The 93,786-nt window shown below is 69.7% G+C and carries 97 protein-coding genes, 1 pseudogene and 1 riboswitch; of the genes and pseudogenes, 47 read left to right on the plus strand and 51 right to left on the minus strand.

Translation table 11 applies throughout. The annotated features are described in order from the left end of the window. Window positions 1–192: 192 nt before the first annotated feature. Window positions 193–1,719, minus strand: coding sequence for a UDP-N-acetylglucosamine 1-carboxyvinyltransferase (locus ACIRON_RS27985; RefSeq protein WP_378727206.1), 1,527 nt, complete (start codon window positions 1,717–1,719; stop codon window positions 193–195). Window positions 1,720–1,856: 137 nt separating this feature from the next. On the opposite strand from ACIRON_RS27985, the gene ACIRON_RS27990 reads away from it, so the two are divergent. Next, window positions 1,857–2,885 (plus strand): zinc-dependent alcohol dehydrogenase family protein, encoded by a 1,029-nt coding sequence (locus tag ACIRON_RS27990; RefSeq protein WP_402997822.1) that lies wholly within the window; start codon window positions 1,857–1,859, stop codon window positions 2,883–2,885. Window positions 2,886–2,942: 57 nt separating this feature from the next. Continuing rightward, entirely contained in the window at window positions 2,943–3,446 is a 504-nt protein-coding gene (locus ACIRON_RS27995; protein ID WP_091041867.1) for a GNAT family N-acetyltransferase, read from the plus strand. 135 nt (window positions 3,447–3,581) lie between these two features. Here the strand turns inward: ACIRON_RS27995 and ACIRON_RS28000 are convergent, their stop codons facing one another. Together ACIRON_RS28000 and ACIRON_RS28005 are read right to left on the minus strand one after the other, a co-directional pair. After that, window positions 3,582–4,472 (minus strand): transglycosylase SLT domain-containing protein, encoded by an 891-nt coding sequence (locus ACIRON_RS28000; protein ID WP_402997825.1) that lies wholly within the window; start codon window positions 4,470–4,472, stop codon window positions 3,582–3,584. Between the two features lie 21 nt (window positions 4,473–4,493). Further along, entirely contained in the window at window positions 4,494–5,183 is a 690-nt protein-coding gene (locus ACIRON_RS28005) for an alpha/beta fold hydrolase (protein WP_402997828.1), read from the minus strand. 741 nt (window positions 5,184–5,924) lie between these two features. Between ACIRON_RS28005 and ACIRON_RS28010 the strand changes: the two genes are divergently transcribed. The 5 genes from ACIRON_RS28010 (at window position 5,925) to ACIRON_RS28030 (ending at window position 9,685) form a co-directional block, all read left to right on the plus strand. Further along, window positions 5,925–6,947 carry an LLM class flavin-dependent oxidoreductase gene (locus ACIRON_RS28010; protein WP_402997831.1) on the plus strand — a complete coding sequence of 341 codons (1,023 nt, stop codon included), beginning with the start codon at window positions 5,925–5,927 and terminating at the stop codon, window positions 6,945–6,947. A 119-nt stretch (window positions 6,948–7,066) separates the two neighbouring features. Next, window positions 7,067–7,564, plus strand: coding sequence for a DUF4919 domain-containing protein (locus ACIRON_RS28015; protein ID WP_402997833.1), 498 nt, complete (start codon window positions 7,067–7,069; stop codon window positions 7,562–7,564). A gap of 7 nt (window positions 7,565–7,571) precedes the next feature. After that, the gene (locus ACIRON_RS28020; protein ID WP_402997836.1) at window positions 7,572–8,348 is read left to right on the plus strand and encodes an SDR family oxidoreductase; all 777 of its coding nucleotides are present in this window, start codon (window positions 7,572–7,574) and stop codon (window positions 8,346–8,348) included. 198 nt (window positions 8,349–8,546) lie between these two features. Then, window positions 8,547–8,846, plus strand: a complete 300-nt coding sequence (locus ACIRON_RS28025; protein WP_402997839.1) for a hypothetical protein — start codon at window positions 8,547–8,549, stop codon at window positions 8,844–8,846. 47 nt (window positions 8,847–8,893) lie between these two features. Beyond that, window positions 8,894–9,685 carry a class I SAM-dependent methyltransferase gene (locus ACIRON_RS28030; RefSeq protein ID WP_402997842.1) on the plus strand — a complete coding sequence of 264 codons (792 nt, stop codon included), beginning with the start codon at window positions 8,894–8,896 and terminating at the stop codon, window positions 9,683–9,685. 15 nt (window positions 9,686–9,700) lie between these two features. On the opposite strand, the gene ACIRON_RS28035 is transcribed toward ACIRON_RS28030, so the two are convergent. From ACIRON_RS28035 to ACIRON_RS28055, 5 genes are all read right to left on the minus strand, one after another. After that, on the minus strand, window positions 9,701–10,375 hold the full coding sequence (locus ACIRON_RS28035) for an ABC transporter permease subunit (RefSeq protein ID WP_350844522.1): 675 nt from the start codon (window positions 10,373–10,375) through the stop codon (window positions 9,701–9,703). Continuing rightward, a complete protein-coding gene (locus tag ACIRON_RS28040) occupies window positions 10,375–11,421 on the minus strand; it encodes a methionine ABC transporter ATP-binding protein (RefSeq protein ID WP_402997846.1) in 1,047 nt (348 codons plus the stop codon). The genes ACIRON_RS28035 and ACIRON_RS28040 overlap by 1 nt, the downstream gene beginning before the upstream one ends. Beyond that, window positions 11,418–12,356 carry a MetQ/NlpA family ABC transporter substrate-binding protein gene (locus ACIRON_RS28045; protein ID WP_402997849.1) on the minus strand — a complete coding sequence of 313 codons (939 nt, stop codon included), beginning with the start codon at window positions 12,354–12,356 and terminating at the stop codon, window positions 11,418–11,420. Before ACIRON_RS28045 ends, ACIRON_RS28040 begins: the two co-directional genes overlap by 4 nt. Before the next feature lie 168 nt (window positions 12,357–12,524). Beyond that, window positions 12,525–13,370, minus strand: coding sequence for an ABC transporter permease (locus ACIRON_RS28050; protein ID WP_402997851.1), 846 nt, complete (start codon window positions 13,368–13,370; stop codon window positions 12,525–12,527). Then, window positions 13,367–14,290: an ABC transporter ATP-binding protein gene (locus tag ACIRON_RS28055; protein WP_402997854.1), complete on the minus strand. Its 924-nt coding sequence runs from the start codon at window positions 14,288–14,290 to the stop codon at window positions 13,367–13,369. Before ACIRON_RS28055 ends, ACIRON_RS28050 begins: the two co-directional genes overlap by 4 nt. A 132-nt stretch (window positions 14,291–14,422) precedes the next feature. Between ACIRON_RS28055 and ACIRON_RS28060 the strand changes: the two genes are divergently transcribed. Together ACIRON_RS28060 and ACIRON_RS28065 are read left to right on the plus strand one after the other, a co-directional pair. Continuing rightward, window positions 14,423–15,604, plus strand: a complete 1,182-nt coding sequence (locus tag ACIRON_RS28060; RefSeq protein ID WP_402997856.1) for a sensor histidine kinase — start codon at window positions 14,423–14,425, stop codon at window positions 15,602–15,604. After that, window positions 15,601–16,272 carry a response regulator gene (locus tag ACIRON_RS28065; protein ID WP_402997859.1) on the plus strand — a complete coding sequence of 224 codons (672 nt, stop codon included), beginning with the start codon at window positions 15,601–15,603 and terminating at the stop codon, window positions 16,270–16,272. Before ACIRON_RS28060 ends, ACIRON_RS28065 begins: the two co-directional genes overlap by 4 nt. Here ACIRON_RS28065 and ACIRON_RS28070 read toward each other — a convergent pair. Beyond that, the gene (locus ACIRON_RS28070) at window positions 16,269–16,439 is read right to left on the minus strand and encodes a hypothetical protein (protein ID WP_402997862.1); all 171 of its coding nucleotides are present in this window, start codon (window positions 16,437–16,439) and stop codon (window positions 16,269–16,271) included. The genes ACIRON_RS28065 and ACIRON_RS28070 overlap by 4 nt on opposite strands. 114 nt (window positions 16,440–16,553) lie before the next feature. On the opposite strand from ACIRON_RS28070, the gene ACIRON_RS28075 reads away from it, so the two are divergent. The 6 genes from ACIRON_RS28075 (at window position 16,554) to ACIRON_RS28100 (ending at window position 21,459) form a co-directional block, all read left to right on the plus strand. Continuing rightward, window positions 16,554–17,012: a helix-turn-helix transcriptional regulator gene (locus ACIRON_RS28075; protein ID WP_402997865.1), complete on the plus strand. Its 459-nt coding sequence runs from the start codon at window positions 16,554–16,556 to the stop codon at window positions 17,010–17,012. Between the two features lie 5 nt (window positions 17,013–17,017). Then, entirely contained in the window at window positions 17,018–17,440 is a 423-nt protein-coding gene (locus ACIRON_RS28080) for a VOC family protein (RefSeq protein WP_402997868.1), read from the plus strand. A 49-nt stretch (window positions 17,441–17,489) separates the two neighbouring features. Beyond that, window positions 17,490–19,850: an ATP-binding cassette domain-containing protein gene (locus tag ACIRON_RS28085; RefSeq protein WP_402997871.1), complete on the plus strand. Its 2,361-nt coding sequence runs from the start codon at window positions 17,490–17,492 to the stop codon at window positions 19,848–19,850. Between the two features lie 115 nt (window positions 19,851–19,965). Then, entirely contained in the window at window positions 19,966–20,445 is a 480-nt protein-coding gene (locus ACIRON_RS28090; protein ID WP_402997874.1) for a DUF6069 family protein, read from the plus strand. A gap of 39 nt (window positions 20,446–20,484) precedes the next feature. Continuing rightward, the gene (locus tag ACIRON_RS28095; protein WP_402997877.1) at window positions 20,485–20,955 is read left to right on the plus strand and encodes a VOC family protein; all 471 of its coding nucleotides are present in this window, start codon (window positions 20,485–20,487) and stop codon (window positions 20,953–20,955) included. Between the two features lie 21 nt (window positions 20,956–20,976). Then, window positions 20,977–21,459 (plus strand): GNAT family N-acetyltransferase, encoded by a 483-nt coding sequence (locus tag ACIRON_RS28100; RefSeq protein WP_402997880.1) that lies wholly within the window; start codon window positions 20,977–20,979, stop codon window positions 21,457–21,459. Here the strand turns inward: ACIRON_RS28100 and ACIRON_RS28105 are convergent. Beyond that, window positions 21,456–22,088: a class I SAM-dependent methyltransferase gene (locus ACIRON_RS28105; protein WP_402997883.1), complete on the minus strand. Its 633-nt coding sequence runs from the start codon at window positions 22,086–22,088 to the stop codon at window positions 21,456–21,458. The two genes, ACIRON_RS28100 and ACIRON_RS28105, sit on opposite strands and share 4 nt — an antisense overlap. A gap of 71 nt (window positions 22,089–22,159) precedes the next feature. Between ACIRON_RS28105 and ACIRON_RS28110 the strand changes: the two genes are divergently transcribed. Both ACIRON_RS28110 and ddaH read left to right on the plus strand, forming a co-directional pair. Then, window positions 22,160–22,654 (plus strand): GNAT family N-acetyltransferase, encoded by a 495-nt coding sequence (locus tag ACIRON_RS28110; RefSeq protein WP_402997886.1) that lies wholly within the window; start codon window positions 22,160–22,162, stop codon window positions 22,652–22,654. Between the two features lie 13 nt (window positions 22,655–22,667). Beyond that, on the plus strand, window positions 22,668–23,438 hold the full coding sequence (gene ddaH / locus ACIRON_RS28115; protein WP_402997889.1) for a dimethylargininase: 771 nt from the start codon (window positions 22,668–22,670) through the stop codon (window positions 23,436–23,438). On the opposite strand, the gene ACIRON_RS28120 is transcribed toward ddaH, so the two are convergent. After that, complete coding sequence (locus ACIRON_RS28120; RefSeq protein ID WP_402997892.1) at window positions 23,429–24,769, minus strand: alpha/beta fold hydrolase; 1,341 nt, start codon at window positions 24,767–24,769, stop codon at window positions 23,429–23,431. The two genes, ddaH and ACIRON_RS28120, sit on opposite strands and share 10 nt — an antisense overlap. An 87-nt stretch (window positions 24,770–24,856) precedes the next feature. Beyond that, entirely contained in the window at window positions 24,857–25,480 is a 624-nt protein-coding gene (locus tag ACIRON_RS28125) for a GyrI-like domain-containing protein (RefSeq protein ID WP_402997895.1), read from the minus strand. 80 nt (window positions 25,481–25,560) lie between these two features. Here ACIRON_RS28125 and ACIRON_RS28130 point away from each other — a divergent pair, with 80 nt between their 5' ends. Next, complete coding sequence (locus ACIRON_RS28130) at window positions 25,561–26,487, plus strand: MmcQ/YjbR family DNA-binding protein (protein ID WP_402997898.1); 927 nt, start codon at window positions 25,561–25,563, stop codon at window positions 26,485–26,487. Beyond that, window positions 26,484–26,840 carry a TraR/DksA family transcriptional regulator gene (locus tag ACIRON_RS28135; RefSeq protein ID WP_402997901.1) on the plus strand — a complete coding sequence of 119 codons (357 nt, stop codon included), beginning with the start codon at window positions 26,484–26,486 and terminating at the stop codon, window positions 26,838–26,840. The genes ACIRON_RS28130 and ACIRON_RS28135 overlap by 4 nt, the downstream gene beginning before the upstream one ends. On the opposite strand, the gene ACIRON_RS28140 is transcribed toward ACIRON_RS28135, so the two are convergent. Continuing rightward, window positions 26,837–27,049: a hypothetical protein gene (locus ACIRON_RS28140; RefSeq protein WP_402997903.1), complete on the minus strand. Its 213-nt coding sequence runs from the start codon at window positions 27,047–27,049 to the stop codon at window positions 26,837–26,839. The genes ACIRON_RS28135 and ACIRON_RS28140 overlap by 4 nt on opposite strands. A gap of 24 nt (window positions 27,050–27,073) precedes the next feature. Here ACIRON_RS28140 and ACIRON_RS28145 point away from each other — a divergent pair, with 24 nt between their 5' ends. Both ACIRON_RS28145 and ACIRON_RS28150 read left to right on the plus strand, forming a co-directional pair. Next, on the plus strand, window positions 27,074–27,376 hold the full coding sequence (locus ACIRON_RS28145; protein WP_402997905.1) for a hypothetical protein: 303 nt from the start codon (window positions 27,074–27,076) through the stop codon (window positions 27,374–27,376). A 59-nt stretch (window positions 27,377–27,435) separates the two neighbouring features. Beyond that, entirely contained in the window at window positions 27,436–27,825 is a 390-nt protein-coding gene (locus ACIRON_RS28150) for a DUF1304 domain-containing protein (protein ID WP_402997908.1), read from the plus strand. Here ACIRON_RS28150 and ACIRON_RS28155 read toward each other — a convergent pair. After that, window positions 27,806–28,804 (minus strand): alpha/beta fold hydrolase, encoded by a 999-nt coding sequence (locus ACIRON_RS28155; RefSeq protein WP_402997911.1) that lies wholly within the window; start codon window positions 28,802–28,804, stop codon window positions 27,806–27,808. The genes ACIRON_RS28150 and ACIRON_RS28155 overlap by 20 nt on opposite strands. Window positions 28,805–28,888: 84 nt before the next feature. Here ACIRON_RS28155 and ACIRON_RS28160 point away from each other — a divergent pair, with 84 nt between their 5' ends. Continuing rightward, the gene (locus ACIRON_RS28160) at window positions 28,889–29,902 is read left to right on the plus strand and encodes a tyrosine-type recombinase/integrase (RefSeq protein ID WP_402997914.1); all 1,014 of its coding nucleotides are present in this window, start codon (window positions 28,889–28,891) and stop codon (window positions 29,900–29,902) included. 9 nt (window positions 29,903–29,911) lie between these two features. Here the strand turns inward: ACIRON_RS28160 and ACIRON_RS28165 are convergent, their stop codons facing one another. The 3 genes from ACIRON_RS28165 to ACIRON_RS28175 all read right to left on the minus strand — a co-directional run bounded on the left by ACIRON_RS28165 (window position 29,912) and on the right by ACIRON_RS28175 (window position 37,212). Continuing rightward, a complete protein-coding gene (locus ACIRON_RS28165) occupies window positions 29,912–30,694 on the minus strand; it encodes a class I SAM-dependent methyltransferase (protein ID WP_402997916.1) in 783 nt (260 codons plus the stop codon). 120 nt (window positions 30,695–30,814) lie between these two features. After that, window positions 30,815–34,093 (minus strand): S8 family serine peptidase, encoded by a 3,279-nt coding sequence (locus ACIRON_RS28170; protein ID WP_402997919.1) that lies wholly within the window; start codon window positions 34,091–34,093, stop codon window positions 30,815–30,817. A 191-nt stretch (window positions 34,094–34,284) separates the two neighbouring features. Continuing rightward, complete coding sequence (locus ACIRON_RS28175) at window positions 34,285–37,212, minus strand: LuxR C-terminal-related transcriptional regulator (RefSeq protein ID WP_402997921.1); 2,928 nt, start codon at window positions 37,210–37,212, stop codon at window positions 34,285–34,287. Between the two features lie 223 nt (window positions 37,213–37,435). Between ACIRON_RS28175 and ACIRON_RS28180 the strand changes: the two genes are divergently transcribed. Both ACIRON_RS28180 and ACIRON_RS28185 read left to right on the plus strand, forming a co-directional pair. Next, window positions 37,436–38,758: an FAD-binding oxidoreductase gene (locus tag ACIRON_RS28180; RefSeq protein ID WP_402997924.1), complete on the plus strand. Its 1,323-nt coding sequence runs from the start codon at window positions 37,436–37,438 to the stop codon at window positions 38,756–38,758. A 9-nt stretch (window positions 38,759–38,767) separates the two neighbouring features. After that, on the plus strand, window positions 38,768–39,205 hold the full coding sequence (locus ACIRON_RS28185; RefSeq protein ID WP_402997927.1) for a cytidine deaminase: 438 nt from the start codon (window positions 38,768–38,770) through the stop codon (window positions 39,203–39,205). Window positions 39,206–39,244: 39 nt separating this feature from the next. Here the strand turns inward: ACIRON_RS28185 and ACIRON_RS28190 are convergent, their stop codons facing one another. Further along, window positions 39,245–39,607, minus strand: coding sequence for a hypothetical protein (locus ACIRON_RS28190; RefSeq protein ID WP_402997930.1), 363 nt, complete (start codon window positions 39,605–39,607; stop codon window positions 39,245–39,247). Between the two features lie 75 nt (window positions 39,608–39,682). Here ACIRON_RS28190 and ACIRON_RS28195 point away from each other — a divergent pair, with 75 nt between their 5' ends. Next, window positions 39,683–40,885 carry a M20 family metallopeptidase gene (locus ACIRON_RS28195; protein ID WP_402997932.1) on the plus strand — a complete coding sequence of 401 codons (1,203 nt, stop codon included), beginning with the start codon at window positions 39,683–39,685 and terminating at the stop codon, window positions 40,883–40,885. Window positions 40,886–40,889: 4 nt separating this feature from the next. Here the strand turns inward: ACIRON_RS28195 and ACIRON_RS28200 are convergent, their stop codons facing one another. The 10 genes from ACIRON_RS28200 to ACIRON_RS28245 form a co-directional block, all read right to left on the minus strand. Then, entirely contained in the window at window positions 40,890–41,402 is a 513-nt protein-coding gene (locus ACIRON_RS28200; protein WP_402997935.1) for a hypothetical protein, read from the minus strand. A gap of 45 nt (window positions 41,403–41,447) precedes the next feature. Further along, window positions 41,448–42,065: a TetR/AcrR family transcriptional regulator gene (locus ACIRON_RS28205; protein WP_402997938.1), complete on the minus strand. Its 618-nt coding sequence runs from the start codon at window positions 42,063–42,065 to the stop codon at window positions 41,448–41,450. After that, window positions 42,062–42,826 (minus strand): tyrosine-protein phosphatase, encoded by a 765-nt coding sequence (locus ACIRON_RS28210; protein ID WP_402997941.1) that lies wholly within the window; start codon window positions 42,824–42,826, stop codon window positions 42,062–42,064. Before ACIRON_RS28210 ends, ACIRON_RS28205 begins: the two co-directional genes overlap by 4 nt. Continuing rightward, a complete protein-coding gene (gene phnE, locus ACIRON_RS28215; protein ID WP_402997943.1) occupies window positions 42,823–43,659 on the minus strand; it encodes a phosphonate ABC transporter, permease protein PhnE in 837 nt (278 codons plus the stop codon). Before phnE ends, ACIRON_RS28210 begins: the two co-directional genes overlap by 4 nt. Continuing rightward, complete coding sequence (gene phnC, locus ACIRON_RS28220; RefSeq protein WP_402997946.1) at window positions 43,659–44,438, minus strand: phosphonate ABC transporter ATP-binding protein; 780 nt, start codon at window positions 44,436–44,438, stop codon at window positions 43,659–43,661. The genes phnE and phnC overlap by 1 nt, the downstream gene beginning before the upstream one ends. Continuing rightward, window positions 44,435–45,343 carry a phosphate/phosphite/phosphonate ABC transporter substrate-binding protein gene (phnD, locus tag ACIRON_RS28225; RefSeq protein ID WP_402997949.1) on the minus strand — a complete coding sequence of 303 codons (909 nt, stop codon included), beginning with the start codon at window positions 45,341–45,343 and terminating at the stop codon, window positions 44,435–44,437. Before phnD ends, phnC begins: the two co-directional genes overlap by 4 nt. A gap of 150 nt (window positions 45,344–45,493) precedes the next feature. Beyond that, window positions 45,494–45,766 carry a DUF202 domain-containing protein gene (locus ACIRON_RS28230; protein ID WP_402997952.1) on the minus strand — a complete coding sequence of 91 codons (273 nt, stop codon included), beginning with the start codon at window positions 45,764–45,766 and terminating at the stop codon, window positions 45,494–45,496. Further along, window positions 45,763–46,131, minus strand: coding sequence for a YidH family protein (locus ACIRON_RS28235; protein WP_402997955.1), 369 nt, complete (start codon window positions 46,129–46,131; stop codon window positions 45,763–45,765). The genes ACIRON_RS28230 and ACIRON_RS28235 overlap by 4 nt, the downstream gene beginning before the upstream one ends. After that, window positions 46,128–47,459, minus strand: coding sequence for an MFS transporter (locus ACIRON_RS28240; protein WP_402997957.1), 1,332 nt, complete (start codon window positions 47,457–47,459; stop codon window positions 46,128–46,130). The genes ACIRON_RS28235 and ACIRON_RS28240 overlap by 4 nt, the downstream gene beginning before the upstream one ends. A gap of 101 nt (window positions 47,460–47,560) precedes the next feature. After that, window positions 47,561–48,166, minus strand: coding sequence for a TetR/AcrR family transcriptional regulator (locus ACIRON_RS28245; protein ID WP_402997960.1), 606 nt, complete (start codon window positions 48,164–48,166; stop codon window positions 47,561–47,563). A gap of 110 nt (window positions 48,167–48,276) precedes the next feature. Here ACIRON_RS28245 and ACIRON_RS28250 point away from each other — a divergent pair, with 110 nt between their 5' ends. The 5 genes from ACIRON_RS28250 (at window position 48,277) to ACIRON_RS28270 (ending at window position 54,899) form a co-directional block, all read left to right on the plus strand. After that, on the plus strand, window positions 48,277–49,842 hold the full coding sequence (locus tag ACIRON_RS28250) for a class I adenylate-forming enzyme family protein (protein ID WP_402997963.1): 1,566 nt from the start codon (window positions 48,277–48,279) through the stop codon (window positions 49,840–49,842). Window position 49,843: 1 nt separating this feature from the next. Further along, window positions 49,844–51,028 (plus strand): acyl-CoA dehydrogenase family protein, encoded by a 1,185-nt coding sequence (locus tag ACIRON_RS28255; protein ID WP_402997965.1) that lies wholly within the window; start codon window positions 49,844–49,846, stop codon window positions 51,026–51,028. Beyond that, a complete protein-coding gene (locus ACIRON_RS28260; protein WP_402997968.1) occupies window positions 51,028–52,848 on the plus strand; it encodes an alkyl/aryl-sulfatase in 1,821 nt (606 codons plus the stop codon). Before ACIRON_RS28255 ends, ACIRON_RS28260 begins: the two co-directional genes overlap by 1 nt. A 22-nt stretch (window positions 52,849–52,870) precedes the next feature. Next, on the plus strand, window positions 52,871–54,379 hold the full coding sequence (locus ACIRON_RS28265) for an acyl-CoA carboxylase subunit beta (RefSeq protein ID WP_402997971.1): 1,509 nt from the start codon (window positions 52,871–52,873) through the stop codon (window positions 54,377–54,379). Window positions 54,380–54,461: 82 nt separating this feature from the next. Then, window positions 54,462–54,899 carry a DUF3592 domain-containing protein gene (locus ACIRON_RS28270; protein ID WP_402997974.1) on the plus strand — a complete coding sequence of 146 codons (438 nt, stop codon included), beginning with the start codon at window positions 54,462–54,464 and terminating at the stop codon, window positions 54,897–54,899. Between the two features lie 20 nt (window positions 54,900–54,919). Here the strand turns inward: ACIRON_RS28270 and ACIRON_RS28275 are convergent, their stop codons facing one another. The 3 genes from ACIRON_RS28275 to ACIRON_RS28285 all read right to left on the minus strand — a co-directional run bounded on the left by ACIRON_RS28275 (window position 54,920) and on the right by ACIRON_RS28285 (window position 57,722). After that, window positions 54,920–56,305, minus strand: a complete 1,386-nt coding sequence (locus tag ACIRON_RS28275) for a collagen-binding domain-containing protein (RefSeq protein WP_402997977.1) — start codon at window positions 56,303–56,305, stop codon at window positions 54,920–54,922. A gap of 148 nt (window positions 56,306–56,453) precedes the next feature. Next, the gene (locus ACIRON_RS28280) at window positions 56,454–57,332 is read right to left on the minus strand and encodes an LLM class F420-dependent oxidoreductase (RefSeq protein ID WP_402997980.1); all 879 of its coding nucleotides are present in this window, start codon (window positions 57,330–57,332) and stop codon (window positions 56,454–56,456) included. 42 nt (window positions 57,333–57,374) lie between these two features. Next, on the minus strand, window positions 57,375–57,722 hold the full coding sequence (locus ACIRON_RS28285) for a winged helix-turn-helix transcriptional regulator (RefSeq protein WP_402997982.1): 348 nt from the start codon (window positions 57,720–57,722) through the stop codon (window positions 57,375–57,377). 129 nt (window positions 57,723–57,851) lie between these two features. Here ACIRON_RS28285 and ACIRON_RS28290 point away from each other — a divergent pair, with 129 nt between their 5' ends. Further along, window positions 57,852–58,202 carry a DoxX family protein gene (locus ACIRON_RS28290; RefSeq protein ID WP_402997985.1) on the plus strand — a complete coding sequence of 117 codons (351 nt, stop codon included), beginning with the start codon at window positions 57,852–57,854 and terminating at the stop codon, window positions 58,200–58,202. 19 nt (window positions 58,203–58,221) lie between these two features. Here ACIRON_RS28290 and ACIRON_RS28295 read toward each other — a convergent pair whose 3' ends face one another. Beyond that, on the minus strand, window positions 58,222–59,640 hold the full coding sequence (locus ACIRON_RS28295; protein ID WP_402997987.1) for an aminopeptidase: 1,419 nt from the start codon (window positions 59,638–59,640) through the stop codon (window positions 58,222–58,224). Window positions 59,641–59,756: 116 nt separating this feature from the next. Here ACIRON_RS28295 and ACIRON_RS28300 point away from each other — a divergent pair. Then, window positions 59,757–60,056: pseudogene (locus ACIRON_RS28300) on the plus strand (TIGR03618 family F420-dependent PPOX class oxidoreductase); the annotation flags it as partial. A gap of 191 nt (window positions 60,057–60,247) precedes the next feature. On the opposite strand, the gene ACIRON_RS28305 reads toward ACIRON_RS28300, so the two are convergent. Then, window positions 60,248–60,682, minus strand: a complete 435-nt coding sequence (locus ACIRON_RS28305; protein ID WP_402998069.1) for an SPW repeat protein — start codon at window positions 60,680–60,682, stop codon at window positions 60,248–60,250. A 136-nt stretch (window positions 60,683–60,818) separates the two neighbouring features. On the opposite strand from ACIRON_RS28305, the gene ACIRON_RS28310 reads away from it, so the two are divergent. From ACIRON_RS28310 to ACIRON_RS28325, 4 genes are all read left to right on the plus strand, one after another. After that, entirely contained in the window at window positions 60,819–61,184 is a 366-nt protein-coding gene (locus ACIRON_RS28310; protein ID WP_402997990.1) for an MmcQ/YjbR family DNA-binding protein, read from the plus strand. Between the two features lie 84 nt (window positions 61,185–61,268). Beyond that, window positions 61,269–61,544: a hypothetical protein gene (locus tag ACIRON_RS28315; protein WP_091042485.1), complete on the plus strand. Its 276-nt coding sequence runs from the start codon at window positions 61,269–61,271 to the stop codon at window positions 61,542–61,544. Window positions 61,545–61,641: 97 nt separating this feature from the next. Then, window positions 61,642–62,391 carry a VOC family protein gene (locus ACIRON_RS28320; protein ID WP_402997993.1) on the plus strand — a complete coding sequence of 250 codons (750 nt, stop codon included), beginning with the start codon at window positions 61,642–61,644 and terminating at the stop codon, window positions 62,389–62,391. Window positions 62,392–62,400: 9 nt separating this feature from the next. Next, entirely contained in the window at window positions 62,401–63,525 is a 1,125-nt protein-coding gene (locus ACIRON_RS28325; protein WP_402997996.1) for an endonuclease/exonuclease/phosphatase family protein, read from the plus strand. 284 nt (window positions 63,526–63,809) lie between these two features. Here ACIRON_RS28325 and ACIRON_RS28330 read toward each other — a convergent pair whose 3' ends face one another. Further along, window positions 63,810–64,409 carry a hypothetical protein gene (locus ACIRON_RS28330; protein ID WP_402997998.1) on the minus strand — a complete coding sequence of 200 codons (600 nt, stop codon included), beginning with the start codon at window positions 64,407–64,409 and terminating at the stop codon, window positions 63,810–63,812. 43 nt (window positions 64,410–64,452) lie between these two features. On the opposite strand from ACIRON_RS28330, the gene ACIRON_RS28335 reads away from it, so the two are divergent. The 3 genes from ACIRON_RS28335 (at window position 64,453) to ACIRON_RS28345 (ending at window position 65,702) form a co-directional block, all read left to right on the plus strand. After that, entirely contained in the window at window positions 64,453–64,896 is a 444-nt protein-coding gene (locus ACIRON_RS28335) for a hypothetical protein (RefSeq protein ID WP_402998001.1), read from the plus strand. 93 nt (window positions 64,897–64,989) lie between these two features. Next, window positions 64,990–65,181: a hypothetical protein gene (locus ACIRON_RS28340; protein WP_402998003.1), complete on the plus strand. Its 192-nt coding sequence runs from the start codon at window positions 64,990–64,992 to the stop codon at window positions 65,179–65,181. Further along, complete coding sequence (locus tag ACIRON_RS28345) at window positions 65,178–65,702, plus strand: DoxX family protein (RefSeq protein WP_402998006.1); 525 nt, start codon at window positions 65,178–65,180, stop codon at window positions 65,700–65,702. Before ACIRON_RS28340 ends, ACIRON_RS28345 begins: the two co-directional genes overlap by 4 nt. On the opposite strand, the gene ACIRON_RS28350 is transcribed toward ACIRON_RS28345, so the two are convergent. After that, on the minus strand, window positions 65,657–66,127 hold the full coding sequence (locus tag ACIRON_RS28350; protein ID WP_402998009.1) for a GNAT family N-acetyltransferase: 471 nt from the start codon (window positions 66,125–66,127) through the stop codon (window positions 65,657–65,659). The two genes, ACIRON_RS28345 and ACIRON_RS28350, sit on opposite strands and share 46 nt — an antisense overlap. Window positions 66,128–66,312: 185 nt before the next feature. Between ACIRON_RS28350 and ACIRON_RS28355 the strand changes: the two genes are divergently transcribed. Then, a complete protein-coding gene (locus ACIRON_RS28355) occupies window positions 66,313–67,035 on the plus strand; it encodes a peptidylprolyl isomerase (protein WP_402998011.1) in 723 nt (240 codons plus the stop codon). Between the two features lie 85 nt (window positions 67,036–67,120). On the opposite strand, the gene soxR is transcribed toward ACIRON_RS28355, so the two are convergent. Then, complete coding sequence (soxR, locus tag ACIRON_RS28360; RefSeq protein ID WP_091042011.1) at window positions 67,121–67,594, minus strand: redox-sensitive transcriptional activator SoxR; 474 nt, start codon at window positions 67,592–67,594, stop codon at window positions 67,121–67,123. 61 nt (window positions 67,595–67,655) lie between these two features. On the opposite strand from soxR, the gene ACIRON_RS28365 reads away from it, so the two are divergent. Together ACIRON_RS28365 and ACIRON_RS28370 are read left to right on the plus strand one after the other, a co-directional pair. Next, window positions 67,656–68,354, plus strand: a complete 699-nt coding sequence (locus tag ACIRON_RS28365; protein ID WP_402998014.1) for an SDR family oxidoreductase — start codon at window positions 67,656–67,658, stop codon at window positions 68,352–68,354. Continuing rightward, window positions 68,351–69,412: an S-adenosylmethionine:tRNA ribosyltransferase-isomerase gene (locus ACIRON_RS28370; RefSeq protein ID WP_402998016.1), complete on the plus strand. Its 1,062-nt coding sequence runs from the start codon at window positions 68,351–68,353 to the stop codon at window positions 69,410–69,412. The genes ACIRON_RS28365 and ACIRON_RS28370 overlap by 4 nt, the downstream gene beginning before the upstream one ends. Window positions 69,413–69,532: 120 nt before the next feature. Here ACIRON_RS28370 and ACIRON_RS28375 read toward each other — a convergent pair whose 3' ends face one another. Beyond that, window positions 69,533–69,970: an OsmC family protein gene (locus tag ACIRON_RS28375; RefSeq protein WP_402998019.1), complete on the minus strand. Its 438-nt coding sequence runs from the start codon at window positions 69,968–69,970 to the stop codon at window positions 69,533–69,535. Between the two features lie 37 nt (window positions 69,971–70,007). Here ACIRON_RS28375 and pepN point away from each other — a divergent pair, with 37 nt between their 5' ends. The 4 genes from pepN (at window position 70,008) to ACIRON_RS28395 (ending at window position 78,056) form a co-directional block, all read left to right on the plus strand. Next, window positions 70,008–72,458: an aminopeptidase N gene (gene pepN / locus ACIRON_RS28380; protein WP_402998022.1), complete on the plus strand. Its 2,451-nt coding sequence runs from the start codon at window positions 70,008–70,010 to the stop codon at window positions 72,456–72,458. A gap of 61 nt (window positions 72,459–72,519) precedes the next feature. After that, window positions 72,520–73,719 carry an exonuclease SbcCD subunit D gene (locus ACIRON_RS28385; RefSeq protein WP_402998025.1) on the plus strand — a complete coding sequence of 400 codons (1,200 nt, stop codon included), beginning with the start codon at window positions 72,520–72,522 and terminating at the stop codon, window positions 73,717–73,719. Beyond that, window positions 73,719–76,640 (plus strand): AAA family ATPase, encoded by a 2,922-nt coding sequence (locus ACIRON_RS28390; RefSeq protein ID WP_402998028.1) that lies wholly within the window; start codon window positions 73,719–73,721, stop codon window positions 76,638–76,640. The genes ACIRON_RS28385 and ACIRON_RS28390 overlap by 1 nt, the downstream gene beginning before the upstream one ends. 192 nt (window positions 76,641–76,832) lie before the next feature. Beyond that, entirely contained in the window at window positions 76,833–78,056 is a 1,224-nt protein-coding gene (locus ACIRON_RS28395) for a hypothetical protein (RefSeq protein WP_402998031.1), read from the plus strand. A 115-nt stretch (window positions 78,057–78,171) separates the two neighbouring features. On the opposite strand, the gene gcvP is transcribed toward ACIRON_RS28395, so the two are convergent. From gcvP to ACIRON_RS28455, 12 genes are all read right to left on the minus strand, one after another. Beyond that, window positions 78,172–81,060 (minus strand): aminomethyl-transferring glycine dehydrogenase, encoded by a 2,889-nt coding sequence (gene gcvP / locus ACIRON_RS28400; protein ID WP_402998034.1) that lies wholly within the window; start codon window positions 81,058–81,060, stop codon window positions 78,172–78,174. A 64-nt stretch (window positions 81,061–81,124) separates the two neighbouring features. Next, window positions 81,125–81,215: riboswitch (glycine riboswitch) on the minus strand. A gap of 83 nt (window positions 81,216–81,298) precedes the next feature. After that, entirely contained in the window at window positions 81,299–81,916 is a 618-nt protein-coding gene (locus ACIRON_RS28405) for a MerR family transcriptional regulator (protein WP_402998037.1), read from the minus strand. Between the two features lie 175 nt (window positions 81,917–82,091). Continuing rightward, window positions 82,092–82,559, minus strand: coding sequence for a bifunctional nuclease family protein (locus tag ACIRON_RS28410; RefSeq protein ID WP_091042032.1), 468 nt, complete (start codon window positions 82,557–82,559; stop codon window positions 82,092–82,094). A 64-nt stretch (window positions 82,560–82,623) separates the two neighbouring features. Then, window positions 82,624–83,376, minus strand: coding sequence for a MerR family transcriptional regulator (locus ACIRON_RS28415; protein WP_402998040.1), 753 nt, complete (start codon window positions 83,374–83,376; stop codon window positions 82,624–82,626). A gap of 3 nt (window positions 83,377–83,379) precedes the next feature. Then, complete coding sequence (locus ACIRON_RS28420; protein ID WP_091042036.1) at window positions 83,380–83,862, minus strand: FHA domain-containing protein; 483 nt, start codon at window positions 83,860–83,862, stop codon at window positions 83,380–83,382. Window positions 83,863–83,963: 101 nt separating this feature from the next. After that, window positions 83,964–84,350 carry a glycine cleavage system protein GcvH gene (gene gcvH, locus ACIRON_RS28425; protein ID WP_402998044.1) on the minus strand — a complete coding sequence of 129 codons (387 nt, stop codon included), beginning with the start codon at window positions 84,348–84,350 and terminating at the stop codon, window positions 83,964–83,966. 93 nt (window positions 84,351–84,443) lie between these two features. Further along, on the minus strand, window positions 84,444–85,727 hold the full coding sequence (locus tag ACIRON_RS28430; RefSeq protein WP_402998047.1) for a DUF881 domain-containing protein: 1,284 nt from the start codon (window positions 85,725–85,727) through the stop codon (window positions 84,444–84,446). Window positions 85,728–85,746: 19 nt separating this feature from the next. Then, entirely contained in the window at window positions 85,747–86,079 is a 333-nt protein-coding gene (locus ACIRON_RS28435; protein ID WP_008359542.1) for a small basic family protein, read from the minus strand. Then, window positions 86,076–87,002, minus strand: coding sequence for a DUF881 domain-containing protein (locus tag ACIRON_RS28440; protein ID WP_402998049.1), 927 nt, complete (start codon window positions 87,000–87,002; stop codon window positions 86,076–86,078). Before ACIRON_RS28440 ends, ACIRON_RS28435 begins: the two co-directional genes overlap by 4 nt. Beyond that, window positions 86,995–87,687, minus strand: a complete 693-nt coding sequence (locus ACIRON_RS28445) for a CDP-alcohol phosphatidyltransferase family protein (protein WP_402998052.1) — start codon at window positions 87,685–87,687, stop codon at window positions 86,995–86,997. The genes ACIRON_RS28440 and ACIRON_RS28445 overlap by 8 nt, the downstream gene beginning before the upstream one ends. A gap of 42 nt (window positions 87,688–87,729) precedes the next feature. Next, window positions 87,730–88,788, minus strand: coding sequence for a hemolysin family protein (locus tag ACIRON_RS28450; RefSeq protein WP_402998054.1), 1,059 nt, complete (start codon window positions 88,786–88,788; stop codon window positions 87,730–87,732). Beyond that, window positions 88,788–90,131 (minus strand): hemolysin family protein, encoded by a 1,344-nt coding sequence (locus ACIRON_RS28455; protein ID WP_402998057.1) that lies wholly within the window; start codon window positions 90,129–90,131, stop codon window positions 88,788–88,790. Before ACIRON_RS28455 ends, ACIRON_RS28450 begins: the two co-directional genes overlap by 1 nt. 289 nt (window positions 90,132–90,420) lie before the next feature. Here ACIRON_RS28455 and ACIRON_RS28460 point away from each other — a divergent pair, with 289 nt between their 5' ends. Continuing rightward, complete coding sequence (locus ACIRON_RS28460) at window positions 90,421–92,034, plus strand: GMC oxidoreductase (protein WP_402998060.1); 1,614 nt, start codon at window positions 90,421–90,423, stop codon at window positions 92,032–92,034. 165 nt (window positions 92,035–92,199) lie between these two features. Here ACIRON_RS28460 and ACIRON_RS28465 read toward each other — a convergent pair whose 3' ends face one another. After that, complete coding sequence (locus ACIRON_RS28465) at window positions 92,200–92,535, minus strand: DUF1048 domain-containing protein (protein WP_402998063.1); 336 nt, start codon at window positions 92,533–92,535, stop codon at window positions 92,200–92,202. Between the two features lie 123 nt (window positions 92,536–92,658). Beyond that, window positions 92,659–93,786: DUF222 domain-containing protein (locus tag ACIRON_RS28470; protein WP_402998066.1), on the minus strand; the 1,128-nt coding region annotated here is incomplete at its 5' end.

Raw genomic sequence — 93,786 nt, forward strand, 5'->3', positions numbered from 1 at the left:
CCAGGGGCCGGCGGCCCCCCCCCCCCCCCGGCCCGCGCGCCCCCCCCCGCCCCCCCCCCCCCCCCCGGCCCCGCCGCCCCCCCCCCCCCCCCCCGCCCCGCCGCCCCCCCCCCCCCCCCCCCCCCCCCCCCCCCCCCCCCCCCCGCCCGCCCCCCCCCCCCCCCCCCCCCCCCCCCTCGACCCGATCTTCGATCAGATGTCGCGGAAGGCGGTGATGTTCGCGCCGAGCTGGTTGAGCCGCTCGGCGAGATCCTCGTAGCCGCGGGCGATGACGTAGGTCGAGCGGAGCACCGAGGTGCCCTTCGAGGCGAGCATCGCGAGCAGCACGACGACCGCGGGACGCAGCGCCGGCGGGCAGACGATCTCGGTGCCGGAGAAGTGCGTCGGCCCCTCGATCATCACCCGGTGCGGGTCCATCAGCGTGACGTTGCCGCCGAGCTTGTTGAGCTCGGTCAGGTAGATCGCGCGGTTCTCGTAGACCCAGTCGTGCAGCAGCGTCTGACCCTGCGCCACCGCCGCGATCGCGGCGAAGAACGGCAGGTTGTCGATGTTGAGGCCCGGGAAGGGGAGCGGGTGGATCTTGTCCAGCGGCGCGTGCAGGACCGAGTGCTTGGAGGTGATGTCGACCAGGCGGGTCTTGCCGTTGAGCGCCAGGTACTCCTCGGAGAGGGTGTAGTTGAAGCCCATCTCCTCCAGCGTCGCCAGCTCGATCTCCATGAACTCGATCGGGACCCGCTTGATGGTGATCTCGGAGTCGGTCACGATCGCGGCGGTCAGCAGCGACATCGCCTCGATCGGGTCCTCGCTCGGCGCGTAGTCGACGTCGACGTCGATGACCTCGCGGCCGGTGACGCGCAGCGTGGTGGTGCCGATGCCCTCGACCTCGACGCCCAGCTTCTGCAGGTAGAAGCAGAGGTCCTGGACCATGTAGTTGGACGAGGCGTTGCGGATCACCGTGGTGCCCGGGTGCAGCGCTGCGGCCATCAGGGCGTTCTCGGTGACGGTGTCGCCACGCTCGGTCAGCACGATCGGACGACCCGGCTGGATCTCCCGGTTGACGCTGGCATGGTAGGCGCCGTCGGTGGCCTTGACCTCGAGGCCGAAGGGACGCAGGGCCGACAGGTGCGGCTCGACGGTGCGGGTGCCGAGGTTGCAGCCGCCGGCGTAGGGCAGCTCGAAGACGTCGAGGCGGTGCAGCAGCGGGCCGAGGAACATGATCACCGAGCGAGTCCGGCGCGCGGCCGCCTCGTCCACGGCGTCGAGGCGCAGCTCCTTCGGCGGCACGATCTCGAGGTCGTTGTCGTCGTTGAGCCAGCGGGTCTGCACGCCGATCGAGTTGAGCACCTCGATGATGCGGTTGACCTCTTCGATGCGTGCGACCTTGCGCAGCGTCGTACGGCCCCGGTTGAGGAGCGAGCCGACCAGGAGGGCGACCCCGGCGTTCTTCGAGGTCTTGACCGTGATCTCACCGGAGAGCTTCGTCGGGCCGGTGACGCGCAGGTGCGTCGGGCCGGCCCCGATGTCGACCAGGGAGGAGTCGAGAGCGGCGCCCACCCGGGCGATCATCTCGAGCGAGAGGTTCTGTTGCCCCTGCTCGATGCGGTTGATCGCGCTCTGGCTGGTGTTGAGAAGGTCAGCGAGCTGTGCCTGGGTGAGGCCCTTGTGCTTGCGCGCATCGCGAATCAGGTTCCCGATACGACCTTTGTATCCGTCGGTCATGGTGCACCACCGTAACTCATATATGAGATAAGCCTGGATTCCCCGCGAAGTGTCGGCGTTTCGTTTCATGACTGTTGCCTGCGGCCCCACGGGCCACCATGTGCAACATCTCGTACGCCGGGTGACAGGATGCCACCATGCGCGCGACGACGATCCATGGGGTGGGCGACATTCGCTTCACTGAGGTACCCGATCCTGCTCTGACGAAGCCCACCGACGCGATCGTGAAGGTCGTGGGCTCCTGCATCTGCGGCTCCGATCTGTGGAACTACCGCGGCTCCAACGGCGACATCGAGGAGCCGCGCACCATCGGCCACGAGTGCATCGGCGTGATCGAGGAGGTCGGTGCCGACGTACGCGACTTCAAGGCCGGCGACTTCGTGATCGTCCCCTTCGACCACTGCGACAACACCTGCCCGCACTGCCTGGCCGGGGTCCAGTCGGTCTGCGTGAACCTCGGCTTCACGATCAGCGGCCAGAGCGAGTACGCCTTGGTCACCCAGGCCGACGGCTCGCTGGTCAAGCTCGACGAGACTCCCGACACTTCGATGTACCCCGACCTGCTCGCGCTCACCGACGTGATGGCCACCGGCTGGCACGCGGCGGTCATGTCGGGCCTCGGCACGGGCGCCAAGGGCGGCACCGCGGTCGTGGTCGGTGACGGCGCGGTCGGCCTGTGCGGCGTGCTGGCCGCTGCTCAGCTCGGCGCCGAGCGGGTCGTGGCGATGTCGCGCCACGAGGCCCGCCAGGAGATCGCCAAGAAGTTCGGTGCCACCGACATCGTCGCGGCCCGCGGCAAGGAGGGCGAGGCGGCCGTACGGGAGCTCACCGGCGGCGTCGGGGCCGACTACGTCCTGGAGTGCGTCGGCACCGACCAGTCCTTCAAGACGGCCTCCAAGGTGGCCCGTCCGGGGGCGACCGTCGGGTTCGTCGGTGTCCCGCACGACGTCAACCTTCCGGTCAACGCGCTCTTCCGCACCAACGTCGGCCTCAAGGGCGGGATGGCACCGGTGCGCCGCTACCTCCCCGACCTCCTGTGCCTGACGCTGGAGGGCACGATCAACCCCGGTCTGGTCTTCGACAAGGCACTGCCGTTCGCGGAGGCCGCCGAGGGCTACCGCCTCATGGACGAGCGGCTCGCGACGAAGGTCCAGCTCACCTACTGAGCCACCCTGATCCCGGGCAGGGGATCGGCCGGACGCCTCATCTGCAAGACTCGGTCGATGCCCCGCACCGACACCATGCGCCTGCGCCCGCTGTCACCGGGCGACGAACACGTCTTCGCCGACTGGGCACACGATGAGGAGTTCCGGGTGGCCAACGGCTGGCCGGAGCGCGACCGTGACGGTCACCTCCGCCACTGGCGCCGCTTGATCGATTCTCCACCGCCCGAGCTCATCAGGCTCGCGGTGGAGCTCGACGAGGAGGTCGTCGGCTACGCCGATATCCACGGACTGGCCCCCGACACCCGCGAGCTCGGTATCGCCATCGGCCCCAGCTCGCGCTGGGGTCGTGGCCTCGGCCAGCGGGCCATCAAGACCGCGCTCACCTACGGCTTCTCCGTGCTCGACCTGACCCGCATCTGGGCCGAGACGCACGAGACCAACACGCGCGCCAAGAAGCTCTTCGGCACGACCGGCTTCATCGAGACCGGCCGCCACGGCTCCGACACCTACCGCGGCGAGGACGTCAGTCTCGTCCAGTACGCCGTCGAACGCCCCTACTGACCCACTCGAGACGTCAGCTACGTCGGCCGAGAGGTCACTTAGGACGGCCGAGACGTCATGCCCTGACGCTTCGACCGACGGGGCTGACGTCTCGGCCGACGTAGCTGACGTCTCGGCTGATGGGGTGACGGCTGGTCAGCCGCTGATGCGTACGGGCTTCTCCTCGGGATAGCCCTCGGGCAGGAGCATGGTGCCGTCCTGGTGGCGGTAGAGGACCTGCCAGTGCCAGTAGAGGTCGTACGCGGCGGGGGACCGCTTCATCTGCTCGGCGTAGGCGCTGACAGCGGCCACGTAGCGGTCGGAATGGTTGTAGGACCACAGTGCCCCGGCCATGTCGCCGGGTGCGCCGTTGTTGGCGAGCATGCGTCCGGCGGCCATGATCGCGTCGGCGGGGTCGTTGATGTCGCCGCCGGCGCCGTACTGGGCGAAGGTCGAGGGCAGGAACTGCATCGGGCCCTGGGCACCCGCGGTGCTCGTGCCGCGGATGCGGCCCATGCGGGTCTCGACCAGGTGGACGGCCGCGAGGTACTGCCACGGCGTCCCTGTCACCCGCTGCGCCCTGCGGTAGAGCGGGTGCAGATCGTCCGGCATCGGCGGTGTCAGGATCCGCCAGTCCGGGAGCTCGGGCTGAGGGTCGGTCATGACCATGAGGTCTCGTGCCGCGGCGATGTCCGCCGCGAGCTGGGCCCGGTCGGCGCGGCCGAGCGCGCTCAGCACGGCATCAGCCTTCGCCTTCGACCCGCGGGCGAGGTCGCGTGCGGTCGTCTGCTCGAACAGCGCGGCCTCACGTACGTCCTCGGCTCCCGACTTCCCGGCGGCGACCGTCGCCATCGCCTGGGTGAGGCGATCTGCCAGCGGTACCGACGCATCGTCGAGCGGGACCGTCTCCGGTGACGGGGCGGGCGTCGACAGGGCGGGCGAGGGCGCCGGCGGAGCGCCGGCCGGATCCGAGGACGGCTCACCGCCACAGCCGGCGACGAGCGCCAGGGCTGTGGCGGTGGCCAGGGCAGCGAGCCGGGTGCGCACGCGTTCGACGCTACCCGACGGTCACTGCGCGCCGCTCTGCCCGATGATGGCCGCGAGCTCGGCCGGCTTGGACAGCTGCGGCCAGTGCCCCGTGGGCAGGTCGACGAAGGTCGCGTCCTTGTGCTTCGGGATGGCGGCGACCGACTCGGTGCCGTCGGCGATCCACTCCTTCAGATCAGCGGCGGTGTATTCGGGGCAGACGAAGACCGCCGGGACCGAGTAGCGCCGTTCGTCACCGAGCTCGAACGGCTCGGAGGTCAGGCTGGCGGGGGAGGGCCGCAGGAGTGCCTCGAAGGCGGCGCGGTCGAGGTCACGCACGTCGGCCTCGTCGAACTCCTCCCATGGCACCGGCGGCAGGTCGGCGCCGTCGGTCGGGAAGTTCTTGGCCGGGATCATCCCCGGCTCCGCCGGCCACCCGCCGACGTAGACCACGGCGGCGACCTTGTCGACGCGCGCATCGAGAGCCGCACCGGCCACGGCACAGCCCATCGAGTGGCCGACGAGGATCACCGGCGCGGTCGACTCGTCGATGGCGGCCACGACGGCGGCGACCTGGTCGGCGACGTGCACGCCGGACCGGTCGGTCTCGGTCGACTCGAGGCCGGGCAGGGTGAGCGGCCGCGGGGTGTGGCCGGCGTCGGTCAAGTGGGGGACGACGAGGTCCCATGAGGAGGCATCCAGCCAGAGGCCGGGTACGAGAACGATGTCCATGAAACGATCCTCTGCCCGGTTGCGGACGATCTACTTCCGCCACCCGGACCAATCTGAAGTTTCCGGCTTTCGAACACAAGAACGGTGACCACCGCAGTTGCGATGGTCACCGTTTCTGGACGCCCGAGACAGCTGACGTCAGGTCGTTCAGCGAGCGCCGGCGACCTCCAGAAGCTCCGCGACCTCGTGGGCGCGGCAGTCGCAGTCGGAGTCGCACGGCAAGAAGCGGTGACGTGCGTGACCGCAGTCGCGGCACGGCATGTCGTGAGAAAGCGTGAAGCTCTGCACCTCAACGGTGTCCCACATAATTAATTCATCCCCCAGAGAATGTTGGTTGGCCTTATATCGGTGAAACTGCATCGGTGAAGCTGCCTGATATGTAACACGATAATCCGCGACTTCGGAAGAGCTCGGACAACACGCCGAGACATTGTTTTCCCTGGTCAGTCGACCGATATGCTTATTCGGTCGACCGATAGATAAACTCATAAGGGGCAGTTGTTGATGCCGTGTGGACGTCCGCTTTACCGGTGGCAGGAAGGCGCTCTCGCGTGTTGATCGAATGAGAACAGAACGCAGAACTGCAGGTCACCACCGACAAGGTGGTGTCAGTTCGGGGGCGGTTCCGGAGGGCAGAACACCCAGAGGCGAAGGTCCCAGCCGCCCTGGCTGACCCGAGCGGGTCGGGGTCCGGGACCTCTTGCAGGGAATCTCACGGGACTGTTGAGAGTTCTACTAGTCGTGAAGAACATCGGATTCTTGTCTTTCGGCCACTGGACACCGTCGCCCTACTCGCAGACGCCGTCGGCACGGGACGCGCTGATCCAGGGGATCGACCTCGCGGTCGCCGCCGAGGAGCTGGGGGTGGACGGTGCGTACTTCCGGGTCCACCACTTCGCCCGCCAGTACGCCTCGCCCTTCCCGCTGCTGTCCGCGGTCGGCGCCCGCACCTCGAGGATCGAGATCGGCACCGGTGTCATCGACATGCGCTACGAGAACCCGCTCTACATGGCCGAGGACTCGGCGGCCGCCGACCTCATCTCCGGCGAGCGCCTGCAGCTCGGGATCAGCCGCGGCTCACCCGAGCAGGTCATCGACGGATGGCGCTACTTCGGCTACGACCCCGGCGAGAACGCGTCCGAGGCCGACATGGCCCGCGCTCACACCGAGACGTACCTCAAGATCATCGAGGGGGCGCAGTTCGCCGAGCCCAACCCGCGGCCGATGTTCCCCAACCCGCCGGGCAAGCTCCGGATCGAGCCCTACTCCGAGACCCTGCGCGACCGGATCTGGTGGGGTTCGAGCTCGCTGGCGACCGCCCGCTGGGCGGCCGGGCTCGGGATGAACCTGCAGAGCTCGACCCTGAAGAACGACGAGAACGGCAAGCCGTTCCACATCCAGCAGCGCGAGCAGATCGAGGCCTACCGCGAAGCCTGGAAGGAGGCCGGGCACGAGCGTCAGCCGCGCGTCTCGGTCTCGCGCTCCATCTTCGCCCTCGTCAACGACGAGGACCGTCGCTACTTCGGTCTCGACCGGCAGACCAAGGACCAGATCGGCAACATCGACGACCAGACCCGCGCGATCTTCGGGCGTTCGTACGCCGCCGAGCCCGACGTCCTGGTCAAGGAGCTCGCCGAGGACGAGGCGATCCAGGCGGCCGACACGCTGCTGCTCACGGTGCCGAACCAGCTCGGCGTCGACTACAACGCTCATGCCCTGGAGAGCATCCTGACCCACGTCGCCCCTGACCTGGGCTGGCGATAGAAACCTGGGGACCGCGCAACTTCCGAGTCACAATAGGGCGCATAATCGTTGTCAACCGCCCCACGTGGCCGCGCCATTGGCTACCGTGCAGGGCGACCGTTATTCAAGGGGGACCCCTGTTGGCCACGTACGCTGAGCTGCTCGACGTCTATCTTCGCGACCCGGGTCCGGAGTCGCTGAGAGCCCTACGTGAGGCGATCCTGGAAGCTCCGAACTTCCGGCCCGATCTCGAGATCACCGAGATGGTCGCACCGATGATGTCGGTCGGCGACTACGCCGGCGCGATCGCCGCGGTCCACGGGCTGATGCCCGGCGCGATCTTCAGCCCGTCGGCCCACGCCGCCCTCGCCGACGCCCAGCGCGGCCTCGGCAACCTCGAGCAGGCCCAGCGCGAGTCGATCCTGGCCCAGTCGGCGCTCGACAGCATCATCAGCACGGGGGAGGGCACCGAGTCCGAGCCGTGGTCGGTGCTGCGGACCAGCGACGCCTACGACGTGGTGCTGGCCTCGGGCAAGACGCCGCGATCGCAGGTCGCTGTCGGCAAGCTCGACCGGATCGTCTGCACCGACTCGACGGTCTGGTTCTTCGACACCAGCAACGACTTCGCCAGAGCCTGACGACAGCGTGCCCAGATCCGTACTGATCACCGGCGCTGCCGCCGGCATCGGCCGGGCGACCGCGCTCCGCTTCGCCCGCGCGGGGTGGCTGGTCGGCGCCTACGACATCGACCTCGACGGCCTGGAGTCCCTGGCGGCCGAGGTCGAGCCGCTCGCCGGCGAGCTGGTCACCGGCACCCTGGACGTACGTGACGCCGCGTCCTGGCAGGCCGCGCTGGACGGTTTCGTCGCCGTGAGCGGCGGCAGTCTCGACGTACTCGTCAACAACGCCGGCATCATCGCGATCGGCACGTTCGCCGACCTACCGCTGGATCGGCAGCAGGCGATCATCGACGTCAACGTCAAGGGCCTGGTCAACGGCTGCCACCTCGCGCGACCCTTCCTGCGGCCCGGCTCCCACGTCGTCAACCTCGCCTCCGCCTCGGCCATCTACGGCCAGCCGGGCATGGCGATCTACTCCGCCACGAAGTTCGCCGTACGCGGTCTCTCCGAGGCCCTCGACCTGGAGTGGGCCGCCGACGGGATCACGGTGACCGCGCTATGGCCGCTGTTCGCGGACACCTCGATGGTGTGGGGTCACGACTTCCCGGCGCTGCGGCGGCTCAAGGTCTCGCTCACGCCCGATGATGTCGCCGAGTCCGTCTACGCGGCCGCGACCAGCGGCCACGGCCTGCTCGGCGGCGTCCATCGCGGTGTCGGCACCAAGGCGAGATTCCTGCTCGGCCTCTCCGGAGTCACCCCGAGCTGGGCCAACCGGATGTTCAACCGACTCATCTCCACCTGAGCCCCACCCCGCCGAATCCGCAGAAGTGGGCACCGAGTCCGCACTTGTGGGCGACGAAACCACAGTTTCGTCGCCCGTTTCTGCAGTCTCGGCGCCCACAAGTGCGGTTTCGGCGGGTTCTGATTGTTCACCGGGTTGTTGCCGGTAGGGACGGTGTGCGTCGGGTTCTTGACGGGACCGGGGCTCACGCTCGGGAGCATGATGAGTCGCACCTTGCGGATCCTGCTCGCCGGGTTGGTTGCCGTCGTCGTCGCCTCCGCGGCGCTGAGCGCGGCGACGGCCGACGAGCCCCGGGCCTCTGGTCAGGGGCAGGTGGTCTTCGACCGGCATGAGGTGGCGCCCGAGGATGCGCGACCGGGTGGTGGCGCGGCGCCGTTCGAGACCGGGGTGGTGATCGTGCTCAACACGCTGCTTCTCGGCGGGCTCGTGGGCGGGATCCTCTGGGGCAGGCGGCGCCTCGGCTGCGCCGACTCCGCACTGCCTCGACTGTCCGCATAGCGAGAATTCCGTCTCATTTATCGGGATTCCCCGCGTACAGTCGATGCATGTCGACCTACACGCATGGCCATCACGAGTCGGTGCTGCGCTCGCACAGGTGGCGTACGGCGGAGAACTCCGCCGCCTACCTGCTGCCGCACCTGAGCCCTGAGCAGCGACTGCTCGACGTGGGTGCCGGGCCGGGGACGATCACGCTCGATCTTGCCGGCCGGGTCGCTCACGTGACCGCGACGGAGATCGGGGAGCCGGAGCTCGAGCTGTCTCGGCGGGCCGCCGAGGCCGGAGGAGTCGCGAACGTCGACTTCCGGGTCGAGGACGTGCACGCGCTGAGCATCGAGGACGATGCGTACGACGTCGTTCACGCGCATCAGGTGCTGCAGCACGTGGCGGACCCGGTGCAGGCGCTGCGGGAGATGCGGCGGGTGACGAAGGCCGGGGGCGTCGTGGCCGTGCGCGACAGCGACTACGCGGCCTTCGTCTGGTGGCCGGAGTCGGCCGAGCTGACCGAGTGGCTGCGCCTGTACCGGCGGGCCGCCCGGGCCAACGGCGCTCAGCCCGACGCGGGCCGGCGGCTGGTCACCTGGGCGCGCGCGGCCGGGTTCACCGATGTGACCGCGACCTCGAGCACCTGGTGCTTCTCCACCCCCGAGGACCGGGCCTGGTGGGGCGGGATGTGGGCGGACCGGTTCACCGATTCGGCGGTCGCCCGGCAGATCGTCGACTCCGGAGACGCCACGACCGCCGACCTCGCCCGGATTGCGGACGGGTGGCGGTCGTGGGCTGAGGCGGAGGACGGTTGGTTCTCCGTCCTCCACGGCGAGATCCTGGCTCGCGCCTGAGGGTCGATCCGAGCCTCAGCGCCGCAGGATCCGCGCCGAGAGCGTGTTGCCGAGCAGCTGGATGACCTGCACCAGCGCGACCAGGATGAGCACGCAGACCCAGGTGACGGTCGGGTCGTACTGGCGGTAGCCGAAGGTCTGGGCGAAGCTGCCCAGACCGCCGCCGGCGATCAGCCCGGCAACCGCCGACATGTCGACGACCGCGACGAAGGCGAAGGTGTAGCCGAGGATGATCGGCGCCAGCGCCTCGGGGAGGACGACGGTCGCCGCGATCCGGGCTCGGCTCGCGCCCATCGCCCGGGCGGCCTCGATGACTCCCGGCGGGACCGTCACGAGGTTCTGCTCGATGATCCGGGCGATGCCGAACATCGCGGCGAGGATCAGCGAGAACACCACCGCCGGCATCCCGATCCCGGTGCCGACGACCAGCCGCGCTGCCGGCTGGACGGCGGCGATGAAGATGATGAACGGGATCGGCCGGAAGAAGTTGACCAGGACGTTGAGGACGACCGAGACGACTGCGTTCTCGTACAGCCCACCCTTGCGGGTCAGGTAGAGGCCGAGCGCGAGCAGCAGGCCCAGGGTGCCGCCGATCAGCATCGTCAGCGCCACCATGAGCAGCGTCTCGCCGGTGGCCTGCCAGATGTCGGGCCACAGCTCGCCGAGGCGGGTATCGGTGGGGAGAAGCATCACAGCTCCTTGGCGGGGACGAGGGCGGACAGCTCGCGTACGGCCTCGTCGACAGAGGCCGCGGGACCGTCGAGCGCGAGCGTCAGGTTGCCGAAGGTGGCTCCCTGGATCTCCTCGATGCCACCGAAGACGAGCTCGAAGGCGACCCCGCGCTCGAGAAGGACCGCGAAGAGGTCGGCCTGGCGGGGACCGCCCTCGCGCAGCTCGAGCTTCACGAACCGGCCAGGATGGCGAGACCTCAGCGCGGCCAGCGCGTCGGGGGCCGGCTCGTCATCGACGACGGTGCCGACGAAGCGCCGGGTCACCGGCTGCTGCGGCGCCGAGAAGACGTCGTAGACCGCTCCGGACTCGACGATCCGCCCGTTCTCCATGACCGCGACGTGGTCGGCGAGCTCGCGGACGACCTCCATCTCGTGGGTGATCGCCACGATGGTGGTGCCGAACTCCTCGTTGACCCGCTTCAGGAGCCGCAGCACCTCGTGGGTGGTCTCCGGGTCGAGCGCGCTGGTGGCCTCGTCGGCGAGCAGCAACGAGGGGTTGGTGGTCAGCGCGCGGGCGATGCCGACACGCTGCTTCTGGCCGCCGGAGAGGTTGCGCGGGTAGGTGTGGGCCTTGTCGGGGAGCCCGACGAAGTGGAGCAGCTCGGAGATCCGGCGCTGCTGCTCGGCCTTGGCGACGCCGGCGATCTGCAGCGGGTAGGCCAGGTTGCCCCAGACCGTACGCGACTCGAAGAGGTTGAACTGCTGGAAGATCATCCCGATGCCCAGCCGGATCCGCCGCAACTGCCGCTCGTGCAGGCCGACGAGCTCGGTGCCGCCGATCTGGATCGAGCCCGAGGTGGCGGGCTCGAGGCCGTTGAGCAGGCGTACCAGCGTGGACTTGCCGGCGCCGGAGTAGCCGACGATCGCCTGTACGTCACCGGCGGCGATGTCGAGGTCGACGTCGGCCACGGCGGGCACCTCGTTGCGACCCTTTGCTGCCGGGTAGGTCTTGGTGACGTCGCGGAGCCGCACCAGCGGCTCCGCAACGGTGGCCGGGTGCGTCACTGACGCTCCTTGACCTGCTTCTCGGTGTCCTCGAGCGACTTCTGCAGGTCCTCGACCGGGATCTTGACGAGCTCGGCGGTGTTGCCGGAGGTCTCGTAGACCCCCTGCTGCACGTCCTCGTTGGTCTGGAAGATCTCGAGGAGCTTCTTGTAGGTCGCGTTGTCCTTGTCCTCGGCGCGCGCGGCGAAGATGTTGACGTAGGGGAGCGCCTTGGGGTCGGTGGGGTCGTCGGTGGCGAGCGCGTCCTCGAACTTCAGGCCCGCGTCCTCGACGAAGTCGTTGTTGATGATCGCCGCGGCGACGTCGGGGAGCGAGGAGGCTGTGATCGAGGCCTGGACCGCCCGGACCTTCACCTTGGACGCGGCCGTGTCGACCTCCTTGACGGTGCTGAAGGGCGTGCCGCCGTCGGTCAGCTCGATCAGGCCCTTGGACTGGAGCAGCACCAGGCCGCGGGCCTGGTTGGTCTCGTCGTCGGGGACGATCACGGTCTCGCCGGCCTTGATGTCCTCGAGGCTCTTGTACTTGGAGGAGTAGAGGCCCAGGGGATAGGTCGCGGTCGACCCGAGCGCGATCAGGTCGTCGTCGTTGTTCACGTTGTAGTCGGCCAGGAAGATGATGTGCTGGAACTGGTTGAGGTCCAGCTCGCCCTCCGAGAGCGCCGGGTTGGGTTGGTTGTAGTCGCCGAAGTTCTTGACCTCGAGGTCGATGCCCTCCTCGCGAGCGGCGTCCTGGAAGGTCTTCCAGTAGGGGTCGTCGGCGCCGACGACGCCGAGGGTGACCTTGGTCAGCTCGCTGCCGGAGTCGTCGTCGCGGGTGAGGAAGAACGCGAGGCCGCCGATCACGACGGCGGCGGCGACGACGATCCCGATGATCAGCGGGAGTTTGGACTTGGGAGCCTCGATGAGCGGGGTGGGCTCAGGCGTGTTGGAGGACACGGGTGGGAACCTCTTCTAGACGGGGATGTCTCGACGATGAGAGTGGACAGCCTGGTTGTTGTCCACTGAAACAGTAGACTTAACGAGGATCACACTCGGATTGTCGGTCACACGCCGAGACGTGTCACGGACCCGTCCCGGCGTGTGTTAAAGACATGTTTTCCGAGGTCAGGCGAGGTCCCGTCGCCTCATCACGACCATCGCGGCGATCGCGGCGACCAGGACGTACGCGGAGACGGTGATCAGCGCCCGCTCGCCCGAGATCGCGTCGAGGACTCCCGGAGTGCCGTTGGGTCCGCCGATGATCGCGCCCGCCAACGAGCCTCCGGCGGTTCCCGGCAGGGCTTCGGTGACCGTCTCGATGCCCGAGAGCAGGCTGCCGACGCCGCGGAGCAGGTTCTCGACCACCAACGACCAGACCAGGCCCAGGCCGACGGCGAGCGCCGGTCCCTTGGCGAGTACGCCGACCAGGAACCCGAGCAGCGCCCACATCTCCAGCACCAGGAACCCGGCACCGAAGGACTGCGCCAGATCGCTGAGGGCGGGCATGGTGATCGACTGTCCCTCGGTCGCCGCGATCGCCACCGAGACGCCGGCGCACAGGACCAGGGTCGCGGTCATCATCGCGAAGATGAAGATCGTGACCGCGGCCAGCGAGCCGCCGACAGCGGTGGACCGGCTCGGCCCCTGGGTGAAGACGGTCTTCCAGGTGCCCCAGCCGAACCCGTTGCCGGCCACCAGCGCACCGACCACCATCGCCAGCGCACCGCCGAACATCGGCAGGCCGCTGACGATCACGTCGGGGATCGCGTTCGGCATCAGCTCGGCCAGCAGCTGGGCGTTGCCGGCGCCATCACCGGCGAAGTTGTCGTCGCCGGTCTTGTAGGCGACATAGTTGAAGACGTACCCGAAGGAGAGCGAGAGCGCCAGCCAGGCGCCGACGATCACCCAGATCGCCGACCACTTGCGCAGGCGGAGCATCTCGGCCCGGGTGCTGTTCAGGAATGCGTTCATGACACGACCTCCTTGTTGCTGGTCATCTCGACACTGGTCATCTCGAAGAAGGCGTCCTCCAGGGAACGCTCCGCGACGGTGACCTCGTGGACATCGATGGAGTGGGCGACCAGATGACGTACGACCTCGGGGGCCGCGGTGATGGGCAGGTCGACCTCGAGGGTCTCGTTGCCGATACGACGTACGCCTTCATCGCCGGCCAGCCGCATGACGGCGGCCAGGGCGGCGTCCTCAGGGGTCGCCCGGACCCGGAGGGTCGCTCCGCCGCGCAGCTCGGCAACGGTCGACTCACGCAGCAGGCGGCCGTTGTTGATGACGCCGACGCGGTCGCAGATCTCCTGCACCTCCGCCAGGATGTGGCTCGACAGGATCACCGTCTGGCCGGCCTCGGCGAGCGCGACCACCAGGGCACGCATGTCGGCCATGCCGGCGGGGTCGAGCCCGTTGGTGGGCTCGTCCAGAACGAGCAGGTCGGGGGAGCCGAGCATCGCGGCGGCGACGCCGAGGCGCTGCTTCATCCCCAGCGAATAGCCCTTGAAGGCATCCTTCGCCCGGTCGGCGAGGTCGACCATCTCGAGCACCCGGTCGACCTCGGTGGTCGGCAGCCCCTGGTAGCGAGCCATCGTGCGCAGGTTGTCGCGGCCGCTCAGGTAGGGGTAGAAGCCGGGACCCTCGATCAGGGCGCCGATGCGGGCGGTGACCTCGGGTCGTCCGGCGGGACGACCCAGGACGCTGGCCGATCCGGCGGTGGGCCGGATCAGGCCGAGCATCATCCGCAAGGTGGTCGTCTTGCCGGCCCCGTTGGGGCCGAGGAAGCCGTACACCTCGCCACGCATGACGGTCATGCTGACCCGGTCGACGGCGAGCCTGTCGCCGTACCGCTTGGTCAGCCCGTCGGTCTCAACCACGAGTTCGTTCATGCCTCCCACGCTCTCCTGGCGGCCCCGCCGTTGGCGTCGGCGCGGATGAGGCTCCGGGTTACGCAGATCTGCGTAGGCGACCGGCCGCTTTTGTCGTACGTCCCGGGCGCCCGCGCGAACTACGGTGGGTCCATGTCCCGGATCCGTCGCCACTGGCTGCCGTGGCTGGTCGTCGTGGTGGAGCTGGTCGGCTCGCTGGGCAGCAACGCCCAGGCCGACACCCGCGGACCGGCCGTGCTGGCCGCACTCCTCGCGCTCGTCGCCGTCGTCCCGGTGCTGCTGCGGGAACCACCCGGCTGGGTGCTCGCGGTCAGCGGGCTCTGTGTCGGCGTCTACTTCACCGCGGGCTACGCGGACGGGCCGATCTTCATGGCGCTGCCCGCGGTCACCTTCGCGGTGGCGTGGTCGCTGCCACCACGGAAGTGGGTCGGTTGGGCGGTCGTGGGCGCGGCCCTCGTGGCCACCGGGATCATGCTGAACCCGGCGGAGAGCCCCCGGTTCGACGGTGGTCGCGGCCCCTGGGGGCCCGACGGCGGACCGGAGGGCGACCTGTCGCAGTGGCAGGCCTTCGGGCAGGTCGCCCTGATCGCCGCGAGCGGTGCGATCGCCAGCGCGCTGCGCTCTCGCAACGAGGCCCGCGCCCAGCGGCAGCGCCGGGTGGTCAGCGACGAGCGGGTGCGGATGGCCACCGACCTGCACGACGGTGTCGGTCACGGGCTCGCGGTCATCGCCATGCAGGCCGGCGCCGCGCTGCACGTGCTCGACCGCGACCCAGCCGCGGCCCGCCGCAACCTGGAGGCGATCCGTGCCGAGAGCAAGGAGTCGCTCGACCTGCTGCGCAGCCAGCTGGCCCGTCTGACCGACACCGAGAACGGAGCCGGTCCGGCGCCGCGGGCACCCGAGCACGGGCTCGCCGACCTGCCTGCTCTGGTCGAGCGGGTGCGCACCGGGGGACTGGAGGTCGTGCTCCGTGTCGAGGTGGACTCGGCCTCGGTGGAAGCGGAACGGGCCGCGTACGCCGTGGTCCAGGAGGGGCTGACCAACGTGCTGCGACATGCCGGAGCATCGCGGGCCGAGGTGTCCGTGGTCGCCGTCTCCGGCGCCGAGCTGCTCGTGACGGTGCATGACGACGGGCGGGGATCGGACATGCCGAGCAAAGAAAGGCGCTCTGGGATGGGAATTGTGGGAATGCGGTCGCGCGTCGAGGCACTTGGAGGCACCCTAGATGCGGGGCCGGAGGTACGGGGCTTCCGGCTGCGGGCCTCCATCCCGCTTTCAGGGTCCTCGGCGGGTGGCGCGGAGGGGCTGGCATGAGCATGACCGATCACACGCTGATCAGGGTTGCTCTGGTCGATGACCAGCCCCTCGTTCGCATGGGCCTGGCGACGATGATCGGGGCCGAACCCGACCTGGAGGTCGTCGGTGAGGCCTCCGACGGCAGCGACGCCCTGCCGATGCTGCGCCGCACCCACCCCGATGTGGTCCTGTGCGACATCCGGATGCCGGTTCTCGACGGTCTCGGCATGCTGGAGCAGGTCACCCGCGACCCCTCGCTGAAGGACGTACGGGTGGTGATGCTGACGACCTTCGAGCTCGACGAGTACGTCTTCGAGGCACTCCGGCTGGGAGCGAGCGGGTTCCTGCTCAAGGACGCCGAGCCGGTCGCGCTGCTGGACGCGATCCGGGTGGTCGCCGAGGGTGGTTCGCTGCTCGCGCCGACGGTGACCAAGCGGGTGATCGAGGAGTTCGGTTCCTCACGCCGGGCGGCGAATCCGCATCCACGTCTGGGGGACCTGACCGAGCGTGAGCGGGAGATGGTCGCTTGGGTGGCCACCGGCCGCTCCAACGCCGAGATCGCCGCCGAGCTCGTGGTCAGCCCGGACACGGTCCGCACCCACGTCTCGCGGGCGATGGTGAAGCTGCATGCTCGGGACCGCGCGCAGCTCGTCGTCTTCGCGATCGAGTCCGGCTTGAAGATCTAGGCGGCCAGCGGAACGCTGCCGGGCATCACGACCGGTGCGCACGAGCACGTCTCGCTGCAGGCCAGGTAGGTGTGCACCTCGTGTCCGCAGCGCGGGCACGGCAGGAAGTGCGACATCGGGAAGCTGTGTACGTTGCCGTTCTCGGGGTGCTGAGCTGTGTCCCACATGACTTTCTCCCATCCGCGTTGTTTGTGCCTTCACCTACTCCACGAGTGTGCGCGCGCGAATTCGACACATTTACTTCGACACGCGGCAGATTCATCAAATGGGAGGATCGAGGAGTGACGACCGACCAGGAGCAACGACTGCGTGACCTGAAGCTGTTGCGGCAGGTGAAGGACCGGATCGACCGGGAGTACGCGCAGCCGCTCGACGTAGAGGCATTGGCCAGCGGCGTACACATGTCGGCCGGCCATCTGAGCAGGGAGTTCCGCAAGGCCTACGGCGAGCCGCCCTACTCCTACCTGATGACCCGCCGGGTGGAGCGGGCCATGACCCTGCTGCGGCGCGGCGACCTCAGCGTGACCGACATCTGCTTCGCGGTCGGCTTCGGGTCGCTGGGGACGTTCTCGACCCGGTTCAGCGAGCTCGTCGGGATGTCGCCGAGCCTCTACCGAGAGAAGGCCTCGGCCGGTGGAGCGGGGATTCCACCGTGCGTGTCCAAGCAGGTGACCAGACCGGTCAGGCGGAGTTCGATCAGGAATGGAGAAGCCAAGGTGCCGGACCCCTACATAACGTGAGGTCCATGGACATCAACATCTGCCACAGCTACCTTCCGCACACCGACCCCGAGGCCTCGCTGAGGTTCTACCGCGACCTGCTGGGATTCGAGGTGAGGAAGGACGTCGGGTACGAGGCGATGCGCTGGCTCACCATCGGGCCGCCCTCGCAGCCCGCTGTGAGCGTCGTGCTCTACCCGCCGCTCGCCGACCCGAACATCAGCGAGGAGGAGGGCCGGGTCATCCAGGAGATGATGGCCAAGGGCACCTTCGCCAGCCTGATGCTCTCCTCCACCGACGTCGACGCCGCCTTCGAGAAGGTCCAGGCCGGCATCGAGGCCAGCGGCGGCGAGATCATGTCGGAGCCGACCGACCAGGACTGGGGCATGCGGGACTGCTCCTTCCGCGATCCGGCCGGAAACACCATCCGGCTGCAGCAGGTCAAGTGAGGCGGAAATGTGCAGGCCTGGATTCACGCCTCCGACTAGCCTGATCGCCATGACCGACCCCGGCTCGAACGAGCACAGCGCAGACACTCACGACCTGATCCGAGTCCAGGGGGCCCGGCAGAACAACCTCAAGGACATCTCGGTCGAGATCCCCAAGCGCCGGCTCTCGGTGTTCACCGGGGTGTCGGGGTCGGGGAAGTCGTCGCTCGTCTTCGGCACGATCGCGGCGGAGTCGCGGCGGCTGATCGACGAGACGTACTCGACGTTCATCCAAGGGTTCATGCCCAGCCTGCCGCGACCCGAGGTCGACGCGATGGAGGGCTTGACCACCGCCATCCTGGTCGACCAGGAGCGGCTCGGCGCCAACCCGCGCTCGACGCTGGGCACGGTCACCGACGCCCACGCGATGCTGCGCTCGCTGTTCAGTCGGCTGGGGGAGCCGTTCATCGGTGGCCCGACCGCGTTCTCCTTCAACATCCCCACCACCCGCGCGAGCGGCGTGATGACCGGGCCCAAGGGCGAGAAGACGATCGTCAAGGACGCGGTCTATCTCGGCGGCATGTGCGCCGAGTGCGAGGGCCGCGGGACGATCTCCGATCTCGACCTCGCTGCCATCATCGACGAGTCGAAGTCGCTGGTCGACGGGGCGATCCTCGTGCCCGGCTACACCGCCGACGGGTGGATGGTGGCGGCCTACAAGGTGGTCGTGCCCGAGGACGTACCCATCACGGAGATGACCGAGGAGCAGCGTCACGACCTGCTCTACGCCGAGCCGCGCAAGATCAAGCTCGAGGGCATCAACATGACCTACGAGGGCCTGATCCCGAAGATCCGCAAGTCGATGTTCAGCAAGGACGTCGAGGCGCTGCAGCCCCACATCAAGAAGTTCGTGGAAGCGGCGGCGGTCTTCAAGCCGTGCCCGGCCTGCGGCGGGACCCGGCTCAACGAGTCGGCGCTCTCCTCGAAGATCCGCGGCAAGTCGATCGCGGACGTGTGCGCGATGCAGGTCACCGACGCCGCGGAGTGGCTCAGGACCATCGACGAGCCCGGGGTGGCGCCGCTGGTCGCCGGGCTCCTGCACCTGTTCGACTCGTTCGTCGAGATCGGTCTGGGCTATCTCTCCCTCGACCGGCCGTCGGGGACCCTGAGCGGTGGTGAGGCGCAGCGTACGAAGATGGTCCGTCACCTCGGCTCCGCACTGACCGACGTGACCTACGTCTTCGACGAGCCGACCGTCGGCCTGCACCCGCACGACATCCAGCGGATGAACAAGCTGCTCCTCGACCTGCGCGACAAGGGCAACACCGTCCTGGTCGTCGAGCACAAGCCGGAGACCATCGCGATCGCCGACCACGTCGTCGACCTCGGTCCGGGCGCGGGCAGCGACGGCGGCACGATCTGCTTCGAGGGCACCTTCGAGGGGCTCGCCGGCGCCGACACGCTGACCGGGCGCCACCTCGGGCACCGGGCGTCGGTGAAGGAGACGGTCCGCGAGCCGAAGGGGCACCTGGAGATCCGCGGAGCGACCTCGCACAACCTGCGCAACGTCGACGTAGACGTGCCGCTCGGCGTGCTGACGGTCGTCACCGGTGTGGCCGGGTCGGGGAAGTCGTCGCTGATCCACGGTTCGATCCCTGCCGGCGCCGACGTGGAGTTCGTCGACCAGAGCGCGATCAAGGGGTCGCGGCGCAGCAACCCGGCGACGTACACGGGTCTTCTCGAGCCCATCCGTAAGGCGTTCGCGAAGGCCAACGGGGTCAAGCCGGCGCTCTTCTCGGCCAACTCCGAGGGCGCCTGCCCGACCTGCAAGGGCAACGGGATGATCTACACCGAGCTCGGGTTCATGGAGACCGTCGCGTCGCCTTGTGAGGACTGCGGCGGCAAGCGGTTCCAGGCGCTGGTGCTCGAGTACCGTCTCGGCGGGCTCAACATCGCCGAGGTGCTCGACCTCTCGGTCGCCAAGGCGCTCGCCTTCTTCTCGGAGGGGGAGTCGAAGGTGGCTCCGGCCGCCAAGATCCTGGAGCGGATGTCCGACGTCGGTCTCGGCTACCTCAAGCTCGGCCAGCCGCTCAACACCCTCTCCGGTGGCGAGCGGCAGCGGATCAAGCTGGCCATGCACCTGGGGGAGAAGGGCGGGACGTACGTCCTGGACGAGCCGACCACCGGTCTCCACCTCGCCGACGTCGACAACCTGCTGGCGCTGCTCGACAAGCTGGTCGACGCCGGCAAGTCGGTGATCGTGATCGAGCACCACCAGGCGGTCATGGCGCACGCCGACTGGATCATCGACCTCGGCCCGGGTGCCGGTCACGACGGCGGCCTGGTCGTCTTCGAAGGCACTCCCGCCGAGCTCGTCGCGAAGAAGTCGACGCTCACCGGCGAGCACCTGGCGGCGTACGTCGGGGAGTGACCGTAGCGCAGCGGGTGGCACGAATCACGCCTGTTTGCGGCTATCTGGATGCGGTGGCGGTAGAGGGTCGCACTTAGTGTGAATTGGTTGCAGTATCAATCAAGGAGCACCTGAGATGACCCTCTACCTTCCCGAGCACAGGCAGGCCCCGGCGGTGGAGATGACGCCCGAACGCGATCGTCCCGCGTCTGTGTGGCCGCGTGGGCTGGTGGCCACGGCCATCGCTGCGGTCGTCACGACACTGATGGCCGTGGTTGCCAAGGCGGCAGGGGTCGACTTCGGGAGCAGCGTGGGCGACGTACCGATCTCGGCGTTCCCGATGCTCACCGTCTACTGCTCGCTGGTCGGCGTGATCATCGCCGAGGTGATGATCCGGCTGGCCAAGATGCCCCGTTCGACCTTCCAGATCACCACGATCGTGCTCACCGGGCTCTCGCTGATCCCCGACGTCGTGCCGTTCTTCGAGTTCGATCTGACCTTCGTCGGCGTGCTGTGCCTGACCCATCTCGTCGCCGCGGCAATCGTGATCCCGATGGTCGCCCTGCGGATGGAGGAGCGCCGCGGTCTCGGGCTGCCCGGTAGCCACCGCCGATAGCGGACGCCGACCGTCCTGAATCGGTGTCAGGGTGGAGTCATGCCTCTTGAGACCCGCACCGTCCAGGTCACCTTCGACGCGCACGACCCGCGCGCGCTCTCCACGTTCTGGCGTGACGTCCTCGGCTACGTCCACCCGGGCCCGCCGGGTGTCGAGGTCCCCGAGGGCACCGATCCGCTGGACGCCTGGGAGGCCTTCCTCGAGCAGGTCGGGGTGCCCGCCGACCAGCGCAACAACGCCTCGGCGATCGAGGATCCCGCAGGCGCCGGTCCGCGCGTCTTCTTCCAGCGCGTGCCGGAGTCGAAGACCGCCAAGAACCGCGTCCATCTCGACGTCCGGGCAGCTCCCGGGCTGCAGGGCGAGGAGCGGATGGCCGCACTCGAGGCGGAGTGCGAGCGCGTCGTCGCGCTCGGCGCCACCCGGGTCCGCCGCTTCGAGCCCGACCCGCCGATGAGCCACGGCTTCATCGTGATGCAGGACCCCGAGGGAAACGAGTGGTGTCTCGACTGATCTCCTCCCTATCCTCCGGGCATGAAGATCAGACCGGCCGTCGTCGATGACGCCGAGGCGTTGACCGACCTCCATCTCGACGTGTGGGAGGAGGCGTACGCCGGGCTGATCCCCGACGAGATCCTCACCGACCGCCGAGCCCAGCGCGCCGCGAGGGTCGATCGGTGGCGTACCAACCTCGGGACGAGCCCGATCGCCAACCTGGTGGTCGAGGCCGACGAGCCGGGGCTGCTGCTGGGCTTCGCGAGCTCCGGGCCGGCCCGCGACGAGGATCCCGGGCTACCGCCGCTCGAGCTCTCCGCGCTCTACGTCCGCACCGAGAGGTACGGAACCGGCCTCGGCCATGAGTTGCTCCAGTCCGCGATCGGGGACTCCGCGGCGTACCTCTGGGTTCTCGACGGCAACCAGCGCGCCACCGCGTTCTACGAACGTCAGGGCTTCCGGTTCGACGGCGAGACCAAGACCGACCCGGTCGGCACCGAGCTCCGGATGGTCCGCGGCTAGGTGGTCCGAGCCCGGCGGGCGAGCAGGGTCGAGTCGTCGATCTGGACCGGGACGCCGTCGCGGATGGTCAAGCGCGGGCGCTGCTCGACGACGACCGGCTCGAACCCGTCGGGCAGGCCGGGAAGCAGGTCGGAGGCGAGGAACATCGCGTTGAGGTGCCCGTGGCGCGCGAAGACCTCCGAGGGCGCGTGGCCGACGACGAGCAGATGACCACCCGGCGCGACTGCGGTGGCCAGGCGGCCGGCGACCTCGACCATGCTCCCGTCAGGGGTGTGCAGGAAGTGGCAGGTGACCAGGTCGAACTGCCGGCCCTCGGCGTCGAAGGTGCGGGCGTCGACCTGCCACCAGGACGTACGCTCCGCGACGCCGGCATCCTCGGCATGCCGCCTCGCCCGGGCCAACCCGTTGGCCGAGAAGTCGGCGCCCGTCACGGTCCAGCCCTGCTGCGCTAGCCAGATGACGTCGCCGCCCTCGCCGCAGCCGACGTCGAGCGCCGTGCCCGGCGTCAGCTCGGAGACCTCAGCCACAAGCTGAGGGTTAGGGTTGCCGCTCCAGACCTTCTCCTCGCCGGCATAGCGCTCCTCCCACGACTCCGGCTCGAACATGCTGCGTCCCTCGTCCTCGCTCATGGGCTCAATCTAGCCACCGCCCCGACAAACCTGGTGCGTTCGGAGCAGCTCATGTGATTGCCTGAGCGCCGATGATCACCCTGAACGAAGCACCCCGCCTGATCCGCCCGACGACGGCCGTACGCACCTCCTACCTCACCGGCGAGCAGGCCGACTGCCTCCTGCGGGGCACCGATACCGACTGGCTCGGACCGGCCAGCGAGGACTTCGACTCCTTCGTCGCCGCCCGGGATCACGACAAGGAGCGCTGGGAGGTGATGTCGACGGTCTACTGGTACATCTCCGGCGAGCACTATCTCGGCTCCCTCGTCGTGCGCCACTCACTGACCCCCGAGCTCGCCTCCGAGGGCGGTCACATCGGCTACCACGTCGTCGCCCCGTGGCGGCGCCAGGGCCACGCGACCCGCATGCTCGAGCTCGGCCTCGAGAAGGCCCGCGAGCACGGCATCTCGCGCGTCCTGCTCACCTGTGCCCCCTCCAACGAGCCGTCGAAGCGGGTGATCGAGAAGAACGGCGGCGTGCCCGACGAACAGCTCGGCAGCGAGCTCCGGTACTGGATCGGGTAGGGATACTTCACCCATGCACGCTCTCGTACGCCGCCCCTCGCCCCGCCTCGCCGAGGGGCTCGTCACCCACATCGAGCGGAGTCCGGTCGACGTCGGTCTCGCCGGCAGGCAGTGGGACGCGTACGTCACCGCGATGCGCAGCGCCGGCTGGACCACCCACGAGGTCGATCCCGCCGACGACTGCCCGGACTCGGTCTTCGTCGAGGACACGATGGTCGTCCTCGCGGACCTGGCCGTGATCAGCCGACCGGGCGCGCTGGAGCGGCGCCCGGAGATCGACGCGGCCGAGGACGCGGTCCGCGAGCGGGGCTACCGGATCGCCCACATCGAGGCACCCGGGACCCTCGACGGCGGCGACGTGCTCAAGCACGGCGACACCGTGTGGGTGGGGGAGGGCGGACGTACGAACGCCGAGGGCATCGCGCAGCTCCGGGCACTGCTCGGACCACTGGGCGCCGAGGTGATCGCTGTGCCCCTCACGAAGGTGCTCCATCTCAAGTCGGCCGTCACCGCGCTCCCCGACGGCACCGTCATCGGCCACGAGCCGCTGGTCGACGACCCGAGCGTGTGGGGAGCCCGGTTCCTGCCGGTCCCGGAGGAATCGGGCTCCCACGTGGTCGTTCTCGACGACCGCACGCTGCTGATGGCCGCCTCGGCACCGCTGAGCAGAGCGATGTTCGAGGAGCGCGGCTACACGGTCGTCGCGGTCGACATCTCCGAGTTCGAGAAGCTCGAAGGCTGCGTGACCTGTCTGTCCGTGCGGCTACGAGCAGCTCATGGCTGAATCGGCATCGTCGCGCAGTTGGAACCGGCAGCGACGCCCTTGACCCGGTCGGTGACCCAGTTGATCGCGGCGGTCTGGTCGACGAGCAACGGAGTCACGTGGTTGGTGACCAGCCCGTCACCGAGGTTGGGCAGGATGACCGCCTGGTAGGTCACCTTCGCTCCTCGGCCGCACCAGTCGAGGGCCAGCTGACGGGACTGCGCGTGCGGGACGATGTCGTCCTCGGTGCCGGTGGCCAGGCGTACCGGGATCCGTGGCTTCACACGGCCGATCTTCTGCTCGTCGATGATCGCCTCCACCGCGGGCTCGCGCTCGATGATGTCGTCGAGGCTCTCCCCGGACTTCGTCCAGCTGGTGCTCCGCTGGAACGGGTAGCCGATGATCCCGTCGCCGACGCACGCGGTCGACAGGTCCTCGAGCGCCGCCTGGCCGGCCTCGTTGAGGTTCTCGTCCAGGATCGGCCGCAGCTCCGGGTTGGACTGGGCCAGACCGTTGATGGTCCAGCCGAGAGCGGCGACGAGCGCGGAGCCGTCGATGCCCTCTGCGGTCGCCCGCAGGTCGGCGGGCGGTGCGCCGACGTAGGCGCCGACGAGGTTGATCTCGGGAGCGTACGTCGCGGCGAGCTCGGAGGCCGATCCGGTCGCCCCGCCGCCCTGGCTGTAGCCGTAGAGCGCGACCCGCGACCCGGCGGTCACCGATGCCTCCGGGACCTCGCGCGCTGCCCGCGCGGCGTCGAGGACGGCGTGACCGCCGTCGACACGGTCGACGTAGGTGTGGAGACGGTCGGTGGCGCCCAGGCCGACGTAGTCGGTGACGATCACCGCCACACCGCGCGCCAGGAGACGGTAGATACCGATGTCCTCGTAGCCCACCGAGACGGTCTTGCCGTTGAAGAGGATCGGGCGCTCCAGACCGAGCGAGGCCGAGCACTGGTCGCCCTGGCCCATGGTGCCGGGTGCGACGACCACGAGGGGCCGGTCACCGGCACCGTTCCAGGCCGCGAACGGCTCGATGTAGGCGCCGGTCACCGCGGCCGGGGCGCCGTTGTTGTCGGTGGTCTTGTACATGACCCGGGTCGCGGTGCCGGGCAGCGAGCCGATGCCCGGGATCGAGAGGCCGACACCGAGGGGGAGCGGCTCGGTGCGTACGAGCGCTCCGTTCGCGCCCGGCAGCGTCGCCGGCGGGTTGTAGAACTCCGGGATCTCGACGCCGCGGGAGACGACGGTGGTGCCGGTGTCAGCGGCGACGGCAGGGGCAGCCAGGGTGGCCGGAGCGACCGCAGCAACGGCCAGAGCGGTGGCAAACAACATCCGTGGTGCGTGCTGAGACATGGGGGACTCTCCTCACGTGAGCGGGACCACTTCGTCCCGAGTTACTGAAGAGTAATGTGAGCGCCGTCACGGCGACAAGAGTTTCAGTCAACATTCGTACACCGAAACCGGCTGACGCAGGATCGTCCTCAGCTTGGCGGGCTCCACCCGCCGCGGATCACCGAGATAGATCTCGTGATGCTTCCCGGTCATCCGCAGCCCGCGCTCCGGGATGAACCGCTCGTGCATCTCCTCGAGGACCGGGCCCTCGGCGTCGTACGGACCGATGTGCAGGGTCTGCACACAGGAGCCCTCCGTGAGCGTCTCCCACCGGACCTTGTCCAGGCTTGCGGGACGATCCTTGCTGGCGACCTTGGCCACAGCATCCTCGAACATCTGTTCGGTGATCCAGTCGGGCGTCATGATCATCGCCGTCCAGTCCCACTGCGACTTGTCCCGCGTCCGGGTGAACGCGTCCATGTCCTCGGCCCACCACAGCGCCTCCAGCGGCGGCACCACATAGTCACGGCCATCGGTCTTGCTGGCGAACTTCAGCGTGTACGCCACCGGGTAGAGCGCCGCCAGCGCGTCCGCGTACTCCTGGGCGGTGTTGGGATCGCCGTGCCCGTCGACCATCAGGTAGGGGAGTGGTGGCATCTCGAGGATCCGGAACTCACCCTGTCGCGCCCGATAGCCGTCGATCGTCTTCTTCAGATCCACCTTCGCCGCCATGGGCCCATGATGCCGCGCCACCGCGGCCGACGCCGCGAAACTCGGGTGCCGTCGGCGGTGTCTGCGCCTACGCTCCGAACATGGCAACCGTGGAGGACGTCCGCTGGCTCGGCTCGAGCCTGGAGCGGTCCTACGAGGTCTTTGTACGCGGCAGGCTCAAGTTCCGGGTCGGCTCGATCGTCTATGTCGCCTTCTCCCTGGATGAGACCGAGATGGGGTTCGGCTTCCCGAAGGAGGAGCGTGCCGCACTGGTCGCCAGCACGCCCGAGAAGTTCCATCTGCCCCGTGAGTCGGAGATGCGGTTCAACTGGGTGGAGTCGTCCCTGGCCGAGCTCGACCCGGTCGAGGCGTGCGAGTTCGTGGTGGACGCCTGGCGGCTGTGCGTACCGAAGAAGGTCTCCGCCGCCTATGACCTCACCCATCCCGACGGCCCCGGGACCGGACCGTCCCGAGACCGGGCCGGCGAACGGGCCGGCGAACGGGGGAGAGCGATGATCCTGGCCAAGGAGCTCGACCCTCGCCTGATCACCGTCCGACGCGGCGGCACGCTCACCGACGCCGACCACCATCTGCTCGCCCTGTGGGCGGCGACCTGCGCCGAGCACGTCCTCCCGCTCTTCGAGGCGGAGTGCCCCGACGACCCGCGACCGCGAGAGGCCATCGAGGCGGCCCGGGCCTGGACCCGCGGTGAGCTCAAGATGATGGAGGCTCGCGCTCTCGGCGGTCACGCCATGGGTGCGGCCCGGCCGCTGAGCGGAGCTGCCCGCAATGCCGCCTACGCCGCCGGCCAGGCCGGCGTGGTCGCCCATGTCGCGGCCCACGACCTGGGTGCGGCGGCGTACGCCATCAAGGCCGTGCGCGACGCCGCCCCACCTGGCGAGGCCGTCGAGGCCGGGCGCCGGGAGTGCCACTGGCAGCGCGCGCAGCTCCCGGAGCCCGTCCGCGACCTCGTCCTCGACGACCAGCGGATCCGCAACGACATCTGCTGGTCGGTCTTCGACCGTTGAGGCCAGCGCGCGAACGGCTCGAGGCGGAGCGCCGTAAGACGCTCGCGCGCCTGGCAGATCTCAGCGACGACTTCGACGCCGTGGTCGCGGCCTCGCGCGACACCAACGCCGATGACGAGCACGATCCCGAGGGCGCGACGATCGCCTTCGAGCGGTCCCAGGTCCACGCGCTCGTACGTCAGGCGCGCCAGCATCTCGACGAGATCGACGCTGCTCTGGAGCGCCTGGGCGCGGGTACGTACGGGACCTGTGAGGAATGCGGGCGGCCGATCGGCGAGGGCCGGCTCGAGGCGCGCCCGGTGGCGCGCACCTGCATCAGCTGCGCCGGGAAGCCGAGGACACGGCTGCGCTAGCCGCGATGACGGCGATGGCGGCCGGGCTGGTCACGCATCTCGGCGAGATCGTCGTTGATCCGGCGTGCGCGCCGTCTCTCCAGCCTCGCCAGCAGGAAGCCGACGGCGGCCGCGAGCACCATGAGGACGAGGAGCACCACGACCGTGGCTCCCACCATGTCCAGGACGTGGCTCATGGCGAGCAGGTACCCGATGTCGGCAGCGCCCATGCGCGCTCCGATACGTTGACCTTCATGTCAGATGCACCCGAAGGTCCGATCCGCCTGTGCTGCCTCCTGTGGGCGCACGAGGGAGAGGCGGAGGCCCTCCATGCCTACGAGGACCGTGTCCTGAAGCTGATCTCAGAGCACGGTGGGGAAGTGGTGCACCGTGCGTTCGCCGAGAATGCACCCGGGCAGCCCGACGAGGTCCAGCTCTTCCGGTTCCCGAACCAGGCCTCGCTGGACGCCTACCTGAACGACGAGCGACGTACGGCACTTGGCGCCGAACGCGACGCGGCCGTCGCGCGCACCGAGCTGTTCCCGGTCCGGTTCTGAGGATCGGTTACTGTCAGCCTCAGCCGGTGCTCGAGCACCCAACCCGGAAGAGGTCTGTGATGGTCGTTGCTGGATTGGTGCTCGCCGCGCTGGCGGCCCTGGTGCACGTCTACATCTTCGTCATGGAGTCGCTGACCTGGACGAGCCCGAAGACGCGCGCCGTGTTCGGGCTCGGCGCCGAGGAGGCCGAGGCGACCAAGGAACTGGCCTTCAACCAGGGCTTCTACAACCTCTTCCTCGCCATCGTCACCGCGGTCGGCATCGTCCTGTTCCCGGTGTGCTCCGAAGCGGTCGGCGCTGCCCTGGTCTTCGCCGGCGCCGGCTCGATGGCAGCCGCGGCGGCAGTGCTGTTCGTCTCCTCGCCCGACAAGCGCGGCGCGGCCCTCAAGCAGGGCGTGATCCCGCTGCTCGCCGTCATCGCCCTGGCGATCAGCATGGCGCTGAGCTAGCGAGGAACTCGAGCAGGAGCCGGTTGGTCTCTTCGGGGCGCTCCTGCTGGACCCAGTGACCACAGCGGGGGAGCAGCGCCGAACGCGTGAGTCCCGGCAGGGTCTGGTCGAAGCGCTCGATCTGGCGGCGGCCGGTGATCGCGGGACCGTCGAACTCGCCGGCGACGAAGAGCGAGGGCACAGTGATCGGCACGTCGCTGAAAGCCGCGAGATCCTCCCAGTCGCGGTCGATGTTGCGGTAGCGCGCGAGCGGACCGAAGAAGTCGGAGTCGGCGAACTCGCGGGCGTAGAAGTCGACGTCGGCCTCGGTCAGCCATGCAGGCATCTCGGTGGGGTGGATGAACTGGTCCGAGAGCCGGTCGCCGCGTGGCACCAGCCCGAGCGCCCCGCGCGGATCCCCACCGGCGGCGAGCACACCGTCGCCCGAGATCGAGTAGTAGATGCCGAGCAGCCAGCGGCGTACGTCGGGCAGGATCTCGGCCTCGACGACACCCGGGGCCTGGAAGTAGGAGATGTAGAAGTCTTCGTCGTCGCCGCCGGCCTGTGCCATCGCCTCGGTGGGGCGACGGCGTCCGGAGGGGCTGAACGGCACCGACAGACCGGCTACGGCGGTGAAGACGTCTGGCCTCAGCTGAGCCGACGTCCAGGCGATGGGAGCGCCCCAGTCGTGGCCGACGATCGTGGCCGTCTCCGCGCCCAGGGCGTGCACCAGACCGACGTTGTCGCCGACATGGCGCAGCATCCGGTAGTCCTCGATGGCGGTCGGCTTCGAGGAACCGCCATATCCGCGGACGTCCATCGCGACCGCCCGGTAGCCCGCGTCCGCGAGCGCGGCGATCTGGTGGCGCCATGAGTACCAGGACTCCGGGAACCCGTGCACCAGGATCACGAGCGGGCCGTCCGCCGGCCCTGACTCCACCCAGTGCAGATCGATTCCGTTGACATGTTCGGTGCGGTGAGTTACAGCGGTGTCGGCCACGGCTGGAGTCTGCCACCTCGCCCGAATTCCGCGATAGTACCCCCTATCGCAGAAATGTTCGAAAAGGCTGTAATATCGGGGGATGTGAGCGTACCTGACGATGGTGTGATGTTCGGCGATGTCGTCGAGGACTTCCTGACCGACCGGGCGACCCTCACGCGCCGCGGGCTCAACGACAAGTCCCGAAACGCCTACCGCCAAGACATCACCGCCTGGGCGCGGCAGCTGCATGTCGACGCCGGCGGGGAGCCTGACACCGAGGTGCTGGCGCTTGTCCCGATCTCGGCACTGACCGACCAGAACGTACGCGTCGCCTACAGGTCGCTGAGGGAGAGCTCGGCCGCGGCGACCTGTCAGCGTCGCGTCGGCACGCTGCGGCTCTTCACCCACTGGCTGCAGCTCGAGGGTCACCTGCTGGTGGATCCCACGCTGCGCATCGAGGCGCCCGAGCGGCCCAGCCGCCTCCCGGCCGGCTGGAGCGTCGACGAGCTCCGTCGCCTGGCGCGGGTCGCTTCGATGCCACGCGAAGGCGCCGACCGGCGCCGCTGGCCGGCTCGCGACCGGGCGATCTTCGCGGTCCTGGTCACCACTGGCGTACGTGCCGCGGAGCTGTGCGGTCTCACCGTCGGCGCCATCCGGCGCGAGCCCGACGGCGAGACGCTGGTGCGGGTCATCGGCAAGGGCGACAAGCAGCGCAACCTGCCGCTGCCACCCGAGGCCGTGGATGCGGTCGACGCCTACCTGGCCGAACTGGAGGCACGCTTCGGGGCACGCGACTCGGCCGACCACCTGTTCGTGCTGACCTCGGGCAAACAGCTGCGTCCCGGCGCGCTCAACCATCTGGTCGAGACCTGGATCCGCCTCGCCGGCGTCCCGAAGCAGCCCGGGGAGGCCGCGCACGCGTTTCGACACAGCGCCGCGAAGGGACTGATCCGTTCCGGCGTACCGGTGCCGGCGGTACAGGGGCTGCTCGGTCACGAGGACCTCAAGACGACCGGGATCTACGTCAAGGCGACCGCCGCCGACACCCGCGACGCCGTCCTGCTCTCACCAGCGCGTGAAGTGCTCCGAGAGACGGCTGTGCCACCACCCGACTGAACGGAGTGATCATCCGTGCGGCTTGACCGCGCGGGTTGCGATGTAGGCGGACAGGTGCTGGGCGGTGACGTCTGCGTGATGAGGCGCTTCACTGAGATGGGTCAGGATGAATCCGGCCGCCAGCTGCCCGCCGATCTGTTCGCTCAGCGAGTGGCTGTACTCGATCGGCCCGCTTCCGTAGGCGCGCATCCGGTCGTCCTCGGAGAGGTCGAGCGAGCTGAACGGCAGCCGGTGACGTACGACCAGCTCCTGCCGGTCGAGTGCCACCTCGTCGAAGATGTAGACGTCCGGGTTCATGAATCCGACCATGAGCGTCCCACCGGGGCGCAGTACCCGAGACGCTTCCCGCCAGACCGGCGTCAGGTCAGGGCAGAACACGTTCGAGACCGGGTTGACGATCACGTCGAAGCTGGCGTCGTCGAAGACACCGAGGTCGCGCATGTCACCGAGCACGGTGCGAAGCTCCAGCCCGTCACGAGCGGCCACCTCGTCGTCACGGGCCAGCTGCTTGGGCGAGTTGTCGAAGACGGTCACCGTGGCGCCAGCAGCGGCGAGGACGGGTCCTTGCTGGCCACCGCCCGACGCCAGGCAGAGCACTCGAGCACCGGCCAGCTCGGACGGAAACCAATCACGCGGAATCGGCTCGTGACCGATCAGCACCACCGACCAGTCGCCCTGACGTGCTTTCGCGATGACCTCGGGGCCGACCGGCCGGGACCATTCGTTGTCGTTGTCGACCAGTTCGTCCCACGCGACGCGGTTGTGTGCGGTCGGGTCGAAGTCTTCTGCCACAACAGCGAACCCTAACGCTCCAGCCCTGCTCTCGACCCCTCGACGATTCGCCGATAATGCACATTATGTCAGGTTAAGCAGAAGTGCCCGGGTCGAAGAACGACCCGGGCACTCCCCTTCCTACTGGAAGCGGTACGCGCGGATGATGGTCTGCCGCACGCTGTTGCCGGCGGAGTCGGTCGCCTGAGCCCGCAGGGAGACGAAGCCGCTGCCGTTCGGATGCCGGACCGAGACCACAGCCTTCTCGCCGTGCCGATCGACGTCCAGCTTCCGCCAGGTCTTGCCGTCGTCGAACGACGCCTCGACGCTCAGGCTCCGGGTCCTGGCGGGCGCCGCACCGATCTGCCGGTCCAGCGAGATCGGCACCCTGAGCGACCGACCCGCGGGCGCGGTGCTCTCGATGTCGAGATCCGGCGAGAACCGGACCGCCGTCATCGGGAGATGCACCAGCTCGCCCTCAGGCACGTGCGCCGACCTGAACGTCCACTCTGCCTCGACGAGCGTCGACAGCGTGAACTCGGGGTCGCTCTCGAACCTCGCGTGGATCCGGTAGCTGCCGGGCTCGGCAGGGACGTCGATGGCGTCCCTGATCCACGATGACTGACCGACGAGCGTCCCGTTCCGGTGGACGGTGACGTCGACCTTTCCGTTCCGCGGGAAGCGGAAGCCCTCGTGCCCGCTGCCGTCTCCGTGCAACGGCCCCGGGACGCCCATCGTGTTGCCCCAGTAGCGGGTCGCGTACTGCTGGTCGAACTCGGGCTCCGGGAACACCGGCCCCTCGACACCACTCGCCCACTCCTCCTCGTACACCCGTCCGGGCTTGTACGAGGTCCAGTCCGACTCGTAATGGGTGTAGCCCTGCTGGCTGTTCGAGATCAGCCATTCGGCTTCCTGGTCCCGGTTGTAGTGCTCGACGATGGTGCGCGGCGCGTCGTACCTGAGCGTCAGCGGCCTGGTTCGGCCGTCCAGGCTGCTCATGATCGGCGAGTTGCCGGGTGCCCTGGCCACCGCGACCCGGTCCACCGGTACGTCGGGGACGTCCGCCCCGACCCGCGACCGCACCGTGGCGAAGTCGCCGGCGCGCAGCGTCTTCGTCTTCCCGGCCATCATCCGGCCGCGCTCGTAGAAGTAGACCTGGTAGACCGATTCGCTGTTGATCTGTGCCTGGGCCCAGGTCCCCGAGATGTACGAGACGAAGCCTGCCGCCTTCTTGCTGCCGCTCCCCCGCCCGGTCCGGAGATCGGCGAGGTTCACGTTCATCAGCGTCGTGTAGGGGTCGTTGGAGCCCCAGATCTGTGGCGCCTGGGTGCGGATCGTCCAGCCGACCTCGGTGTGCCGGAGGACGGCCGACCGGTCCGGAACCGTGATCGCCACGGCCTTGGCGGAGCGCGCGTCCATCGTGACCGCGCGATCCGCGTCGAGGCTCACCGCCGGGTCGACGAGCGAGGTGATCGCGGGGGCCTCCTCCGAGCCGGTGAGCAGGTAGGACTGGGCGACATAACGACCCGCCGGCAGTCGCACCGGGGCGCTGTCGCCGGTGTGCGCGATCGACCGGATCGTCTGTCGGTCGACGTCGGTCAGCATGGTGACCCAACGCGGGTTCTCGCCGGTGGCGCCCGGCGTACGCACGGTCAGCGTGTGTCGTGCCTTGTCCAGCGCGATCGGCGTCTGCACGCGCGCGGTGTCCGAGGTGGCGGTGATCTGGCCGCCGTAGGGCTCGTCGGGAAGGTCCTCCCCCGGCGCGACGCTCACGGTCACCGACGCCTCTCCCCCGGCCGGCACGGTCACCGTCGAGTCGCTCAGCGTGAAGAGCCCGGCCAGCGCGTTCGAGCGCAGGCTCAGGTCGAGCCTCACCTCCGACTCGCCGCTGTTGGCGTAGGTGATGGTGCCGTCCTGGTCCGTCGTGGCACGGCCGAAACCGAGGCTGACCGGCTCGGCGGTGACCTTCTGGTCGATGGCGCGCGCGACGTCGACGAAGCCCGCACCCTGCTCGTAGGAGGTGTGGTCGGCGTCCGGTGCAGCCGCCGACATCAGCGTGGCCTTGAGCTGACGGGCGGTCCAGCCGGGATGCTCCTGGGCCAGCAAGGCGGCGGCGCCGGCCACGTGCGGCGTGGCCATCGAGGTGCCGTTCAGGCTGGCGTACGCCCCGTCCTCGGTGAACGGCGGCAGGTCGCTCGTCGAGGAACGGGCCGCCGCGATCGCCACGCCGGGCGCGGTGATGTCCGGCTTGACGTCCGCGTCGGTCGTCGTCGGGCCACGGCTGGAGAACTCCGCGAGCTCCTTGGTCTTGGAGACCGCGCCCACGGTGAGAGCGTCCTCGGCGCTGCCCGGTGAGTTGATGGTGCCCTCGTCGGGCCCGCTGTTGCCCGCGGCGATCACGAAGAGCGTCCCGTACTGCGCCGTCAGGTCGTGGACGGCTGCCTCGAGCGGGTCGGCGCCCGGGGTGTCCTCTCCGCCCAGACTCAGATTGGCGACGGCCGCACCCTGCTCGGCCGTCCACTGCATCCCCGCCAGGATCGACGACTCGGGGCAACCCTCGACCAGACACACCTTCGCGCTGAGCAGCTTCGCGTCCGGGGCGACGCCCTCGTACCGGCCCTCGGAGGCCGCGCCCGTCCCGACGATCGTCGAGGCGACGTGCGTGCCGTGCCCGGCGTAGTCGGTGAGGTCATCAGAGCCGGTGAAGTCGACCGCCTCGGCGACCCTGCCAGCCAGGTCCGGGTGCTGCAGGTCGACGCCGGAGTCGATCACGGCGACCTTCACGCCCGTCCCGGTCAGCCCGGACTCCCACGCCGTGGTGGCGCCGGTCAGCGGCACGCTGACGTCCAACGTCGGCTTGCGCAGTCCGTCCAGCCACACCTTGGTGACGCCGGAGCGCAGCTCGCCCGCGTCGGTGAGACTCTTCCAGAGCTCGGCGGGCTCGTCGCGGTCCTGCTCGTACGCCGTCACCCCATCGAGCCGTTGCGTCGATCGGGCGCCGTCGAGCTCGGCACGGCCCTGGATCAGCAGCGGAAGGGTGCGGCGGGTGTCGTCGTAGCCGAAGTCCAGGAGCATCGAGACGTCGAACAGGCGTTCGTCGAGTCGACCGCCGGCCAGGAGGCCGGCTGCGTCCGCCGGGATCACGCGTACGTCCTCCCCCGCGCTGGCGGTGACGAACGGGATCTTCTCGCGGCCCGCGGCCGGCTCGACGTCCACCACGGGCTGGCCGTTGCGGCTGCTCACCCGGACGGTGTCACCGGTGATCAGGGTGACCGCACGTGTCGTGGCGTCGCTGATCGGGGCAGACTTCTCGGCGGCCCGCACTGCGGCGACCTCGTACGTCTGTGCGGCGGCTGGTAGCGCGGCGCAGGCTGCGACACCGGCCGCTGCCAGCGTCGCCGTGATTCGGACTAATCGCATGGTTCTCCTTGTTTCCTTCCGCCTGCCGACGTCACGAAGGCACCATGGAGCGTCATTGCACGATGGGACCAGAGGGGTTCTCAGTGACCATCCGGCGCGGCAGCGTCATGCCCCCGCCGGTCAGGATCCACCCGGGCCGGTCGCCGTCGCGAGTGTCCACATGGCCCATTCTTTACGCGGCCGGGGCCTGCTCACTCGTCGGAGCCGGTCGCCAACATGCCCGCGGCGACCGCCGCCATGGCGAGCGCCGTCCGCGAGGAGACCTCCAGCTTCCGCATCGCCGAGGACAGGTGGCGGTGGACGGTCCGGGGGCTGATGAACAGGGTGGTCGCCACCTCCTTATTGGTCATGCCGCGGGCGACCAGCTGAATCACCTCGACCTCGCGAGGTGAGAGCTGCTCGCCGTAACCGCGCCGCCCGCGACGCCACGTCCGAGTGACCTCGACACCGTGCTGGCGCAGGACGCGGGCCACCCGGTCGGCGTCCCATCGCGCCCCCAGCTCGGAGAGACGCCGCTGGACGTCGGTCAGCACCGCCACCCCGTGCTCCTGCTCCCCCGCCGCCAGCAGGCATCGGCCATGGCGTTCGAGGGCCAACAGCTCGTCGTAGGGCCGCGGCAGGTGTGCCCAGGCGGCGGCCGCCTGGGCGAAGAGGTCCGCGGCCGCGTGCAGGGCACGATGCGCCTCGGCGAGGATCGCCCGGCAGGTCAGCAGCGCGGCGTCGGCAGCCGGCGCCGAACGGTCCGCCGTCCACGTCGCGAAGTCGTCGACCATCTCGGTGGCGCGGCCAAGCTCACCGACGGCGACGAGGGCATCGAGGTGGACGGGCGCCACGTCGCTCGCCTGGAGCCAGATGCCCTTCCGCATGATCGCGTCCATCGGCCCAGCCGTCACACGCACCGCCTCCTGGGCAGCTCCGTCGAGCAGCAGCAACCTGCCGAGCGCCACCGTGGACATGGTCGTCGGATCGTCCAGCGTGCCGGTGGCGTGTTCCAGGACCTGTCGTGCCCGCCGCTCGGCCGCGTCGCGGTTGCCGACAGCGACCTCCTGCATCGCCCGGACCGACGAGGCCGCCAGGCGAAGGAGCGGATGGGTTCCCTCGTCATCGCTCATCCCGGAAACGGTCTCGGCCAGGCCGTCCCAGGCACCCGTGTGCCAGTCGAGCAGCGCGAGGTGGAATCGTGCGTACTCCGCCACCCGCTCGAATCCGGCGTCGTGCGCGGACTCGGCGGCCTCCTCCAGGCGCCGGCGAGCCTCGGCGTACCGGCCCCAGTGGACGGCACGGTGGGCGACGTTGAACACGACCCTGACCAGCTGTCGACGCTCGCTCACGGTCTCGGCCGACCCGGGGATCTCCTCGGCGGCCTGCCAGCCGGCTTCCTCGCCCAGGCTGAGCAGACCCGTCACGCGATCGATCGAGAGCGCTCGCCGCTCCGCGGGTGACTCGATCTGCGGGAATAGGCGGGTCGCCTGCTCCATCCACCGCAGATGCTGCTCCGCCGGCCCGGAACGTCTCGACTCGGGATCGGCGAGGAACAGCATCGCCCTGGCTGCCCGCGCCGGCCGGGACCTCAGCTCCCCCACGGCGGTCTCGAACTGCGTATGGCCCGCCTCGAACTCGCCCGCCTGGAACAGCATCCAGCCGAGCAGCAGCCGAACCTCTCCCCGTTCGGCCTCGGCGACATCAGCGATGTCAGGGTCGGCGAGGACTGCGGCGAGGGTCTCGCGCACCACGCTCTCCATCCCGCCCAAGGGCGTGAGCCGGTTGACCGCGACATCGCCCAACCGGCGGGCCAGCCGCACCCGCCGAGCCGGAGGATGCTCGACGCTGGTGAGCAGCTCATGCAGCAGCGCGACGGCGGTGCGCTCGTCGCCGGAGTCGAGGGCCAGGTCCGCCGCGGCTTCGGCGTAGTGGCTCCACTGCTCGATCTCGCCGGCCTCGTGGAAGTGGTGAGCCAGCCGTACGACGGGTCGCGGCTCCTGTCGCAGCAGGCCATCGGCAGCGCGGCGGTGCAGGGCCCACCGCTCCGAGGCTGGGATCGCGGCGCCGATCGCGAGGGCGTCGAGTACGTGCCGGAACGCGAGCCAGCGGTTGCCGACCTCACGCAGGAGCCCCGAACCGAGCGCGGCAGCGACCCCGATCCTGGCCGTCGGCGCGTCCAGACCGGCCACCTCGGTCAGCAGCGTCTCATCGGTGGGCTCGGCCAAGACCGCCGCGGCCTGCAGCACCATCCGTCCTTCAAGGGGAAGCCTGCCGGCGCGCTCGAGGACCGAGTCGCGCAGCGTCGGCGGCACGTTCAGTCCGTCGAGGGCTCCCCTGGTCCAGGCACCGTCCTGGCGGACGATGTCGTGCCGGTCCCGGAGCATCCAGATCGTCTCCTCCACCGCGAGCGGAAGGCCGTCGGTGCGCTCGTGCAGGACGACCGCGAACTGCTCCGACACCGCGTCGGTCTCCAGCATCGACCCCACCAGCTCACGGGTGTCGGCGATGTTCAACGGCGTGAGCTCGATCCGGACCCGTGCGGCGGTCAGCGGGCGTGATGTCAGACGCAGCAGGAGCGACCCCGCCGGGACCTCGGTCGCCCGGTAGGTCACCACGACCGACATGCCCAGGTCTCCCGAGGCGGTGAGGAGGAGCCACTCGAGCGTCGCGGCGTCGGCCCAATGGGCGTCCTCGACCACCAGCAGATCGATGCCGAGCCGGTCGACCAGCTCGAAGAGCGCGCGCAGCAACCGGTGCCGGGTCTCGGCCGGGTCCTCCAACGGCTCCAGTGCGGGAGGCAGCCGGTCGGCCCACTCCGGGAACAACGGTCGCAGTGCCCCGGCCAGCGGACTCAGCTCCAGGTCACCCAGCCTGGGCCGCAACCGCCGTAGGCCGTCGACCACCGGTCCCAGCGGGAACGGCTCGATCATCGGTGGGCAGGTCACCATGAGGACATCGAGGTCGGCCAGGTCCGGCGACCGCAGACACTCCCGCACCAGCCGGCTCTTCCCGATCCCGGCCTCCCCCTCGACAAAGGCGATGGCCGGCGGATCGGCCAGCGAGCCGACGAGGAGCTCGAGCTCGGCGGACCGTCCCACGAGAGCGGGCGCCGCCGCCAGTCTCCCGGGTCGAGCCATTCCTGAACCGCCGTGTTCGTCATCGGCGCCGAGACAGGTCGGCGCCTTGGGTGAGGAGATGGTCTCACCCAAGCCTGTGAACCGATTCAAAGGGGCGCGATCTTCGGCTCCCTGTACCGGAACTCGATGACGTCGCGTCTCCGGACAGATCGCTGCGACCTCGGCGGATGACGCTGGCGTCATGACATCCATCAACGAACTTCTCGAAAACGTACGAGGCCGGGTGATCACACCCGACGACTCCGACTACGACACCGCACGAGCGGTATGGAACGGCATGATCGACCGTCGACCGGCCGCTGTCGTGCTGGCCGAGGACGCCGCCGACGTCAGCGCTGCGGTGAACTTCGCGCGCGACAACGGCCTGGCGCTGGCCGTGCGCGGCGGTGGGCACAGCGCACCGGGTTACGGGACGGTCGATGACGGCGTGGTCATCGACCTGTCCCCCATGCGTTCGGTAGAGGTCGACGCCGAGGCTCGAACCGCTCGTGTGGGCGGCGGCGCGACGCTCGCCGATCTCAACGAGGCCACCCACGCGCACGGCCTCGCGACACCCGGCGGGATCGTGTCGACGACCGGCGTCGGCGGCCTGACGCTCGGCGGCGGTATCGGCTACCTCACGCGCGGTTTCGGCCTCTCGATCGACAACCTTCGCTCGGTCGAGGTCGTCACCGCGGACGGGCAGGTCCGACGCGCCAGCGAGTCCGAGAACCCCGACCTGTTCTGGGCGCTCCGTGGAGGAAGCGGCAACTTCGGGGTCGTCACCACCTTCGAGCTCGACCTGCACCCCGTGGACCAGGTGGTCGTCGGGCTCTTCTTCTACGAGCTGGAGCACGCCGGCGACCTGCTCCGCTTCTTCCGCACCTGGATCACCGACGCCGACGAGCGCTACGGCGGCTTCCCGGCGTTCCAGATGGCCCCTCCCCTCCCCTTCCTGCCGGAGGAACGCCACGGCGACATGTTCTGCGTCGCCGTCGTCCACTGGAGCGGCCCGATCGAGGACGGCGAGGCGGCGATGCAGCCGTTCCGCGACCTCGCGCCGCGTGTGGGCGAGATGGTCTCGCCCATGCCGTACCCGTGGCTCAACAGCGCCTTCGACGACCTGTTCCCCCGTGGCGTACGCAGCTACTGGAAGGGCAACTACGTCACCGAGCTGACCGACGAGGCGATCGAGGCGCACCTGGCCCATGGCCCGAAGGCGCCGAACCCGAGCTCGACGATGCACCTGTACCCGATCAACGGTGCCGCCTCCCGCGTCGGCGCGACCGACACCGCGTTCTCCTACCGCCACGCGACCTTCTCGACCGTCATCGTCTCGGCCTGGCCGGACGCTTCGGAGGACGCCGCCAACATCGCCTGGGTTCGCGACTACGCCGCCGCACTCACGCCGCACTCCGAGGCCGGCGGCTACGTGAACTTCATGTCCGACGACGACCAGGGCCGCATCACCGACACCTATGGCAGCAACTACGAGCGACTCAGGAAGGTCAAGCGGGCCTACGACCCGGGGAACCTGTTCGGCCACAACCAGAACATCACGCCCTAGGGTTGGTGCGTGCCGACAGTCCCCGACCGCCTCGATTCCACCCTTGCCGAGTGCAGGAACCTCATCGCCACCCGGTTCCCGTCGGACGAGTCCCGTGGAGCGGCCGCTGTGCTGCTCGACGACGGCACGATCCTGACCGGCACCAGCCCGGACTTCCTGAACTCCAGCACCACGCTGTGCCACGAGGCCGAGCCCTACTGTGCCGCCTTCCGGCTGGACCGCAGGATCGTCGCCTCCGTGTGCCTGCATCGATTCGAGGACGGCCGGCATGTCGTTCTCAGCCCGTGCGGCGTCTGTCGCGAGCGGCTCGCAGGGCACGGACCGGAAGTCTTGGTCGCCGTGCCGGGCAGCTCCGACGGCACTGAGGTCCGCTGGGTCACGCTCCGAGAGGCGCTCCCCCATTACTGGCTCACCGTGATTCCGGAAGAGGTCCCGGACTGGGTCTGACAGCCGCGCGATCCCGAGCGGGACCGGCCTGCCGAACCCTCAGCGCTCGCCCCGCCGCAGGGCCAGGATCGTCCGGGCGTCGGCGGCAGTCGCGAACACCAGCGCCGAGGCCGCGATCTTGGGCCCGACGTTGCCCTCGCTGCGCGCCAGATGGGTGCAGTACGCCGCGATCGCCACGTTGAGCCCGGCGCGGGCAGCCATCCATGGCAGCCGGCGGCGTCCGGCCAGCAACCCGGGCACGAGGGCCAGGTCGGCGGCACCGATGACGCGCAGCGCGACCGGATGATCGCCGAGCTTCAGGGTCCGGCCCACCCACTCCGGCTTGAGGAGGATCGCCGCCCCGATGGGCAGCGTGGCCATTCCGACGACGGCGGCCGAGCGCCGCGCACTCTCAGAGTCCATGGAGCCATCCTGTCCGATGGTCGGTGATGCCAGGCGCTGGCGGGCGCCACCGCCGCCTGATAGTTTCTAGACATGATGTCCAGTAATGCTGAGATTGTCGCTCGGATCATCGACTCCGCCCACGCGCTCGTGCCGGAGCTGGTCGAGCTTCGCCGGAGCATTCACGCACAGCCCGAGCTCGGGCTCGACCTGCCGGCGACGCAGCGCCGGGTGCTCGAGGCACTGGCGGGCCTGGGCCTGGACATCACCGAGGGAGAGTCGCTCACCTCGCTCACGGCGGTACTGCGTGGCGGACGCCCGGGCCCGACCGTCCTGCTCCGTGCCGACATGGATGCGTTGCCGATCACCGAGGCGGTCGAGGTCCCCTACCGGTCCAGCAACGGCGCGATGCACGCCTGTGGACACGATCTGCATGTCGCCGGCCTCGTGGGTGCCGCCCGCGTTCTCGCCGAACACCGCGCTGACCTGGCTGGAAACGTCATCCTGATGTTCCAGCCAGGCGAAGAGGGGCACGGTGGCGCGAAGCTGATGATCGACGAGGGGGTGCTCGACGCGGCCGGCGACCGGCCGGTCGCGGCGTACGCGATCCACGTCGGCAACGCGCCGCGGGGCATCTTCCTCACCCGGCCGGGCACGGTCACCGCGAGCTCGACCCACCTGAGAATCGACCTGGAGGGTCGCGGCGGTCACGGCTCGCGCCCGCACGAGGCCCTCGATCCGGTTCCGATCGCGGCCGAGATCGTGCTGGCGCTGCAGAGCTACACCGCGCGCCGTTTCGACTCCTTCGACCCGGTGGTCATCTCGGTGACGAACCTGACCGCGGGCACCGGAGTCGACAACGTGATCCCCGAGTCGGTCGAGCTCACCGGGACCGTACGCACGGTCGATCCGAACACACTGTCCAGGATCGAGAAGGAGCTTCCCAGGCTCGTCGAGGGCATCGCGGCGGCTCACGGCCTGGTCGCGAGGGTCACGCTCGACACCGGCTACCCGAGCGTCGTCAACGACGAGGCGACCGCCCGGCAGGCGATGGAGACACTGCGTAACGCCTTCGGGCCGCGGGTCGTCGAGGTGCCGCGGCCGACGATGGGCGCCGAGGACTTCGCGTTCGTCAGCCAGCAGGTCCCGACCACCATGATCCTGTTGGGCGCTGCCCCGGCCGACGATGCCGCACCCAACCACTCCCCTGACGCCGCCTTCGACGACAGCGTGCTCGGCGACCAGGCGGCGGCGCTCGCGCTGCTCGCGATCGATGCCTTGGTCGCAGGGCGTCGGTGAGGTCTCAACCCTTGTCGGGACCGTTGGCGCGTACACGCTCGACGTTGACCAGCGACTGCTGGAGCTCGTCGAGCCACTCGCTCGAGTGCTGCTGGACGAGCTTGACGCACCAGCCGAGCGCGTCGCTCCGGCTCCGGGCGACGCCGCCGGAGACGAGCAGGTCGAGGACCGCCCGCTCAGGCTGACGCAGCCGGGTCATCACCGGCGCGGAGACGGTGGTGAACATGTGCCGCTCTCCCCCGACGTCCACGCCCCAGGAGACCTTCCGGTCGAAGCGTCGCTCCGCCTGCCGCGCGACAGCCATCCGGTCCTCACGGGTGCGCTCGCGGAACTCGCTCGCGCGCCCCTCGTTGGCAGCCGCCCGCTCTTCGTCCGAAGCGCCCTCGGCGGTCTTCGGCTCCTTGATCCGCCCGACCACCGTGATCTCCTCGCGGTCGACCACGACATCGGCGATCTCGTCGTACACACCATCGGGCAGTCGTCCGCTGAACCACCCTCGCAACTCGTTTGTAAGCATGTAATCATGCTTACGCCGGGCGACAGCGGAATTCAAGGGCTGCCCTCAGGGCATCGCCATCCCCCGCCAGGCGGTCTCGAACGCCGCCCGGCATCGGGTCATCGCCGCGGGGTCGTCGAACGCGCATCCACGTACGACGATCTGGTAGTAGAACACCCCGTTGATCAGGTCGATCGAGGCCTCGATGTCGATGTCAGGGCGGAGCAGGCCACGTTCGACTCCCGCCCGCAGGACCTCGACCATCGCCGTACGCCGTCGTCCGACGTGCGAGCGCCATAGGGAGTGCTGGACGTCGCGGTCCTGGAGCCCCAGGGCGAGACGCCGCCGCAGGCGACGCTCCGGGTAGGTCGCACCCCGGGTCTCGGGTTGGCGCGTGAACATCGCGTCGATGATGTTCTGCTTGAGGTCCCCCTCGGTCGGGATCCGGGCATCCGAGCGCCCGTGGTCGAGGGCGGCGGCGATCAGGTCGGTCAGGCTCGGCCACCGGCGGTAGAGCGCGGCCCGGCTGACGCCGCTCGCGGCCACGACGGCGTTGACGGTGACCGGCTCGTCGTTGTCGATCAGCGTCCGGGCCGCCTCCATGATCCGCTCGTCGTGACCGGCCTCGCGCGGCCGGCCGGGACGACCCCGCACGCCGGTGTCGTCCCGGCCGGCGTCGCTCATCCGATCGCCCGCTCGCGCAGCGTCGCGACGAGCGCGTCGTTCAGTCCGGCCGTACGCAGCGGCTCGAGCGGGTCGCCGTAGGAGCTGTTGAGATGGTGCAGGAGGCCCTTCATCGGGGCCGGGGAGAACTCGTTGCCCATCGACGCCTTGGCGGCGGCGTCGGCCTCGAGGCCGAGCGCCGCCATCATCGATGCCATCACCGGCTCGAGCCGGGCCATGATCGCGACCGAGTTGGCCCCGGTACGGGTGTAGTCCTCGACGATCGCGTCGTCGTCGGCGCCCAGGGCGAGGAGCAGTGACGCCGCCATCACGCCGGTGCGGTCCTGGCCCGCGGCGCAGTGGAACGCGGTCGCACCGGGAGCGGTGGCGATGACCGCGAGCGAGGTGACGATCCGCGCCGCGGCCGCCTCGTACATCCGGATGTACATCGACGCGAAGGTCGACTGGTCCAGCACGTCGGAACCGGGCACCTGGGAGGACTGGCCGATCGAGTCCATGAACGGCAGGTGGTGGTACGTCACCCGCATCCGTCCGAGCGGACCTCGCCCGGTGTTCGCGAGCTCGCCGGCCGAGCGCAGGTCGATGACCGCCGCCAGGCCGCCCTCGACCAGGTCGCTCGCGGTGGTCTCGTCGGCGAGGGCGAGGTCGTCGGCGCGGATGACGAACCCTTCGCGCAGGGTGCCGCCCGCGACCGGGATCCCGCCCATGTCACGCAGGTTCACGGGGGCGGAGAGCTCGAAGCCGTTGTCGGTGAGGGTCATGTGATCTTCCTTCGGATGATGGCGCTGGCCTGGTCGATCACCGTGACGAGCACGATGATGCAGATGACCATGGCGCTGAGGTGGCCGTAGTCGTACATGTTCATGGCGGTGGTGAGCTCGAGACCGATGCCTCCGGCACCGACGAGACCGAGGATGGTGGCGCCGCGTACGTTCCCCTCGAACAGGAGCAGCGTGTAGCTGGTCAGCATCGGAGCGGCGCTGGGCAGGATGCCGTACTGGATGATCTGGCGACGGGAGGCGCCGACGGCCTCCATCGCGGTGATGGGACCGCGGTCGACCGACTCCATGGCCTCGGCGAAGACCTTGCCGATCGAGCCGATCGAGCCGACGGTCATCGCCAGGATGCCGGCGAACGGGCCCAGGCCGACCGCGGAGACGAACATCAGTGCGATGACCAGGTCGGGCAGCGAGCGGATGATGTTCATCCCCCACCGGACCGGGTAGTAGACCCACCTCGGTGCGATGTTCGAAGCCGCGCCGAACGCGAACAGGAGCGAGAGCACGGCACCCAGGACGGTGCCGACGATCGCCATCTGCAGCGTCTCGACGAGCAGCTCGAGGATGGTGCCGAGCTTGTCCCAGGTCGGCGGGAAGAGCCGCATCAGGAACTCGCCCATGTTCGAGGCCCCCTCGCCGAGCGCGAGGAAGTTGAACTGGGCACCCATCGAGGACCAGACGAACAGCACGCCACCGACGACGAGTCCCGCGCCGAAGCGGGCGCGTGGGACTGAGAAGGCGCGTTCCAGGCGCTGGCGGGAGGCGTCGTCGAGCCGCGGCCTGTCGACGGGCTTGGAGGCGACGAGCTGCGACATCACGCGTCCTCCTCGTCACCGAGGGCGTCGTAGACCGGAGCCAGCGCGTCGGTGTCCAGCTCGGAGGTCCTGCCCGCCACCACGACCGAGCCGTGACGCAGACCGACGATCCGGTCGGAGTGCGCCAGCGCGAGCGGGAGTACGTGGAGGCTCACCAGCACCGGGATGCCCTCGTCCCTCGCGATGCTCTGCAGCAGGCTCAGCACGGTGTGGCTCATCCGGGGGTCGAGCGAGGCCACCGGCTCGTCGGCGAGGATGAGACGCGGGTTCTGCATGAGCGCGCGGGCGATGGCGACGCGCTGCTGCTGGCCGCCGGAGAGCGTACGTGCCTGCTCGTCGGCCTTGTGGGCGATGCCGACCCGGTCGAGCAGCTCCAGTGCGCGCCGGCGGTCGGCGGAGGAGAAGGTGCCGAGCAGATTCACCGGCCCGGCGTTGTAGAGGGTGCCGGTGAGCACGTTGGTGAGCACGGAGAGGCGGCCGATGAGGTTGTACTGCTGGAAGACCTGGCCGATCTGCGAGCGCACCTCGCGCAGCTGCTTCGCACGGAGCCTGGTGAGGTCGTGCGCGCCGACGTGAGCCTCGCCGGAGGAGATCGGGGCGAAGCCGGTCAGGGCCTTCATCAACGTCGACTTGCCGGACCCGGACGCCCCGAGCAGCGCCACCGTCTCCCCGTCGTGGAGGTCGAGGTCGACTCCGTCGAGGACGAAGGGCTCCCCGGGTGCGTAGCGGACCCTCAGGTCGCGTACGTGGACTCGCCGGGTGTCGACCAGGGTGCTCATTCGAGCTCCGAGATGTCGACGTCGGCGATCTTGGCGATGTCGACGAACGGCTGGAACTCTTCCTTGCCGGGCTCGATGATCGGCTCGACGCCGGCCGGGATGCCCTCGGCGTACACCCCCAGCTTGTCCGCGTTCTCGGTGGCGAAGACCTGCGGGATTGCCTCGAGCAGGGCCGTACGCTTCTTCCCGCTCATGTCCTTGCTGCCGAGGACGCTGATGGAGATCGGCATCGAGATGCTCTCGCCGATCGATCGGATCTCGCCCTTCTCGAACGGGAACAGCGGGTCGCCCTTCCCGGCCATGGCCGGGAAGATCGTGGAGGTGCAGGCGACGTCAGCCTGCCCGTTCTTCAGGGCGATGAAGCTGCGGTCGTGGCCGCCGGACATCAGCTTCTGGTAGTCTTCGTCGGCTTCGAGGCCGGCCTCGTGGAGCATGTGGGTTGGCATGAAGTAGCCCGAGGACGAGGCGGGGTCGGCGAAGGCGATGACCGTGTCCGGCTCGATGTCGCCGAGCGCCTTCAGGGGCGAGTCATCGAGCACCAGGCAGGTCGAGACCGGCTCCTCCTCACCCGGCCACGCGACCAGGGAGTCGACGTCGCCGGTGCTGACCGCGAGCGCCGACGGGAAGCCGCTCATGATGCCGATGTCCTGGTGGCCGTTGCGGATGGCCTCGATGACCGCTGAATAGCTGGGTACGTCGGTGACCTCGACCTGCATACCGGTCTCGGCCTCGAGCAGGTCGGTGATCGCGGTGACGGGAGTCTCCGCCTTCGGGTCGTCGCCCAGCGGAAGGGTGGCGAACCGGATCACGTCGTCGCTAGATGCCGAGGCCTCGGTGCCGCCCGAGCAGCCGGTGAGCACCAGGGTGGCTCCGGCGACGAGGGCGATGGGGATGCGCAGGCGCATGGGATGTGTCCTTTCGGGAGTGGAGTGATCCCATTGCATGCGTCCCAGATGACCGTGAATTGCGAGACTGCCGTTACTGGATTGGACGGCGAGGTGAATGGCGCGTTACGAGACCAACGGTCCTGCAACGCAGGGTGAACCCGAGCCGGACTACGGGAGACCGGCGATCCCGACCACCTCGACGAGGGCGATCAGCGCCGCCACCGTCGCGGTCGCGCCGACCCGGCGCCGCCCGAGAAGCAGGTACGCAGCCAGCCCACCCACCGCCAGTGCGGCCGCGAGCCGCCACCACAGCTGACCCTCGGCCAGAGGGTGCCGGGCCACGACGAGGGCGGCGACCACCAGGGAGAGATGGGTACGCCGCCAGGCGAGCTCGGTCCGCTCCGGCTGCAGTCCGGGGTCGGCCGCCTCGGCCCCGCTCACGCCAGCAGTGCCAACGAGACGAGGGCGATGGAGCCGAGCACGCCGAACACCAGGGGAAGCGGTGCCCGGCGGGCCGGGAGCGCGTCGCGCCGCCGGATCGCCCGCTCGCTGCGTACCCAGCTCCACCAGGACCAGGCGGCACATCCGGCCGCCAGGAGCGCCAGGCTGAGCGGGGCGAGCACGGCCAGTGCCGTGCCACCACCCACCTCCAGGGTGTCGACCGCGACCGCGACCGCGAGGAACGCCAGCGAGGTGCGGATCCAGGCCAGGAAGGTGCGCTCGTTCGCCAGGGTGAACCGGACGTCCGGCTCCTCGGTCTCGCTGTAGAGCCAGCTGTCCAGCCGCCCTCGTCCCACGCGGCTCACGAGGCCGGCTGCGTGACGGCCCCGGCGTCGGTGTCGGTGTCGGTGTCGGTCCGGGAGTGACGACCGGTCATGGTGGGGACGAGCGCCGCGGTGAGGGTGAAGAGGACAGTCGCGACCCACACGATCGTCATCCAGCGCTCCCAACCGCCCGTCGCCTCGACCACCCTCGGCGCGAAGAGCACCGTCGCCAGGATGAAGGTGCGGTTCAGGAGGTGGTTGAGGCCGAAGGCGCGGCCCTGGATGTCGGGGTGGACCTCTTCGACGTGCTCGGAGAAGCTCGCCATCCACGGGCCGAAGGTCGCCGCGAGGGCCACGCCGATGCCGATGAACAGGACGACGACCAGGCTCGAGGACGCCTCGCTCCCCCGGCCCATGAGTGCCAGGAAGGCGCCGAGGAAGATCGCCGCGGCAACGCCGCCGCCGACCATGAAGGCCTTGCGTCGCTGCGTTCGGTCGGAGACTCGAGCGAAGACCAGGCTCAGCGCGAGGTTGCTCAGCCAGAAGACCATCGTCATCGCCGAGGCGGCGCGGACCGAGACGCCGAACTGCTGGACGAGCATGGTCTGGGCATAGGCGTTCATGGTGGCCAGCAGGACGTAGAGGAACGACATCGCGAGCACGTGCGTCCAGAACTCGCGGCGCGCGACGAGCAGTCGCAGGCCCTTCGCGCCCTGCGGCACCTCGACCGCGTGCGACTCGCGCTCGGTGAGGCGTACGGCACGGCGGACCTCCGGGGAGAGGTCACGCAGGGTCAGGGCGACCACGATGGCTCCGACCAGGGCGGCGCCGGCCATGATGAACAGCTGGGATCGCCACTGGTTGCCGAAGACGCCCAGGGTCGCCGAGGCCACGGCGGCGGCGAAGAAGTTGGCGCCGACCGAGCCCCAGCTCCAGAACGCGAACGCCTGGGCGCGGCCCATCCGCGGGGTGAAGTCGCGGATCAGTGGCTGGGTGCCGGCGACGGCGACGCCCTCGACGAACGCGAGCACGATCCGGGCGAGCGCGAAGTGGCCCACCGAGTCCGCGGTCGCCATGAACAGGCAGGCGGCAGCGGAGAGGAACATGAACGGGACCAGGATCCTCACCCGGCCGACGCGGTCGGCGAGCTCGCCGCCGAGATAGCCCGCCAGAGCACCGAAGATCAGCGACGCGGCCGTGATCAGGCCGTACGTCTTCAGCGACATCCCGAGATCGTCGAGCAGCAACGGCAGGACGGGAGCCAGCTGGCCCTCGAACGCCGAGATGAACAGGGCGAGCACGACGACGGCGAGCAGCACGCGACGGCGTGCTCCGACTGGGTACTCGGTGAGCAGGGTGCGGTAGGACACGGGGATCCGCCCTTCAAGATGTTAGACGGAGCGTCTAGTAACGGTCGTCATGTCTGACTGTAGGCCGAGTGAGCCGCACCACACAAGACACCGTGTCCAGATCAGCGCGGGTCGGGGTCGAATCCCGTCGCCCACAAGCGCCCGCGACGCGAGAGCTCGACGAGCGTCTCGACGACCTGGTCGGTGGCCGGTCGGGGCTCGGGAGCCTCCAGCCACCACAGCAGCACGGCCACCTGCTCACCGACCCAGGCGCGCGCCAGCACCTGGAGATCGACCCGCGGCCGCACAGCATTGGCCTTCACTCGTGCCGAGAAGATCTCGTGGGCGGTCGTGCCCCAGGCGTCCTCGAACGCGCGCAGGCCGCGCCCATCCCCTTCGCCGCGCAGGATCATCCGGTACGAGTCGGGCTGCTCGGTCGCGTGCCGGAAGACCTCCGCCACGGGCTGGCCGGTGAACCCGGCGTCCTCCGGGGCCAGCACCTGGGCCAGTCGCTCCTTCAGTTCCTGGAGCACCGAGGCCACGACGTGATCGTAGAGCGCCTCCTTGTCCTTGAAGTGCGTGTAGAAGGTCGCCCTGCCCACATCGGCTGCGGCGACGATGTCCTCCACCGTCACCGCGGCGTAGCCACGCTCGAGCACCAGGGAGACGAGCGCGTCACGGAGCGCCCCTCGCGTTCGCCGGCTGCGCCGGTCCTCCACCACAGTCATGCGCACTGTTCTAGCACTTTTCCGGACGACTGGACCGTTTCTGGACACTCTGTCTATGATCGTGGGTGACCGCGCTCACAGCAGCGAACCCGACCACCAGGAGGGCACCCGTGAATCTCGGCAGCTATCTCACCCGCACCGCGACCTTCACCCCCGACGCCACCGCCCTGGTCTCCGGCACCGACCGATGGACCTACCGCCAGCTCGAGGACGACACGAACCGGCTCGCGGCCGCCCTCATCGCCCGCGGCTGCACGCCCGGCACTCCCGTCGCCACCCTCGCCACCAACCGTGGCGAGCTGGTCGTCGCCGAGATGGCGATCTGCAAGGCGGGTGCGCTCCGGGTCCCGATCAGCGCCCGGCTCGCCGCTGCCGAGGTCGAGCACGTGCTGCTCGACGCGGCGGTGAAGGTCGTCTTCACCGGCGGCGCCCACCTCGAACTCGTCCGCAAGATCGTCGACGCCCACGGCCTGGACGCCCTGGTCGTCGACCTCGACAACGGCATCGCCGCGGGCACCGGTACGACGGCGTACGACACCCTGCTCGCCGAAGGCACCACCGATCCGGTCGCCGTCGACGTCCATGAGGACGCCCCGGCGGTCCTCAACTTCACCTCCGGCTCGACCGGAACCCTGAAGGCAGCGGTCCAGACGGTCGGCAACCGGCTCGCCAACATGCGCAAGCTGGCGATGAACCCCTACGGCTCGCTGAGCGCGGAGGCCGTCTACCTCGCCCCCGGCCCGATCACCCACGCCAGCGGCATGGTCATCCTCGGCTGCTTCTTCCGCGGCGCGGCCGTGGTCGTGCTGCCCGCGTTCGAGGTCGAGGCCTACCTCGACACGCTCGAGCGTGAGCGGGTCACCCACACCTTCGTCGTGCCGGTCATGCTCAACCTGGTCCTCGCCTCCCCCACCTTGGGCGAGCGCGATCTCTCCGCGCTGCGGAGCCTCACCGTCGGCGGCGCCCCGGTCAGCCCGGCTCGGCTGCGCGAGGCCGTCGAGGCCTTCGGTCCGGTGGTGAACCAGGGCTACGGACAGGGCGAGACGACGAGCGCGATCACCTTCCTCAGCTCCGAGGATGTCGTCCGCGGCATCGAGTCGGACCCGGAGCTTCTGCTCTCCTGCGGCCGTCCGGTCTACGACACCGAGGTGATCGTGGTCGACGACGACCACCACCCGCTGCCCGCCGGCGAGATCGGTGAGATCGTGGCGCGCGGCCCCGACTGCGTACGGGAGTACTTCCACGCGCCCGAGGCGACCGCCGAGACCTTCCGAGACGGCTGGGTGCACACCGGTGACCTCGGCCGCATCCGCGAGGACGGGTTCGTCTTCATCGTGGACCGGAAGAAGGACATGATCATCTCGGGCGGCTACAACGTCTACTGCTCCGAGGTCGAGGCCGCGCTCTACGAGCACCCGGCCGTCCGGGAGGCCTGCGTCGTCGGCGTGCCCAGCGAGAAGTGGGGCGAGACGGTGAAGGCGTACGTCTCCCTCGCCGAAGGCGACATGGTGACCGAGGAGGAGCTGCGCGACTTCTGCCGCACCCGGCTCTCCGGGGTGAAGGTGCCCCGGATCATCGAGTTCGCCGACGCGCTCCCCCAGAACCGCAACGGCAAGGTCGACCGGCGGGCGCTGCGCGAGCGGGACTGGGCCGGCACCGAGCGGAAGGTCGGCTGAGATGACCTTCTCCCTCACCCCGTCCTACCCCGACAACCCGCGCCTCGACTCGCTGGTGACCCGGCTGCGTGACTACCTCGACGGCGAGCTCGCCGACTACGAGCGCGACCTCGGCCTGGGTCCGGAGACGCCGCTGGAGCGCTCCATGCTGGAGCCGGTGTGGCAGCGCAGCCGCGAGCTCGGCTTCTACGGCATCCACCTGCCCACCTCGCTCGGCGGCCAGGGCCTGAGCCTCACCGAGCTCGCCGCGCTCAAGGAGGAGATCGGCGCCTCCGGGCGCCAGCTCGCCACCAGCGTGCTCGGCGACATGGGCGGCCCACTGCGGGTCGGCGCCATCTTCGAACACGCGACCGAGCACCAGATCGAGAAGTACCTGATGCCGGTCGTACGCGGCGAGCGCGCCTGCTGCTTCTCGATGACCGAGGACGACGCCGGCTCCGACGTACGCCGGATGCGAACCACCGCCACCCCGACACCGGGCGGCTTCACGGTCACCGGGCGGAAGGTGTTCAGCACCGGCGGCACCTTCGCCGACTTCGCGATCCTGGTGGCGCGGATGGCCGGCGAGGAGGAGTCGTACGCCGCGTTCTTCGTCGACCTCGACTCCCCCGGCTGCCGGGTGCTGCCCGGTGACCTGCCGCTCTCGGGGCAGAACATCGAGAGCGACGTCGTGCTCGAGGACTGCTTCGTGCCGCAGGAGAACCTGCTCGGCGAGGTCGGTCAGGGACTGCGGATCGCGCTCGGGCGGGTCACCGCGAACCGGCTGCTGCACTGCCCGACCGCGCTCGGCGCGGCCCGTCGCGCGCTCGCACTGGCGCTCGACTTCGCTGCGCACCGCACCGTCTTCGACGGGCTGCTGCTGGAGAAGCAGGCGATCCAGCACCGGCTCGCCGACATGGCCACCGACTACTACGCCGCCCGGTCGATGACCTACGACGCCTTGGCCGACCTCGACGCCGGCAAGCGCCCGCGGATCGAGTCGTTCATGTGCAAGCTGTTCGTGGCCGAGCGGTCCTTCGAGATCGCCGACGCGGCGCTGCAGATGCACGGCAAGGCGGGGATGGTCCGGGGCGCGGAGATCGAGGTGATCTGGCGGCGGCTGCGGATGTTCCGGGTGCTGACCGGGTCCTCTGAGATCCAGCGCAACGGCGTCATCCGCGACCTGGTGAAGTCGTTGGGGGCGTGATGGTCGACTTCGCTCAGGAGGAGGCCGACGCGCATCGCGGGTTCATCGCCTCCCTGAAGCCCGGGATCGTCGCCAAGGCGGACGGGACGGTCGCGTTCGACGCGGACGCGGACACCTTCCTCGACGCCCCCGCGCCCGCGACGGCGCACCCGGGCCTGTGGCAGCACAGCCGGCTCACCTCGCTGCAGGGTCTGTTCGAGGTGACCGACGGCATCTACCAGGTGCGTGGCCTCGACCTCGCCAACCTCACGATCGTCGAGGGACATCGCGGGATCATCGTCATCGACACCCTCACCACCGCCGAGACGGCGTCTGCCGCGTTGGGGCTCTACCGCGAGCACCGCGGTGACCGGCCGGTCACGGGGGTGGTGCTGACCCATCCCCACGCCGATCACTTCGGTGGGATCGCCGCTGTGCTCGCGGCGGGGGCCGGTGACGTACCCGTCCTGGCTCCGGAGGGGTTCTTGGAGCACGCGGTCTCGGAGAACGTCTACGTCGGTCCGGCGATGGGCCGGCGGTCGGGCTTCATGTACGGCAGCCTGCTGCCGGTGGCCCCGGACGGACATGTGGGCTGTGGTCTCGGCCCTCGCCTGGCGTCCGGGACCATCGCTCTGGCCGAGCCGACCGACTCGATCACCCGCACCGGGGAGACGCGCGTCATCGACGGCGTCGAGATGGAGTTCCAGCTCACCCCGGGCAGCGAGGCGCCGGCGGAGATGAACATCCTCCTCCCCGGCCACAAGGCGCTCTGCCTGGCCGAGAACGCCGTCCACACCCTGCACAACATCGTCACGCTGCGCGGAGCCGAGGTGCGCGACGCCCGGCTGTGGGCGCGCTATCTCACCGAGGCGCTCTCGCTCTTCACCGGGCGGGTCGACGTCGCGTTCGCCACCCACCACTGGCCGACCTGGGGTGCGGAGCGGATCGAGGCGTTCCTCTCCGGCCAGCGTGACGTCTACGCCTACCTGCACGATCAGACCGTACGTCTCATCAACCGTGGCCTGACTCCGAAGGAGATCGCCGAGGAGCTGGTCCTGCCGCCGGCCCTCGACGCCCAGCCGTCGACGCGCGGCTACTACGGCTCGCTGAGCCACAACGTGAAGGGGATCTACCAGCGCTACCTCGGCTGGTACGACGCCAACCCGGCGCACCTGTGGGAGCTGCCGCCGGCCGAGGAGGCCACCCGCTGGGTGCGGTTGCTCGGCGGGGCCGAGGCGGCCGTGGCCCGGGCGCGGGAGCTCGTCGCAACCGGAGTGACCGACGACCTGCGGTTCGCGGTCACGGTGCTCAACCACGTCGTCTTCGCCTATCCGGGCGAGCAGTCGGCGCGGGAGCTCTTGGCTACGGCGTACACCCGGCTCGGGCACGGCGCGGAGAACGCCACCTGGCGCAACGTCTACCTCACCGGTGCCCGCGAGCTGCTCGACGGACCGAGGGCGGCGCCGCGCGGCGGCGGCCGCGGCCTGCTCGCCGCGCTCTCGGTCTCCCAGCTGCTGGACTCCCTCGCCATCCGCGTCGACGGGCCGCGGGCGTGGGACCTCGACCTTCGCATCGACTGGCACCTGCTCGACCACGACGACACCTCAGCAGGTGGTTGGTGGCATGCGCGCCTCCATAACGGCGCGCTCGTGCACCGGCGGGACGGCGCCCCGGACCCGGCAGCCGGGCTCACCCTGACGCTCACCCGCCCCCAGCTCGCCGGCCTGCTCGGCGCGCGAAGACTCGACGGGATCGACCACACCGGCGACCTCGGTGTGCTCCACCGGCTGCTGGAGGTCATGGAGGCACCCGACCACGAGTTCGCGATCGTCACCCCCTGACAGGTCCACGGGACGTGGCACCATGTGCGGCGTGACCGACGACACGCCTGCCACAGGACTGACCGAGCTGCACGCCCGCCGCTTCCTGACCACGGACGCGGCCCGAGCCGACAAGGTCGCCCGCTGGCACGCCAAGGGGCGACGTACGGCTCGGGAGAACATCGCCGACCTGATCGATCCGGGCTCGTTCGTCGAGTACGGGAGGTTCATCACCGCGGCTCAGGAACGGCGCCGTGACCTGGCCGAGCTCGTCGTCGAGACGCCCGCGGACGGGATCATCGGCGGCACCGCGACGGTCGGTGGGAAGCCGTGCGCGGTGCTGTCCTACGACTACCTGGTGATGGCCGGTACGCAGGGCATGCGCGGGCATCGCAAGTCGGACCGGCTGATCGAGGTCATCGGCCGGATGCGGCTGCCGGCGGTCTTCTTCACCGAGGGCGGCGGCGGTCGCCCCGGCGACACCGACATCCCGCTGGTCTCGGCGCTCGACGTCGGCTCGTTCGCGCTGTGGGGCGAGCTCGAGGGCGTCGTGCCGCGGATCGCCGTCGTCTCCGGACGCTGCTTCGCCGGCAACGCGGTCCTCGCCGGCACGGCCGATCTCCGCATCGCCACCCCCGACGCCAACCTCGGCATGGCGGGTCCGGCGATGATCGCCGGCGGCGGGCTCGGCAGCTTCGCGCCGGAGGAGATCGGACCGGTCAAGGACCAGACCGCCAACGGCGTCATCGACCTGCTCGTCGAGGACGAGGAGGCAGCTGTCGAGGCCGTACGCAGCCTGCTCTCCTATCTCGACCCGATCGCCGAGGGCGGCGAGGCCGGTGACCAGGCCGAGCTGCGGACGCTCCTCCCCCACAACGACCGCGAGGCCTTCGACGTACGTCCGGTGGTGGAGGCGCTGGCCGACCTCGACTCGGTGACGTGGCTCCGTGAGGGGTTCGCACCCGAGCTCGTCACCGCGTTCGCCCGGATCGACGGGATCGCGGTCGGCGTGGTCGCCAACCAGTCGACCCACCTCGCCGGAGCGCTCACCAGCGACGCCTCGGTGAAGGCCGCCGACTTCCTCGCGCTCTGCGAGCGCTGGGGCCTCCCGGTGGTCTCGCTGGTCGACACCCCGGGGTTCATGGTCGGCCCCGAGGCCGAGCGCGGCGGCCTGGTCCGTCACGCGTCCCGGATGGTCATCGCCGGCGCACAGCTGTCGACTCCGCTGGTCGGGGTGGTCTTGCGCCGCGGCTACGGCCTCGGTGCGCAGGCCATGCTCGGCGGCAGCACCCACCGCCCGCTGCTCACCGTCGCCTGGCCCGACGCACATCTCGGCCCGATGGGCCTGGAGGGCGCCGTACGTCTCTCCATGGCCGCCGAGCTCGCCGAACTGCCCGAGGCAGAACGCGAGGAGCGGGTAGCCGCCCTCACCGAGGAGTACCGCAAGCAGGCCAGCGCGCTCAACGCCGCCCGGATGCTCGAGATCGACGACGTCGTCGACCCCGCCGAGACACGTGCCCTCGTGGCGGCGACCCTCCGTCGTGCTCGGTAGTCGGCGGTCCTCCGCGAGCCCGCCCCGATGACGTAGCCTCCTGGCATCGGGCGGCTCTCGCCTCGGGCGATGGGAGACACGGATGTTCTTCGGCTGGATATTCGCGGGGATGGGCCTGCTGTTCGCGGGCATCGGGGTCTGGATCGTGGTCTGGTCGATCATCAGCCGGCACCGGATCTCGACATGGACGCCGTGGGAGGCGACGATCCGCGAGGTCGAGACGCGGACGACCTCGAGCGGCGATCACGGCAGCCGCACCCGACTGGTCGCCCACTACGAGTACCGCGGCCCCGACGGCAGCGAATACGCCAGCTCGGGAACGCTCCCCGACCAGCGCTTCCGGCTGGACGGGACGGTGCCGCCGCTGAACATCGTGATCAACCCGCTCGACCCGTCGAAGTCGATGATCGCGGGATCCGGCGGCGGCACCGGCTGTGCGGTCGTCTTCGGGGTCATCTTCGCCGCGATGGGGTTGCTGTTCGCCTCCATCGGCTTCGGGCTGGCCCAGACTCCGATGTGACCGTGCCTCCTGCGCGGTTCTCAGCCGCGCTGACGACGGGCGAACATGATCAGCAGGGCGCCGCCGGAGAGAAGTGCCACGCCGATGGCGATGCCGAGCACGCTCACCGGCGAGCCGGTGTCGGGCAGCATCTCTGAGTCACCGTACGACGGCGCGGGGGTCGGGCCCGACGAGTCCGCCGGAGCGGACGGGACGGCGTCGCTCTGCTCGGGCTCGGAAGGAGACTCGGTCGGGACGGGCTCCGACGGGCTCTCGCTCGGCGTGGGGTCCGTCGGCGTGGGGTCTGTGGGCGTCGGTTCCGTCGGCGACGGGCTGGGTTCAACGTCGCCGCAGCTCACCTCGCCGAGGAACAGGTAATGGTGGATCTCGCCGCCGCCGGTCGTCAGGGTGTCGGTGAAGATCTGGCCCTCGACGGGCGTGCCGACGTCCACGGTCAGGTCGAGCCCGGGTGCGTAGATCGAACCCGAGACCAGCGTGTCTCCGCCGATGGTGAGCGAGGTGCCCTCGGCGTAGGAGGAGAAGTCGTAGAGGACGTACGGTGCGACCGGGTTGGGCTGGTCGGCGTTGGGACTCTCGGTCCCTGTGAACTGCGGCAGGTCGATCGTCGCGCCGTCCGGCGCGCCGACGACGCGCACGACCAGCGGGGTGTCGGCAGCGAGGGGCGCACCGGTGGTCCGGAGCACGCTGAAGGTGCTGAGCTGGGCGTAGGGGATCTCGAGGACGTTGGTCTTGCCCGCGACGATGTCGGCGGTCATCTCGGCGGCAGAGCTCCCCGGGGTCAGCGTGCTCACGTGCACCTCGTCGCTCTCGACCGGGATGAGCTCGTTCAGACACTCGGTGGCCTCGTCCGGGGAGACGTCCAGATCGGCGAAGTAGTCGTCATAGCCCGTCGGAGCACCGACGCGGGAGTTGGGTTCGCCGCCGTTGTAGAGCTGGTTGGGATTGTAGATCCCCTGCTGGGTGCCTGATGGCCCGTCGGCCACCCAGACCGCCCCGGCGCCGCGCTCGGTGACCTGCAGACCGGCCAGATCGCCGATCTTGACGAACCCGCGCTGGTCGTCCTCGACATAGCCCCGCGAGTCGACGGTGACCTCGCCGTTGGTGCCCGGCACGAAGGTCCCGCGGGTCAGCAGCCTGGTGGGATCGCCGGCGACGACGGGGATGTCGTACGCCGTCGGGGTCAGGCCCGAGCTGTGGATGATCGGGTAGGTCCCGTTCGGGAAACGTACGTCGCCCCCGACCGCGAGGGAGCCCTCCAGCTCGCCGTTGCCCATGGTCGCGTCCGCGGTGGTGACGATCGTGAAGTCTCCGTTCACGCCCATCGGGTTGAGCGAGGTGGTGGCGGCCGACGCCGGGCCCGCGCCGCTGCCGAGGATGCCACCTCCGAGCGCGAGCCCTGCGACCACAACAGCCGTTGAAACGTATGCTTTCGCCACCAACTGAGCGGTCTCCGATCAATCCGTCAATGAACCATCGAAAACATAACGGATGTGGATCATCGGGTCCCGCACCTACGCCGCTTCGGCGTGGGTGTCGTCGACGAGATCGGGCTTCCTAGATCTCCTTCAACCGCGGCACCAGGTCCACGAGCGAGGTGGCCCACGGCACCGGGTCGACGTACGGCGTCGGCATCAGCCCGACGAGCGTGATGCCCAGGGCGGCGTACTCCTCCATCGACTTCAAGAAGGCGTCCGCGTCGTCGACCGAGGGACCCTGGAAGAGCATCGTCTTCTCGATCGCGTCGTAGTCGGTGCCGAGGTCGTCGCAGTGGCCGCGCAGCACCTCGAGCTTGTGCTTGACGGTCGCCACGGCCTCGGGGCCAGGAGCGCCGAAGAGGTTGGCGCCCTGTCCGTACTTGGCGACCAGGCGAAGCGTCTTCTTCTCGCCGCCCCCGCCGATCAGGACCGGGACCGTGCCATTGACCGGCTGCGGGAGCGAGATGGTCTCGGCGAGCTGGTAGTGCTTGCCCTCGTAGGCGCCGTCGTTCTCCGACCACATCTGGCGACAGATCTCCAGGGTCTCCTCCAGGCGCTCGAACCGCTCGGCCGTCGACGGGTACGGCACGCCGAGCCCCTGGTGCTCGCGCTCGTACCACGCCGCCCCGATGCCCAGCAGCGCCCGGCCCCCGGAGAGCCGGTCGAGTGTCGTGACGATCTTGGCGAGCAGCCCCGGGTGGCGGTAGGTCACTCCGGTGACGAGCAGGCTGAGACGTACGTTGTCGGTGATCCCGGCCAGGTACCCCAGCGTGGTGTAGCCCTCGAGCATCGGCTCGAAGGGGCCGCCGGCCTGCTCCATCTGGAACCAGTGGTCCATGACGGTGAACAGGTCGACGCCGCCCTCGTCCGCGATGCGCGCCGTCTCGGTCAGCTTGTCGGCCAGTGTGGTCTCCCACTCGGGGTGGGTGAACGTGAAGTAGTGGAGTCCAAGATCCATACCTCAGACGCTATGTCTTCGAGCGCGCTCGAAGACAAGCCCTCAATTCGGCTCAGGCAGCTCCGCCAGGTGCTTGTCGCCCCATTCCCCCAGCGGCTGGAGGGCGGCGATCAGCTCGGCCCCGGCCGGCGTCGGGCGGTAGAGGACCTGAACCGGGGTCGACGGGATCACCTCCCGCACCAGGAAGCCGTCGCGCTCGAGCTCCTTGAGGCGCAGGGCGAGCATCCGGTCCGAGATGCCTTCGACGGCGCGGCGGTACACCCCGAAGCGGCGTGCGCCGGCCACGGACGCGAAGAGGACCGCACCCGACCAGCGTTGCCCGACGCGCTCGAGCGTGCGCTGAAAGACGGCGCACGACCTGCCGTCGACCTGTACGTCATCTAACGTCACTTACTCAGGATAAGTTGCTAACGTGCCAGTTGCAACGCTGCGTCGCGCCACTCAGACTCTGCGGTTGTCGGCTCATCGGTCCGGCCTCGAGATCACCCGCCCGAGCGGGTCAGCCCAAGGAGTACACGCGTGTTCATCGCGTACATCGTCGTCTCGTCCCTGCTCGCCCTCGTCTGCCTGGCATCCGGAACAGCCAAGGTGACCTCACAGCCGGCCCTGGTCGAACAGCTGGGTGGGCTCGGCGTCGCCGCCAAGCACGTCCCCCTTCTCGGTGCGCTGCTCGTGCTCGGCGCCGTCGGCCTCGTCGTCGGCATCTGGGTCGGAGCCCTCGGCGTCGCGGCCGCAGGGGCGCTCGCGCTCTACTTCCTCGGCGCGATCATCACCCATCTGCGTGCCGGCGACGCCAAGGGCTCCGTGCCCACGGTCGCTCTCACCCTCACCTCGGTCGCCGCCCTTACGCTGGGGCTGCTCTCGCTCTGACCTCGGAGAGGGGCCCGGGTCAGCGCAGCATCGGCTCCCGCTTGAGGTCACGCTTGTCGAGCTTGGCGTCGTACGTCGCCAGCGGCTTCGCCTTCGACGCGTCGGCCTCGACCGCGGCGGTCGCCACGCCCGCCCACTCCAGGATCCGGGCGGTGGCGAGCTCACGCTCGTCGGCGACCAGGCCGGCCACGTTGGCGCCGTGGTTCATCCCCGGCGCGGTGAAGACGTAGGAGTCGGTCGCCTTGCGGCCCGGGCGGAAGCGCTCGGCGCCCCACGGGTCCGCCTCGCCGTAGACGAAGAGCATCTGGTGGGCGTGCTTGCGTACCCAGGAGTCGACGTCGCGCATCGCCGACGGGTCGAACCGCATGTCGATGTCACGCGGGACGAAGCTGCGCGGCGGCTGGTAGCCGTAGCGGATCAGCTCGTCCTCGATGTGCGGGAAGCCGATCGTCGGTGCACCGAGCTCGGTGCCGGCCTGGTAGTAGTAGGGCGTGTAGGGGCTCAGGCCCTGGTCGGTGTAGAACCCGAAGCCCGAGTAGTAGTCGATCGAGTCCCAGATCTCCTGGTCCGTGGCGGTCGCCGCGTCGGCAGGGATGTTGGCGCACTCGGCCGTGCCGGCGTACTGCCAGAAGGCCCAGACGTAGTCGAGCACCACCATCTCGTACGCGGAGTCCAGGCTGCCCACGGTGTCGAAGGTGTAGCCCTCGGTCTCGGCGAGGTCGGCGTAGGTCGCCTTCAGCGCCTCGCGGCGCACGAGCGCCTCGCGCTGGACGCCGTTGAGCCGGTCGCGGCAGTCCTCGGTGCCGACGGTGGCGAAGAAGTCGTCGTAGGCGGAGTCCTCGCGGTTGACCACGTCGTTCGGGGCGACGTAGGCGACGATGCCGTCCATGTCACGGGGGTAGAACCGCTCGAAGTAGGTGGCGGTCATGCCGCCCTTCGAGCCGCCGGTGGCGAGCCAGTTCGCGGAGTAGATCGGCTTCAGCGCCTCGAAGATGGCGTGCTGGTCGCTGGCGGCCTGCCAGATGTCGAGGTCGTCCCAGTCGGCGGGGTCGGGGCGCGACGGGGTGAAGAACCGGTATTCCATCGAGACCTGGTTGCCGTCGATGATGCGGGTCGGCTCGCTGCGGCCGGGGTTGGTCGAGACGTTGTAGCCGCTGGTCTGGAACACGGTCGGGCGGGCGGTGTCCTTGTGGAGCACCGTGAACCGCTGCTGGAAGGTCTTGCCGTGCGGCCTGCGGTGGTCCACGGGCTGAGTGAAGTTGAGGACGAAGTAGCGGTAGCCGGCGACCGGCTTCTCCTGGATGAGGCTGACGCCGTCGATGGCGAGCAGGCGGTCGAGGATGTCGTCCTCGGCGGCTGTCGCGGGGCTGGCGGGTGTGACGAGGAGCAGGGATACCAGCCCCATCGCCACCAGAATCCGGCCGATCAATGCACGCATGTGGGGTCTCCTTCGGTGCGGGTCCTCGGCAACCTAGCCGACCTCCGCGCCGGGCACCTCCGAATTCCGGATGCGTCCTCGGGAAGGAAGTCGCACGGCGACGCGTTCGGGTCGACATGACGTTCGATCCGCACGAACTCCTCGCCACCACCCGCCACGGGATCCTGGCCACGATCAAGGCCAACGGCCTGCCACAGCTCTCACCCGTGTGGCAGTTCTACGACCGTGAGCGCAGCGAGATCCTGATCTCCACCCGCGAGGGGCTGGTGAAGACCAAGAACCTCCGCCGCGACCCGCGGGCGGCGATCGAGGTCGACGGCCCCGGAGGGCGGACCTGGGCCACGGCCGAGGGCACGGTCACGCTGACCGGGCCCGGCGCCACCTTCGACAGCCCGGAGGTCGACGCGCTCGTCGACTACTACCGTCGCGGCGCCGGCGAGCACCCCGACTGGGACGAGTACCGAGAGGTGATGGTCCCGACCGCCGCGTGCTCATCACCATCGCGGTCACGAAGGTCTACGGCGCGGACATCGGCTGATCCGGCGGGCGGAGGGCCGGCCGAGCGCTCCTCGCTCGGCCGGTCGGTGAAGGGTCCCGCGGGCTCTGCCTACCTACGCGGGTTGAACAACGTGCCGAACCCGGCAGCGCCGAGTCCGCACAACAAGATGACCGCTCCGGCGATCACGTTGGACGTGATCATTCCTCCGGTCGTGTCGACGCCGTTCATGAGCCACGGCGAGACGATCGCCCATGCACCCATGAGCGGGACGGTCCAGGCCAGACCGTGCGTACGGCCGAACGCCGACGCGAAGCAGAGCGCCAGCAGAGCAACCGTGAGACCGACGATCAGGTTGCTGACCATCAGTGGTGATGCCGTGGTGTTGAAGCCCACGACCCACGGCGATATGGCCAGATAGAGACCGGCCATCATCGTGACACCGTCGACCACCTGAGCGGTGGCGGAGGAGCCGGTCAGATCGAACCGGTCCCGGAGTGCCGCGATGTCGGGATGTTCCTGAATGGACAGGTTTTCAGACGACATTTGAGATTCACCTCCTCAGCCCAATGCCAAAGGAAGAACAGCTGTCCTCGCGATCATTCTAGGCCCGCGCAGCGGAAATTGACCCGCCCGAAATCGCCGGTCCCGGGCGGGCTCCGGCGGTGGCACCATGGTCGCCATGGACGTGACGTCGCTGCAGGCCTACTGCCTCACCAAGCCGGGCGCCTGGCCGGACAACCCGTGGGACCACGAGCACCCGGTGATCAAGGTCGGGCCGGGTGAGCGCGGCAAGATCTTCGCGTTCCTCGGCTCCGCGAAGGTGGGGCTGAAGTGCGGTCCCTCCCGCGAGATCGCCGACGAGTGGCTGCTGCGCTATCCCGGCGACGTGGCCGTCACCGGCTACATCGGCCGGTCGGGGTGGAACGACCTCGCCTGGGGCGGCGCGATCCCCGACGAGGAGATCCTGGAGGCGGTCGACGAGTCGTACGCCACGATCGTCTCGAAGCTCCCGAAGAAGCTCCGTCCGGAGGGCTGGGACGCCTGAGCCCGGCATGCCGGGCTTGAACGAGGCCGATCTGTGAGGAATGGTGGAGCGGGTACTCCGTACCCAACCATGGAAGATCTCGACATGCTTCAGCTGACCGAGAACGCCACCACCATCGTCCGCTCGATCTCCGAGCAGTCCCAGGGCGCCGGCCTCCGGCTCGCCTCCAACGCAGAACCGGACGGCGCATTGAGCGCCGCACTCGTCCCGACCGCCGAGGCGGAGGACCAGGTCATCGAGCAGGAGGGTGCGCGGGTCTTCCTCGACCAGGGCGCTGCCGCCGAGCTCGACGACAAGGTCCTCGACGCCGGGATGGATGCCTCCGGCAACGTACAGTTCGGGATCTCTCAGCAGGCTTGATCCCGCGCTACGCCGGGGTGTGCCGCAGACGCGGTGCGCCCCGGCGTAGCTGATTTTGGGACTGCGTACGCCTCGCCCCACGCGTAGGGTCGCGGCCATGAGCACCACCGCCGCACCTGCCTGGTTCCATCTCTTCCTCGACGTCCCGCGGGAAGGATGGGAGGAGGCGGTCGAATTCTGGTCGGCGGCGACCGGATGGGCGCTGTCCGCACCCCGCGGCGAGGACGGGCAGTTCCTCACGCTGGTGCCCCAGGAAGGCGATGCCTGGCTGAAGATGCAGGCGGTCGAGGACGCCGCACCACGGATCCACCTCGATCTCGACGCCGTCGACCGTGAGACCGCGGTCAGGCGGGCGGCGGACCTCGGGGCGAGCCCGGCCTGGACGTACGAGGACGTGCCGGTGATGCGCTCCCCCGGCGGGCTCCTCTTCTGCCACACGTCGGTCGAGAGGTCCGGTCTCCGCTTCGCGCGCTCGGAGCCCGAGCGCGTGCTCGACCAGGTGTGCATCGACATCCCCCGGGTGCGCTGGGAGCAGGAGGTCGCGTTCTGGGCCGAGATCACCTCGCGGACGCCGGAACCGGCCGCGACCCCCGAGTTCGTACGTCTCGCCGACCCCGATCCGCACGGCGGGCTCCGGATCCTTCTGCAGCGGCTCGAGGACGAGGACGGCGAGGTCCGCGCCCATCCCGACCTCGCGGTCGCCCACCGGGCCACCGAGACCTGCCGTCACGAGGCGCTCGGCGCCGAGACCGTCGGTGTCTTCGAGTGGTGGACGGTCATGCGGGCGCCGTACGGGCAGGTCTACTGCCTCACCGATCGTGACCCGGTGACCGGTCGGGTGGCTTAGATTGGAGGGATGCGACTCGCATCGTTCAACGTCGAGAACCTCTTCGCCCGGCCGAAGGCGATGGACACCGACGAGGCTGACGCCACGACGCGGCGAGCGGTCCTGACCGCTCACTCCCGCGTCTCCACGCTGCTCGCCCAGCCCAGCTATCAGGGCGACGAGCAGGAGATCCTGGACAACCTCGAGAAGCTCGGCCTCCTGAAGAGCGACGAGGGCGAGTTCGCGCGGCTGCGGAAGATGCGCGGCGCGCTGCTCAAACGCCCGCGCTCGGGACCGGTCCAGCTGGTCGCGCAGGGGCGCAACGACTGGGTCGGGTTCGTCGAGCTCAAGACGGCCGCCGTCGACGAGGTCGCCACGGAGAACACCGCACGCGTCTTCGCCGAGCTGCGGGCCGAGGTCGCGGTGGTCGTCGAGGCCGACGACCGGCCGGGGCTGCACATGTTCTCCCAGACGCTGCTGCCGGAGGTCGGCGCCGAGGCGTACGAGCAGGTGATGGTCGTAGAGGGCAACGACGAGCGCGGCATCGACGTGGGCGTGATGGTCGGTGACGGCTATCGCCTGGTGCAGATGCGCACCCACATCTTCGACCGCGACGAGGAGGGCGTGATCTTCTCCCGCGACTGCTGCGAGTATCACCTCGAGGCTCCCAGCGGCGCGCGGATCGTGGTGCTCGCCAACCACTTCAAGTCCAAGGGCTACTCGGAGAAGGGCGATCCGCTGGGCGCCAAGCGGCGCGGCCGGCAGGCCGCGCGGGTCGCGGAGATCTACCGTGGGCTGCTCGAGGAGGGGATCGAGCACGTCTGCGTCGCCGGCGACCTCAACGACTCCCCCGGCGGTGGGTCGCTGGAGCCCCTGCTGTCGGGCTCCGGGCTCGCGGACGCCAGCGAGCACGCGAACTGGGACTGGAACCACCGCCGCGGAACGTACGGTTCCGGCAACGAGGACGACAAGATCGACTACCTGCTCCTCTCCCCCGCGCTGCGCGCCAAGCAGACCGGCGGCGGTGTCTTCCGCAAGGGCGTGTGGCACGGGCCGCGGACCAAGGACCCCTGGGACCTGTTCCCGACCCTGACCGCGGAGCAGCACGCTGCTTCCGACCATGCCTGTCTCTACGCCGACTTCACCGACCTGTGATCTGAAAGCCGCCCGTACGCTGCTGGGATCTGCGTGAAATAGGGGCCATGTGCCTCGGAGACGGACAGCAGGTCGGGACTCTTCGGTCGATGAGCGGGCCGCTCACGCGACGTACGGCGCTGGGAGCGGCGGGAGCGGGGCTCCTGCTGGCGTCGATGTCCTCGTCGTTCACGGGTGCGGCGGCCTCGGTGACCGCCCGGGCCGGCGTCGGGGCGAGCCGGACGTCGCGGCTCTCGTCCGGGACCACGCTGGTCCATGCGGACCTGCACAACCACACGCTGATGTCAGACGGCGACGGCGACCCGGACCTCGCCTTCGACTCGATGCGGAGCGCCGGGCTGGACCTCGCGGCGCTCACCGACCATGCCACGGTCTCCGACCACATCCTCGGCAATGCGCTCGCGGGGCTGCTGCCGGCGGCGTACAAGCAGATCGGCGGCATCACCCGCTCGGACTGGGCGCGGACACGGGAACTGGCCGACGCGGCCAATGCCGACGGCACCTTCACCGCGATCCGTGGCTTCGAGTGGTCGGAGCCGTTGTTGGGTCATATCAACGTGTGGGGAAGCGAGCACTTCACCGACATCGTCGACGTCGGCGCGATGCGGCCGTTCTTCGACTGGCTGATGCGCTCCCCCTCGACGCCGATCATCGACGGCGGGGCTGACGGGATCGCCGGGTTCAACCATCCCGGGCGCGAGCCGTTCCGGTTCCAGGAGTTCCGCTACGACGCGCGGGCGCGCGAGCGGATGGTGTCGCTGGAGATGTTCAACCGCGGCGACGACTATCTCTTCGAGGGCTTCGCCGACGGCAGGACCTCTCCCCTGTGCCAGTGCCTCAACGCCGGCTGGCGCACCGGGATCAGCGGGGTCACCGACGAGCACGGCACCGACTGGGGCCCACCCGGAGGGCAAGGGGCGCACCGGGTTGTGGGTCGCCTCCCACGACCGCGGCGGCGTCTTCGAGGCGATGCGCGCGCGGCGGTTCTTCGCCACGCGCACCTCAGGACTCCGGGTCGACGCGGTGGCCACGCTGGACGGCGTGGAGCACCGGATGGGCTCGGTGGTCCCCGGCCGTGGCGGCGACATGCGGTTCACCCTCGACCTGGCCCGCGACGAGGAGTGGGTCGGCCGGGAGCTGCATCTGCAGGTGCTCCGTCCGGGGCCGTCGGTGCCCGTCGTGGCCGACGTCGTGGCGTTCCGCGTCGGCGACCCGATCTCGGTCACCGTGCCGGTCTCGGTCGACGACGGCGACTGGGTGCTGCTGCGGGTGAGCGACCCGACGCAGGCCAACGCGACTCCGGGCCCGGAGGGCCATCCGTGCAACGACCTGGGCATCGCCTACACGAGCCCGTGGTGGCTGCAGCCCTGAAGTTTCCTGAGAAGGTGGCTCGCAGGCTGAAGATGCGCTGAAGGCGGGCGTCCGGGCGATGGTTGCGGGCCGCGGCTGTGGCACGCTGGCGAGGTGAACGAGGTGTGGTACGTCGTCGGGCTGGTCGCGGTCTCCGTGGCCGTGCTGGCGCTCGGGGTGTGGTTCGTGCGGCGTGAGATCAGGGACGAGGTCTCTCCCCCGCCGGTGCTGTGGGCCGGCTACGCGGTCGTGGCGGCGTTCGTCGTCTTCGGCGTCCTGCGCACCTCCTGGGTGGTGCTCTCATGAGGACTCGCGCTGATCTGTTGGGCTGGATCGGCCTCGCCGGCCGTCTCTACCTCGGTTTCGTGTTCCTCGCCGCCGGGCTCGCCAAGCTGCCCGAGCCGGCGATCACCGAGCAGGCGGTGCGCGGCTACCAGCTGCTACCGTGGCAGTTGGCCCCTGCGTACGCGATCGCCATGCCGATCGCCGAGATCGTGCTCGGCGCACTGCTGATCCTCGGGCTGTTCACCCGGACCGCGGCGGTGGCGACGGCGCTCGGGCTGTGCTCGTTCCTCGTCGGGATCACCTCGGCCTGGGCGCGCGGGCTCAACATCGACTGCGGCTGCTTCGGTGGCGGCGGCGCCTCGGCCGACCCCGCCTACCTCGCCGACACCTTCCGCGACCTGGGCTGGCTCGCGATCGCGGTCTACCTGATCGTCGTACGCCGCACCAAGCTCGCTCTCGACAACATGCTGTTCCGACGGGCGGCTCCGTCGGAGGACTACAGCGAGAGCTCGAAGAAGACCGAGTTGGGGTCGAGCACGTAGCTGCCGAAGGGCGGGCGCTCGGTGAAGCCGTTGCCCGCGTAGAGGCGCCGGGCGGGAGCGTGGAAGTCCTCGCTCCCGGTCTCGAGGAGGATCCGGCGGCCGCCCGCGGACCGCGCCTGCTCGATGAGGTGCTGGAGCAGCGCGGTCGCGATGCCGCGGCCGCGGGCATGCGTCGAGGTGCGCATCGACTTCAGCTCGACGTCGCCCTCGGCCAATGACTTGAGCGCGCCGCAGCCGACGAGCTCGGTCCCCTCCCAGGCCGACCAGAACGCGATCTCGGGCACCTTCAGCGCCGCGAGGTCGAGTGCGTGCACCGACTCGGCCGGGCTCACCGCGTACATGTCCTCGAGGTGCTCCTCCAGGAGCCGGATCACCTCCGGCCGGGTCAGGTCGTCGAGCTCGAAACGCACGGAGAGCACAGGCACGACTGGAGGCTAGCCGAGCCCCGCCCTTGTCGTGGCGGTTGGGTGCGTCGGGGCTGGTGCAGTATCGCGGGGAACGACCAAGGTGTGCGATAGTGCGCGGCTCCGATGCTGGCTGCGGGTGCCGACGGCATCGCAGCGCGGGGTCCGTCGAGGGATCGTTCGGACCGCTCCCCTAGCATCTGGGCATGCCTTCTCGTGCGCTCCCGGCCGTAGCCGCCGCTGCCCTGCTCCTGACGCTGTCCGCCTGTGGTTCCGACGACGGCGGCTCCGGCGCCGCCGAGGAGAGCAAGGGCCCGAAGTCGAGCGAGTCCAGCGACTGGAAGTCGATCGTGAAGCCCGGCACGACGAGCTGCGACTACACCGAGGACCCGATGGGCGCCTCCAAGGAGGTCGACCAGCCGGAGAAGACCGCGCAGTACACCGGCAAGGTCGCCGCCACCATCAACACCTCCGTCGGCCCGCTCGCGATCACGCTCGACGCGGACAAGGCGCCGTGCACGGTCAACTCGTTCCTCTCGCTGGCCTCGCAGGACTACTACGACGGCACCAGCTGCCACCGCCTCGGCGCCAACCCCGGTTTCGAGCTGCTGCAGTGCGGCGACCCGACCGGCGAGGGCACCGGCGGCCCGGGCTACACGATCCCCGACGAGTTCGAGGACAGCGACACCTTCCCCGCCGGCACCCTCGCGATGGCCAACACCGGCCAGCCGAACTCCGGCGGCAGCCAGTTCTTCATGGTCTTCGGCGACACCCAGCTCCCGCCCGCCTACACCGTCTTCGGCACCCTCGACGAGGCCGCCATCAAGACCCTCCAGGAGGTCGGCGAGGCCGGCGTGGCCGAGGCCGGCCCCGACGGCACCGGCGCCCCCAAGACGCCCGTCGAGTTCGAGAACATCACCGTCGGCTGACCCACCCCTGCCGAGGCGTCACTGGCGTCGGTCGAGTTGGCACGTACGTGACATCTCGGCCGACGTACGTGACGCCTCGGCAGGGTCAGGGGCGGCGGCGGGGCGGGTCGCGGCGGAGGACCTTGGGGAGATAGGCCGCGCCGGTGCTCTGGGCAGCGGCGGCGTCACCCGGGTTGGAGATGCCGCAGCGCTGCAGCGAGAGGCAGCCACAGCCGATGCAGGAGTCGAGGTTGTCGCGGAGGCGCTCGAGGGCGTGGATCTGCTCCTCGAGGCGGCGGCGCCAGTGCTTCGACATCCGGGCCCAGTCGGCCTTGGTGGGGGTCCGGTCCCCCGGCAGGCAGTCGAGCTCGGCCTTGATCTCGTCCAGCGACAGCCCGACGTTGGCGGCCGCCCTGATGAAGGCGAGGCGGCGCAGGACGCTGCGCTCGAACGTACGCTGTCCCCCGGCCGAGCGCTGAGCCTGGATCAGGCCCTGGGTCTCGTAGTAGCGCACCGCGGAGGCCGCATAGCCACTGCGCCGGGTCACCTCGCCCATCGTGAGCAGGTCATGGGTGTTCATCTCACTCTTTTCTGTCACAGCCCTTGATCTCAAGTTCACTTTAGGTTGAATCCTAGGGGGCATGAACAGATCAGACAACGAAGTAGCCGTCATCACCGGCGGATCCGCGGGGCTGGGGCTCGCCCTCGCGACCTCCCTCATCGACAAGGGTTGGAGCGTCGTCACCGACGCCCGCGACGCCGACCGTCTCCATGCCGCGCTACCGGGCAGCGCTCGGGTGACGACGCTGAGCGGCGACGTACGCGACCTCGACCATCAGGACGCGATCGCCGCCGCCGTCGCCCGGCACGGACGCCTCGACCTGCTCGTGCACAACGCCAGCGAGCTCGGCCCCATGCTTCCCCTGGCCGAGGTCCCCGAGAGCCTCTTCTCGCGCGTGCTCGAGACGAACCTGCTCGCCCCGCTCACCCTGACCCAGCGACTCCTCCCCTACCTGATCGCCTCGCGCGGGACCCTCGTCGGCATCTCGAGCGACGCGGCGATCGAGCACTACCCGACCTGGGGAACGTACGCAGCGAGCAAGGCCGCGCTCGACCACCTGATCCTCACCCTCGGTGAGGAGAACGGCATCCGCGCGTACGCCGTCGACCCCGGCGACATGCGCACCGCCATGCACCAGGACGCCTTCCCCGGCGAGGACATCTCCGACCGACCGCTGCCGGAATCGGTCGTTCCGCACCTGCTCGCGCTGCTCGCAGGCGACGAGCCCACCGGGCGCTACCGCGCCGCCGACCTCTCACCGATCGGAGCAACCCGATGACGATGCTCGCCGAACGACCGACCACCAGCTTCCCCGCCCCCGACGACACCACGGCCCCCGCGCCCGCGGAGTGGCGCGGCATAGAACGTGACGGGGTGCGCCTGCTCGTGGCGACCCCTGGCGGCGTACGACATGCCCTGTTCCGCACTCTTGCCGACCACCTCTCCCCCGGCGACCTGGTCGTGGTCAACGACTCGGTGACCGAGGCTCGCCAGCTCGACGCCGACATGGTCGGGCGCGGCCGGGTCGTGCTCCACCTCGCCCAACGCCTCGACACCGGCTGGGCCGTGGAGATCCGCTCGGCCCCGGACGCCTCGCGGTCCGTGCTCGACGCCACCGCGGGCGACGTGGTCGTGACCGCGGGCCTGCGAGTCACCCTGCGGGAGCCCTATCCCGACGGTCGCGCCTCCTCCCCCACCGGCGAGGGCAACCGGCTGTGGCGCGCCCAGGTCACCGGCGACGTGACCGCCGAGCTCGAACATGCCGGCCGCCCGATCGCGTACGGCTATCTCGACCGGCGCTACCCGCTCTCCGCCTACCAGACCGTCTTCGGGCACCGCCCCGGGAGCGCCGAGATGCCGTCGGCGGCGCGCCCGTTCACCCACCCGCTGGTCACCGAGCTGGTCACCCGCGGGATCCAGATCGCGCCCATCACGCTCCACACCGGCGTCTCCTCACAGGAGGCCGGCGAGGCCCCCGGCGCGGAGTGGTTCGAGGTCTCCGAGACCACGGCACGGCTGGTGGAGCAGACCAGGTACGCCGGTGGCCGCGTCGTCGCGGCCGGCACCACCGTCACCCGAGCCCTCGAGTCGGCGGTCATCCCCGCGACGGGCGCGGTCAGGGCGGCGAGCGGCTGGACCGACCGGGTCATCACACCGGCCAACCCGCCGTACGTCGTCAACGGGCTCATCACCGGCTGGCACGACCCGCAAGCCAGCCATCTGCTGCTGGTCGAGGCGGTCGCCGGTCCCGAGCTCACCCAGGCGGCCTACGACGCCGCCGCCGCTGACGGCTACCTGTGGCACGAGTTCGGCGACTCCGCCCTCCTGCTCCCCTGACTCGCCCGCCCGCCGAGTCCTCGCTTATGGAGGTCGAATCGGTAGTTGTGGACGACGAATCCCTACTTTCGTCGTCCACAACTGCAGTTTCGGCCGCCACAACTGCAGTCTCGGCTGGGGTCAGGACAGGGCGCCCTCGCCGTAGCTCACCGGGGTGGCGACGGCGACGGTGCGGCCGACGGTGCACAGCCGGGTCTCGGACTTCTTGATCGCGTCCGGGAGGACCTTGCGGGCAGCGTCGCCGGCCTCGCCCTCGGGGAAGGTGATGTCGAAGGTGACCGAGAGGTCGACGAGGCGGTTGCCCTGCTCGTCGCGGATCTTGGTGCCCGCGGCGAGGGCCTCGAAGGTCTCCATCGGGGACCGCTTGGCGGTGATGAAGTCGACGTCCAGGGCGCTGCAGCCGGCCAGGGCGGCGAGGAGCAGCTCGACCGGGGTGAAGTCGGGGTCGTCGCCGTGGCCGATCACCACGGAACCGCCGCGCGCGTTGGTCGCACGGAAGCGGTGCTCGCCGATCTTCTCCAGAGAAACCGAGCGCTGGTCTGCCGCATCAGAAGTCATGGGGTAAGACTGCCATCCGCCCGTTAGCCTGTGCGACGTGAGCACCCAGAGTCTGCCCCTGCGCCGAGACGAGGCCGCCGCGCGCGCCAGCCTGCTGAACATCGAGGACTACGACGTACGCCTCGATCTCGGCTCGAGCGAGGAGACGTTCGGGTCCGTGACGACGATCCGGTTCACATCCAGGGGCGGACCGACGTTCCTCGACCTGAAGCCGGTCTCGGTCGAGCGGATCAGCCTCAACGGGGCTCCGATCGACCCGGCCATGCTCGCCAAGGGGCGTCTCCCGATCAGCACGCAGGAGGGCCCGAACGAGCTCGTCGTCGAGGCCACCATGCCGTTCCGCAACGACGGCGAGGGGCTCCACCGCAGCGTCGACCCGGCCGACGGACGGGCCTACGTCTACGGGATGTGCTTCATGGACGCCGCCCCGACGATCTTCGCCTGCTTCGACCAGCCCGACCTGAAAGCGCCCTACACCTTCCACGTGACCGCGCCGCTGGACTGGACGGTGATCGGCAACGCGCCGGGCACCCAGACCGAGCCCGGGGTCTGGGAGTTCGAGCGGAGCCAGCCGCTCTCGACGTACTTCGTCACTCTCGTCGCCGGACCGTGGCACATGATCCACGACGAGCACGACGGGATCCCGCTGTCGCTGAGCTCGCGGCAGAGCATCGCCGCCGACCTCGACAAGGACACTGAGGAGCTCTTCACGATCACCAAGCAGTGCTTCGACGAGTTCCACCGGCTCTTCGGGATCCGCTACCCGTTCGGCAACTACCACCAGGCGTTCGTGCCGGAGTTCAACGCCGGCGCGATGGAGAACCCGGGCTGCGTGACCTTCCGCGACCCCCTCGTCTTCACCTCGCGGGTGACCCGTGGCATGCGGATCCAGCGCGCCACCACGGTCGCCCACGAGATGGCCCACCAGTGGTTCGGCGACCTGGTCACGCCGCAGTGGTGGGACGACCTGTGGCTCAACGAGTCGTTCGCCGAATACATGGGCAACCGGGTGACCGCCGACGTCACCGAGTACGCCGACGCCTGGGCCGACATGTCCTACGCCCGTCGTCAGTGGGGTCTGACCGCCGACCAGCGCGGCTCGACGCACTCGGTCGCCGGAAACGGCGCCGAGGACGCCGTCTCGGCGCTGCAGAACTTCGACGGGATCTCCTACTCCAAGGGCTCCGCGATCCTGCGCCAGCTCGCCGCGTCCCTGGGCGACGACGTCTTCTTCGCGGGCGCGATCGACCACTTCACCCGGCACCGGTTCGGCAACGCGACGATGCACGACTTGTTCGGCTCCTGGGCCGCCGCCGCGGCTGAGGCCGGCGTGGAGTTCGACCTGGACACCTTCACGTCCCAGTGGCTGCTCAAGGCCGGCCCGGACACGCTCTCGTGGGACCCGGGCAAGATGGTCGTCAACCGCACTGCCCCGTCGCGGCACCCCGCCGAGCGCTCCCACACCTTCCGGGCAGCCATCCTCAACGGCACGCAGTGGACCACCCAGGACATCACCGTGAACGGCGACAAGACGCCGCTCCAGGTCGCCGCCAACGCGGTCATCCTCGACCCCTACGACGACACCTGGGCCTCCGCCATCCCCGACTGGGAGACCGTGCAGGCGCTCAAGGCGGCATTGCCGGACGTGACCGACGGAGGCCTGCGCGCCGGAGTGTGGAACAACCTGCGCAGCGCCTGGTTCAACGCCGCGGTCGACCCGGCCGACGTCGTCGACATCGCCGAGGCCTCGCTGCCGGTCGAGGACGTCGAGGACAGCCCACGGCGCACCATGCCCTGGCTCTTCGGCGCGGTGGTGCCGCTCGCCCCCGCCGGGGCGCGCGAGCGGCTCCACGAGGCGGCTCTACGCAAGCTCGACCAGGTCGCTCCCGGCTCGGAGCTCCAGCTCTCGGCCTACCGCACCGCGATCCGCTCGGCCACCTCCGAGTCCCTGCTGCGGGAATGGCTGGCCACTCCCCCGGCCGGGATCGAGACCGACCTCGACCTGCGTTGGCGCATCCTGGCCAAGCTCGCCGAGAACGGGTTCGCGGACCGTTCGGAGCTGCAGGCGGCGTACGACGCGGAGCCGGCCAACGAGGCCCGCATCCACCTCAACGGCGCGCTGGTCAGCATTCCCGACGCGGAGGCGAAGGCGTACGGCTGGTCGGTGTTCACCGGCGAGACCGACCTGCCCAACTACGACATCCTGGCCGCCGGGCGGGCGTTCTGGACCGGTCCGGCCGAGCTGACCGCGGGCTACGTCGAGCGCTACTTCGCCGAGCTTCCCGCCACCGCCGAGAAGCGGTCCGGCTGGAGCCTGGCCGAGGCCGCCGAGGCGTTCTTCCCGAGCGGCTCGGTGACCGAGGGGACGCTCGCTGCCGCGCGGACGGTCATCGAGCTCGACCTGGACCCAGGCGTACGCCGTCGGGTCTCGGACGCTGCCGACAACCTGCAGCGGCAGCTGGCGATCAAGGTGACCTATCCCGCGTAGCCGACGCTCCGGCGGTGAGTCGGGGGCAAGACTGTCCGTGCTCACCGATAGTTTTCGTTTCATGCGGATCCTGCACACCTCCGACTGGCACCTGGGCCGGTCCTTCCACCGGGAGGGCATGCTCGGGCACCAGGCGGCGTACGTCGACCATCTCCTCTCCGTGGTGGAGCAGGGATCGGTCGACGTGGTGTGCGTATCCGGCGACGTCTACGACCGCGCGCTTCCGCAGGTCGACGCGGTGCGGCTGGCCTCGGAGGCGCTCTCCCGGCTCGCGGCCTCGCGGGCGAAGGTCGTCATCACCAGCGGCAACCACGACTCCGCGCAGCGGCTGGGCTTCGGGTCCGACCTGATCGACGCCGCCGGCATCTTCATCCGCACCGACCTGGCCGGCGTCGGCCGCCCGGTGATGCTCCCCGACGAGCACGGCGAGGTGGCCTTCTACGGTCTCCCCTACCTCGATCCCGACGCCGCCAGGGCGTCGTGGGGGTTGGAGTCGCGCTCCCACCAGGCGGCGCTGGGTGAGGCGATGCGACGCGTCCGAGCAGACCTCGACGATCGGGGTGGCCGCAGCGTGGTGATGGCCCACGCCTTCGTCACCGGTGCCGAGCCCTCCGACTCCGAGCGCGACATCTCCGTCGGCGGCGTCTCGATGGTCCCCGCCAGCCTCTTCGAGGACATCTCCTACGCCGCTCTCGGCCACCTCCACGGCCGCCACACGATCACCGACACGGTGCGCTACAGCGGCTCCCCGCTGGCCTACTCCTTCTCCGAGGCCAACCACCTCAAGGGCTCCTGGCTCATCGACCTCGACGAGTCCGGCTTCGTGGCGAGCGAGTTCGTCGAAGCCCCGGTCCCGCGCAAGCTCGCCCGGCTGCGCGGCACCCTCGAGGAGCTGCTGAGCGACCCGCGCCACGAGGTGCACGAGACCTCCTGGCTGCAGATCACCCTGACCGACCGGATCCGCCCCGCGCAGGCGATGGAGCGCCTGCGCCGTCGCTTCCCGCACACGCTCGTCCTGGGGTTCGAGTCGACCGCGCCCGTCCTGGGTGCCCTGTCCCAGCCCGACCCGTCCCGGCCGCGACGTGACATCGACCTGGTCACCGAGTTCGTCGCCGAGCTTCGCGGCGAGCCCGCGGCCAAGGCCGAGCTGGCGCTGCTGCAGACCGCCGTGGACGCCTGCTGTGAGGACCCCGAGGTCGACTCGCTCGACTCGCGCTCCGGCGGCGCCGAGGAAGAGGAGTGGCTCGAGGTGCTCTTCTGATGCGCCTTCACCACCTGGAGGTCGCCGCGTTCGGCCCGTTCACGGGCACGGTGAGCGTCGACTTCGACCAGCTCTCCGAGGCGGGGCTCTTCCTGCTCTCCGGTGCCACCGGAGCCGGGAAGACGAGCGTCCTGGACGCGGTCTGCTTCGCGCTCTACGGCGACGTCCCCGGAGACCGTTCGGTCGCGAAGCGGTTGCGCAGCGACCGGGCCCCGGCCGAGGTCGCGACCCGGGTCGTCCTGGAGGCGACGCTGGCCCAGCGACGCTTCCGGATCACCCGCTCCCCCTCCTGGGAGCGGCCCAAGCGGCGCGGCTCCGGCACCACGACCCAGCAGGCCTCGGTCGTGCTCATGGAGCAGGTCGGCGAGGAGTGGCGCACCCTCACCACCCGCCTCGACGAGGCCGGCCACCTGGTCTCGGACCTACTCGGCATGACGTTGACCCAGTTCGTGCAGGTCGCGATGCTCCCTCAGGGCCGCTTCCAGGCGTTCCTCCGCTCCAGCGCCGAGGAGCGCAAGCGGCTGCTCGAGCGGCTCTTCCGCACCGAGCGCTTCGCCGATGTCGAGCGCTGGCTGCGTGAGCGTCGCGTCGAGCTCCGGCGGCGTTCGGAGGAGCTCAACGCCGGTGTCGCGGAGGTGGTCAGCCGGATCAGCGAGACCGCGGCCGTCACGCTCCCCGACGACTGGGACGTCCACGACCTCGGCCTCCCCGCCGGCGACGGCGCGATCGCCACCTGGGCCCGCGCTCTGGCCGAGGAGGCCACCGAGTCCCAGGCCGTCACCTCCGGCGCCGCGATGGAGGCCCTGGCCGCCGAGTCGGAGACCCTGGCCGCTCTCGACGCCGCCCGCGCGATGGCCGAGAAGCAGCGCGGTCTCCGGGCCGCTGCCGCCGCCGAGAGCCGTCTGGTCGCAGCGGCCGAGGAGCAGGAGGAACGCGTACGCCGCGTCGAGTCCGCCCAGCGGGCCGAGGCCGTGGCCGGGGTCAGCGAGCTCACCGACCAGGCACGGCGCGAGCACGCCAGAGCCGCCTCGCTCGCCCCGAGCGACCTGACCGTCACCGATGCCAAGGCGGCTGTGGACCGGATCTCGGCCCGGCTCGCGCAGGCCCGCGCCCTGGTGCCGGTCCAGCGGCGTCTGAGCGAGGTCACCCGCGAGCTCGCGGCCACCGGCACCCGACGCGAGCGCCTCCTCACCCAGACCCGCGAACAGGCCCGGCTCGCCGAGGAGCTGCCGCAACAGGCCGAGGCCCTCGCAGCGGACCTCGCGGCGGCCACCGAGGCCGTCGCGGCGATCCCGGTGCTGCGCGCCCAGGTCGCCGCGGTCACCGAGGTCCGCCGGCTGACCCAGGCGCTCCACGACGCCCGAGCCAGGCACGAGTCGGCCCGGACGGCCGCCATGGAGGCGCGCACCCGCTATCTCGACGTACGCCAGGCCCGGCTGGACGGCATCGCCGCCGAGCTCGCCGGAGCGCTCGCCGTCGGCGCGGACTGCCCGGTGTGCGGGTCCCACGAGCACCCTCACAAGGCCTCCCCCGCCGACGGCGCCCCCGACGCCGCGGCCGAGAAGGCGGCCCAGGCGACCTACGACAACGCCAGCGCCGAGGAGCACGCCCGCGACCAGCACGTGCGCGACCTCACCACCCGTCTGCAGCTCGCCCAGGAGGCTGCCGGGGAGACCGAGGAGCCGGGTGCGTCGATGGCCGAGCGTCTGGCCGTCCTGGAGCGCACGGCCGCCCGCGAGCCGAGCCTGCGCGCCGAGCTCGCCGCCGCCGAAGAGACCCGGGCCCGCTCGGCCACGCTCCGGGCCGAGCTGGAGACCCGCACCGCCGAGCTCGAGACCGCGCTGCGCCACCTCACCGAGGAGCGCGAGCGTCTCGAGGAGCAGCTGACCGACGTCCGCGGCGACCACCCGGATCTCGACACCCTGCTCACCACGCTCGAGCGCGACCACCGCGCGGCGACCACGAGCCTCGAGCGGCTCGAAGCGGCCACCCGCGCCGCCGAAGCGCTCGCCGGGGCCGAGCGCACCCTCACCGCCACCGCCGTCCGGGCAGGCTTCGACACCCCCCACAGCGCCCTCGCCGCCGCGCTGGCGCCGGAGCGGGTCGCGGCGCTGAACAGCCAGATCAAGACGTACGCCGACAGCCTGGCGGCCGCCCGCGCGACGCTCGACTCCCCCGGCGCCGCCGAGGTCCTGGCCACCGACGAGCCGGACCTGCCGACGCTTGCCACCGCCCACCGCAAGGCCGCCGATGCCGCTGACGCCGCCCGCTCGGCGGCCGACACCGCCGCCAACCGGGCCGCTCGCCTCGACTCCCTGCAACGCGACCTCACGAGCGCGCTCTCGGCCTGGGCTCCCGTACGCGACGACCTCGAGGTCGCCGCCCGGATCGCCTCCTTCGCCGAGGGCAAGAGCAGCGACAACCAGCTCCAGATGAGCCTGTCGGCCTACGTCGTCGCCTACCGCCTCACCCAGGTCGTCGCCGCGGCCAACGAGCGGCTGGCGAAGATGAGCGACCAGCGCTACGCCCTGGAGCACTCCGCGGCCAAGGGCGCCGGCGACCGCCGCGGTGGCCTCGCGCTGTTGGTGCGCGACGACTGGTCCGGCGAGTCGCGGGATCCGGCCACCCTGTCGGGCGGCGAGACCTTCGTCGTCTCCCTCGCGCTGGCGCTCGGCCTGGCCGACGTGATCATGAACGAAGCCGGCGGCCAGATGCTCGACACGCTCTTCGTCGACGAGGGCTTCGGCTCCCTGGACGCCGACACCCTCGATGACGTACTCGACGTCCTCGACACGCTCCGCGAGGGTGGCCGCATCATCGGCGTGGTCAGCCACGTCACCGAGATGCGCGAACGCATCCCCACCCAGCTCGCGGTCACCAAGGGTCGCGGCGGGTCGACCTTGCAGGTCTGCGACGGCTGACCACCGCTAGGTTTATCCCGGACGGGCCATGCGACCGGAAGATCTCAGGTGTATCCCCGGATCGACGGGCAAAACTTTGCCTGACGCTCGACAGGTATTACTTCCAACCCATTTCCAGCGAGTGATCTGCGTCTCTAATCTGAGGCGGCTCCGCACCGCGGAAGCCCGTCCCAGATTCGACCGGAGGTTTCCGTGCCCCGTCTCACCGCTCGCGTCGCGAAGGTTGCCGCAACGCTTCTCCTACCCGCCTCCCTGCTCTCGGCCACCTCGCTGATGGCCTCACCAGCGCACGCCGACGGCCCCGGCAGCGGTACGCCGTGGATGGTCACCGTCGGTGACAGCTACGTCTCGGGCGAGGCCGGCCGCTGGGCCGGCAACAGCAACAGCAGCGAGTCGCTCGTCGATGCCGGCGGCAGCGCGACGTACTTCGACAACGCCACCCACACCGCCGAGACGATCAACCGGTGCCACCGCAGCACCGCCGCCGAGGCCTACCTCGACGGAGGCGTGAGCGGGGTCAACCTGGCCTGTTCAGGCTCGATGGTCACCACGACCACCAGCAGCGACGGTTACTTCAAGCCCGGCGTCGACTTCTACTCCAGCGGCGGCAACCAGGGCCAGGCGCTCATGCTGCAGAGCTTCGCAACGACCCACAACGTCAAGGCCGTCACGATCGGCATCGGCGGCAACGACTTCAACTTCGCCGCCATCGTCACCCAGTGCGTACAGAACTTCCTGACCTCCTCGTCGTGGTTCAAGGACTACTGCAAGGACGACTCGGTGGTCACCAGCGCGATGGCTGCCGGCAACGTCGCCGCGGTCCGCGCGCGGATCGCGACCGCCTTCCAGAACGTACGCACGGCCATGCGCAACGCGGGCTACGCCGACAACGCCTGGACCCTCATCGTCCAGAACGTGCCCTCACCGCTGGCGACCTCCTCGGTCTACCGCTACAGCGAGTCGGGCTACACGCGGCAGAGCACCGGCGGCTGCGGCTTCTGGAACGCCGATGCCGACTACGCGTACAACACGATCCTGCCGACCATCAACAACGCGATCTCCGGTGCGGCGGCCGACTCCGGGCTGACCAACATCAAGACGCTGAACGTCTCCGGCGCGTTCGCCGGACGCCGGCTGTGCGAGAGCACCGTGGGCCTGGTCGAGGCGCAGGGCCTGTCCAGCTGGCGCGCCACCGGCGCGGTCGACAAGACCGAGTGGGTCAACCAGATCCGCACCGTCTCCACGGCGAGCGGCAGCTACTACATCCAGGAGAGCCTGCACCCGAACTACTGGGGCCAGCTCGCCCTGCGCAACTGCCTGCGTCAGGCCTACAACGCCGGCGCGCCGCGATCCGGCACCTGCTCCCACGGCACCGGCCTCAACGCCAACGGCGAGCCCGTCATGACCCTGAGCTGACCACGCCAAAGCCGCCGAGTCGGCTCGTCCTGACGTAAAACCACGCCGAGTCGGCGCGTTATAACGCGCCGACTCGGCGGGTGTTTCGGTCAGGACGAGCCGACTCGGCGTGATGTCACTCGGCGAAGGACTCCACCGGCGGGCAGGAGCAGATCAGGTTGCGGTCGCCGTAGGTGTTGTCGATGCGGGCCACCGGCGGCCAGTACTTGTCGGGGTCGATGCCACGCGGGAAGACGGCCTCCTCGCGGGAGTAGGCGCGGTCCCAGTCGCCGACGAGGGCGCGGGAGGTGTGCGGGGCACCGCGGAGGACCGAGGTCTCGGCGGTCCACTCGCCCGAGGCGACCCGGTCGACCTCGCCCTTGATCGCGATCATCGCGTCGATGAACCGGTCCAGCTCGGCGAGGTCCTCGGACTCGGTGGGCTCGACCATGAGCGTGCCGGCGACCGGGAACGACATCGTCGGGGCGTGGAAGCCGTAGTCGATGAGCCGCTTGGCGACGTCGTCGACGGTGACCCCGGTCTCCTTCGTCATCGGCCGCAGGTCGAGGATGCACTCGTGCGCGACCAGGCCGGTCTCACCGCGATAGAGCACCGGGAAGTGCTCGTTGAGGCGTGAGGCCACGTAGTTGGCCGACAGCACCGCGGCCGAGGTGGCCCGGGTCAGACCCTCCGCGCCCATGAGCCGCACGTAGGCCCAGGAGATCGGCAGGATGCCGGCCGAGCCGTACGGAGCGGCCGAGATCGCACCGATGCCCGAGCGCTTCGAGGTGTCGGGGTGCAGGGAGTGCGAGGGCAGGTAGGGCGCCAGGTGGGAGCGGACCGCGACCGGGCCGACGCCCGGGCCACCACCGCCGTGCGGGATGCAGAAGGTCTTGTGGAGGTTGAGGTGGGAGACGTCGCCGCCGAACTCGCCGGGCTTGGCGTAGCCCAGGAGCGCGTTGAAGTTGGCGCCGTCGATGTAGACCTGACCGCCGGCCTCGTGCACCAGCGAGCAGACCTCGGTGATGCCCTCCTCGTAGACCCCGTGGGTCGAGGGGTAGGTCACCATGATCGCGGCGATCTTGTCACCGTGGTCATCCAGCTTCGCCCGCAGGTCGTCCAGGTCGACGGTGCCGTCCTCGGTCGACTTCACGACCTGGACCTTCATCCCCGCCATCGCAGCGGAGGCGGCGTTGGTGCCATGGGCCGAGGACGGCATCAGGCAGATGTCGCGGTGGCCCTCGCCCTGCGCGTCCAGGTAGCCGCGGATCGCCATCAGGCCTGCGAACTCGCCCTGCGAGCCGGCGTTCGGCTGGATGGAGACCTCGTCGTAGCCGGTGACCTCCGCCAGCCAGCCCTCCAGCTCCCCGACCAGACGCGTGTAGCCGGCGGCGTCCTCTGCGGGCACGAACGGGTGCAGGTCGGCGAAGCCGGGCAGCGAGATCGGCTCCATCTCGGTGGTCGCGTTGAGCTTCATGGTGCACGAGCCGAGCGGGATCATGCCCTTGTCGAGCGCGTAGTCGCGCGCGGCCAGCTTGTGCAGGTAGCGCAGCATCTGGGTCTCGCTGTGGTGCGCGTTGAAGACCTCGTGGGTGAGGTAGTCGGTGGTGCGGAGGAGACCGTCGGGCAGCGCGCTGGCCGTGGTGCGGTCGATCTCGTCCAGGTCCGCGCCCGAGACTCCGAAGGCGTTGAGCACGGCGGACAGGGTCGAGCGGGTGGTCGCCTCCGAGGTCGAGATGCCGACGGTGTCGGCGTCCACGAGACGAAGGTGTACGCCGAAACGACGCGCCGCGGTGACGACATCGGCCGCCCGCCCGGGGACGGTGACACCCAGCGTGTCGAAGAACGTCTCCGAGACCAGCAGGAGCCCGGCCGACTTCAGGGCGGCGGCCAGGACGGCGGCGTAGCGGTGCGCGCGGGTCGCGATCGACCTCAGCCCGGCGGGGCCGTGGTAGACGGCGTACATCGAAGCGCCGACGGCCAGCAGCACCTGTGCGGTGCAGATGTTGGAGGTCGCCTTCTCGCGGCGGATGTGCTGCTCGCGGGTCTGCAGAGCGAGGCGGTACGCGGGCCGCCCCTCGGCATCGACGGAGACGCCGACCAGGCGACCGGGCAGGTGCCGCTCGATCCCCTCGTGGACCGCCATGTAGCCGGCGTGCGGGCCGCCGTAGAAGAGCGGGATGCCGAAGCGCTGGGTCGAGCCGACGACGACGTCGGCGCCGAGGGTGCCGGGCGCCTCCAGGACGGTGAGCGCGAGCAGGTCGGCGGCGACGACGGCGAGCGCACCCCGCTCATGGGCGGCGTCGATGACCGGCTTGAGATCGGGGACCCGACCGGAGGCGCCGGGGTACTGCACCAGCACGCCGATCACGTCGCCCTCGGGCAGGCCCTGCGAGAGGTCGGCCACGACGACCTCGAGGCCCATCGCCTCGGCGCGCACCTTCACGACCTCGATCGACTGCGGCAGGGCGTCGGCGTCGATGACGAACGGACCCGAACCCTTCCGGTTCGCCCGGTGCACCAGCGCCAGCGCCTCGGCGGCCGCGGTGCCCTCGTCCAGGAGCGAGGAGTTGGCCACCGGCAGGCCGGTCAGGTCGCCGACCATGGTCTGGAAGTTGATGAGCGCCTCGAGGCGGCCCTGGGAGATCTCGGGCTGGTAGGGCGTGTAGGCGGTGTACCAGCTCGGGTCCTCGAGCACGTTGCGCCGGATGACCGGCGGCGTCACGGTGGCGTGGTAGCCGAGCCCGATCATCGCCTCGCCGGGCTTGTTGGAGGCTGCGATCTCTCGTGCCAGCGACGCGACCTGGGCCTCGCTCAGCGCGGCCGGCAGGTCCAGCGACTCGACCGAGCGGATCCCCGCCGGGACGGCTGCGTCCATCATCGCGGCTACCGAGTCGTATCCGAGCCGCGCGAGCATGGTCGCCTCGTCAGCGGCCGAGAGTCCGACGTGGCGCTCCACGAACGGGGAGGCGGCGTCGAGCTCGGACAGGGTGGGCGTGTCGGACACAGTGGCTCCTGAGGGCATCTAAGTAAGACAACTCGTACGCCCTCCCCCTCTGTCACGCGCGGATGCACCGCTTCAGAGTTGCCTGGTCCGCACAGTCGTGGGTGCCTGAGAGTTTCCGGGGAGGAATTGCCCCTTCGGCGCTCCTTCGAGAGGAGCTCTCCCGTGCGGGATGGTCAGCACCACCAGCATAAACGACAGGACCCCGAGGTCCCGCCTTGCGGGAGACCTCGGGGTCCGATGTCGACTGAGTCTTAGATCACCCGACGTTGCGGGCCGCGCGGCGGGCGGCCAGCTCGTCGGAGGCGGAGGCGACCTGCTCGCCGTCCTCGGCCGTACGCTCGCTGGGCAGCTCGGAGAGAGTGCCCTCGATCTCGCGCCAGACGCCACCGATGGCGATGCCGAAGACGCCCTGCCCGCCCTGGAGCAGGTCGATGACCTCGTCGTTGCTGGTGCACTCGTAGACCGACGCCCCGTCGCTCATCAGGGTGACGCGGGTCAGGTCGTCGGTGCCGCGCTCACGCAGGTGCTGCACGGCGGCGCGGATCTGCTGCAGCGAGATCCCGGCGTCGAGGAGCCGCTTGATGACCTTGAGGATCAGGATGTCGCGGAAGGAGTAGAGCCGCTGGGTGCCGGAGCCGGTGGCCCCACGCACGCTCGGCTCCACCAGACCGGTGCGGGCCCAGTAGTCGAGCTGGCGGTAGCTGATCCCAGCAGCGTTGCAGGCCGTCGGGCCGCGGTAACCGGTGTCGCTCGGCAGGGGTGAGACATCGTCGGTGAAGAGAAGGCCCTGCTCGTCAGCCTGCTCCGCCGCGCGTTGCGCGTCGTCGGCGCCGTGGCCGGGCTTCTGCTCGTGGTCGAACACGATGTCCTCCATCGTCTACTCCGTTGCGCGTAACTCCACTCGGGGAATGAACGGCTGCGGCGGGGGGACCACATCGTTGGAGTTACAACAGAGACAACTACAAGGTAAGCGTCGCAAGGGCCCTGGTCAAAGAACCCCTCCGGCGTGTCGCCGGGGCTAACCCTCAGGTTGAACTTGAGGGTTTCCGTCAGTGGGACTCGAAGTCCTCGGGCGTGATCTCGTCGAGGAACTCGCGGAACTTCTCGATCTCGTCCTCCTGCTCGGCCGGGACAGCGAGCCCCGCCTCGTCGAGGACCTCGTCCGAGACCACGATCTTGGTCCCCGTCCGCAGCGCCAGCGCGATCGAGTCAGAAGGCCGAGCGCTCACCTCGACGCCCGAGGCGAAGACCAGGTTGGCGTAGAAGACGCGGTCGGTGACCGAGGTGATCTGCACCTCGGTCAGCTCGTTGCCGGTCGCCTCCAGCACGTCCTTGAGCAGGTCGTGGGTCAGCGGCCGGGGCGGAACCACGCCCTGCTGGGCGAAGGCGATGGCGGTCGCCTCCACCGCGCCGATCCAGATGGGCAGGTATCGCTCACCCGCCACCTCGCGCAACAGCACGATCGGCTGGTTGGAGGGCATCTCCACTCGGACTCCGAGCACATCGACCTCGCGCATGTCATCCACCCTACCCGTCTCCAGGTCGCCGCAGCAGCCCGGTTGACCGGTGACACGAACAGAGTCAGCGGTCGCGCAGGCCAGACTTCACCAAGGTGGCGTGCAGACGGACCGCCAGGGAGGCGATCTCGCTGCCGATCTCCTCGGCCCGACCCTGCGCCCCGGCGTTCCCGGGGCGCCGCAGCGGCGCCACGATCTGCTCGATCAGACCGACCTCGCGGTCGGCGGCGGCCTTCATGCCGCGCAGGTGACGAGGCTCGATACCGAACTCGGCCAGCTCCTTGGCCGTGCGCGCGATCGCGAGGGCGTCGGTGTCGTAGTGACCGCTGCGCAGCGGCACCACCAGCGCCATCTTCTCCAGCTCGGTCAGCAGCGTGTCGTCGACCTCGGCCACCTTGAGGAGCTCGCGCCGCGAGATCCTCATGTTGTCCGTACGCCGGAACGACTCCGCCCCCGGCGCGCCACTGGGCGTCAGGGCGACCGTCGGGACGGTGGGCACGGTCGGCTCGATCGCCGGCGGCTCGAGGCCGCGGTCGATCGCGTCGAGATGCTCGCCGATGACCTTGAGCGGCAGGTAGTGGTCGCGCTGCATCCTCAGGACATAGCGCAGCCGCTCGACATCACGGCGGGAGAACTTGCGGTAGCCCGCGGGCGTACGCTCCGGCTTGATCAGTCCCTTGTCCTCGAGAAACCGGATCTTCGGGATGGTGACCGTGGGAAAGTCCGGACGCAACTGGTCCAGGACCTGCCCGATGTTGAGCCGCTCCCCCGAGTCGCTAGCCGGCCGTTGAGGGTCAGGCATCGCGGCGGCGGCCATCGGTTACGCCCCTTCGTGCCCGGCGTAGAAGACGAGCCGGAACTTCCCGACCTGGACCTCGTCGCCGTCCTTGAGGACGACCTTCTCGATCCGGTCACGGTTGACGTAGGTGCCGTTGAGGCTGCCTACGTCGGAGACCTCGAAGGTGTCACCGGTGCGCGCGAACTCGGCGTGGCGACGCGAGACGGTGACGTCGTCGAGGAAGATGTCGCTGTCCGGGTGGCGACCCGCGACGACGGTGTCCTGGTCGAGCAGAAAGCGGCTTCCGGCACCGGGACCACGCTGCACGACGAGCATGCCGTTGCCCCTCGGCAGGGCCTCGACGGTGGCCGCCTCGATCGGGCTGAGCACCCGGTCAGAGGTGTCGGCGTCAGCCCCGAGCTGAATCGTCGAGGTCTGGTCGGTCCCGGTCAGGCTTACGCCACACTGCGAGCAGAACCGCGCTTCGTCGGGGTTCTGGCTGCCGCAAGCGGGGCACACGGACATTTTTGAGCTCCAGGTTCATCGAGGGCCGGACACCATCCCTCAAGTGAACGTTGAGGGATGGTAACCGCAACCTATCAGGTCGGCCCAGGTGTTCGGTTGAGTTACGCGTCGAGTGATGCCTCGTACGCCGCGGCGTCGAGGAGGCTCTCCAGCTGAGCGGGGTCGGCCGGGGTGACCTCGAAGAGCCAGCCGCCGCCGTAGGGGTCGTCGTTGACCAGCTCGGGCGTGGCGTCGAGCGATCCGTTGACCGCGACCACCTCGCCGGAGATCGGCGCGTAGATGTCGCTGACCGACTTGGTCGACTCGAGCTCGCCGCAGCTCTCACCCGAGGTGATCGTGTCGCCGACGGCCGGCATCGACACGTAGACGATGTCGCCGAGAGCGTCCTGGGCGTAGTTGGTGATGCCGACCCGTACGGAGCCCTCGGTCTCGCCAGGGTTGCGCAGCCACTCGTGCTCGCTGGTGTACTTCAGGTCCTCGGGGTACACGGCCATCTCCTCATCAGGCGTACTTGTCTGGCTGCGAGAGATCGTCCCGCGAGCCGGTTGTCGAAACCCTACTGCGCCCCACCGACGAAACCGTCAGCGGGACACGGTGTGAATCGACTCGATGTCGATCTTCTCCTCCGGCTCCACCTTGACCTCCGCGCCCTGCTCCTCGAGCTGGTCCTGCGGGCCCTGGTAGAAGTCGATCGCACCGGCCAGCGTGTCGGGCGGCCCGATCACCTTGAGGCGGTACGGCGGGCTGATCAGCTCGCCGCCGACGTTGAGTCCCTGGCCGGGCTGGCTGACCTCGATCGAGGACGACGCGACCAGGCGCACGGCCTCGCCGTCGGCCCCCTCGATCTCCATCGCCTCGGCGCCGCTCGTACGCAGCTCCTCGATCAGGTCGAGGAGCGCGGTCAGCCGCAGCGGGTCGGCCCCGGGGTCGATCTCGATGGTGATCCCCGGACCGCTGACCGGCACCGTCCCGGCGATCACCCGCAGCGTGTCGACCTGCTCCTCGGCACGCTGGAGCGCGGTCTGCTGCTGGAGGGTCTGGTCCTCGAGCTCGTCGCGGGTCCCCTCGAGCTCCTCGATCTGCTCCTGGGCCTTCTGCGTGGTCCCGGCCAGGCCGGAGAGGATGTCGATCAGCTCCTGCTCGCGCAGACCGGCGTACGTCGAGTCCTCGGTGTTCGTCTGGACCTGCACCACCGCGGCGTAGCCGAGTACGCAGAGCAGGACCGCCACGGCGACCTGGCCGCGCCGGAAGTGGGTGAGCGCGTCGAAGAGCCGCGCCCGGCCGACCAGCGGCGCAGGCTCCTCCTCGGGCTCGTCCGGCTCGTCAGTCTCGTCGGCCTCTTCGGCCTTCTGGGGCTTCGGAAGCTCCTCGGCCTCGTCGACCTGTTCGGGCCGCTCGTCTTCGGCCGCATCCTCGACCTCGTCGGGCTCTGGGCTGTCCGAGGGCTCATCGGCCTTCTCGGCCTCAGGCTCCTCCGCCTCGACTGCCTCTGCCGCCGCAGGTTCGACGTCGTCCGCCTCGTCGGTGGACTCGACCGGCGCGTTGTCGGCTTCCTCGGCCGCGTCCGACTCCTCGGGCTCCTTGGCGGAGGTGTCCTCGGCCGTCTGCTCCTCGGGCTCGTCGACAGCCTCCTCGGACACAGCCTCGTCGGGCGCGTCCGTCTCCGACGGCTCCTCGGCCTCGGCGGCGGTCGGCTCGACAGCCTCCGCGGGCGCCTGCTCAGCCGTCGGCGTACCTTCGTCGGAGGTCTCGGGCGTGGCGCCGTCGTCGGTCACAGGCTCGGTGACGGTCTCCTCCGCGGGCTCGGCGGGCTTCTTCGCCGGCGCCTTCTTCGCCGGGGTCCGCTTGGCCGCGGTCCGCTTCACCGGGGGCCTCCTCTTCCGGTCAGGCATGGAAGATGTGCCTCCGGATGGCTGCGACGTTGGTGAAGATGCGGATGCCGAGGACGACGATGACGCCGGTGGAGAGCTGGCCGCCGACGCCGAGGCGGTCACCGAGGTAGACGATGCCGGCAGCGATCACGACGTTGCTGATGAACGAGACGACGAAGACCTTGTCGTCGAAGATGCCGTCCATGAACGCGCGCAGCGCACCGAAGACCGCGTCCAGCGCGGCGACGACGGCGATCGGCAGGTAAGGCGCCAGACCGACAGGGACCTCGGGCTGGAAGAACAGTCCCAGCACGATGCCGATCACTAGGCCGATGACGGCGATCATTCTTCGCGGTCCCCTTCGCTGTTCTCTTCGGAGTCTTCGGTGTTGTCGGTGGGCTTCTTGGAGCCCTGGGTGCCCTTGTCCTTGGACTTGGCCCCGAGGTGGGTCAACTCCAGCAGATCAGGCGGCGCCGCGGGAAGGGTGAGCCGGTCGATGTTCTCGACGTCGTAGGGCATCCCGTAGTCCTGCGTCGTGGTGTGAATCATCGCGCCGGAGACCGTCTCGGCGAAGCGTGCGGCCAGCGTACGCGTGTCGCCGATGGCCGACACCTCATAGGGCGGCGAGAGCGAGACGTCGTTCATCCGGAGGGTGGCGCCGGAGGTGATCACACCGCTGCGCGGGGTGACCCGCTGGCCGTCGACGGCCACGGCGGTCGCGCCCGCCTGCCACAGTCCGTTGACGATCACGGCGAGATCGTAGTCGCGCACGGTGCCGCCCTCGCTGCCGTCGGCGGCGTTGTCGATCGTGATCCTGATCCCCGAGCCGGTCACGGGGGCGAACCCGGTCTCCTCCGCGGTCGCCGCGGCGCTCGAGGATGCCGACTCGGCCCGCAGGCCGAGCGCGTTGAGCGCCGACTCACGGCTCTGGTTGTCCTCACGCAGCGCGGAGATCTCCTTGTGCAGGTCGGCGATCCGGTCCTGGCGCTGCTCGATGCGGTCGACCAGGACCTGCCTGCTGGTCTGGCGGATGTCCTCGTTGCGGGAGGTCTGCACCGCGGCGGTCGTGGCCAGCAGCGCGAACAGCCCGACCACCACCATCGCCCACAGGCCCGGCCGGCGACGCCGGGTCGGCTCCTCCCCCGTCGGCTCGCGCCGTTCGGCGGCGGCCATGTAGTCGGAGTCGATCGCCTGGTCGGTGATGCGGTCCAGCAGTGGCTTGGTGACGTAGTCGCGCAGGTCCTCGGAGCCCGGGATCTGGTCAGGCACGGGTCGCTCCACCCTTCTCCCGCGGCGGTGTGGTGGCCATCAGGCGGCGCGCCTCCTGGGCGTAGAGGACCAGGCTCCACCACAGCAGCAGGATCCCCCACAGCGCGAAGGCCCATCCGAAGGCCTGCGCCACCTGGATCGGCAGGCTCGGCTCCAGGCCGAGATCGAGCGTCTCGGGGATGTCGTGGCTGAGGTAGAGCAGCGGGAAGGAGGCCAGCAGGCAGAACGCGGCCACCTTGCCGAGGAGATGGACCGGAAGCGTACGCACTCCACGGCTGCGCAGCGCCGGGATCATCGCCAGCAGGCCGACGAACCGCAGCGGCACCAGCAGCGCGATCGGCCACGGGATCACGTCGATCTGCCAGAGCGCGAGGACCGCGGCCAGGACGAAGACGGTGTTGGCCACCACGTCGAGCAGCTCGCCCGAGCGGCGGCGGCCCAGCTGCTTGCGGTTGAGCCAGCTGTCGAGCAGGTCGGTGACGATCGCGAGACCGAACGCGGAGAGCGCGATCGTGTCGTCCTTCGCGATCATCACCGCCCACAGCATCACCGGCGCGTAGACGAGCCGCAGGATGCTGAGCAGCTTGCCGAGCACGGGCTGGTTGCGGTCGGCCGAGCCCTGGGGTCGCCGACGCGCGTCCCGGCCATGTTGCAGGCGGGGATCACCGGATCGACGGTTGGGCATCTGCGGGCTCTCCTCTGTCACCAGACGCGGCACGAGCCAACCCTAGTCGGTGGGCGTGGAGTCGTCGGCGTGGGCGGCGTCGCGGATCTCGCCGACCAGCTCCTCGATGACATCCTCCAGCGTCGCCAGCCCGATCGTGCTGCCGTCCTCACGGACGACCCGGGCCAGGTGGGCACCACGGCGCTGCAGGGTCTCGAGCGTCTCGTGGAGCGCGTCGTCGGGAGTGACCGTCGCGAACGGGCGGATCCACTTGTTCTGGACGGGCTGCCTGCGGCGTACGTCATCGGGCTCGAGTACGTCCTTGATGTGCAGGTAACCCACCAGGTCGCCGCTCTCGCCCGCGACCGGGAACCGGCTGTAGCCGGTCGAGGCGCACACCGCCTCGATGTCGTCACCCGAGGCGCCGCGCGGCACGATCGTCCACTCGGAGATCGGGATGGTGACCTTGGCGACCGTCTTCTCGGTGAAGCCGAGCGCGCCGGCCAGGCGGCCGTACTCGTCCTCCTCCAGGAGCCCCTCGCCGCGGGACTCCTCGACCATGGCGGCCACCTCCGCGCGGGTGAACGCGGAGCTCACCTCGTCCTTCGGCTCGATGCCGAGCGCCCGGATGCACACGTTGGCGACGTAGTTGAACGCGACGATGATCGGGCGCAGCACGTAGACGACCGCGTAGATGGCCGGGCCGAGGACCAGGGCGGCCCTGTCGGGGCCGGCCAGTGCGATGTTCTTCGGCACCATCTCGCCGATCACCACGTGCAGGTAGGTGACCACGAGCATCGCGATCACGAAGGCGACCGGGTGGTGGAAGGCCTCGGGCAGACCGATCAGGTCGAAGCCGGGCTCGAGCAGGTGGGCGAGCGCCGGCTCGGTGATCGCCAGCAGCAGCACCGAGCAGACGGTGATGCCCAGCTGGGCGCCGGCCATCATCAGGCTGATGTTCTCCATCGCCCGCAGCGTGATCCTGGCCATCTGCGAGCCTGCCTGGGCGGCCGGCTCGATCTGGCTGCGCCGGGCCGAGACCAGGGCGAACTCCGAGCCGACGAAGAAGCCGTTGGCGAGCAGCAGCACCAGGCCGAGCAGAAGTCCCATCGTGGTGCTCATCAGCCGATCACCTGCATCGAGATCCGGTCGATCCGGCGGCCTTCCATGACCTCCACCGTCAGCTTCACGTACCTCGCGTACACATCGTCGTCATCGGCGTCCGGCGGCGGGTTGCCGGGGACGGTCAGCTCGGCGGAGGCGCCACGCTCGGGGATGCGGCCGAGCAGGCTCAGCATCAGACCGGCGATGGTGTCGTAGTCCTCGCTCTCGGGCAGGGCGACACCGGTGATGTCCTCGACCTCGTCGGGACGCAGCAGCCCCGACAGCGACCAGCCGCCGTCGCGGCGCAGCCGGGCTCGGGCGCTGAGCGGGTCGTGCTCGTCTGCGATATCGCCGACGATCTCCTCGATCACGTCCTCGAGGGTGACGATGCCGGCCTGGTCGCCGTACTCGTCGAGCACCACGGCCAGCTGGAACCCCTCGGCGCGCAGCAGCGCCATCAGCGGGTCCAGCCGCAGCGAGTCGGGCACGACCACCGGCGGCACCATCAGGTGCTTGACCTTGGCCGTCGACCGCTCGTGCACCGGCAGCGCCACGGCCGCCTTGACGTGCACGGTGCCGACCACGGCCTCGCGGTCGTCGAGCACCGGGAAGCGGGAGTTGCCCGTACGCCGGGTGAGCTCGATCAGCGCCTCGGCGCGGTCGTTGTGGTCGAGGCTGTGGACGCGTACGCGCGGGGTCATGATCTCCCCCGCGGTGCGGGTGCCGAACTCGACCGAGCGCTCCATCAGCTCGGCGGTGTCGGCGTCCAGGGTGCCCTCGTGGGCGCTGCGCTGGATCAGCGAGGAGAGCTCGGCCGAGCTGCGCGCCGAGCGCAGCTCCTCCTGCGGCTCCATGCCCAGGCGGCGCACGATGGCGTTGGCGGTGCCGTTGAGCACCTTGATCGGGCCGCGCATGAGCCGGGTGAAGGCCCGCATCGGGCCCTGGGTGACGCGCGCGGTCTCCAGGGGCAGGGCCAGCGCGAGGTTCTTCGGGACGAGCTCGCCGAAGAGCATCGTCACGATCGTGGAGAGGGTCAGCGCGATCGTCACCGCGATTCCCGTCACCGCCCCCTCGGGCAGCCCGGTCGCGAGCAGCGGCGCGTCGATCAGCTCGGCGATCGCCGGCTCCGACATCCAGCCGATGCCGAGGTTGGTCACGGTGATGCCTACCTGCGCGCCGGAGAGGTTGCTGGAGAGCTCCTTCATCGCGTGGAGCACGCCTTGGGCGCGCTTGTCGCCCTGCTCGGCGGCCATCTCCACCTGGGCGTGGTCGACCGTGACCAGGGAGAACTCGGCGGCCACGAAGACACCGCAGGCAGCGACCAGCAGCAGGGCCAGGAGGATGAACAGGACTTCGGTCATCGCACCAACCTCGGCTGGTACGGCCGCGAGTCACACAGCGGGCATGGATATTGGCCGGGTTGCGGTCCGTCCATCGGGGTTCAGATCGTCCTTAGCTGTTGGAAGTGCGGTCAGCCTACATGGCTGTGGTTGCGCCTCCTGCGTTTGCTGTGCGGGGCCTTGAGAGACGTGTCGCGTTCCGGACACAGTTGTCCAGAACGGGGCTGTGAGCCTTGACACATCTCACCCGTTCGTCAACTCTTACGCGGCAGTAACCGACGAATCACGAGCCGAGGGAGTCCCCTTGACCATGTCCTCAGCCTCACGACGTACGTTCCTCGCCGGCGCGGCCGGTGCCGCCGGCGCCGCCGCGTCCGGGCTGCTCGCCGGTCCGGCAGCGGCCACCTCGCCCCGTCGCGTACGACTGGTGCGGGAGGAGCACCGGGCGATCGTCATCGGGTCGGGCTTCGGTGGCGGGGTGGCCGCGCTGCGGCTGGCCGAGGCCGGCGTACCGGTCACGGTGCTCGAGCGGGGCCGCCGCTGGCCGACGGGCCCGGACGCGCAGACCTTCCCGACTGTGCGCTCGCTCGACGAGCGGGTGCTGTTCCACACCACCGCGCCCGAGGCGCTCAAGCCGCTGCAGAAGCTGCTCGGCACTCCCCTGAACTTCGGTCCGTACGTCGGCCTGCTCGAGCCCGTCCTCGGCCAGAACATGCTCGCCATGTGCGCGGCCGGCGTCGGTGGCGGCTCGCTGGTCTACCAGGGCATGACGCTGCAGCCCTCCGCCGAGGTCTTCAACACCTGGTTCCCGAACGAGCTCGACTACGACCTCATGGACCGGGTCCACTACCCGCGGGTCGCCCGGATGCTCGGCGCCGCGACCGCGCCCGACGAGCTGATCGCCTCGGACAGCTACCGGGTCTCGCGTACGTTCGGCGAGCGCGTGGAGGCCGCCGGCTATGACCTGCGCAAGATCCCGATGCCGATCGACTGGTCCTACGCGCTGGCGGAGCTGCGGGGCGAGATGGCGCCCTCGTACACCAACGGCGACTGCGCCCTCGGCGTCAACAACGGCGGCAAGCACTCCGTCGACGTCACCTACATCGAGCAGGCCGAGGCCACCGGACTGGCGAAGGTCGCCACCCGGCACAACGTGACGAGCGTGGCCCGGGCCGCCGACGGTCGCTGGGAGGTGCACGTCGATCGCACCGACGACGCCGGCGACGTGGTGGAGCAGAAGATCCTGACCACCCGCGCGCTGGTCATGGCGGCCGGCTCGCTCAACACCAGCAAGCTCTTGGTCCGCGCCGCGGCGACCGAGACAATCCCGGACCTTCCCGAGCAGCTCGGCCAGGGCTGGGGCACCAACGGCGACCGGATCTACATGTGGCGCCCCTTCGACGAGAACCTCACCGGTACGCAAGGTGGTCCCGTCGTCTACCAGAGCCAGGACTGGGCCGACCCGACCAGGGCCAACACCGTCATCCAGGCATCGCTGCCACCCCTCCCCCTCGGCCTCGACCTGGGCGCCACGATGCTGGTCGGCTTCGGCGTCAGTGCCGACCGCGGCAGCTTCCGCTACAGCTCGCTGACGGACTCGGTGAGCCTGCGCTTCCCCTTCGGCGGCGACTCGGCGAGCTATCGCGCCATCCACGAGCGGGTCTCGAAGATCAGCGGCGGCCTCGGTGCCCTGATCGACACCAACGCCATCGTCAACAGCACCTGGCATCCCCTCGGCGGCGCGAACATGGGCACCGTCTGCGATCTCGACGGCCGGGTACAGGGCCAGGACGGCCTCTACGTCCTCGACGGCGCACTCATCCCCGGCACCACCGGAGCGTGCAACCCGTCGATGACCATCGCCGCCGTCGCCGAGCGCGCGATGGACAACATCGTCGCCAAGGACGTCGGTACGGTCATCTGACGGGTGCCGCTCCCAAGCCGTTGCGGGCTCACCAGGATCATGCAATGCAAAATTCTGCAGATTTTGCCGAAAGGGGGTGACAACCCCTTGGGTGATGCGGCAACATTGTTCTTGCCCCGCTGGTGACCCGAGACGCCAGCGGGGCTCTTACGTTTTCCCACCACCTCATGCGAGCTTCTGAGCAACCTCGTTGAGGTTGGCGCGGAGCTTGTTGCGGTAGGTGTCGTGCTGCTCGGGGAGTCGGGCGTCGCAGAACGCGGCCAGGTCGGGTCCGGTGACCTCGATGACGTTGCGTCCGGCGGCTGCTTCGGTCTCGAACAGGTCGAGTACGTCGCGGAGGGCCTCGACGATGTCCATGCCGTCGCCGGCGGTGAAGCGCCACATGTAGTTCTTCATCTCGCCGTAGACGGTGCGGTAGTCGGCGGGGAGCTCGGCGGCGCGGGCTTCCATGCGCTTCCAGTCCTTCTTGTCGCCTACGAGGCGGCTGAGGAGGTTGTTCATGGTGGTGCTCCTTCTATGGGTGTTTTGTTCGGTTCCCTGGTGGGGCCGATGGAAGAAGCGTGCAGGCCTGACGCAGCGTCAAGGTCAAGCACCGATCAGAAAAGAGTTCCCAGAGCCTGGGTGTTAGGCCGCCAAACGGTGATCGAGGAGTACCTCGCGCAGACGGAGTTCTCCCTGGGACAGGGGTGGAGGGTCCGGTGTCCAGGCATCTGGTGGTGGGCTCGTATAGGCGTGCCCGGTGGGTGTGATGGTGATGATGCTGCCGTCGGGTCCTGGTCTGGCCTGCCAGCCGAGGGCTTCCTTGGCTTGGTTGCATCGTTCGCACAACCCCTGCAGATTCCGGGAGCTGGTTTCGCCGCCATCGGCATGCCGTTCGACGTGGTCGATGTTGCGGATCGGGGCATCACAGCCGTTGGTCCTACAAACCCCGCCGTCGCGAATGGTGATGAACTCGGCCAGCCCGTCGGGCGCCTTCCTCGACTTCGACTCCATCGCTACCAGACGGCCGGCGGGGTCGGTGAACAACCTGCGGACGAAGACCTCGGCGTCGTTGAGCGCGTCGCGGGCCCAGGCGACAGGGACGGGCCCGTAGCCCTCCACGAAGGCGGGCTGATCCGCGTCGCCAGCGAGGGAGTCGGCGGTCATCACGATCTTGACCTCGACCTTCGGCCTCACCCCGGCGGCCTCGCGGCCGGTGACTCGATCGACCAGGGTGTCGGCCAAGACCTGACCCCGCGTTCGTTCGTCACCCGCCGCGTGGGCAGCCTTCGCTGCCTGATCGAGAGCCGCGAAGACCGCGACCCCGTCCTTGACCGGCAGCAGCGCACCGAGCCAGGTCATGGTGTCCGGTGCGGGCCGCAGGCTGACCCGACGGTCCTTGACGGCGTTCGCGGCTCGGGCCACGACGGAGGCCTGGTCGAGACTGATCGCGAGCTTCTTGGCGGTGTTCTCGAGCTGCCGCAGCCCCATCGAGACGACCTTGGGTGCCTCACCGTCGGGCCCGAAAGCGCAGAGCCGATGGTCGATGATCCGGCGGTCCTCGACCGAGAGGCAGGCGGTCTCGCGGGCGAGAATGGTGGCCTGCCATTGGGAGAACAACCCGGCCTTCATGAGCGCGAAGGTGTGCGGCATCTCGGCGATCAGGATCTTGGCGAGTCCGAGCATCTTGGCGCCCTTCTCGGGTGAGACCCGTCGCGCCAACGCGACTTGGGAGGCGACCCCTTCACCCTGTTTGCGGACAGGAACCCCGGC

It is taken from the genome of Nocardioides sp. NPDC101246 (assembly GCF_044767415.1).
Lineage (GTDB): Bacteria > Actinomycetota > Actinomycetes > Propionibacteriales > Nocardioidaceae > Nocardioides.

Excerpts from the sequence above, each read along its gene's own strand:
- ACIRON_RS28280 (WP_402997980.1), bottom strand. The coding sequence starts at position 57,332 with ATGGATCTTGGACTCCACTACTTCACGTTCACCCACCCCGAGTGGGAG.
- ACIRON_RS28460 (WP_402998060.1), top strand. The coding sequence starts at position 90,421 with ATGTCCTCAGCCTCACGACGTACGTTCCTCGCCGGCGCGGCCGGTGCC.
- ACIRON_RS28310 (WP_402997990.1), top strand. The coding sequence starts at position 60,819 with ATGGACGTGACGTCGCTGCAGGCCTACTGCCTCACCAAGCCGGGCGCC.
- ACIRON_RS28065 (WP_402997859.1), top strand. The coding sequence starts at position 15,601 with ATGAGCATGACCGATCACACGCTGATCAGGGTTGCTCTGGTCGATGAC.
- soxR (WP_091042011.1), bottom strand. The coding sequence starts at position 67,594 with ATGAACACCCATGACCTGCTCACGATGGGCGAGGTGACCCGGCGCAGT.
- ACIRON_RS28445 (WP_402998052.1), bottom strand. The coding sequence starts at position 87,687 with ATGCCCAACCGTCGATCCGGTGATCCCCGCCTGCAACATGGCCGGGAC.
- ACIRON_RS28465 (WP_402998063.1), bottom strand. The coding sequence starts at position 92,535 with ATGAACAACCTCCTCAGCCGCCTCGTAGGCGACAAGAAGGACTGGAAG.
- ACIRON_RS28130 (WP_402997898.1), top strand. The coding sequence starts at position 25,561 with ATGGCAACCGTGGAGGACGTCCGCTGGCTCGGCTCGAGCCTGGAGCGG.
- ACIRON_RS28325 (WP_402997996.1), top strand. The coding sequence starts at position 62,401 with ATGCGACTCGCATCGTTCAACGTCGAGAACCTCTTCGCCCGGCCGAAG.
- ACIRON_RS28035 (WP_350844522.1), bottom strand. The coding sequence starts at position 10,375 with ATGCTTCTCCCCACCGATACCCGCCTCGGCGAGCTGTGGCCCGACATC.
- ACIRON_RS28410 (WP_091042032.1), bottom strand. The coding sequence starts at position 82,559 with ATGCGCGAGGTCGATGTGCTCGGAGTCCGAGTGGAGATGCCCTCCAAC.
- ACIRON_RS28260 (WP_402997968.1), top strand. The coding sequence starts at position 51,028 with ATGGTCGACTTCGCTCAGGAGGAGGCCGACGCGCATCGCGGGTTCATC.
- ACIRON_RS28245 (WP_402997960.1), bottom strand. The coding sequence starts at position 48,166 with ATGACTGTGGTGGAGGACCGGCGCAGCCGGCGAACGCGAGGGGCGCTC.
- ACIRON_RS28105 (WP_402997883.1), bottom strand. The coding sequence starts at position 22,088 with ATGAGCGAGGACGAGGGACGCAGCATGTTCGAGCCGGAGTCGTGGGAG.
- ACIRON_RS28100 (WP_402997880.1), top strand. The coding sequence starts at position 20,977 with ATGAAGATCAGACCGGCCGTCGTCGATGACGCCGAGGCGTTGACCGAC.
- ACIRON_RS28295 (WP_402997987.1), bottom strand. The coding sequence starts at position 59,640 with ATGCGTGCATTGATCGGCCGGATTCTGGTGGCGATGGGGCTGGTATCC.
- ACIRON_RS28175 (WP_402997921.1), bottom strand. The coding sequence starts at position 37,212 with ATGGCTCGACCCGGGAGACTGGCGGCGGCGCCCGCTCTCGTGGGACGG.
- ACIRON_RS28060 (WP_402997856.1), top strand. The coding sequence starts at position 14,423 with ATGTCCCGGATCCGTCGCCACTGGCTGCCGTGGCTGGTCGTCGTGGTG.
- ACIRON_RS28145 (WP_402997905.1), top strand. The coding sequence starts at position 27,074 with ATGTCAGATGCACCCGAAGGTCCGATCCGCCTGTGCTGCCTCCTGTGG.
- ACIRON_RS28190 (WP_402997930.1), bottom strand. The coding sequence starts at position 39,607 with ATGGACTCTGAGAGTGCGCGGCGCTCGGCCGCCGTCGTCGGAATGGCC.
- ACIRON_RS28370 (WP_402998016.1), top strand. The coding sequence starts at position 68,351 with ATGACGATGCTCGCCGAACGACCGACCACCAGCTTCCCCGCCCCCGAC.
- gcvP (WP_402998034.1), bottom strand. The coding sequence starts at position 81,060 with ATGCCCTCAGGAGCCACTGTGTCCGACACGCCCACCCTGTCCGAGCTC.
- ACIRON_RS28390 (WP_402998028.1), top strand. The coding sequence starts at position 73,719 with ATGCGCCTTCACCACCTGGAGGTCGCCGCGTTCGGCCCGTTCACGGGC.
- phnD (WP_402997949.1), bottom strand. The coding sequence starts at position 45,343 with ATGCGCCTGCGCATCCCCATCGCCCTCGTCGCCGGAGCCACCCTGGTG.
- ACIRON_RS28255 (WP_402997965.1), top strand. The coding sequence starts at position 49,844 with ATGACCTTCTCCCTCACCCCGTCCTACCCCGACAACCCGCGCCTCGAC.
- ACIRON_RS27985 (WP_378727206.1), bottom strand. The coding sequence starts at position 1,719 with ATGACCGACGGATACAAAGGTCGTATCGGGAACCTGATTCGCGATGCG.
- ddaH (WP_402997889.1), top strand. The coding sequence starts at position 22,668 with ATGCACGCTCTCGTACGCCGCCCCTCGCCCCGCCTCGCCGAGGGGCTC.
- ACIRON_RS28270 (WP_402997974.1), top strand. The coding sequence starts at position 54,462 with ATGTTCTTCGGCTGGATATTCGCGGGGATGGGCCTGCTGTTCGCGGGC.
- ACIRON_RS28140 (WP_402997903.1), bottom strand. The coding sequence starts at position 27,049 with ATGGGCGCTGCCGACATCGGGTACCTGCTCGCCATGAGCCACGTCCTG.
- ACIRON_RS28420 (WP_091042036.1), bottom strand. The coding sequence starts at position 83,862 with ATGTCCGTGTGCCCCGCTTGCGGCAGCCAGAACCCCGACGAAGCGCGG.
- ACIRON_RS28365 (WP_402998014.1), top strand. The coding sequence starts at position 67,656 with ATGAACAGATCAGACAACGAAGTAGCCGTCATCACCGGCGGATCCGCG.
- ACIRON_RS28415 (WP_402998040.1), bottom strand. The coding sequence starts at position 83,376 with ATGGCCGCCGCCGCGATGCCTGACCCTCAACGGCCGGCTAGCGACTCG.
- ACIRON_RS28150 (WP_402997908.1), top strand. The coding sequence starts at position 27,436 with ATGGTCGTTGCTGGATTGGTGCTCGCCGCGCTGGCGGCCCTGGTGCAC.
- ACIRON_RS28080 (WP_402997868.1), top strand. The coding sequence starts at position 17,018 with ATGGACATCAACATCTGCCACAGCTACCTTCCGCACACCGACCCCGAG.
- ACIRON_RS28210 (WP_402997941.1), bottom strand. The coding sequence starts at position 42,826 with ATGACCCTCACCGACAACGGCTTCGAGCTCTCCGCCCCCGTGAACCTG.
- ACIRON_RS28085 (WP_402997871.1), top strand. The coding sequence starts at position 17,490 with ATGACCGACCCCGGCTCGAACGAGCACAGCGCAGACACTCACGACCTG.
- ACIRON_RS28265 (WP_402997971.1), top strand. The coding sequence starts at position 52,871 with ATGTGCGGCGTGACCGACGACACGCCTGCCACAGGACTGACCGAGCTG.
- ACIRON_RS28315 (WP_091042485.1), top strand. The coding sequence starts at position 61,269 with ATGCTTCAGCTGACCGAGAACGCCACCACCATCGTCCGCTCGATCTCC.
- ACIRON_RS28355 (WP_402998011.1), top strand. The coding sequence starts at position 66,313 with ATGCCTTCTCGTGCGCTCCCGGCCGTAGCCGCCGCTGCCCTGCTCCTG.
- ACIRON_RS28110 (WP_402997886.1), top strand. The coding sequence starts at position 22,160 with ATGATCACCCTGAACGAAGCACCCCGCCTGATCCGCCCGACGACGGCC.
- ACIRON_RS28030 (WP_402997842.1), top strand. The coding sequence starts at position 8,894 with ATGTCGACCTACACGCATGGCCATCACGAGTCGGTGCTGCGCTCGCAC.
- ACIRON_RS28055 (WP_402997854.1), bottom strand. The coding sequence starts at position 14,290 with ATGAACGAACTCGTGGTTGAGACCGACGGGCTGACCAAGCGGTACGGC.
- ACIRON_RS28405 (WP_402998037.1), bottom strand. The coding sequence starts at position 81,916 with ATGGAGGACATCGTGTTCGACCACGAGCAGAAGCCCGGCCACGGCGCC.
- ACIRON_RS28090 (WP_402997874.1), top strand. The coding sequence starts at position 19,966 with ATGACCCTCTACCTTCCCGAGCACAGGCAGGCCCCGGCGGTGGAGATG.
- ACIRON_RS28050 (WP_402997851.1), bottom strand. The coding sequence starts at position 13,370 with ATGAACGCATTCCTGAACAGCACCCGGGCCGAGATGCTCCGCCTGCGC.
- ACIRON_RS28455 (WP_402998057.1), bottom strand. The coding sequence starts at position 90,131 with ATGACCGAAGTCCTGTTCATCCTCCTGGCCCTGCTGCTGGTCGCTGCC.
- ACIRON_RS28305 (WP_402998069.1), bottom strand. The coding sequence starts at position 60,682 with ATGTCGTCTGAAAACCTGTCCATTCAGGAACATCCCGACATCGCGGCA.
- ACIRON_RS28195 (WP_402997932.1), top strand. The coding sequence starts at position 39,683 with ATGTCCAGTAATGCTGAGATTGTCGCTCGGATCATCGACTCCGCCCAC.
- ACIRON_RS28005 (WP_402997828.1), bottom strand. The coding sequence starts at position 5,183 with ATGGACATCGTTCTCGTACCCGGCCTCTGGCTGGATGCCTCCTCATGG.
- ACIRON_RS28070 (WP_402997862.1), bottom strand. The coding sequence starts at position 16,439 with ATGTGGGACACAGCTCAGCACCCCGAGAACGGCAACGTACACAGCTTC.
- ACIRON_RS28170 (WP_402997919.1), bottom strand. The coding sequence starts at position 34,093 with ATGCGATTAGTCCGAATCACGGCGACGCTGGCAGCGGCCGGTGTCGCA.
- ACIRON_RS28120 (WP_402997892.1), bottom strand. The coding sequence starts at position 24,769 with ATGTCTCAGCACGCACCACGGATGTTGTTTGCCACCGCTCTGGCCGTT.
- ACIRON_RS28205 (WP_402997938.1), bottom strand. The coding sequence starts at position 42,065 with ATGAGCGACGCCGGCCGGGACGACACCGGCGTGCGGGGTCGTCCCGGC.
- phnE (WP_402997943.1), bottom strand. The coding sequence starts at position 43,659 with ATGTCGCAGCTCGTCGCCTCCAAGCCCGTCGACAGGCCGCGGCTCGAC.
- ACIRON_RS28435 (WP_008359542.1), bottom strand. The coding sequence starts at position 86,079 with ATGATCGCCGTCATCGGCCTAGTGATCGGCATCGTGCTGGGACTGTTC.
- ACIRON_RS28345 (WP_402998006.1), top strand. The coding sequence starts at position 65,178 with ATGAGGACTCGCGCTGATCTGTTGGGCTGGATCGGCCTCGCCGGCCGT.
- ACIRON_RS27990 (WP_402997822.1), top strand. The coding sequence starts at position 1,857 with ATGCGCGCGACGACGATCCATGGGGTGGGCGACATTCGCTTCACTGAG.
- phnC (WP_402997946.1), bottom strand. The coding sequence starts at position 44,438 with ATGAGCACCCTGGTCGACACCCGGCGAGTCCACGTACGCGACCTGAGG.
- ACIRON_RS28320 (WP_402997993.1), top strand. The coding sequence starts at position 61,642 with ATGAGCACCACCGCCGCACCTGCCTGGTTCCATCTCTTCCTCGACGTC.
- ACIRON_RS27995 (WP_091041867.1), top strand. The coding sequence starts at position 2,943 with ATGCCCCGCACCGACACCATGCGCCTGCGCCCGCTGTCACCGGGCGAC.
- ACIRON_RS28025 (WP_402997839.1), top strand. The coding sequence starts at position 8,547 with ATGATGAGTCGCACCTTGCGGATCCTGCTCGCCGGGTTGGTTGCCGTC.
- ACIRON_RS28125 (WP_402997895.1), bottom strand. The coding sequence starts at position 25,480 with ATGGCGGCGAAGGTGGATCTGAAGAAGACGATCGACGGCTATCGGGCG.
- ACIRON_RS28450 (WP_402998054.1), bottom strand. The coding sequence starts at position 88,788 with ATGAGCACCACGATGGGACTTCTGCTCGGCCTGGTGCTGCTGCTCGCC.
- ACIRON_RS28375 (WP_402998019.1), bottom strand. The coding sequence starts at position 69,970 with ATGACTTCTGATGCGGCAGACCAGCGCTCGGTTTCTCTGGAGAAGATC.
- ACIRON_RS28200 (WP_402997935.1), bottom strand. The coding sequence starts at position 41,402 with ATGCTTACAAACGAGTTGCGAGGGTGGTTCAGCGGACGACTGCCCGAT.
- ACIRON_RS28385 (WP_402998025.1), top strand. The coding sequence starts at position 72,520 with ATGCGGATCCTGCACACCTCCGACTGGCACCTGGGCCGGTCCTTCCAC.
- ACIRON_RS28095 (WP_402997877.1), top strand. The coding sequence starts at position 20,485 with ATGCCTCTTGAGACCCGCACCGTCCAGGTCACCTTCGACGCGCACGAC.